Raw genomic sequence first — 115,343 nt, forward strand, 5'->3', positions numbered from 1 at the left:
GCTTCCCAAGTGAAGACATCATTTTTGACCCGAACATTTTTGCCGTTGCTACCGGAATTACCGAGCACAATAATTACGGCGCGGACTTTATCAATGCCACGCGCTGGATTACCGACAATCTGCCTAACGCCATGGTCTCAGGCGGCGTGTCCAACGTGTCGTTCAGCTTTCGCGGCAACCCCATCCGCGAGGCAATTAACTCGGTATTTTTATACCATGCCATCAAAAACGGCTTGACCATGGGTATTGTCAACCCTTCAATGCTTGAGCTTTACGACGACATTTCAAAGGAAGCGCGCGACGCCATTGAAGACGTCATGCTTAACCGAAACCAAGGTGAATCGGGTCAAGACGCCACCGAACGGCTCATGACCATTGCTGAAAGCTATCAAAATGATGGTAAGAAAAAAGACGCCAGCGCTGATTTGGCGTGGCGTGACGATACCGTCGAAAAGCGCATCGAATACGCCTTAGTCAAAGGCATCACTACCTATATCGAAGCCGACACCGAAGAAGCACGCCTAAAATACCCAAGACCGCTTGAGGTCATCGAAGGTCCCTTAATGGACGGTATGAACGTCGTTGGTGACTTGTTTGGCGCGGGCAAAATGTTTTTACCGCAAGTGGTGAAATCGGCGCGCGTGATGAAGCAGTCGGTCGCTTGGCTCAATCCTTTTATCGAAGCGGAAAAAGTCGAGGGCGAAGCCAAAGGTAAAATCCTCATGGCAACCGTTAAAGGCGACGTTCACGATATTGGCAAAAACATCGTTGGCGTCGTTCTTGGCTGTAACGGCTACGAAATCATCGATTTGGGCGTGATGGTCCCTTGCGAAAAAATCCTTGATACTGCCATCAAAGAGAACGTTGATATCATCGGCTTATCAGGACTGATTACCCCAAGCCTTGATGAAATGGTCTATGTCGCCAAACAAATGCAAGAGCGCGGCATGGATTTGCCGCTGATGATTGGGGGCGCGACCACCTCAAAAGCACATACGGCGGTCAAAATCGAGCCGCAATATCAAAATGATGCCGTCATTTACGTGGCGGATGCTTCGCGCTCGGTCGGCGTGGTCACTAAATTGTTATCTAAAGAAAACCGTCAAGAATTAATAAATGAAACTCGCGAGGACTATATCAAAGTTCGCGAGCGCTTGGCAAAACGTCAGCCCAAAGCCGCCAAACTGTCCTACGCTGAGTCCATCGAACTTGGCTTTCAATTTGACTGGGACAACTACGCGCCGCCGACCCCAAATCAGCTTGGCAAAGTGGTGCTTGAGGATTATCCAATTGCCAACTTATTGCCCTTTATCGACTGGACGCCGTTTTTTATCTCGTGGGGACTTGCCGGAAAATATCCCAAAATCTTGCAAGATGACGTCGTTGGTGAAGCAGCAACGGATTTGTTCGACAACGCGCAAACCTTGCTTGATAAATTAATCAATGAAAAGCTCATCACCGCAAAAGGCGTGTTTACCCTTATGCCTGCTCGCCGAACCGGCGCGGATACCATCACCGTTTTTGACGCTGACCCCAATCACGGCGGCAAAGCGACCTATCAGTTTGAGCATTTGCGCCAACAAAGCGACAAAGCCAGCGGCAAGCCCAACTTTAGCCTTGCCGACTTTATCTCGCCCTCAACCAATCATACCGACTATTTGGGCGGCTTTACCGTGACCATCGTCGGCGCTGAGCAGCTTGCCGAGGACTACAAGGCGGCAGGCGACGACTATAACGCCATCATGGTGCAAGCGCTTTGCGACCGCCTCGCCGAAGCCTTTGCTGAGCACCTCCATAAGCTCATCCGCACCGAATACTGGGGCTATCAGCCAGATGAGGCGCTTGATAACGAGGCGCTCATCAAAGAAAAATACGTCGGTATCCGCCCTGCCCCCGGCTACCCTGCCTGCCCTGAGCATACCGAAAAAGGCAAGCTGTTTGACTGGCTTGGCACGACGGACGCTATTGGAACGCGCTTGACCGAAAGCTTTGCCATGTGGCCGGCCTCCTCAGTCAGCGGCTTTTACTACTCGCATCCGGAAAGCGTTTACTTTAACGTCGGTAAAATTAGCAGCGACCAGTTAGAGAGCTATGCCGCGCGAAAAGGTTGGGATTTGAAAACGGCTGAGAAGTGGTTAAATCCGAATTTGTAGGATTACTTTCGTAGGCTCTACGATTATTCTTGCCCTAAAAAATGGCTAATAATTGATTATTAGCTATTTTTTTAGGTCTTATAATATTTTATTTGATTATAGCTCCTACTGAATGCTAGTCAATTAAGTTATATATTAAAGCAACAATCGCTATTGTAAGCAAAAATAACAGTTTATACTTCTCATTAACTATAATCTTATTTTTTGGTCGTATTACGAAATATCTGCTAGGATTATTGGGATTATAGTAGAATTCTATCTTATTTACTGATTCCGCAAAAGCGATTGTGTCTTTTTCTGCATTAAAAAACCTAACATCGTAATTAAACCTCCTTCATAGCATTTACCCTTTACTTCGTAAGAGAAATTAAATTTAGGCACAGCAGTCTCAGTCGTAGCTGTAAACAACGTTAAATGGTCATTATATAAAGAGTAGCTCAGCTTTGACGTTTCCTTCCGACACCACCGTTTGCTTAGAATTAGAATAATAATATCTTCTATTACTATTAAGAAAAATAATAAAAGCACTAAAATATAATTCGCTAGAAGAATATTTTCTTTTATGGATAAGGTAATCAGTAGCGAAAATATTATACAAAATAATATATATTTCATTTACTACCTCTTAAATTTTGATTTTAATCAAGTGTCAATTACAAAAAAATAACGCCACTATAGAAAAATACATTACCATTTTCCACTCTATTCATACATCTTTGTTTAATAATTTAAATATAAATTGTTCATGTAGCTTTTAGAATCAATCAGCGCTTAAAGATTTATCTTTATTTTTACGACACTTCTCCGAACAATACACCACATTGTCCCAATCCTTTGCCCACTTTTTGCGCCAAGTAAACGGCTTTTGGCAAACGGGGCAGATTTTTTGCGGTAAGTTGACTTTTTTATGTGCCATGAGTTGCCCCCTTTATCTGCCCCAACTTGGCGCACGAATCACGCCGCCGGTTTTGCTACTGATGGTATAGCCGCCACTGCCAGATAATGAGCGGATGACAAGGCTACTTCCCGATTGACCATTGATTGCGGCGTTTTGCATCGGATAAACCACGTATTTGCTACTTGGCGACAGCCTTGCTGGTTCATCAAGCCCGGTATCGCCAAGATTGACGACTTGAGCACTGCTCAGAGTCATCACCGCCGCTTGCTTACCATTTAAAAAGCCAAGCTTTGAACCATCAAGGCTTATCATTGGGCTTGCCGCGTAGCCAGTCGTTGCGATGGGAACGACGCGACCGACCTTGCCATCAGCCGTTAAATACTGCCGATACAGCCTTGGGCGACCGGCGCGCGCTTTGTCACTGACGTAAATCACACTTTGACCATCCGCCGCGTAGCTTGGCTGAACTTCGGTGCTTGGCAATCGCGTTAGCTGCGTAACCGCGCCATCACTAAGCCGCTGCTCGTAAATGTCGGCATTACCGCCCATCGTTGAGCTAAAGACCAGCTTTTGACCATCAGGGGAAAACGCCGCCGACAAGTTACTGCCGCTGTTACTCACGGTCAGCTTGGACGATTTACTGGCTTTATCATAGATAAAAATCTTTGGGGCTTCGCGCATCGCCTGCTTACTGTAGGCAAGTTTTGCGCCATCAAACGACCACGACGGCGAGTAAATATAACCGTTTAAGCGGTCAATCAATTCGCGATGACTGCCGTCAGGACTTATCGTATAAAGGCTTGATACTTTTGAAGCACCGACACCTTCTTCCTCAACATACGCAATCAAGCCATTTTTATCCGTCAGTGGCATTTGAGTGACGACTGGATTTACCATCGGCTTTGCGCTTTGCTGCGGCAAGCTTTGGCAGCCTGCTAGCATCATCGTACCAAGTCCCATTACCGCAACTATTTTGTTCACAACCATTCTCTAATTATTTTCAAAAAGTCTATTTTAGCTGATTATTTTACTGCTGCGACCCTCATTTTGACATAAAAAAAGCCCCATAAAATAATGAGGCTTTTTTAATTTTTATTTTAACGCTTATTTAGCAATGGCTTTAAAATGCGCCACTTGGTTGCTATTGGTAATAGTCAAGATAGGAACATTATTAGCATTTTTGTTTAGGGTATATTTACCATTCACCGTTGCTAAAGTTGCGGTATCAAAGCTTGCTTGTGGCTCAGGACATGCCATCATAGTGCTGATCATGTTTGACAATTGAACATTGCCGTTCACAACGCTATATTCTGCGCCCATGTTGTTACAAGTGTTGATAAAGGTCACGCGATTGCTGCCATTGCTGTTAAAAAAGCTTAACGTCAACGGTTTGGCAGGGTTAGAAAAAAGCTGAGTAACCTTGCTGCCATTAGTACGCGTGGCATCTACCAATTGCCAGTTATAAGACTGCAAGTCTTTGTTGGTGACGGGGTGAGTCACTGGCGCGGTGGTGCTTGGGGTGGATTGACAGCCGGCGGCGGCAAGCGTTCCTACGGTAAGGATTCCGGCAAATAGTGCTGAAGTCATGGTTTTCATAATAGCTCCTCAAGAGTTTTAGCAGGTGTTACGGTTATTTTTTAGCGAGCAGGTTGCAAACTTAGCTGGCATTTCTTACTTGTTACGAATAGCAAATTGAGCCGTTAGCCCAATTTTTTTCCTCAAAATTATTTAATAAAATCAGTTCATTAAAATCAGTTACTTTCAAAGTTGTTTTTATTATTCTTATTTTTTTAATTATTTAAAGATTTTTAAAAGCTTTCAAAATCATTCAAAGTCCATCAAAACAACGGTTATATTATGGCAAACTAGTTTTAATAAGTCATGGCAGGTTGTGTAGGTAAAATAATAAAATATTGTGTTACAAGTTAGCGATTTTGTACGCCCTCTTGCTCTCATTGTAATAAGCTGCTAACGGATTTGCTACAGGAGTTTGCCCGCAAAAAAGCCAAATTATGCTATAATGCAGCGACATAACTTCTCAATTTTATATCGATAATGACAATGAAAAAATCCTTAATCCAATCAAGTGATGCTTTAGACAAAATGCGCGTTGCCGGAAAGCTTGCCAGCGACGTGCTTGTGATGTTGGACGAGCACGTCAAAGTTGGCATCAGCACCGAAGCGCTGAACCAAATCGCCCACGACTATATCGTCAATACCCAACAAGCTATCCCTGCGCCGCTTAACTATAACGGCTTTCCAAAGTCGATTTGTACCTCGGTCAATCACGTGGTTTGCCACGGGATCCCATCCGAAAATAAAATCTTAAAAGACGGTGATATCATCAACATTGACGTGACAGTCATCAAAGACGGCTACTATGGCGATACCTCAAAAATGTGGGTGGTCGGCAATGGCTCAATCATGGCAGAGCGCATCTGCAAAGTGGCGCAAGACGCGCTTTACGCGGGGATGAGCGTGGTCAAAAATGGCGCTCGCTTGGGTGACATCGGCGCGGCAATTCAAGAAGTCGTTGAGCCTGAGCGCTTTAGCATCGTTCGCGAGTTTTGCGGTCATGGCATCTCGGACGAGTTTCACCACGAGCCGCAAGTGCTGCATTACGGTAAAAAAGGCACGGGGTTTGAGCTAAAAACAGGAATGACCTTTACCATCGAGCCGATGATTAACCAAGGCACTTGGCAGACCAAGATTTTGCCCGACCAGTGGACAGCAATCACCAAAGACCGCAAATTGTCAGCGCAGTGGGAGCATACCCTTGTGGTCACCGACAACGGCTGTGAGGTGTTCACCACCCGACCTGAAGAAGATTTAAGCTTTTTAAAGCAATAAGTATTGGCAAAACAAAAAAGACTACTTAGCATGAGTGGTCTTTTTTTTAGGTAAAACTTGGCGTAGATTAAGGTTAAAACGATTTTTAAATAAGTGATATTAACCAATAAACAAGGGGCGATGATGACCGAACTTACTACTTTTAAATTTTCGCCCCTGCCCGATTTATTACCAACCGACCAAAATCATTGGCAAGGATTAATCACTACTTGGCTTGAGCAAATCCACCTTGAAACCAATCAAGCGCTAGATTCCGGCGTTGGAATCCGGCTACTGGTTCCTGCTCGCGCGGCGGCTATTGATGAGCTGCTATTGGCGCTATTTTTTGGCTGTGGGTTGGCTAAATTTGATGTCGCGCTGTTTGCCGTTGGCGGTTATGGTCGCGGTGAGCTGGCGCTGCATTCGGATATTGATATTTTGTTATTAACACCATTTAATGACCATTGTGAAAATAGTGAAAATAATCAAAGCTCTGAAGTCGATAGCTTTCATCAAAAAATAGACGCGTTAGTGGCGCTGCTTTGGGACGTCGGGCTTGAGCCTGCGCTGTCGGTTCGTAATTTAAGCGAATGCTTGCAAGCGGCTCGCGAGCCGACGATTGCAAGCACCTTGCTTGAAGCGCGGCTTTTAGCCGGAAATGAAGCGCTTAAAGATACGCCAGTTGCCATGGTCGATGAGGTTTGGGCTGCAAAAGACTTTTTTGAGATTAAAATGGCGGAAGCCAAAGCGCGGCATTTACAAAATAACGCCACCGAATTTAACCTTGAACCAAACATTAAAGCCGCCCCCGGTGGACTTCGCGATATTCATATCATCGGCTGGATTACCAAGCGTTATTTTCGGGTCAATACCTTGTTTGACTTAGTTCGGCAAGGATTTTTGACCCAAAAAGAGTTTGAAACGCTGATTACGGCTGAAAACTTTTTATGGCGCATTCGCCATTATTTGCATGATTTGACCGGTCGCTGTGAAAATCGCTTGTTGTTCGATTATCAGCGCGAGATTGCCACAAAAATGGACTATCAAGCCGATGCGGATGACGCGCCAAATGCTGCCGTTGAGCGCTTTATGCGGGATTATTACCGATCGGCAATGCAAATTTCCACCTTGTCTGAGATGCTAACCAACCATTATTTTGAAACGATTATTGAGCCCAAACTTCCCAAAAATGAGCGCCCTGATAAGCGACCATTAAACGCGCATTTTAACCAAGTCGGCGACCAAATTGCGATGGCGCATCACCGCGTGTTTGCTCAGCATCCTGAGGCAATTTTGGAGATGTTTTTGCTGATGGGGCAGCATGGCATCAAGCGTGTTCGCACAAGAACGCTGCGGGCGCTTAAAATCGCCGCGCAAACCATTGATGACGCTTACCGAAATAACCCTGAGCACCAAGCGCTATTTTTAGCCAATCTCAAAGAGCAAAATTATCTGTTTCACCGCTTGCGAACGATGAACCGTTATGGCGTTTTGGGGCATTATATTCCGGCGTTTGCGCAAGTGACGGGACTTATGCAATACGATTTATTTCATCGTTATACGGTCGATGCGCACACGCTGTTTTTGATTCGGATGCTGCACCGTTTTACTGACCCCAAATATTATGAGGATTTTCCGCTGGTCAGCGCCATTTTTCAGCGCATTGAGCGTAAAGAAATCTTGGTATTGGCGGCGATTTTTCATGACATTGCCAAAGGTCGCGGCGGCAATCACAGCCAGCTTGGCGAGATTGATGCGGTGGCATTTTGTAGCGCTCACGGCATGGCTGATGCGGATGCTAAATTGGTCGGTTGGCTGACGCGCTATCATTTACTGATGTCGATGACCGCACAAAAAAAGGACATTTTAGACCCTGAGGTGGTGACCCAATTTGCCGATATCGTTGGCAACGTCACCCATTTAAATCATTTGTACGTACTGACGGTTGCTGATATGAACGCCACCAACTCGCAGATTTGGAACAGTTGGCGGGCAACGTTACTTAAGCAGCTGTACTCACAAACGCGGCGGATTTTACGAGCTGACATCGACGCGCCGACCAACCGCTTACAGATGATTGCCGCAACACGGCAAAAAGCGCGAGCGCTGCTTGATAGCCAATATCAGCATTTAAACCGTGATGAGGTGCTCAGGCTTTGGGAGGATTTGGGCGATGAGTATTTTTTGCGCGAGATTGCTGAGGACATTCTTTGGCATACCGAGGCGATTTTAAATCATCCGCCCGTTGGTCGTGCCTCGACCGCCGAAAGTGCGCCATTAATCGTTCTTCGCGAGCACCGCGAGCTTGCGCTTGATGCCATTCAGGTGTTTATTTATACCCAAAACCAAGCCAATTTATTTGCTGCAACCGTAGCTATTTTTGACCAGATGAATTTGGACGTATTGGATGCGCGAATCATCACGGCAACTCGAAACTTTGCGCTTGATTCTTACGTGCTCCTTGACCGCAGCGGAACGATATTGACCGATTTTGGCACTCAGCTTGAGTTAAAATTGCGCTTAATCAAAGCCTTTGAAAATCCAAGCTTGCCAAAATTAAGCCAAAAACGCATTCCACGCGAGCTCAAGCACTTTGTCGTGCCAACCCAAATTGATTTTGAATTTAATGAAGCCAGCAATCAGCATATCATGAGCTTGCAAACCCTCGACCAACCTGCCCTGCTTGCGCGGATTGGTCGGGTGTTTTTGGAGCAACGCATTGAAGTTCATGCCGCGCGCATCACCACCTTAGGCGAGCGCGCCGAGGATATGTTTTATATCAGTGACCAACATGATGCGCCACTTGCCGAGGATAAGCTTGACGCGCTAAAATCGGCGCTGATGGCAAGCTTAGCGCCCAACGGTGCTATTAAGAACGGTTAACTTGGCTGCGCAATCAAGCTTTTATAAATCATATCGCCGGCAAGTGGTGACAGCTCATGGTCGGCAATTTCAGGCGGCAATACTTTAGCTTCAATTTCATAATCAGCAAGCAACAAGCGACCGGCATCGATTTCTTTTTGCAGTAAGCATTGCAGGCTTGCCAATCGTAAATTGGCATCATAACGCTCGTGAATGCTTTGTAAGGAGATGGGCGATTGGGCGTGAATGTCGGGGAAAATACTATCACTTGCCAAAATGTACATCTCATTGAGCGCTTGCTCGCGGGCAAGGTCGGCTTTTTCGATGCTGTTTTGCATTCGGTTGGCAAGGCGACCTTTAAACACCATCATGACCATAAAAAATAACGTTTGAGCGGCAAAAACGCCCAAATATTGCAATAACGTGATGTGAACATCAAAAAAATTGCTGGCAGACAATATCAGCAGCGCCGCAACGGCATAAGCCACAAGCTGCCAAAGCAGCCACATCATCATGCTATTATCCCCAAACCAAAATAAGTGGCGCTCTTTGAGCAAAATTAGGCGCTGACGCGTCTGCCACCAATGCGCTTCATGCTTTTGTAACTGTTGGTAAAACTCGGCGCGCGCTTGGCGGTCATCCGAAAAAATGGGCATGATGGTTATCCTTGTGATAACAGGAGAACAGCGCCATTGCTAGCGCGCCGAATCGATGACAATCGAGCGTTTATAGCGCCCGATGATTGCAGTTTAATCGCCATTAAGAGGGCTAATTTATTACTTTGTAATTATTTCTAACGGAAAATTTTCCTTAAGTTTTAAAATTAATCTTTAATTATCATTTGTTTAACATTGTATCACAATTATAGGTGACAACCTTATGAACCACAATTTATCGCGATTACAACCCTACCCCTTTGCTAAAATGGCAAAACTGCTTGAAAATAGCGCCAAACCCCAAGCCCTGCCTGAGATTAAGCTTGGTATCGGTGAACCAAAACACACGCCACCGCAATTTGTTTTGGACGAATTACATGAAAATTTGGACAAATTAAGCCAATATCCAACCACCAATGGGCTGTTTGATTTGCGCCAAACCATCGCGCACTGGCTAGAGCGGCGCTTTTTTTTAGCCCATGTCAATCCTGAATCGCAAGTGTTGCCCGTGTTAGGAACGCGTGAGGCGATTTTTAGCTTTGTTAAAGCCGCAGTTGACCATGCCAATACTAAAAAGCCAATCGTGGTGATGCCCAATCCGTTTTATCAAATTTACGAGGGCGCGGCGATTTTGGCAAATGCTGAGCCGTATTTTGTGCCTTGCTTGCCATCAAACCAGTTCAAAGGCAATTACCGCTCAGTTTGCGCCGATATTTGGGAGCGCGCTCAGGTGGTGTTTGTTTGCAGCCCGAACAATCCGACCGGCGCGGTGATGGCAATGGACGATTGGGAATATTTGCTGCGGTTGTCGGACAAGCACAACTTTATCCTTGCCAGTGATGAATGCTATAGCGAGATTTACCTTGATGAGCCGCCGATTGGGCTACTGCAAGCTTGCGCGGCGCTTGGTCGCCATGATTTTAAAAACTGTATTGTATTTCATTCGTTATCGAAGCGCTCAAATCTTCCCGGATTGCGCTCAGGATTTGTTGCAGGGGACGCAAATCTATTAGCGCCGTATTTAAATTACCGAACCTATCAAGGCTGCGCGATGCCGGTGCCGCATCAGTTGGCATCCATCAAAGCTTGGCAAGATGAGCGTCACGTGACGCAAAACCGCGACCTTTATCGCGAGAAATTTGCGCTTTGGCAAGCTGAGCTTGGCGAGTTATTAGACTTAAAAATGCCTGCGGCAGGGTTTTATCTTTGGATTAAAGCGCCCGACAGCTTTAATAATGATGATGAAATGTTTGTCAAAGCGTTGTTTGAAAAAGTAGGAATTTTTGCACTTGCCGGCAGTTATTTATCGCGCGACGTTAATGGCGAAAATGCAGGAAAAGGCTATATCCGCGTGGCACTGGTGGCAAGTCTTGAAGAAAATTTAGAGGCTATCCGGCGCATCAAAATGCTGCTGTCAGAATAAACCCTTTGCAGTCTGCGGAATTGGTTTTAATTGTTGCAGATAATGCTATAGTTAAGTGACTTGCTGATTTTAGCCGCTTCACTTGCCATTGTAGCATCAAAGGAGACTTAAATGCCGCAGCTTGATTTCACTCAGCCGCCGTTTGATGTGCTGCGCGAGTCTGAGCGCCAAAGCCTTAAAAAAAATACCCATGTTCGCTATTTGGCAGCGGATGAAACGCTTGGGGCGGAGGATTTACAAAGCTTTTTTGTGGTGCTCAAAGGTCAAATTGAGCAAACCTTAAATGGCGACACCGTTGCCGTTTATTTGGGCGATGACCATTCAGAGCACATCAATAATAATGATTGGTTTGACGCGCGCCGGCGACCAGAAGGCGTTGCTGCTGATTATGAAGCGCCGCCGCCGACAGGGCTAAACGTGCCTATTGATAAGTTCAGCTATTGCTACCGCGCGCTTGAGGACACCCTGCTTTTGCAAGTGAATGGCGCGGCAATTGACCGTATCGGCGCGCAAAATCATTTGGTTCGGCAGCTGCTCTCAGACAAGCTTCCTGAACGGCTCAAAGCCTTGCAGCAGCGGCGAGCGCCCGATTTGCACCAAATGAGCGCTCAAGAGGAAGTTCAGCAGATTATGCTTCAGCCCATCACTGAGGTCAATTTGCTGCCGGTGCATATTATTAAGGCAACCGAGAGCCTGCAAAAAGCGGCGCAAGTGATGACCAACGCCGGTCAAAAGCACGTGCTGATTCGCCCAACGCCTTTAAATGATGAAAGCCCTGCCGATAAAAATTTTAGGCAAAAAATTGGCATTTTAACCGACACCGACATTTGCCGCGCGGTCAGTGAAAATAAAAACCCCGCCATAACGCCTTGCCAAGATTACGCCAGTTTTAACTTACGAACCGTGGACAGCGAGCAAGAAATCGGCGATGCGCTGTTAACTATGACCCGCTACCGCATTCACCGCCTGCCGGTCGTTGATGCCACCGGTTGGATTATCGGCGTCTTGGGGCAGCGCGATTTGATTGCCCATATCAGCCAACATTCACAGCTTATCAGCGTCCAAATTGAGCAAGCAACCGATTTGCCAAGCCTTTTGACCGCTGTTGAACTGATTGGGCGCTATATCCGCTCGCAGCAGCAAAATGGCGTCAAAATCAGCGTGGTCAGCCGAATGGTGCAAACGCTAAATGCGCAAGTCTTTACCAAACTTTGGCAATTGATTGTGCCTTTAGAAGTTTTTGAAAATACCTGCGTGATTGTCATGGGCTCAGAAGGTCGCGGCGAGCAAATCATGCGAACCGACCAAGATAACGCGCTGATTATCAAAGACGGCTTTAGCCATCCTGATTTGGCAAAATTTGCCGACAGCTTTAATCAGCAGTTGGCGCAATTGGGCTACCCGCTTTGTGATGGCAACATCATGATGAACAATCCGCTTTGGCGAAAACCCTTGAGCGAGTTTAAAGCGCAAATCCGCTATTGGTTTGTCAGTAATGACCCAAACCATGCCATTTATTTGTCCGCAATTTTGGATGGTGAGTATGTTTGCGGCGATGAGGCGCTTTTAACTGCCATTCGTGAGCATTTGCAAAAGGCGCATCGGCAGTCCGACCCCATGTTTGTGCGCCAATTTGCGCGAGCCGCCCTGCAATTTGGCGATATTAATTTGTGGTGGCGGCGCTTTATCCCAAGGCTTGGAAAAACGGCAAACCCGCAAATCGATTTAAAAAAAGCCGGAATTTTCCCACTGGTTCACGGTATCCGCGCTTTGGCGCTTGAGCGCGACATTTTTGTGCCGAGCACCAAAGACCGCTTAAAAGCGCTTGTTCAAGCCAACATTTTTAGCAAAGAGCGCGCCGAAACGCTGGCGGAAACTCTTGATTTTTTTATGGCTCAGCGCTTAGCCGTCGCGCTTATTACCGAGGATAAGCACGCCCGCCAAGTTGACCCAACGACACTCACCGCCATCGAGCGCGATGTGTTAAAAGAATGCTTATCGGTGGTGAAAAGCTTTAAGCTTGAGTTACGCCAACATTTTAAGCTTGAGCTGATGTAAGCTGTCCTCTTTAAAAGTTAAGGTCGCAGTGATGATAAATAAGCTCATAAGCCAGTTTAAAAAACGCAAGCTTAAGCGACCAGAATTGGCGACCATGTTTGAGCCGCCGCTGCCTGAGCAGTGGGTTGCCATTGATTGCGAAATGACGGGGCTAAATCCCAAAAAGCATCACCTGCTGTCAGTTGCTGCCATTCAGATTGATGGCAATAAAATTGATAGCGGCAATGGCTTGCACTTAATTTGCAAACCGCCTGAAATGCCCAATCGTGATACCATTGTCATTCATGGCTTGCGCGCCGCTGATGTGGCTTATGGCATGAGCTATAACGAGATGCTTGAGCTGCTATTGCCGTTTATTGGCAATCGCGTCATTGTTGGATTTTGCCCGCAAATTGACTTGGCGTTTTTAAATCCCCTCATTAAGCCGTATTTAGGAACACCGCTACCCAATCAAGTTATTGACATTGCGCAAGTTTTTGGCAAAAAAACCGGCAGTTATGACCCCAATTTTCAAGTGCCCTCGCAGCATTTAACCCAGATTTTGGCGCATTACCGAATCCCCAATCTTGGCAACCACGACGCTTACAATGATGCGCTCATGACGGCAATGGCGTTTTTGCACATGCGCTAATACTAAAAAGCCGTCACCCAGCCTTTGGTAAATTCTGCTACAATATCGGGCTATTTTTTGATCATTTAACGCCATGATGTCACCTTCTGTAAATTCTGATAACCAAAAAAATTTAACAAAATCAAGCAAGCCCAATAAAAAGCTATCGCAAAATTCAGCGCTACCCATTGCGCCTTTTGTGATTTATTTTGGTATTGGCTTTGTGCTTGCCAGCGCGATTTTTATGCTGATTCAAAGCAAGATTGCCCTCAACTCCATGGTGGTGACCGTAGTTTCGGTGATTGTTGCGGCGTTTATTGCGACCTTTAAATTTATCAAAAAACAAAAACGCCCGATGACCACTTTTGAGATGAACCGATTGGCAATCAGCGGGACGCTTTTGGTTTGGGTATTGACGGCGGTTTATTTGTTGGCGGTTTGGCTTTGGTTACTTGACGACATCAGCCGCGAGGTATTGCTGGAGATGGCGCAAGCTCAGCCGATGCCCTTGATTGTTGCTTTTGTGATGATGTTTCTTGTCACTGCTATCAGCGCTCGGCTTGGGCTTTGGGCGTTTAATCGCTTGCTTTCGCTAAAATCTTAAAAAATTGCCATGTTAATTATCAATTGAACCGCCAACTAAAAAGGAAATTGCCATGAAAGCGCGACTGATAGCCGTAGGTCATAAGATGCCGCGATGGGTTGAGGATGGCGTTAAAGAGTACCATAAGCGCATTCAGCCGATGCTTGCAACCGAAATCGTTGAGATTGCCGCCGCAAAACGCGCCAAAAACCCGTCCGATGCCAACCTTGAGCAGTACCGCGAGCAAGAAGGCGCGGCAATTTTAGCGGCCATTCATGAGCGCGAGGTGGTTTGGGTGCTTGATGTCAAAGGAAAAATGCTGTCAACCGAAGGCTTGGCGGATAAGCTTGTAGGCTCAATGCAAGACGGCTTTGATATTGCGCTCATCATTGGCGGCGCGGATGGCGTGTCAAAAGCGGTGCTTGAGCGCGCCGATGTCAAATGGTCGCTGTCGGCGCTGACCTTGCCGCATCCTTTGGTTCGCGTGGTGCTTATGGAGCAGCTTTATCGGGCAATGAGCATCAATCACAATCATCCGTATCATCGCGGCAATTAATTTTGGCAAAATTTAACTGATAAATATTAACGTGGCTGTTAAAGTAATAACAACCCAAATAAAAGCCAATCCCTTGAATTGACGACCATTTGCCCACATCAAGCGCTTATGACTCAAATCCCTGATACTCCTAAATCCCATCAGCCGCCGCTTGATTTGTCCGCGGTTTGGGAAAGCTATGGGCGAAAATCTGCCCTTGATAATACGGCAAAGCTTCCGGCGCTGTTCATTTCGCACGGCGCGCCAACGCTTGCGCTCGAGCACTCGGCAACGACCAACGCCCTTGCCAGAATTGGGCAAAACTTGCCCAAACCGCGAGCCATTGTCATCATGTCCGCGCATTGGCAATCGGCAAAGCTTGAAATCAGCAGCAACCCTGCGCCAAAGACGTGGCATGACTTTTCGGGGTTTGAAAATGCGCTTTATGAGATTCAATATCCGGCAGCAGGGCAATCACGCCTCGCTGAAACGATTGCTCAAGCGTTAAGCGCGCGCCACATCGAGGCAAGGCTGAATCCGATGCGAGCTTCCGATCATGGGGTTTGGGCGCCATTGTTGCATTTGTATCCAGAAGCGGATGTTCCGGTCGTGCAAATTTCCCTGCCGCGCCATTTTGACAGCTTTGCTTGCTATCAGCTTGGGGCGCAACTGGCTCAGCTGCGCTCTGAGCAGGTGTTAATGATTGGCTCAGGGAGTATCACTCACAACTTGCAAGTCATGCAGTGGGATGCCAAAAACTTTGATAAGCGCGCTTTGGCGTTTAAACATTGGCTGCTCAAACAGCTAAAAACCAATATTCCTGCCGCCCTTGATTGGCAGCAATATCCTGAATTTAAACACATTCACCCAAGCGATGAGCATTTATTGCCGCTGTTTTTTGCGCTTGGCGCCGGTCAGCGCGTGAGCGTCGTTCATGAAAGCATGGCGCATCATAGCTTGGGGATGGACATTTACCGCTTTGATTAGCGTTTGACTTAATTTAATACTGCTTTCATAAAAAGTTAAACCGCGATGAAACGCCCTTTAAGCAAACGCGCTTTAGACGTTAGCAAGGGCGTTTTTTTTCACCTCAAAAGCCGGCGGCGTAAACAGTCCCGCGCGCTCCATTTCACCTGCTAAGCTTAATAATCGCGCCTCGCCATTCATCCGACCAATCAGCTGAATGCCAATCGGCAGCCCTTTTTTGCTCATGCCAACGGGAACGGACATTGCCGGAAGTCCGGTGACATTTGCCAAAATGGTAAATGCCATTTTGCTTAATACCGGATGGCTGAGCCACTGAATGACGCCGGAGCGAAAGGCGTATTTTCCCATATCAAGCCCTTTATTTAAAATCTCGGCGCTTTGCATAAGCAGCTCATCGACGCGGCTTGGCGGCAATACGCCGTGTTTGACCGCAGGCGTTGGCACCGTTGGGCAAAGTATCATGTCAAATTTGTTTAATAATAATCCGGTTTGATACTGAGTATCATGCCAGCCTTGCTTAGCGCGAACCAAATCAAGCGCGGTCAGTGAGCGCCCAAGCAGTGCCATATTGTGAGTTTGCGGTTCAAGATTTTGAATTTGCTTACGACCAAATTGCCGCTCTAAGTTGTCCACGGTAAACGCCGTATGCGTGCAAACCACCACAAAAAAATCGCGCCAAAAGTGGTCGATATTGATATTTGGCTCGGCAGGAACAACGGTGTGACCCATATTTTCAAGGGCTTTGGCGGTTTTGTGCAACGTTTTTAATACCTCGCTATCCACCTCAGTATCAACGATAAGTGGCTTTTGATGCAGGGCAATGGTCAGCTTTTTTGGGGCGCGCATCGCCGCTTGTAAAAACGTGCCATCAGGCGGGGCGATGACATACGGCGCGCCAATTTCGCTGCCGCTAATGGCATCAAGCATGGCGGCGCTATCGCGAACGCTTCGGGTGATGACGTGGTCGGCAACTGCGCCATCCCAGCCTTCACCAAAATAAGGTCCCATGGGGCTACGACCGCGACTGGGCTTAAGCCCAAATACGCCGCACCACGCTGCCGGAAGTCGGATTGAGCCGCCACCATCGCCCGACCCCGCCATCGGAACAATACCGCTTGCCACCGCCGCGGCGCTACCGCCTGACGAGCCGCCGGAGCTAAAGCCTTTTTTAAACGGGTTGGTCACCGCGCCGTGGGCTTTAGGTTCGGTGGTGATAATCAGCCCAAATTCAGGGGTGTTGGTTTTGCCAAAGGTGTTCACGCCGGTAGCTTTCATGCGTTTGACGATTTCATCATCTTGTTTTGGGACAATGCAAACGCTGCGGCTGCCCATCGTTAATGGTTCGCCGGCAAAATCAAATCCCAAGTCTTTGAGCAAAAAAGGAACCCCGCAAAAAATCCCTTTTGGCAGCCCTTGTTTAATGGCGTTAAAAGCGCGCTCATCAAAACGGTGAATGATGGCGTTTAGGTTTGGATTTAACGTATTGGCTTGCAAAATCGCCGCTTCAAGCAGCTCTTTTTCGCTGACCTGTTTGGATTGAACGAGGGCGGCAAGCCCAAGCGCATCGTAATGAGTGTACTCTTGAAACATGGCTCGCCCTTTTTTTGGTTATTTTTTATTTTGAAAAAATCATAGCACAATAACTTTTACATCAGCAGTTCGCGTTTGCCACTTTTTCCCATCGAGCTGACAAGTCCGGCGTCCTCCATCGAATCGACAATTCGAGCGGCACGGTTATAGCCAATGCTAAATTTGCGCTGAATGCTTGATGCCGAAACTTTTCGCGTTTCCATCACAAAGGCGACCGCATCATTGTACAAATCATCATCTTCGCCGGAAGCGCCCGCCCCGTTACTTCCTGAGGGCGGGGTCAGCTCAAAATTGCCCGCCATGTTGTCGATATAATCCGGAGCGCCGCGCTCGCGCCAAGCATCGCAAACGCGGTTGACCTCCTCGTCACTGACATAAGCGCCGTGAACGCGATCGGGCTCAATTTGTCCCGGCCCTAAAAACAGCATATCGCCATTGCCAAGCATGTCTTCTGCGCCGCCGCTGTCCAAAATGGTTCGCGAGTCCACTTTTGAATTGACTCTGAGCGCCGCACGAACGGGAATGTTGGCTTTAATCAATCCTGTGATCACATCAACCGACGGTCGCTGGGTGGCAAGCATTAAGTGAATCCCTGCCGCTCGCGATTTTTGTGCAAGCCTTGTGATCAGTTCTTCAGCTTGTTTGCCCACTTGCATAATCATATCGGCAAATTCATCGGCAACAATGACAATAAGCGGTAGTGTTTTAAGCTTGGGCGCTTTGTCCATGCTAACGCTGTCGTTGGGTCGCCAAGTTGGGTCAATAAGCGGCTGACCGGCTTTTTCAGCGGCAAGCACTTTTTTGTTAAACTCATGCAATTTGCGAACTTTTAGCAGGCTCATTAATAAATAACGGCGCTCCATCTCAGCCACGCACCAAGACAAGCTGCTTGCCGCCTCGGTCATGTCGGTGACGACCGGCGTCAATAAATGCGGAATGTCATTATAGTTGGCAAGCTCTAGCTGTTTTGGGTCAATTAAAATCAAGCGCAGCTCATCGGGGGTGTATTTAAGCAGCATGGATAACAGCATGGCATTCACCAAAACTGATTTTCCTGAGCCAGTCGTTCCGGCAACCAGCATATGCGGCGCTCGCGACAAGTCGGTAATGATGGGCTTGCCGCTGATGTCTTTGCCCATTGCCATACTGATATGGCTGTTGCTGTCTTGATAAGCTTTGGTGTCAAGCAGCTCAATGAGGCGCACCATTTCGCGCTGTTTGTTCGGAACTTCAATACCAATATAGGGCTTTCCGGCGATCACCTCGACCACGCGCAAGGACGCCATGGACAATGATCGCGCTAAATCGCGAGATATGTTGGTGACTTTACTGGCTTTCACGCCGGCGGCCAGTTCCACCTCAAAGCGCGTTACCACAGGTCCCGGAATGGCGGTGACCACTTCTGCTTTGACATTAAATTCTTGCAGTTTAATTTCAAGCAATTCAGACAACTGCTCAAGTTCTTCTGCCGTATAGCTTGGCTCTTGGTTCGGGTCAGGTTTATCCAAAATATCAAGTTCAGGAATCGGCGTTAACTGAGCGCGGTAAGCGGCTGTTTGCATGGCTCGTGAGCGCGTGGCAAAAGAGGCATCATCAAAAATATCAGGAAAGCTTGGCTCATCAGTCATTGAATCAATAACCGCGTCATCAGATTGCCACTTTGGAACATCAAACGTAATAGACGGCTCAAAGTTGTCACTCTCATCAAGCGCTGTTGCCGGCGCAGCAGGGTTTGAGGGTGGCGTATTGGTCGGGGTCATGTCCAAAAGCCGGTTATCTTCGATGGGCTCAACTTGCGTTTCAGTAGCCCTATTTTCGTCAATAATCAGCGCGTCATCTTCCCAATCAAAATCAGCTAGCGGATCTTCAACGCTTTCAGCTATCGTTTGCAGATTATCATCTTCCTCTTGCCACTCCTCGGTCAGCTCGTCCTCAAAATCCGCCTCTGCAACCAAAACCTTAGCTTCAGCAAGACTTGATTTAACTGCCGCCGCTAAGCGGTTATGGTTCATTGCCAACTGCATTAAGTCTTCGGTGATGACGTTTTCATCATCAACCTCGGCGGCAGATTGCGGCTCTTTTTCATTTGGCGCGACCGTTTCATCTTCAACAATCGAGTAGCTAAACGAGCTACTGGGTTTTGCTGCAAAGCTAGGGGCAAGCGCCGGCTCAATCAGTCCCTCATCCACCTGAGCTGAATCATTCCAAGCCGCTTTTGGTTGCTGCACTACAGGTTCCGGCGCTTTAGTTTTATTTAAAAAAGGGTTGGTCAAAAAACTTTTAGTGGTTTTCACTGCCGAGGGGCTTTGGTTACCATCGCTTGCGGAGCTTTTGGGATTAACCGGCGGCACGGGAGTTTCGAGGTCTGCACTTTTTGGGGCAGTGGCAAGCGATGCCTGAACGCTTGCCATCAATCCTGAGCTGGCTAAAAAATCACTCAAGGCTTGCGACAAATCGCTTGGCTCAGTTGCCACCGCATCATCGGTAGAGTTGACTGACGATGCCGATTTGGCAGTGGTCAACTTCGCTTTGGCATCATCGGTCAGCTGAGAGTTTGCAATGCTATTACCATCATCAACCTCTTTAACGCCCGTTCCAAGCCAAGACCAGTTGGTCAGCCTTTGATACACGGAGCGCCAATGAATGTTAAAGGCAAACGTTGCGGTAATGAGCATAAACAAGGTCAAAAACAGCACGCAGCCCCAAGGCGTAAGTAGCTTTGCCAAGCGCAATTGCAACTCAAGCCCTGCAATGCCGCCCATCACGCCTGAGGGGCGGATCATTGCCCAATTGGGCAACCAGTTCAACAAGGTCGTCAACTGAGTCAACAAGGCACTGCCACTTAATAATAAAAACACATAGGCAACCATTCTGACCAGCCAATAGGTGGATTTATTGCCCCACCAAAGCCAAATCGACTCATAAGCCAAAAAGGCAATCAGCCACCACGCGCCAAAACCAAAGAAACTATACAGCACATCAGAAAGCCAAGCGCCCATCGCGCCGCCCGTATTGCTGACGGTGGTCATGTCGCTACTGATGTGCGACCAACTGGGATCATTGCCGGTAAAGGTGAGCAAAATGACAAACAAATATACTGCAAGCATCGCCCCAAGCAGGGTAAAAATGCCTTTTTTAAAATACTCGATGAGAAGCGCTGATATCACAAAAAATCTGCCTTGTTGATCATTTCTATTTTAGGTCAAAATGATATTAAATGGGTAACGATGCCGATTACCGCTGAGGATTGCTCAAGATCTTAAAATCGGGGAATTAAATTTGCATCACCAACCCTCAGCCTGCGAGACCAATCCCTCATGACAATTGCCAAGCGTCTCAATTACCCTTAATATAACTTCTTATAATAACAAATACATAGCTTCACGGGTGACGGTGACCAAAAGAAATCTTCACTGTTTTATTCAAACCACAAAAGCTATCATTAATTACAATAATGACAATGATTATTTTAGCAAAATTGCACTTTTTAGTAACTGCCCTTATGTTAGACTACGCCCAAGCGTTGGCTTGTCAGCAAAACAACTAAAACTACGCTCAATCCCTGCCAACCTCCGACCCAATCGACTGATTAAGGAATTTTTATGAGTACCCAAACCACCCAACCGCGCCACGAAAAACTCATTATTTTAGGCTCAGGACCTGCCGGCTATTCAGCTGCCGTTTATGCTGCTCGCGCCAATTTAAAACCGGTCATGGTCACAGGGCTTCAGGTCGGCGGTCAGCTGACCACCACCACCGAGGTTGATAACTGGCCGGGCGACGCTCATGATTTAACTGGTCCTGCCCTCATGGAGCGTATGAAGGCTCATGCTGAGCGTTTTGGTACGGAATTGGTTTATGACCACATTTGCGACGTTGATTTAACCAAGCGCCCATTCACCTTAACCGGCGATAACGGCAGCTACACTTGTGATGCCCTGATTATCTCAACCGGCGCGTCCGCTCAGTATTTAGGGCTTGAGTCCGAAGAAAAATTTAAAGGTCTTGGCGTGTCGGCTTGCGCCACTTGTGACGGCTTTTTTTACAAAGACCAAAAAGTGGCGGTCATCGGTGGCGGCAATACCGCCGTTGAAGAGGCGCTTTATTTGTCTAATATTGCCGCCGAGGTCACCTTGGTGCATCGCCGAGACAGCTTGCGTTCTGAAAAAATCTTGCAAGATAAAATATTTGAAAAAGCCAAAAACGGCAACATCAAAATCGAATGGAACCATCAAGTTAAAGAAGTTATCGGCGATGACATGGGCGTCAATGGCGTGGTGATTGAATCAACCCTTGATGGCAGCACCAAAACGCTTGATGTCTTTGGCGTGTTTGTGGCGATTGGTCACAAGCCCAATACCGATTTGTTCAAAGGTCAGCTTGAAATGAAAGATGGCTATTTAATCGTTAATAGCGGTCTAAATGGCAATGCCACCCAAACCAGTGTTGAAGGGGTTTTTGCGGCAGGTGACGTTGCCGACCATGTTTACCGTCAAGCCATCACCTCAGCCGGCACCGGCTGTATGGCAGCGCTTGATGCCGAAAAATACTTAGATGCCGTCGGCGAAGCTCAAGCCCATGACCATACTTACGCCTCAACCTTGACGGCTGATAAAGAAGCGGTAGAAACCTTTGAGCAGTAAGCCTGCCTCAGACGATTTGGAGCAAGCGCTCATTTGGCTTGCTCACAAACCTAACGTTTCAGCTAAGACGCTGCATTATCTTAGCCGCTTCGCCTTTCCTGACCCAACGCTTGTCGACCCTGACGGTACGGGATTTATCGCCTTGGGCGGCGATTTAGCCCCGAATACCCTGATTTCGGCTTATTCTAAAGGCTTGTTTCCTTGGTTTAATGAGGGTGACCGGCAAGCGTGGTGGTGTCCTGAGCCGCGCTGTATTATTATCCCAAGCGACCATTGCCCAAGTAAATCCTTAATCAAACAAGCCAAAACCTCGCGTTGGCGCTTAACGCTCAACCGCGCTTTTGCTGACGTGATTCAAGCTTGCAGCTTACCAAGGCAGGACGCTCCCCTTGATGGCGCGCACTCTTGGATTCATAACGCCATGATTGAGGCTTATCAGCGACTGCACCAAATCGGCTTTGCCCATAGCATCGAAGTTTGGGATGATAATGAGTCACTTATCGGCGGGCTTTATGGCGTTAAAATCGGGCAGATTTATTTTGGCGAATCGATGTTTCATCAAGCGTCCAATGCCTCAAAACTGGCATTTTGGGGGCTGATGCAGCTTTGCCGCCAAAGCGGTGTGGCTTTGGTGGATTGTCAACTGCCTAATCCGCACTTAATGAGCCTCGGCGCAGTTACCATGCCGCGTGCCGAGTTTTTAGCCCAATTGCCCAAGCTGATTGAGGGGGCAAATGCCCATTGGCAGTCAGCAAACTATCAGCCGCTGCCGGTCAGTCAGCTGTTAGCAGCTGAGCCTTGGCAATGTATCCACCACTAATTTTTAGTTGATTATCAAATAACCCTATGTCCGCAGATTCAGAGTTTTTACTTATCGGCGCGCTTGCTCGGCAAGCCAACACCACCAAAGACACCGTTCGCCATTACGACCAATTGGGGCTGCTCAAATCCCGAAAGCGCCAAGCAGGGTCGCGGCTTTATACCGAGTTTCACCCTGAATGTATCGAGCGCATTGAGCTGATTAAAAGCGCCCAAGCCATCGGCTTTACCCTCACCGAGCTTAAAGACAGCTTAAATGACTACTACGACGGTCAGCTGGATATTGACGAGCAGCTTATTGTCACCAAGCAAAAGCTTGAGCAGCTAAAAAAACAGCAAGCCAATATCAGCCGCATGATTGAGCTGTTGTCTGAGCGCATTGACGTGTTAAATCGCATGAAAACCGACAGCAGCTATCAGCTAAGCCATGCCGACTGTAAAAAACCCTTGTCCCGACCTTAACGGCTTATTGATACTCAAGCTGCAAAATCAAGGCATCCACTGAAGGCAAATTGGGCTGCTGATAGTAGCCTTTTCGGCGATGAATCGTTTTAAAGCCTTGACGTTCATAAAGGGTAATAGCCGCTGCATTGTCCGCGCGAACCTCAAGCATCAATTGCATGACGTTATTTTTCATAAGCGTTTCGTGAAGGGCGCTAAATAACTGACTGGCAATCCCTTGGCGCTGATAATCAGGATGCGTCCCTATCCGTAAGATTTCCGCTTGCTCAAACAAGATTTGATATAAGCAGTAACCTTTGATAACGCCTGATTCTACTGCCAACAATAAATGATAGCTGCCCTGCGCTAACAGTTCCGTGAGCGTTGCTGCGCTCCAAGCATCAACCGACTGAACGAGTGCTTCAATTGCCGCCACGGCTTGGATTTGCTGCTTGTTCGGCTTTTCAATCATTATCATATTTGAGCATCACTACCAAACCGCGCCAACGTCACTGTAGCGCGGTGGGTTTAGGTTTGGTTCGCGTAAAGGTCATGCTTTAGTTTAGCAGACTAACGCCTCGGTCAGTTGCAATCGCTCCTCGGTATAGTTCACCACCTCACCAATCACCAGCTTTTGCAGCGCCGAAATTAAAGTTTCCATCTTGGCGTAGTCGGGTTGGTTGTTGGTGGTGGGAAGTTGGATAGTTAAAGCGTCGGCATCTTTAGCATAAAAGTTTCTTCCATAGTCAAACTGCCCTGCACAAGATACTTTATGAATAGCTGACGTGACAAAAATTGCGGCGTTTTTTGGTAAATCTTGAGTATGTACCACAGCAATATGGTCATCGCCGCCATAGTCATAATTTCGGTATTTGGCAGAACCAAACATATCAATGGTCGTTGTATTTCTTGAAAATACTTGTACATCATTTCCGATAAATGCCGACACACCCTCATCAGCCTCACCTGCCGTTACAAATGGCAAGCTGCCTACTATTCTATCTGCACTTTTTAAACGCTTACCACGGGTTGATTTTCCAAATAAAGCTTCTAGGTTATAGCTTTGCCACTCCCAACTTTCAAACTCCGCCAACGCTTGCTGTTCTGCTGCCGTCAACTCAATGTCATTAAGTCCGGTCACGCTTAAATAATCGTCCAAACGCTGAAAATAGCTTTGCTCAAGCTGACCGATAAACTGTTCCATAAACTCAAAATCAGGCTGATTGTTTTTGGTGGGAAGTTGGATTTTGAAATCTAGCTCCCTTAGTTTTGAACTAGATAACTGACTACCATAATCAAAACCTGTTAGGCTTCTTCTTAAAGCGCTAGCAAGAAATGTTCCTGTAGCTTTACTCAGATTTATATCTGCAATTTTCAATATATGGACTTTCATTTCAACACTTGCTTTATATGGATGATAAAAAACTCCACCATTAGCACCAAAAAAATTCACTGTGATAAAATTTTCCGCATGTCTAGCGTTTACATTATCCACGGTATCAAAATGCCCTAAAACTCCATTATTATCAGACTTAGCTGATATTCTAGGAATATTTCCAATAGTTAATTCATTGCTAGACAAAAGCGAACCTGTACCGATAGTAAACAAATCGCCAATTCTAAACTCCCCCCACTCAACGTCGGCTAACTGCGCGTTCAGCGGGGCGGCTACTTTCCCAGTGCGTCGTCCTCACCGCGCTGCTTGAGCAAATTGCCCACCTCCCACGCCAGATAGTCGCTGATGGTCTTTTGAAAGTCCGCCAACGTCGGCTTGGTATCGATGGGCGCGGACTGATTCCAGTCACTGCCGCTTTTGGGGTCGATTGTGCCCTCATGGTAGTCTTGCTCGCCGATATAATGGCGCTTTTTCGCCCCAAAGCGCACCAACTCGACCACCTCCTGATAGCGCTCTTTGGCGTTGGCGGTGTCTTTTAGGTTATTACTGGCTTTTTTACGCGCGGTTCGGGTGTAGCCGTCATTGCTAAAGTCGATAAATTTTACGGTATTGTCGCTATGGTGCGCCTCACCGACTTTAAACACATAAATATAAGTTTGAACGCTCGACTTGCCCACAAAAATATCGATAGGCATTTTGATGCTGGCAATCAAGCTATTTTTTTGTAAAATCCGGCGGTTAAACTCACTTGCCTTGCCCGACCCTGCCGAACCTTGGATAATCACCGACGCGTAGCCTTTTTTCATCATGCTCAAGGCTTTTTCCACAAAAATCATGCCATTGCCATCAGCAGAGTACGGCGGATTTAAAATAAACGCATCGGCAGGGAATTTATCCACTTTACCCAAGCCATATTCGCCCTTAAAGTCTTTCACCGAATCCAAGTTAAGCAAATTTGAGCTGCCATCGCCCATCAAAATCATGTTTAAAATCGCCAACATATAGACATTGGGCAAAATCTCAAGCCCCAACAGCTGATTGGCTTTGATATTCAGCTCTTTTTGCTTGAGCAGCTGCGGCGAGTTCATCGTATTTTTGGCGTCCGCCAGCATCTCATTCATCGCTGCAACCAAAAGTCCTGCCGAACCGGTGGCAAAGTCCCAAACGTAGCTGTCTTTATTGACGCGCGCAAGCTTAGCAAGCAGCGTTGCCACGTAAGACGGCGTCAGCACCACATCGTTAAGCTTATCTTGGGTAAAGCCAAGCCAACCGTACATCTCATTGAACAGCTTGCCCGTAAAATCAGTGGTCAAGCCAATTTTGTAATAGATGCCCAAATCATCGATGATTTTATCAAAGACGCGTCTGAGCTGACTTTGACCCTCATTGTCGCGAATTTTGTTGATGTTGTCATTAAGTAGCGTATTGGCAAGCGTTCGGGTTATCAGCTCTTTTTTGTTGGTAGGAACGGCTTTGGCAGTTAAAAATTGCTCAATGCGCTCAAGGATAATCTGACCATCGGTCTTTTTCTCACTCACGCGCAACTTGTCAAGTTGGGTGACCGTCAGCGGCTCAACAAGCTCTTGGTCATCATCTTTGACCCCTAAGTTTGCAATGATGGTTGCTGCTACCAAATAAACGCGCTCATTTTCGCCCAAGCCTTTTTCATCGCGATAAATGTCGTTGTTTAGTTTGACAAGACTGGTATCAATCGCCCGCTCTTTTTGCTCGCGCGCCTTAAACAGCTGCTCTTGACCCAAATCAAGCTGCTTTGCGCGCTCAATAAAGCCATCAAAATGCTCTTTTGCTAAAAATGACAAATCATCGAATTGACCGATTTTTTGACCCACACCAAGGTTTGAGCGCGCCACATAATAAACGCCAAGCTCATGCTGAATGTTGCCGTAGCCATCTTTATAGCCCGTCATGCCAATAGCAATGACATGGCTGTAACTGGTATAGTGCAATAAGGCGTTGGCATAATGAACCGCGCCATTGACCGCAAAGTCTTTGATATATTTAAAATTTGGGCTGTTGTCTGCTTTTTGATTATCAACTTGACCGTCTGCGTTGAGCTTTTCAAGCTTGCCTTTTAAGCCTTTATACTCAATCAAAACAGGGTAAAAATGACCGTGTTGGTCTTTTAGCAGCAACTGCGCATCAGGACGATTGCCGCCAACCCCGCCGCCTTTGCTTTCATATTTGCTCAACGCCTCGCGAATATTATCATTTGGGCTTTCTTGTTCTAAAAAGTAGCCCAAACCATAAGCACGAAGCCAGCTGTTGGCTAAATCGGCAATGGCAGGTTCAATAGACTGTACTTTTGCAGGACTTTTTTTTACCGCTTTTTTTAAAGATGCCGTCATCGTTCACTATCCATAATCTAAAATTGACCTATCATACCCCATAACTTAGCTTTTTTGGTAATCGCAAGCCATAAAAAAACCGCCCTACTCGGACGGTTTTTTTAATCACTAGCGAACGCTTGGATTAGTCACGAACGTTGGCAACAACACCTGCGCCAACCGTACGACCGCCTTCACGGATCGCAAAGCGAAGACCTTTGTCCATCGCGATTGGGTGGATCAGCTCAACGCCCATCTCAACGTTGTCACCTGGCATGACCATTTCAGTACCGTCTTGCAATTGGATGGCACCGGTGACGTCCGTGGTACGGAAGTAGAACTGTGGACGATAGCCGTTTAGGAACGGAGTATGACGACCACCTTCTTCTTTTGACAACACGTAAACTTCAGCGTCAAATTTGGTATGCGGGGTGATTGAACCTGGTTTTGCCAATACTTGACCACGCTGAACGTCTTCACGCTTGGTACCACGAAGCAGAACGCCACAGTTTTCGCCAGCACGACCTTCGTCTAACAATTTGCGGAACATTTCAACGCCAGTACAGGTGGTTTTTTGAGTTGGGCGAATACCAACGATTTCAATTTCATCACCAACTTTAACGATTCCTGATTCAACACGACCCGTCACAACCGTACCACGACCTGAGATTGAGAACACGTCTTCAATCGGCATCAAGAATGGCTTGTCGATGTCACGCTCAGGCTCTGGGATGTAGGTGTCAAGGGTGTTCAAAAGTTCTTGAACCGCAGGCTCACCATACTTGCCGTCTTTGCCGTTTAGCGCTTCTAAAGCTGAGCCTTTGATGATTGGGGTATCATCACCTGGGAAGTCGTAGTCGTTAAGAAGTTCACGAACTTCCATTTCTACCAATTCAAGCAATTCTTCGTCGTCAACCATGTCGCATTTGTTCATGAAGACGATGATGTAAGGTACGCCCACCTGACGAGACAACAGGATGTGCTCGCGAGTTTGTGGCATTGGACCGTCAGTGGCTGATACGACTAAGATAGCGCCGTCCATTTGAGCGGCACCAGTGATCATGTTTTTAACGTAGTCGGCGTGACCTGGGCAGTCAACGTGAGCGTAGTGACGATCAGCAGTGTCATATTCAATGTGGCTGGTGTTAATCGTGATGCCACGCGCTTTTTCTTCAGGAGCGCTGTCAATGGCTGCGTAGTCTTTAGCTTCGCCGCCTGAGGTTTTTGCAGCAACGGTTGCAATTGCAGCAGTCAATGTGGTTTTGCCATGGTCAACGTGTCCGATGGTGCCGACGTTGACGTGAGGCTTGTTGCGTTCAAACTTGGCCTTTGCCATGGGGTAGTCCTCTTTATTGTTAAATCTTTAAACATCAAAGATTGTGAAATAGCTGCTTGACGGCTTATGATAGCGACCATCAAACCGTTGACGCTATGGGTAAACCTAACTTACTATCAATTAAGCTTGCAATTAAACAAGCTTGAAAAAAGCATTCTGACAGCACTAAAAGGCAACACCTCGGTGTTACCTTTAAATTCTTATTTGCCGAGATTCATAATGCTAGTCAATATCACTCAAAGCTTCATCTTTAGGTGAAATAAGAAAATCACGTATTAAAATTTGGAGCTCATATTGAGAATTGAACTCAAGACCTCTCCCTTACCAAGGGAGTGCTCTACCGCTGAGCTATATGAGCTTAATCATCATAATTAATAAACGATCCGTTAAAAATTATGATTTAAAAAAATATCACTCGCAGTAACTCTTACTGAGGTGATATGTTGTTGCTATTGCAAGCCACGTTCTTTATTGGAGCGGGCGGCGGGAATCGAACCCGCGTCATCAGCTTGGAAGGCTGAGGTGTTACCATTATACCACGCCCGCACTTTAGACTATCAAAGGGTTAATTCAAGCTTTGACATTCAAGAACGACTTTAAAAATGGTGGTGGGGGAAGGATTCGAACCTTCGAAGCTTTCGCGACAGATTTACAGTCTGTTGGGTTTGACCGCTCCCCAACCCCACCGGATTGTGATTTAACAAATCACTTGTTAAATCAATACTTCAAAAGATGGTGCCGACTGCCGGAATCGAACTGGCGACCTACTGATTACAAGTCAGTTGCTCTACCAACTGAGCTAAGTCGGCGTGATCTCTTAAAGTGGGGAGTATTCTAGCAAATATTTGATAAAACGCAACCCCTTTTTTTAACTTTTTCGCAATTAAATTTAAAATAACCATTAACTGGTTGATTGTACTATTAATTTAATTGCGATTTTTTTACTATTATTACCTTACCTTTCCTATTCTAACGGATTCTCAAGCCATCGCAAGCCATTTTTACCGCTTTCACAAGTGCTAAGGCTTTTTTGTTGGTTTCATCCCATTCGGATTCAGGAACAGAATCGGCAACGACGCCCGCTCCTGCTTGAATGTGAATTTTGCCACGGCGCATAACGGCGGTGCGGATGGCAATGGCGGTATCCATGTTGCCGTGCCAGCCCAAGTAGCCGACAGAGCCGCCAAAGACAGTTCGGCGAACCGGCTCGACCTCATCGATGATTTGCATGGCGCGGATTTTGGGCGCTCCTGAGAGCGTTCCTGCGGGGAATGTGGCACAAAAAACGTCCAAAGCGTCTTTTTCGGGCAGTATTTCGCCCTCAACGTTTGAGGCAATGTGCATGACCTGCGAGTAGCGTTCGATGAACATTTTTTCAGTTACCTTGACGCTGCCAAATTTACAAACACGACCAATGTCATTGCGACCTAAGTCGATAAGCATAACGTGCTCGGCGATTTCTTTGGTATCAGCAAGCAGTTCTTTTTCAAGCGCTAAGTCTTCTGCTTCATCTTGACCGCGTTTTCGCGTTCCGGCTAAGGGGCGAACGGTGACTTTACCGTCTTCAATCCGCGATAAAATCTCAGGGGACGCGCCAATAATATCAAAGCGTTTGTGGTCATTGAGCGTATAACCGTGAACCAAAAACAGATACGGCGAGGGGTTTAAAAAGCGCAGGGCGCGGTAAACGGCAAGGGAATCACCAGAATAATCAGCGGTAAGTCTTTGCGCCGGAACGACCTGCATGACGTCGCCTGCCAAGATGTAATCTTTGATTTTATTGACATCATCGCAGTATTTTTGCTGACCCGTTTGCGAGACAAATTTGGGCGTGGGCATAATTGGCGTACTTAAATCGGGCATTTCAGCAAGCTTATCTTCGATTTTTTCAAGCTCGCGGATGGCAGTCGCGTAACCGTCTTCGGCATTACAATCAGCATAAACGATAATCGATAGCGTATTTTCTAAATTATCAAAAACAATCACGCTCATCGACAGCATCAGCCACATATCAGGGAGGGTCATCGGGTTTGGCGCAAAGGACTCACCAACGCTTGGCTCAATCACCCGAACCAAATCATAGCCAAAATAGCCAACCAACCCGCCGCTAAAGCTTGGTAGCGTCGGCAAATCCTCAGCGGTTGGCATTTTATATTGCGCCATTAAATTGCGGATAAAGGCAAATGGGTCGTCAACAGCATTAACTTCAATATCGCAGTCTTTTTTAACCGTCATTTGACCGTCGCTAAACTGTAAAATCAAGTCGCTACCAAGCCCAATCATCGAATAGCGCGCCCAACGTTCGCCGCCAACCACCGACTCAAACAAGTACGCCGAACCGCTTAAATCACGGACTTTGGAAAAGACCGAAACGGGCGTTTGCGCGTCCATCAGACGTTTTTTCACCAGTGGCGCATGGCTAAAGCCACGGGCTTTAAAGCTTTGATAATCATCAAAAGTCATCATAGTAAAGTATCTCTAAGCCTGTTTTTGGCAAGTGAATAATCAGTTAAAACCAGTCAGCAGCAAGGCGCTTCACTGACAGCGCTTGACAGCACATGAAAAACAATAAAAAGGTGGGTTAAAAACGGTTGGCGCCTTTAGCAATCTGCTAACCCTGAGCTATCAAGCCGCTTAATTTCAAACGTTGATAGGCTGAGCAAAATTTAAACGCAATAAGGCCGACCAGTATAGCAAATCTGGCGACCTTATTGAGGGCATCAATGTCAACAACCATAAAAAAGTCAGCAATAAAAATGACTTTTAAGGCGACGCGGGCTTATTGCCAATCGCCGCAATGCTCCTTGGTGTTACATGCCGCCCATATTAAATAGCCAAATGGCAATTCCGATAATAATGACCGCAACAAACACCCAAATAAACCAGCTGCCGCTTGGCTTTTTAGGGGCGACGTTTGCAGTTGCCGGATTGTTCACCGCTTGGTCAAGGGCATTGTTGCCTTCGGTGCCAACGTCTCGAGGTGCGCCTAAGTTTGCCGTTCCGGAAAACTGCGCGGTAGCAGCTTGTTTGGCGCGTAAGATATCGGGGTCAGCTTCTTCTTGCAGCGGCGTGGTGGTCGTTTTGTCGTGCTCGCTTGCCAGCTGAGCGCTTTGGCTCAGATTATCAACAGCGGTCGGCGCGGCTTCAGGCTCAACTATCAGCGGCTCGTCAGTAGCAGTCTTGCTGATAAGTGGCTCATCAACGACAGGTGTTTGCACAAAAGATGCGGTGTCAGGAGCAGTTGGTTTTGGCGTTTTTACAAGGTGCTCATCTGTCAGCACTTGGTCTTGGGCAGGCGCTTTGGTCGTTAAAGCATCATTCATTGCCACTTCACTGGCGATGGCGGGAGTTGAACCCGCGTCTTGTTGCAAGGGATCAGGAACACTATCTTCAAGCTCTGCGCTATTGCTTGATGCCGGATGAACCTCAGAAACGTTATCAATACGCTGGTCATAATCGTTCGTTGTTGCGGTTGCTAACGGCTCGTCTGTTGGCTTATTATCCGCTACAATATCTTCTAATGGGTCGGGGACGCTCGTCTCAAGCTCAGCACTTTCAACATCGCTGTTTTCGTCACTGGCTGCCGCTGAGCGAACCTCTAAAATATCGACGCGCTCCTCGTTATTAATCACGACTTCAAGCGGCTCGGCAGTGCTATCGGTTGTGGTTTGTATTGATGCGTCTAAAGGCTGAGTATCATGAAGCGGAATGGCTTCAATCACTTCAGGCTCTAAAACGTCGGCTGACGTTTGGGCGTCACTAACGGCTAACACCTCATCAGCGTCTAAAATCTCGCTCGGCTCAATGACCGCTGAAGCGTTGTCCTGAACCCTTAACACTTGAAAGGCAAAACTTGCAAAGCTGATGGTGTCCTCAGGTTTGACATACTTTGATTGATTACTTTCAATACGCTGATTATTAATAAAGGTGCCGTTTGAGGAATCCAAATCTTTCACATAAAGCTGGTCATTTAGCACGCTTAAAATGGCATGGTTTCGCGAGACTTCCTTGCTTCCTAACACCACGTCATTGTCACTACCCCGACCAACGGATAAGCTGTCGGTAACGGTTAACGTCAAATCGCCAAGGGCTTCAGATAGCGCGTTAAGCTGCCAAGTTTCCGAGGGGTTATCGTTTGACGCTACTGCCAAATTATCAGGCGTTTGAACTGGGTTTTCATCGGTTGAAGTCATTAATTATTCTCCTAATTTTACGTTTTTGTTATCCATTTAAAGGGGATTTTTATTCTAAACGCTTATTTAACCATATATTGCGGTTTAATAATGCCGCTTAATTGTTGATATGGGATGCTAAGCGTTGGCATTCCGGCGGCGTAAGGAGCGATGGCGTAAGGCTGATAAACGATATCGACGCCCTTATCGGTTAACGTCACATTATCTGTTAAGCTAAATGGCCACGTTTTTTCATAATCTTGAATATCATCATAAAACTCGCTGACCCATTTTTTATAAGCGGCTTTTGCAAGGGCTTCAAATTTGGGTTTTTTACCAGTGATTAAAATATCATTAAGTTTGATTTGCCGCTTAAGTTTTTGGTCAAACATTAAATGCTCGCTATAAGGCAAACCATGAGCGCCGCCGGTGAACTCATAGCTGTCAATGCGAATCAGCTCAACATCGTTGATGTGACCGATATAGTTTGGGGTGACGCTTAATTGGTACGCCCAAGGCGCGTCTGTCGGCGCATCTTGAAATTGTGCTCGGCTAAAGTCGTTAAGCGCGGCTTTGGCAGCTTGGTCACTGGTAGCTGAACTTGGTGCTTTGTCGCTGATGCCATGATTAATGGCTAAATTGTTCACGCGCTTGTTAACCATGCTGTCAATCCATTTTTGACTGCTTGCTAAGTGCTGAACTTCAACTACAGGGCAGTTGTCCTTATCTTGGCAAAGCTTGACCACGTCTTTTGGCAAGCTATAATCGAGCATCTCAAAATCGGCGATAAAGTTTGCCGCAAAGCTTTGACTCATACCAAGCCCCATTGCCGCGGTAAGGCATACTTTTGCAACAAGTTTACGCTTATTAAAGGTCAATTTATTCATGTTTGCTCTGCCTCAAGTTAAGCCAGTGGATTGCCTTAGTGTAGCGCAAGATGGCGCGATAAATGTTGAAACAGTGTGATATTCGCGCAAAACTTCGTTGACAAATCTTAAAATGGGATTTAAAACGCAATAAAAAAGCATGGTTGTCAGAGCCATGCTTTTTATTTCAGCTTAAATTGCGATTAGTGCTCGCGGGTGTTGCTAAAGGTAATTTCAGGGTAGCGCTCTTGCATCAGCTGCAAATTGACGCGGGAGGGTGCAAGATAAGTCAAATAACCGCCGCCATCGATAGACAGTTGGTCGTGGGCTTTTTTCTTAAATTTAGCAAGCGCTACTTCATCATCGCAGTGAATCCAGCGAACGGTGGCAATCGATACCGGCTCAAAAATACATTGAACTTTATACTCTTCTTTTAGGCGATGCGCGACCACCTCAAACTGAAGCACCCCAACCGCGCCCAAGATTAAATCGTTATTAATCTGCGGCATAAAGACTTGGGTTGCGCCCTCCTCGGACAGCTGCTGAAGCCCTTTTTGCAGCGCTTTTGATTTGAGCGGGTCTTTTAATACCACTCGGCGAAACAGTTCCGGCGCAAAGTGCGGAATACCAACAAAGTTCAACTCTTCGCCATCGGTAAAGCTGTCGCCAATCGAAATCGTGCCATGATTATGCAGCCCGATAATGTCGCCGGGGTAAGCTTCCTCGAGCGCTTCGCGGTCGCCTGCCAAAAAGGTCAAGGCATCGGCAATTCGGACGTCTTTTTGCAATCGGACGTGCTTCATTTTCATGCCTTTTTCGTATTTGCCGGAGCAAACGCGCAAAAAGGCAATCCGGTCACGGTGGCGCGGGTCCATATTGGCTTGGATTTTAAACACAAAACCGCTAAAACTTGGCTCAGATGCCAATACTTCGCGCTCGGTGGTGGCGTGGGCTTTTGGCGGCGGCGCGTATTTAATCAAAGTATCAAGAACCATATTGACGCCAAAGTTGCCAAGCGCCGTTCCAAACAGCACCGGCGTCATCTCCCCTTTTAAAAACGCGTCAATATCAAAGTCTTCAAGCGCCATTTGCACGAGTTCTAATGACTCCTCAAAGGCTGAAAACATCAGCGACCCTAAGCGCTCGCGGACGTCCGGATAGTCGTAGCCGTCGCGGGTTTCGCTGACAGTCATCTCGCTGCCGTGACCTTTTTCATAAAAATAGGTTTTATTTTCAGTCAAATGATAAACGCCCACAAAATCTTGACCCATGCCGATTGGCCAAGTTAGCGGAATACATTTAATTTTTAATACCGTTTCAATCTCGTCAAGCAGCTCTAACGGGTCGCGGATTTGGCGGTCAAGCTTGTTGACAAACGAGATAATCGGCGTGTCGCGCATCCGGCAAACTTCCATCAGCTTGATGGTTCGCTCCTCGACGCCTTTTGCACCATCAACCATCATCAGTGCGCTGTCAACGGCGGTCAACGTCCGGTAGGTGTCTTCGCTAAAGTCGGCGTGACCGGGGGTGTCAAGCAGGTTGACCATGTGCTCTTTATAAGGAAACTGCATGACCGAGGTGGTGATTGAAATGCCGCGCTCTTGCTCCATGCTCATCCAGTCAGAGGTGGCGTGACGGTCGTTTTTACCGCCTTTGACCTCGCCTGCCACCAAAATCGCCTGCCCCCAAAGCAGCAGCTTTTCGGTCATGGTGGTCTTACCGGCGTCAGGGTGCGAGATGATGGCAAAGGTGCGGCGGCGCGCCACTTCACGGGCGAGTTTGCTTGCTGATGGTTTGGAATCTGCGCTCATAATTGTGGTTTTCGCTTAACAATCATTCAAAATTTTAGAAGAGTTAAAAAGACCATTGGGTCAATTTTTTACTGGGCGTATTGTAGCCGAATTATGGGTCAGATGCTATTTTTGCTATCAAATCATTGGGCTATCACAGCGCTAAAAAAGAAGCACAAAAAAGCCAACGCGAGGTTGGCTTTTTTTTAAAACGGCTTGATAGTTAAAAACTAATAATAGTTTTTGATTTGCTGTTGTAAAAAGTCAGCAGCCGTATCGTTAATAATCGTACAATCGACCACGCCAGTGCTTGCATTGCGGTTCGGCGTTGATTGACCACTTTTAACATGGATAGTGGTATAAACGCGACCATCGTATTCAACGGCGTTATAGCTGCCAATTAATTGATTGTTATCAAAAATATTGATTTCAGCTGCCTGATAAGCTTTATTCACGCCTAATCGAGTTAAGCTTGTACTTTTATTATAATTGCTATTGACCGCATTTTCGGTAACGCGAACCCAGTCATTAAGCTTTTTATAGCCGGTGCTATTTTTTTCGTTAAAATAAACCAGTTCACGGTCACTGTTCGTCACTGGCGTAAAACATTTTGCACCGCGCTCAAATGTTAACTCGCTTGGAATTCTTGAAAAAGTATATAAATCAGTCAAAACGCCAACGCGATTTTTGGTAACGCTATCTTTTTTATAACTGTTGGCAGAAATACCTTCTAAATCATACTCTTGATAATCTATCGTAAGCCTTGACGCATTATTCGTATTTTTTTGATAAATCGTTCGGCTGACTTGGTTTCCATTAACTATGATGTCTTTATTTTCCATAACCCCTTCAAATTCATTGGCAAGAACAATGGAACGCTCAAGCTCGTTGCCTTTTTGACCGGTGTAATTACCAACAAGACTGATTGGCTGCCAGTTGCGCTCGCCTCTTTTATACGTCGTTTGAATCCGCGCAATGGCGCTGCTGTCTGTATCAAATTGATTGACACTCAAACTCCGACCACCGCCGCCACCTGAGCCATAATAATTATCATCATCACCACAGCCACTTAGCATTAAAGCTGCGACGGTCATTGGCAATAAATAACTCAGTTTGGCAGTTGGCATAACCTTATCCTTATAAAAAGCGTTTTGTTTACGAGTCAGATTTCATTATTAATTTTAAGTTTAGCGCAATTTAACTCTTAAGCATAGGTCAAGATTGTACAAATGTTTTTAAAATGCTAAAGTATTTTGATTACAAAATTATGCTAGAGCTTTACGGTTTAGGGCTATAAATTACAAACTCAGGTTTGTTAGTCTTATTTTGACTTCACTGACAACAAGGATGAATAACAACCATGAAATCTTTATATTCAACCAAAGCCACCATCAAGGGCGGCAGACTTGGTACGGCAAGCTTAAGCGACAGCGATTTGACCATTAAAATGACTGCTCCTGGAACGGATAATAAAGGCAACAATCCTGAACAGCTTTTAGCGATGGGCTACGGCGCTTGCTTTGATGGCGCGCTTGGGGTGGTGAAAAAGATGGAAGGGGCAAGCTTTGGCTCAACGACTTACACGACGGTCGATTTGCTGCAAGGTGGCGAGCACGAATATAAGCTTGCCATTAAAATTCACGTTGTGGCTGACCATACCGATTTATCGGCAGACGAAATTCAGCGCTTGGTCGAAAAAGCGCATGAAGTTTGTCCGTATTCCAAAGCCACCCGAAATAACATTGATATTGAAGTAACCTCAGAAGTTCAAGAATAAACCTTTAAAAAAGCCTAAAGAAAAAAGAGCCTAAATTTGCCGTTTAGGTTCTTTTTGAGCTCACACATCGTAACTTGTCGCCATTCGGCAACCTGAACAATTCGCGCTATAATGATTGATTATATGACTGCTGATACGTGACTTTTATGACCGAAAATGACCACAATTCACACGCGCCCTTAGACCCAAACACCTTGCCAAACTTTGACACCATGCCAACTGTCGCCACCATGGACACAAATGGCGTGAATAAAGACGCGCCGCCATTTATTTTGGTGGATGGCTCGTATTATTTGTTTCGCAACTTTCATGCGCTGCCCAAGCTAACCACCACCAAAGGGCTGCATACTAACGCCATTCGTGGAACGCTGAACGCGTTACTCAAACTCATGCGCCGCTATCACCCAACGCATATGGCGGTGGCGTTTGATACGCGAGCGCCGACCTTTCGCCATCAGTTATCCAGTGACTATAAAGCCGCTAGGCCACCGATGCCGCCGGAGCTTGCCGAGCAAATCCCTTATTTGCACCATTTAATCAGCGCCCTTGGCATTCCGCTACTTCGAATTGAAGGCGCGGAAGCTGACGACATCATCGGAACGCTTGCCCACCGCGCGGTTGCCGAAGGTCATCACGTGGTGATTTCAACCGGCGACAAAGACATGGCGCAATTGGTCAACGACTGCGTGATTTTGGAGGACAGCTTTAGCAATAAAATCACCGACAGCGACGGCGTGGTGGCTAAATTTGGCATCCGCCCTGAGCAAATGATTGACTTTTTAACGCTCATGGGCGACTCCTCCGACGGCATCAAAGGCGTTCCGGGGATTGGTCAAAAAACGGCAAAAGACTTGCTCAATAAATACGGCACTATCCCCAATATCTTAGCCAACGTCGCCGATATCAAAGGTCGCGCCGGTAAAAATTTGGTTGAATTTGCCGAGGATATTCCACTAAATGCCAAGCTTGCCACCATCGTTACGGATTTGGACATTGCTCAAGATTGGCAAGATTTAAAAATCAATACCGACCCTTGCGCCCATATCGATGAGCTGCGCGAACTTTACACCACCCTTGAATTTAAAAATGAATTGGCATCGCTTGACCATCCCAACCATCCGGCAAATGGCGCAAGGTCGGTTGCGGACAGTCAAATGGACGCCGAATCGCAAGCGCAAATCGTCAAATCCTTGCAGCAAACAACCATTAATAACATCAAAAATAGCAAAACTCACGACAAGTCTTGGCAATTGGTTTTGAATAAATCAGAACTTGATGAACTCATTGCCAAGCTTGAAGCTCAGCCGCATTTTGTGATTGATACTGAAACGACAAGCATCAATTGGCAAAAGGCGGAGTTGGTCGGCATTGCCATTGCTTTTGCAGCGCATCAGGCGTTTTATATTCCACTTGCCCATAGCTTAGAGGACGATGATAAAACCTCTCAGCAGCTTGATTTACATGAAACGCTTGCCGCGCTCAAACCTATTTTAGAAAACCCCAAAATTGGTAAAATTGGTCAGCATTTAAAATATGACGCGCATATTTTAAGCCGCTATAGTATTGATTTGATTGGTGATATTCACAGCTCCCCAAACAATTGGGCGATGGATACCATGCTGGCAAGCTACGTTCTTAACGCCGCCGTCACCCGTCACGGTATGGACGATTTGGCGCGGCACTATTTGCAAACGCAAACTATCACCTTTGAAGATGTCGCTGGCAAAGGCGCAAAACAGGTCAGCTTTGATCAGGTTGCCATTGATATTGCTCGCGATTATGCTTGTGAAGATGCCGACATTACTTATCAGCTGTTTGAGTTGTTCCGGCAAAAGCTTGACGAGAACAATAGTAAGCTTTTGCACAAACTTGAAATCCCCATCGCGCAGATTTTATGCCAAATGGAAGCCAATGGCATTTTAATCAAGCGCTCATTTTTAAAAGAGCTGTCCAAGCGCTTTGATGAAGAAATCATTGACCTTGAAAAACGCGCTTTTGTCGTTGCCGACCAAGAGTTTAATTTAGGATCACCAAAACAGCTTGGCGAGATTTTATTTGATAAGTTGGGTATTTCTGGCGGTAAAAAAACCAAATCAGGTCAATATTCAACCAGTGAAGCGGTGCTTTCCAAAATCGACCATCCGCTGGTTGATATCGTCCTTGAATACCGAAGCCTTGCCAAGCTAAAAAGCACCTATACCGATGCGCTTGATAACGTTGCCGATGTGGACACCGACCGCGTTCACACCAGTTACCATCAAGCGTTGACCAGTACGGGGCGCTTGTCCTCAACCGAGCCGAATTTACAAAACATCCCGATTCGAACTGAAACGGGTCGCTTAATCCGCCAAGCGTTTATTGCCCCTGAAAATCGCGTTATTTTAGCCGCCGACTATTCGCAAATTGAGCTTCGGCTGATGGCGCATTTTTCAAAAGACGCCACGCTTACCCGCGCCTTTAACGAAGGCTTGGACATTCATACGGCAACGGCAGCGGAAGTTTTGGGAAAAACGGTTTCAGAAGTTAGCGCCACCGAGCGCCGAAACGCCAAAGCCATCAATTTTGGCTTACTTTATGGCATGAGCGCCTTTGGTCTTGCCAAGCAGTTGCAAATGGGTCGCAGCGAGGCGCAAGACTATATCGATCGCTACTTTGAGCGCTACCCAAGCGTTAAGCGCTATATGGTCAGCACCCGCGACAGCGCGGTCAATCACGGCTTTGTTGAGACGATTTTAGGTCGCAAACTGTTCACCCCTGACATCAACAACAGCAACCGAATGGTCAAACAAGCTGCCGAACGCGCCGCCATTAATGCGCCGCTGCAAGGGTCAGCTGCCGATATCATCAAGCTTGCGATGATTGCCGTTGATGCGGTATTGCCAAAACAGCACGCCAAAATGCTGCTGCAAGTCCATGACGAACTGGTCTTTGAGGTTGATGCCGACCGCGCGGACGAGATTGGCAAACTGATTAAAACGGCGATGGAAAATGTGCTGTCGGTGACTGCCAAAAACATGGGCTGGGATATCGATTTTGCCGTTCCGCTTTTGGTTGAAACCGACACCGGAAGCAATTGGGATGAGGCGCATTGATCGTCAATGGGTATTTAGCTTGTCGTTTAAAAAGTGGTTGTAGTAGCTGTAAAAGAAGTTTAAAAGCGTATTAAATTCATAATAAAGGATGACAATATGAACGTATTCATTACAGGGGCATCGCGCGGGATTGGGCTTGCCACCGCCAAACGCTTGGCAGCGAAAGGCATGAGCGTAGGCTTATTTGACATTGATGATAACGAGCTTGAGCGCGCCATCAATGACAAAGCCTTCAAAAAAGCGCGCGAGGACAATAAAGTTATCAAAGGTCATTTGGACGTCACCAAAGATAGCGATTGGGACGATGCCATTGCCTTAATGCAAAAAAGCTTTGGCAGCATTGACGTGCTGATTAACAACGCGGGAGTCATCGTCAGCGGCTCATTACCAAAAACAGACTTGCAAAAGCAGTTAGCTTTGATTGATATCAACTGTAAAGGCGTTCTGATTGGCTGCTATAAGCTTGCCCCGCATTTAGCCAAAAGTGACAACGGCAAAATCATCAACTTATCCTCAGCTTCTGCCATTTATGGTCAATCGGAGATTGCGCCGTATTCGGCAAGTAAGTTTTTTGTTCGCGGCTTAACCGAAGGCTTAAACATTGAATTTGCCGATTTGGGAATTAAAGTCGTTGATGTGATGCCGCTTTGGGTCAAGTCAGATTTAACCAAAGACATCAGCGTCACCAGTATCGACCGTTTGGGAATTAATTTAACCGTCGATGACGTCGCCAAAACGCTTTATAGCTTGGTCAGTAAGCCCAATGCCAAAATCCACGCGACCCACTATCCGGTTGGCATGCCCGCCAAAGTGCTACAAAAGCTGTCGCAAGTTTCCCCTGACCCGCTCATGCGCTGGATTAACACCAAAGTTGGCGCAAAATAAGCGTTTAACATCGGCTTTTAAAATATTTTTTATAAATTACGGCAATCTTTTTGGTTGCCGTTTTTTATTACACAGTTTGAACATCCTGTGACAGCTTAGCACTACTGAGCAAAGGTAATTTAGGGCAAACTAAGTTTCAAACCACCCTAAAAAAAACTGCTTTTTTAAAATAATTCAACTACAACAACTAAAAAAGGATAACTTTATGGAAAGCTCAGCTGACAATTCAAAATTGCCCCTTGACGATGATATGGACTATTTAGACGGCGAAGACGACCAAATGCTTGATTTAAATGACCCCATGCTGCACACCACGGCTGATGAACCGCTCATCAGCGATGACCAAGAGTTTAGCAACTCGCGCATTGGCAGCTCAGAGACCATTCAAGGAGAAACGCCGGTTCATCAGCAAAACATTGATGACTCACGAATCGATGAATTGCTCATTGAGGAGCATCTTGATGACCCGCGCTACCCCGACATTGTGGCTATTGCCGATAAGGATGCTGCTCAAAATAGCTTTAATGATGATTTATAGATAAAGCAAATAATAAAAAAGCACTTTAGGATTTGAAGTGCTTTTTTATTTTGCGGTGGGTATTTTAGCTGTCATTGCTTGCTTTTATCAGTGGGCTTGCTTTTATCAACGGCATTGTTAATGCGCATTTAATGGCTGGTCGGTCCAAACGTCGCGGTAACTGGTAAAATAAGTCAAAAGTAAAATCGGAATCACCAAGAATATTCCAAGTCCTAAAGTAAATAAAATAACCATCGGAAAGACAACCAAACACATCAAGCCATAAACAAACAGCGGAATAAGATTTTTTTTGCAGCCTTGAAAGCTTTTTTTCAGCGCGGTGATGGCATCAATATCATGAAGCACAATCAGCGCAGGGGCAAACCAAATCGCCATCATTAAGGGAATGGATAGCAGCATGCTCAGCAAATAGCCAATTATCAAGCCGCTGATGGAAAACTCGTGCATCGCGTTATAATTGTCAGGGGAGAGAAAAAATGCCACACTGCCCACACCGATAATCATCGGAATCATGCAAACAATCGTACCTAGCAAATACAATAACCCAAGAATTAACAGCGGCTTACCGTGCGATTTAAACCCTGAAAATAAATAATCAAAGCGCAATTCATCGCCTTGTGACTGCGCCGCTGCCCCTTTGACAATACCGCCAACAAAGATAAAAACGATGATGACCATAAAGATATTTAAAAACGGTATTGCCCCTAAAATGCCTAAAATAATCAGCAGCGTTGCCCCCATTCCGAGCCAAAGCAGCGCTTGGCGCTGAAATAGACTGAACGCTTGCACCACCCACATGACGCCGGCACTGGCAGTGCAAGCTCTTGGGGCAGGAAGTAGCCTTGGCAACATCATGCCATAATCATCCGTCGGCGGAATATTTGGCGGCAGCGGCGTTGATGCCGCTCTTTTTTGCAAATTAAGTGAAGATGTTGGTAACGGCTCGTTAGAATTTGCCATACTCACCTCAAAAAATGATAAAAATGATGTTTATTCCCAGCCGGTCAGCGTTCCTGCCCAACCTTGAACCAACGGTGCCGCAAGCGCAGCCATTAAGTCAATGTGCGCCTCATCGATGTTCAGCGCAGGGATATAATGATATTCTTGACCACCGGCATTGATGAAGTTATCGCGGTTTTCAATGGCAAGCTCCTCAAGCGTTTCAAGACAATCGGCGGAAAACGCAGGGCTGATAATCTGCACTGATTTTACCCCAGATTTTGCCCAGTCATCTAAAACCACATCGGTATAAGGCTTGACCCATTCTTGCTTACCAAAGCGTGATTGAAAGCTGATAATCCATTCGTCATCTTTGAGTCCAAGCTCTTGCGCCACTTGGGCGGCAGTGCAGCGGCAGCGCTTTGGATACGGGTCGCCTTTATCCGCATACGGCTGCGGAATGCCATGAAAGCTGAACATCAACTTTTCAGGTTTGCCATGCTCGGCTTGAAAGCGGCGAATGCTGTCGGCTAAGGCTTTGATATATAACGGATGAGCAAAATAATCTTTGACAATCGTTAAATTTGGAATATTGCGCTGAGCCAATGCCCATTTATTCACCGCATCAAATGCCGCCCCCGAGGACGTTGCCGAATATTGTGGAAATAACGGCAGCACCACAAAATGGTCAACGCCTTCCGCGCGCAGCTCATCCATCACTGTGGTGACGGCAGGATTGCCATAGCTCATCGCCGCATGAACCGAAACGCGAAACGGCGCAGCAACGCTTGCAAGCTTTGGCTCAAGCAATTTTACCTGCTCATTTAAAATATTGCGCATGGGTGAGTCGCCATCCCAAATGCTGGCGTAAGCTTCAGCCACGCGCTTGGGGCGACTTGGCAGCACAAACAAATTTAAAATGATTGCCCAAACGAACTGCGGGATTTCAATGACTCTTGGGTCGGATAAAAACTGGCGCAAATAACGGCGAACGGCAGGGGCAGTTGGCTCGTCCGGTGTTCCTAAATTGACAAGCAGGACGGCAATTTTGGGCGGTAAGTCAGGCTTCATAATGGTCAGGATAATCTTAATCGGGTTAAAGAATAAAAATGCTTAGTTTAGCAGTTTGCTGCCACTATAATAGTACCAACGCGTAAGTAAGTCGCCCTTTTTGAGCAATTTTTTAATGGGTGGTTGTGCTTGACCGTCCAGCGCCCTACAATAGAGTCGCCATTACAATCGTTATTTTATCCGTTATTTGTTATGGTGTTAACGTCCATTTTTCATGCCTTTGTGAGGTTGCTTTGAACACACGCCCAAACTCTGCTGATGACCTAATTGATAACTCGCTATTGCAAAATGATGGTGCAGATTCGATGGCAATGGCAATGAAAAATGACGACTTGAAAAATGACGACTTGAAAAACGAGCAAGCACCGTTTGCCGCTTCGATTAGTAAAGACAATTATATCAAAGCAAAAAACTACTCAACCGAGGAAGGCTCAGTGGGGATTGTCACCCCGAAAATTTTTCATTGTGATGAACCCCTAACCCTTGTTTGTAACCGGATTTTGCCCTCATTCGACTTAGTTTATGAAACTTACGGCACGCTAAATCGCGATAAAAGCAACGCCATTTTAATTTGTCATGCCCTATCCGGAAGCCATCACGCAGCAGGCTACCACAGCGCGGACGATAAAAAAGCCGGCTGGTGGGACAATATGATTGGTCCCAATAAAGCCATTGATACCAACCGCTTTTTTGTGGTTTGTGTCAACAATATCGGCAGCTGCTTTGGTTCAACAGGTCCTACTACCATCAATCCTGAAAGCCAAAAAGAGGGCGAAACGCCGGTGCCTTATGGTCCTGATTTTCCGCTGGTGACGATTAGAGATTGGGTCAAGACGCAGGCGATGCTGTCGGATTATTTGGGCATTGATATTTGGCATGCCATCGTTGGCGGCTCAATGGGCGGAATGCAAGCGCTGCAATGGTCGGTCAGCTATCCAGACCGACTTAAGCGCTGCGTGGTGATTGCCAGTACGCCCAAGCTTTCGGCGCAAAATATCGCCTTTAACGAGGTGGCGCGCCAATCCATTTTATCCGACCCTGATTTTAACAACGGCAGGTATTTACAAGCCGGAACCTACCCAAGACGCGGTTTGATTTTAGCAAGAATGGTCGGTCACATCACTTATTTGACCGAAGATGCGATGATGACTAAATTTGGTCGCGATTTAAAATCCGGCAAATTTATGTACGGCTACGATGTTGAATTTCAAGTGGAAAGCTATCTTCGCTATCAAGGCGAGCGCTTTAGCGAAAACTTTGACGCCAATACCTATTTGCTGATGACCAAAGCGCTGGATTATTTTGACCCTGCCCGCGATTTTGAGGGCAAAGACGCGCTTGCCAAAGCGTTAGCGGTTTCCAAATGCCAATATTTGGTGATGTCATTTACCACCGATTGGCGCTTTGCCCCTGAGCGCTCGCAAGAAATCGTTAATGCGCTGATGGCAACCAAAAAGCCGGTCAGTTATTTAAATATCGACGCGCCGCACGGTCACGATTCCTTTTTATTTGACATTCCACGCTATATGACCGCAATTAAAGGCTTTTTAACCGCGCCATTTATTCAAGAGGCGCCATTTCAAGCCAGTTTAAATGCAACATCCCCAACCTCCCAAACATCAGGAGCGCCGCAATGAGAATGGACCACCAATTAGCGGAGCGCTGGATTGCGCCAAAATCGCACGTATTGGATTTAGGCTGCGGCAATGGCGAGCTGCTGGCGCATTTGCAATCAAAATTTGGCGTCACCGGCTATGGTCTTGAAATCGACCCCGACAAAATCAATGAAGCCATTGCCAACGGGCTTTCCATCATTGAGCAAGATTTAAACGATGGTTTATCTCGATTTGACGACAACAGCTTTGATACGGTCATTATGGCGCGCGCGTTGCAAGCGGTGATAGCGCCCGATAAATTGCTTCTTGATATGCTGCGGGTGGGTCGTGAAGCGGTGATTACCTTTCCAAACTTCGCCCATTGGCAAAATCGCCTGCATTTAGGGCTAAAAGGCTTGATGCCGGTATCCGAAGCCCTGCCTTACGAGTGGTACGACACCCCAAACATTCACCTTTGCACCTTTAATGACTTTGAAGCACTTTGCGCCAGTCATAATATCCAAATTTTAAGCCGCTTTGCCGTGAGCGACTCCACCCGAAACCCCAATCCACTGATGAAAACGCTGATTCGACAAGCGCCAAATCTATTGGCAGATATTGCCATTTATCGGGTAACTCGACCGTCCGTCGATAAAGATTTGAATCAAAGCTAGTAAAATTTATTTTACTGTCAACTCTCTAAAATCTTTCTTAAGTGTAACACCATGATTTTTATCACGAAAATAAGGGCTATTGGCGGTAATTTTAAGTAATTAATATTTGAGTTTGGTAATTTTGAATGGTAAGCTTAGCAAGTCTTGTTAAAGACCCCTAGGTTACAACCGTTTATCTGTTGCGTTAGCGTAAAGGGTTTTTATTACTCCTGATTACAAGCTAATAACGGCATCGGTCAATCTTTAATTACAGTTCATTTATCTTGATTCGGAGCTGCTATGCGATTTTTTAAAGCCGCCTTATTTACTGCCGTTTTGACCACGGCAAGTCTTGCCAATGCCGAATTGGTTGCCAACATTCCGCTTGACACCTCACGTTATGAAATTATGAGTGTCAGCGAGCTGTCCTCTCATGCTGCCCAAGGTAACGACCACGCCCAGTTTTATTTGGCAAAGCGCCTGCAAAAAGGTCAGGGCGTGGCTAAAAATACCCAGCAAGCCATCCAGTGGTATACCCGCGCCGCCGAACAAGGCGTTGCTCCTGCCCAGTTAAATTTGGGAATCATGTACCTTCGCGGTGAAGGCGTTCAGCCCAACCTGCAACAAGCCCGCAAATGGTTAGAAAAAGCCGCCATGCGTGGCGACAACCGCGCAAGCTATACCTTAGCTTTGCTTGATGAAAAACAAAAAAACCTCGTTGATGCTTATAAATGGTATGATTTAGCTGCTCGTGATGGCATGCTTGATGAAAAAGTACGCAGCAAAGCCCGCGGTAAAATTGGCGAGTTGGCATTGAACTTATCAAGCTCAGACATCAATAGCGCCCGAACCCAAGCCGACCGCTGGTTTCAAAATAAATAGCAAATAAGCGGTCACCGCGATTTATTTAAAAATTTTTCAAACTTTCAATTTCCGGCTCTTTAAATCCTAACTTTAGCGTTGGGATTTTTTGTTTTTACGGCAATTATTTTGCGCTAAATCATTCAAAGTTTTCATAAATTTTGCTAAACTTGCCGCGCCATTGGCAAAATTTGCTGATTGCCAATTTTAATCATCATTGCTCTAGGATTACGCCCTAGCCCGCAGGAGATAGCATGAACCAACCTTCTTATGATGCTGCTACCAACAATATCGTGGTTGCCGCCCTTTATAAATTTACCCCGTTTGCCGATTTTGAACGCTACCGCGAGCCGATTTTAAACGCGATGCTTGAGCACGACGTTAAAGGCACGCTGCTTATCGCAAGCGAGGGCATTAACGGGACGATTTCAGGAAGCCGTCACGGTATTGATGCCGTTCTTGAGTTTTTACGACAAATTCCCGCGATTGGCGAGTTTGTATTTAAAGAGTCCTACACTCACGAGCAGCCGTTTTATCGTACCAAAGTGAAGCTAAAAAAAGAAATCGTCACCATGGGCGTTGAAGGTATTGACCCGCTGCAATCGGTCGGGCGCTACGTCAAGCCTAGCGATTGGAACACGCTGATTTCCGATCCTGAGGTGGTGCTTGTCGATACCCGAAACGATTACGAAGTTCAAATCGGTACCTTTAAAAACGCGCTCAATCCAAATACCAAAACCTTTCGCGAGTTTCCAGAGTTTGTTGCGCAAAATCTTGACCCAAAGCAGCATAAAAAAGTGGCCATGTTTTGCACCGGCGGCATTCGCTGCGAAAAATCAACCGCGTTCATGCGCGAGCAAGGCTTTGAAGAGGTCTATCATCTAGAAGGCGGCATTTTAAAATATTTAGAAGACGTGCCAAAAGATGAATCGCTTTGGCAAGGCGACTGCTTTGTGTTTGACAATCGCGTGGCGGTCAACCATGATTTAGAAAAAGGCGATTATGAGCAGTGCTTTGCCTGCCGAATGCCCATTACGCTTGAGGACATGAAATCAGCAGCGTATGTCAAAGGTGAGTCTTGCCCGCATTGCATCGATAGCGCAACTGAAGCACAAAAAGCGCGCTTTCGCGAGCGTGAGCACCAAATCAACCTTGCAGCAAAGCGCGGCGAGGAGCATATCGGCGGCAATGTGGTTGACGTTATTGAAAAGCGCCGCGCCGAAAAACTTGAAGCAAGGCAGCAGCAAGAACCGGCTCGAGCCAAAAAATCAACGTCAGCCAAAGCTTAGTTTTACGCTTTACTCATAAATATAAAAAAGAGGCTGATATCGCCTCTTTTTTTTACGGTTAAGCTACGCTTTAAATGACGCTTAGCTGCCGCGATAAGTGCTGTAGCCGTAAGGCGATAAGGTAATCGGCACATGATAATGCTGATTGCCTTCAATGTTAAAGTTAACCTCAACATAAGGGTAAAAGGACTTTAAGCCTTGCTTATAAAAATACGGCGTGGTTTCAAAAATCAGCTTATAAGTCCCGTCGTGACCCATGCCGCCGTCATTGGGTAAAAAGTCTGGAATTCGACCATCATTGCCGGTTTTTTTTGTGTCGAGCAATTTCCAACTGCCGCCATTTTTGTGTTGAGCATGAGTTTCATGAAGTTTCCTGTCTTTTAGGTTATTATTTTTTGAGTTGGGAAAGTTAACAAGAGAAATAGTGTCAGTACCGAGGCAGCTCAGCTAACAGTGTTTATATTAACTTATCAATCAGGTGCTATTATTAATATTATTTTATCCTCTGTTGAAAAGTGTTATTGCTTTGAAAAAATTAAGGCAAAAAAAAGCAGCAAAATTAGGATAAATTCTGCTGCTTAACTCAATCAAAACTTAGCTTAAAAAGCTAACTTAAACACTGAAATTTCAAACTAAGAGTTAAAGCCCCATTTTAGAACAAGACCCGAGTTCGGATAGTTTCTTCCACGTCGTTAAGCATATCAAGCGCCGCTTTTGAATCGCTGTCATCCACATCCATCACCAAATAACCGATGTCGCCTTTGGTCATGAGGCTTTGCGCTAAAATGTTGATGTTGGCTTCGGCAAATAGGCGGTTGACTTGCGATAACACGCCCGGAACGTTTTTGTGAATATGCAATAAGCGGTGCGTGCCCTGTTGAAACGGAATGGAGACGTTCGGGAAGTTCACCGAAGTGATGGTATCACCTTGGTCCGAATAACGAACGAATTTTTCGGCAACTTCAAGACCGATATTAGCCTGCGCTTCTTGGGTTGAACCGCCAATGTGCGGGGTCAAAATCACGTTGTCAAATTTGCGCAGCGGCGATTCAAACTCTTCATCAGCAGATTTCGGCTCTTTTGGAAACACATCAATTGCCGCGCCTAAGATTTTGCCCGATTCAATTGCTACCGCTAAATCGTCGATATCAACGCAAGTTCCGCGAGCCGCGTTAATAAAATAGCTGCCGTCTTTCATTTTGTTAAACTGCTCAGCTTTCATCATATAGCGCGTGCTTGGCTCGTCGGGAACGTGCAAGGTGACGATGTCGGCGTTTTCAAGCAGCTCATTAAGGCTGCCGACTTGGTTGGCATTACCAATCGGCAATTTGGTCACCACGTCATGATAAATGACATTCATACCAAAGCTTTCAGCAAGCACCGACAACTGCGAGCCGATGGAGCCGTAACCGACGATACCAATGGTTTTGCCGCGAACTTCGTGCGAGTCTTTTGCTGATTTGCCCCAACCGCCACGATGGACGGCGGCGTTTTTGGCAGGAATGCCGCGATAAAGCATGATGGCTTCGGCAAGTACCAATTCGGCAACCGAGCGTGTGTTTGAATACGGCGCGTTAAACACCGGAATCCCAAGCTCGCGGGCGGCGTCTAAGTCCACTTGGTTGGTACCAATACAAAAGCAGCCAATGCCAATCAATTTTGGCGCTTGCTCAAGCACCTCGCGGGTCAACTGCGTCCGCGAGCGGATACCAATAAATTGAGCGTCTTTGATTTTTTCAATCAGCTCGTCACTGTCAAGCGCGTGACTTAGACTTTCAATATTGTTATAACCGGCAGCCGTCAACACTTTGACCGCGTTGTCGTGAACGCCTTCGAGTAATAAAAAGCGGATTTTGTCTTTTTGCAGGGAGAGCGCCATGGAAACTTGTCCTTTGACTTTGGTGGGTGAATCAGCAAGTCTCTTATCTTACACAAATTGCTTGGCGTTGGTAGAAAATTTAGCCAAATAAATGGTTACTATTTTTTAATCTCATGCTGAATTTTACTCATGAGGTTAATAGTTAATTGAATTTGCTTAAAATTTAAAATCACGGCAAAATTGAGCCACTGGCAGCCAACTTTAAATCACGATAAACTGTATGGCAAAGACAACTGACTGAACTGCTTTTGCGCTTAATCTTTGATGTATCTAACGCTTAGAGACCATTATGACTGAATTGACCACCCCTGCCCCGTTGGACAACTTGCAAGCCGCGACCGCTGCCATTTTAAGCGCGCTAATTAACGACTTCGGCTTTGATGCCAGCCAAATCAAAACTGACAGCGAAAGCTTGCGGCATTGGGGCAAAGACTGGACAAAGCATTTTGCACCAAATGCGTCGGCAATCGTCTTTCCAAAGTCGACCGAACACGTTCAAGCCATCGTGAAGCTTGCGAACGCTCATAACGTCGTGTTGACCCCAAGCGGCGGTCGAACGGGGCTGTCAGCAGGCGCAGTTGCTGCCAATGGTGAGATTGTCGTGAGCCTTGATAAAATGAATAACATTGGCAAGTTTTATCCGGCAGACCGACTGGTTGAAATTGAAGCCGGCGTCATCACCGAGCAGCTTCAGCAATTTGCTGAATCTAAAGACTTATATTATCCGGTCGATTTTGCCTCGGCAGGGTCAAGTCAAATGGGCGGCAATATTGGCACCAACGCTGGCGGTATTAAAGTCATCCGCTACGGCATGACGCGGCAATGGGTCATGGGGCTGACCGTGGTGACCGGTCGCGGCGATATTTTGGAATTGAACCGCGGCATGATTAAAAATGCGACGGGCTATGACTTGCGGCAACTGTTTATCGGCAGTGAAGGCACGCTAGGGCTAGTCACAAAAGCCCAAATCAAGCTTGAGCGCCCGCCAAAAGCGCTATCGGTGATGGTGCTTGGCATGGACAGCTTTGATGATGTGATGAATGTGCTTGCCGCCTTTCAAGCTAAGATTGACTTAACCGCGTTTGAATTTTTTGATGACGTTGCCGTTGACAAACTCATGGCAACCGGTCACGTTCAAGAGCCATTTGAATCAAAAACTCGCTTTTACACCTTGCTTGAATTTGAAGCGCCTTATGAGCCGATCATGAATGAGGCGATGGCAATTTTTGAAAACTGCATGGAAAATGGCTGGATTGTCGATGGCGTGATGAGCCAAAACCTTGCTCAAGCGGCGGAGCTTTGGAAGCTTCGCGAGTTTATTTCAGAAACGATTTCAGTTTTTACGCCCTATAAAAATGACGTTTCGGTGCTCATCAGCCACGTTCCAAGCTTTATCCACGACATTGAAACCATCGTCAAAGCCAATTATCCTAACTTTGAGGTCTGTTGGTTTGGTCATATCGGCGATGGTAATTTGCATTTAAACATTTTAAAGCCTGAGGACATGAGTAAAGACGACTTTTTTACCGAGTGTCAAATCGTCAATAAATACGTCTTTGAAACGGTGCAAAAATACGGCGGTTCGGTGTCGGCCGAGCACGGCGTTGGCATGACCAAAAAGCCGTATTTGCAATTTAGCAAAACCGAAACCGAGATTGATTATCTTAAAGCCATCAAGCGCGTTTTTGACCCCAATAACATCATGAACCGCGGCAAGATTTTTGATTTGGATTGATTTTAGATTGATTCAAAACGAAAAAAATGACGCTATCTTGGCGTCATTTTTTATTACCAAATTTCCCACCAAAATAGCGACCCTATTGCCAAAATGACCAGTAGCAACAAAACACCTTGAATGAGTAAAAACGCTTGATGCGGCGCGGTGACATAACGAACCATATTGCCAAGGGCGTTATAAGTGATTCCGGCAGCTTTGATGTGCGGCGGCGTGTCAAAGGCTTGAATGACCTTTAAAAACTGCTGAGTCCGCGCACTTGACCAACCCTCAGGCGCAAACGGTAAAAAAGGCGCTAAGTTTTGTGCTTGAGTTTTGGTGGCATCCGACCAAAGCCAACGCTCCAAAAACAGCATCCGCATTCGCCAATCTTGAAAACGGCGCTGATCAATAGGTTCAAGCAGTAAAATCTTCACCTGCTTGTGGCGCAAATCGTTTGAAATCCGCTGCCAAAGCGCCAAAATCTGCGCCTTTTTGCCCTCAATACACTGAAAAAACTGACCGTTACCATAGCATAAAACGCCGGTGATGCCTTGACGCTCATTATGCTGATAAGCACAGTTTGCAATATGATTAAAAATATTGCTGTCCAAGCGCCCTTTTAGGCTTAACTGACTGACGTAAACCAACTGAATGAGCGCATCGTCAGCCACGTGCTCAAGCTTAGAAACAGGCATTACAAATAACCTTGTCATGGATATGAAAAAAGAAGAACCGCAATGAGCGGTCATAAAATGGCAGTAATGATAGGCTTAGCGCTATTTTGCTTAATCATCGTCAACGTAAGAGACGGATTGACTGACCTTTAGGGAGGCGACGCAAGAATTGATTGATTTAGAAATGCTTAAAATAAGAATTTTTAAGCCATATTTTAAAATATTGAAATTCACTCAACTAAAAAATGATGACTTATCACAAAACCATAGCAAACGGTTACGCCAGTCGCCTGTTAATCTGGCAGCGGCTTGGTATGATAAAACGTGCTAAAATCTCAGTCATTATAACGAACCTTAAGCCGATTGGCTATGATTTTCAATACCTTAGCCAAAAGCCTAGGCGCATTATGATGACTGAGATGTTGCGCTGATGCCCCTTAAAATCGCACCAAAATAGGATTGCTATGAGTAAGACCGAAAAAATCGATGATTTTCATTTAACCATTGCTGAAATTAAGAAAAAAGACTACCCGCAATTAAAAGTTCTAATGGACCGCGTTTATGCCAATTTGGGCGGCGCGTGGTCAAAAACGACCATTCATACGCTGATTGATGCCTTTCCTGAGGGGCAAATTGCGCTGTTTGACCATGACCAGATGATTGGCTTTGTGCTGTCGATGCGCGTGGATTATGCCAAATTTTCCAACCCGCATACCTATGATGACTTGATTGGTCACCGCGAAATTATCAAAGACAACCCCAAAGGCGACGCCATTTATGGCTTGGACGCGCTCATCGACCCTGATTATCGCGGTTATCGCTTGGGTCGCCGGCTTTATGACGCTCGCAAAGAGCTTTGCCGGCAAATGAACTTTCGGGCAATTTTAGCCGGCGGTCGCATCCCCAATTATTACAATCACCAAGATTTAACCCCTGGTGAGTACATTGACGCGGTTGAGTCGCGCGAAATCCATGACAATGCGCTGTCGTTTCAGTTGTCCAATGGCTTTATTGTAAAAAGGATTTTAACCGGCTATTTGCCCGATGATGCGCAGTCAAAAGGCTTTGCCACTTTGCTTGAATGGTCAAATATTTATTACGAGCCGCAAGATTATAAGCCCAACACGCGCAAATCTGAGGTTCGCATCGGCGGCATCCAATGGCAAATGCGTGAGGTTGAGTCGCCCGAGGAATTGCTTCAGCAAGTTGAGTTTTTTGTCGATATCATGGCGGATTACAATTCCGACTTTGCTTGCCTGCCGGAGTTCTTTAACGCGCCGCTCATGGGGCTTTGTGAATCCACCGACCAAAATATCGCCATTCGTTTTTTGGCAAGCTATACCGAGTGGTTTAAAAATGAAATCTCGCATTTGGCGGTCAGTTATAACGTCAACGTGATTACCGGCTCGATGCCGCTGCTTGATGACGACGACGTGCTGTATAACGTCAGCTACCTTTGCCGCCGTGACGGTACGGTTGAGGAGCAGCGCAAAATCCACATCACCCCGCATGAGCGCAGCGCTTGGGTGATTGAGGGCGGTGATAAAGTCCAAGTCTTTGACACCGACGCCGGTCGCATTGGCATTTTGATTTGTTATGATGTTGAATTTCCTGAGCTTGCCCGCCTCATGGCACTTGATGACATGGACATTTTGTTTGTGCCATTTTGGACGGACACGCAAAATGGCTACTTGCGCGTTCGCCACTGCGCCCAAGCCCGCGCTATTGAAAATGAATGCTACGTGATGATTTGTGGCTCGGTCGGTAACTTACCGCAAGTTGAAAGCCTTGATATTCAATACGCTCAGTCGTCTATTTTTTCGCCGTCCGATTTTGCGTTTCCACATGACTCCATCATGGCAGAAACCACGCCCAACACCGAAATGGTGTTTTTCTCGGATTTGGATTTAGATAAGCTGCTTCATGTTCGTCATGAAGGCTCGGTTCATAACTTGCTTGATCGCCGCGATGATTTATTTAGCCTGCGTTGGAAGAAAAAATCAAAAGTTTCTCCCAGTAAACTGAGCGAAGCCGAGCGCCTTGATAACTCCGGAAGCGTCCGTGACGGCGAGCCGCTGCAAGACCGAGCAGCAAACCCACGCGGTTAGCTCAACCTTTATCTTAATAAGACTTTTTTTAAAAACGGCTGAAAAGGTTAATAGTTCGGCCGTTTTTTGTTAGAGTAGCTTTTAACCTTTAAACTTTATTAAAAATCCTTTTATTAAAAACTAAGTTAAAAAATAAGTTATGACCGACACTGCCACGCCCCTTACCAAATCGCCAAAACAAAAGCTATTTTCAGCGATTAAAACCTTGTTGCTTTATGGCGTAATGTTTATTGTGATTTATAGCGTGGTCAATTGGTGGCGACAACCGGTCATGCCCGCCAATCCTGAACTTAGCTTAAAGGATTATCAAGGTCAAACCGTTGATTTGGCAAAATTAAGCCAAGACAAACCCGTTTTGGTTTATTTTTGGGGAACGTGGTGTCCGGTTTGCAGAACCACCTCCCCCGCCGTCAATCGCTTAAGCCAGTCAAGCAACTATCCGGTAGTGACCGTTGCGGTAAAATCTGGCAGCAATCAAGAGTTGGACAACTATTTATCGCAGCACAATTACCACTTTACTACCATTAACGATGAAAGCGGCGCGATTTTTAATGATTGGCAAGGTCAAGTGACGCCATCGTTTGTGATTTTAAAAGACGGCAAAATGACGCAAGGCTTAACCGGAATTCAACCGGAATGGTCGCTAAAACTTCGGCTTTGGCTGAGCTCATTAGGTTAATTTTAAATAAATTTTAACCATAAAAAAAACCGATTAAGCATTGCCAATCGGTTTTTTAGAGGTGGTTTAAATTAAAAATATTAGCCAAATAGGCTTTGCAACTCTTGATAGTCTAACTCAAGCTCATCAGCAACCGCTTTATAAGTCACAAAGCCTTTTGCGGTGTTGACGCCCTTAGCAAGGGCGCTATTGTCAAGGCAAGCTTGCTTCACGCCTTTATTAGCAAGATTAAGCACATAAGGCATGGTGACGTTGGTCAGCGCCATGGTTGATGTTCTTGGCACAGCGCCCGGAATATTGGCAACGGCATAATGGATAACGCCGTGCTTGGTGTAGGTCGCATCATCATGGGTAGTGATGCGGTCGGTGGTTTCAAAAAGTCCGCCTTGGTCGATGGCAATGTCAATCACCACGCCGCCTGGCTGCATGGATTTAATCATCTCCTCGGTCACAAGCTTTGGCGTTGCCGCGCCCGGAATTAATACCGCACCGATGACTAAATCACTGTTTTTTACGCTTTTGGCGATGTTTTCTTTGGTGGACATGAGCGTTTGAATGCTGCTGCCAAACATTTCTGACAGCTCTTTTAAGCGCTGTGAGCTTAAGTCCAAAATGGTCACATCGGCGCGAAGCCCAATGGCGATTTTTGCCGCTTCCGTTCCTGAAACGCCGCCGCCAATGATGGTCACTTTACCGCGTTGAACCCCTGGAACGCCGCCAAGTAAAATGCCTTTACCACCATAAAACGACTGCAAATACTGAGCGCCAATTTGGGTACTCATGCGACCTGCAATCTCACTCATTGGGGTTAATAACGGCAATGCGCCATTGTCGAGCTGAACCGTTTCATAAGCAATGCCGGTGACCTTATTTTTGACCAAAACTTTGGCAAGCTCAGGCTCCGCCGCCAAATGCAAATAGGTAAATAAAATCAAGTCTTCTTTTAAATACTGATATTCTTCTTCTTGCGGCTCTTTGACTTTGATGAGTAACTCGACATCCCAAACGCTAGCTTTGCTATCAACAATGGTCGCGCCGGCTTTTTTATAATCATCATTGGTGAACTGCGAGCCCATGCCAGCATCTTTTTCGACCAACACCGTATGACCGTTATCAACCAAGGCGCTGACGCCATCGGGGGTCAGACCAACGCGGTTTTCATTGTTTTTGACTTCTTTTGGGATTCCGATTTTCATAAATTGCTCCTTGCGGCAAACTGGGAAAGCTTTTGAAAAGTAAATAAAAAAGGCGATAGCGTTTAAACCGTGCTTAAAAAAAGCCAATCATTCTTAATTCGCTTGATAAGTCCATGCCCTAAAATGCGTCATAGGCATTTTTGCTAAGAACAATGAATTAAAAGGCGCAAATTGTGACTTGCGATAAGCTAAGCTTGTCGAATTAGAATGGTAAGAGATAAACGCACCGCAACAGGCTAACGGCTCCTCAAACAGAACGTCTGACCGTCATCCGTACAAGAGTTGAAATCAGCGCCATTATATAGAAAAAAAGCCGGTTGGGGCTGAAAATTGATAACCAAAAAGACGCTATCATTGAAAATAGTTTAAAATAAGTTAGCATAATAACGGTGAAATGTTAAGCGTTTTGCCATATTCCCGTAAAAAAACCGTTGATTTGCTGCGATGCGCCTTAACGGATTAAACGGTCGTAACCCTTTTTACCCTAAGCAATTTGGCATATAATACTTAGGCTTATGATAATTTTTATCACCCAATGCTCACTTTGCCCTGACCCTGCTTTTTCTTGTTTACCTCTTACTCATTTGATTAAAGAACTGCTTTTATGACTGACCAAAACGCTCAAAATTCGACCACAACCGCCTGTAAAGAAATCGACTATAAAGACACCTTAAACTTAGCTGATACCGCGTTTGCCATGCGCGCCAATTTAGCCAAGCGCGAGCCGGATTGGCTCAAAGCTTGGGAGGCGGACGACGTTTACGGCAAAATCCGCGAGGCTCGAATCGGCGCGCCAAAATACATTTTGCATGATGGTCCTCCGTACGCTAACGGTCAGATTCACTTAGGTCACGCGGTAAACAAAGTGCTTAAAGACATCATTGTCAAATCAAAAACGCTTTCTGGTTTTGATGCGCCTTACGTTCCCGGTTGGGATTGCCACGGTTTGCCGATTGAGCAAAAAGTGGAAGCCAAAGTTGGCAAAGTCGGTCAAAAAGTCTCGGCAACCGAGTTTCGTGGACTTTGCCGCGAGTACGCCAAAAGCCAAGTGGCGCTACAAATGGCAGACTTTAAGCGCTTGGGCGTGTTTGGCGATTGGGATAACCCTTATTTGACGATGAATTTTAGCCAAGAGGCAAACATCGTTCGCGCCTTGGCAAAAATCTATGACAATGGTCACGTGACCCGCGGAATGAAGCCGGTCAATTGGTGCTTGGATTGTGGGTCAGCCTTAGCCGAAGCCGAAGTTGAATACCAAGATAAAGTATCGGATGCCATTTATGTTGGCTTTGATATTGTTGACGCAAAAAATATCGAAATATTTAATGGCGCCGATGACATCAAAGCGGTCATTTGGACAACGACGCCTTGGACACTTCCTGCCAACCAAGCCATTTCGGTGCATCCGGAGCACGATTATAGTGTCGTTGCTACTGAAAAAGGTCAGTTATTATTGGCAACTGATTTGGTTGATGCCGCATTAACGGCGCTAAAACTTGACAATCAGGGCATTAAAGCTACCGTTTCCGGTCGTGACCTTGAAGGGCTAAAAGCTCAGCATCCACTTATTAATGAGCGCCAAGTTCCGCTGATTTTAGGTGAGCACGTGACCACCGATAGCGGAACGGGATTGGTTCATACCGCCCCCGGTCATGGTTTGGACGACTATTTGGTTGGCTTAAAATATAATTTACCGGTTGAAAATCCGGTCAGCGGTAGCGGCGTTTATTTAGAATCGGCGGCGGTGTTTGCCGGTGAGCACATTTATAAAGCCAATCCAAAAATCATTGCAGCGCTTAATGACAGCGGTCATTTATTAAGTCACACCAGTATCGAGCACAGCTACCCGCATTGCTGGCGTCACAAATCGCCGATTATCTTTCGGGCAACGCCGCAGTGGTTTATCAGTATGGAAGCCAAAGGGCTTCGTGAGCGTGCTCTGAGTGACATTCCAAAAGTCACTTGGACGCCGGCTTGGGGGCAAAACCGAATTGAAGCGATGATGAGCGGTCGCCCTGATTGGTGTATTTCGCGTCAACGCACTTGGGGCGTGCCAATCACCTTTTTCACTCATAAAGAGACTGGGGAGTTGCATCCAAAAACGCTGGAACTCATGGAAGTTGCCGCTCAAAAAATTGAGGCAGGCGGCGTTGAAGCTTGGTTTGATGCCAGTTGTGAGGACTTTTTGGGAAGTGAGGCGGCGGATTATGACAAAGCCACCGACACTTTGGACGTTTGGTTTGACTCAGGGACGACCCATTTTGCCGTTCTTGAGCAGCGGGGTGAGCTGACCAATCCTGCCGATATGTATTTGGAAGGCTCTGACCAACATCGCGGCTGGTTTCAAACTTCCTTGTTAACCTCGGAAGCCATGTACGAGCGACCACCATTTAAGCAGGTGCTGACTCACGGCTTTGTGGTCGATGAAAACGGTCGCAAAATGAGCAAATCGCTTGGCAATATCATCACCCCACAAGATGAAATTAACAAAACCGGCGCAGATATGCTGCGTCTTTGGATTGCCTCAAGCGACTACCGCTATGAGATGAGCGCCGGCAAATCAGCATTTAAAGGGGCGATTGACATGTATCGCCGAATCCGCAACACCTTGCGCTTTTTACTTGCCAACACCGATGACTTTGACCCAAGTGCTGATAGCGTTCCGATGGATAAATTAATCAGCCTTGATAAATTTATCTTAAAGCGCGCAAGTGACGTTCAAAACGACATCATTGCCGCTTATGACGCGATGGATTTCCACCAAGTCACTCAGCAAGTCACCTCATTTTGCTCACAGGATTTGGGCGGCTTTTATTTAGACATCATCAAAGACCGTCAATACACGACGCAAACCAACGGCAACCCGCGTAGATCGGCACAAACGGCGATTTATCATATCGCTCAAGCACTGATTCGCTGGATTGCGCCAATTTTAACTTTTACCGCGCAAGAAGCTTGGGAAGTGCTCAAAGGCACGGACGGCTACGTGTTTACTCAAGAATGGTACGAATTCCCAGAATTTAACTTAAATGAAATCAGCAGTGAGGATTGGCAATATATCCTGCGAGCTAAAGAATTGGTCAATAAACACATCGAAACGGCGCGCGAAAATAAGCTCATTAACGCGAACCTTTCAGCAAACGCCACCCTTTTTGCTGATGGTCAAATGTTTGATAGCCTTGCCAAATTGGGCGAAGAGCTGCGCTTTGTGCTGATCACCAGTGGCGCGACATTAAAGCCGATGAGCGAAAGCAATTTAGCAGCAAAAAAATCAGCCGATGAAGAAAATGACTTAATCATTGACATCAGCGCGGCAAATGGCGACAAATGCGTTCGCTGTTGGCATATCCGCGAGGACATCGGCACCGATAACAGCCACCCGCAGCTTTGCGCTCGCTGCGTGACCAACGTGGCAGGGTCAGGTGAGGAACGCCATTATGCCTAATCCAAATTCGCCGCGACCGAGCAATGATGAGGTGGTCACGACCGACACCTCGTCAGCGCCAACGGTTAAAACCGAAACCCCAAAGGCAGCTCACGTGACTAGCGGCAACTCAACCACGCTAAAAAGTCAGTTAAATCGACCCTCAAAGCTGGTGGCAAACGGTCGCGCGGCATTAATGTGGTATGGCGTGGCTCTGCTTGTGCTGATTATCGACCAAGCCACCAAATGGCTTGCCGAAACCAAGCTTACCTTTCATGAACCGGTGGCGGTGATTGAGCCGGTTTTAAATTGGACGCTTGCTTATAACTACGGCGCGGCGTTTAGCTTTTTAGCGGACGCCGGCGGTTGGCAAAAGTGGTTTTTTGCAGGGCTTGCGCTTTTGATGGCGCTATTTTTAAGCGCTTATCTGCCAAGAGTCCCAAAGCAGGCGCGATTGCTGTCTTTGGGGCTTGCGATGATGCTAGGCGGCGCAGTTGGCAACTTAATCGACCGCTTACTTCACGGTCATGTCATTGATTTTATTCACGTTCATTATAAAGACGTTTGGCATTATCCGGTATTTAATATCGCTGATATGGGGATTTGTGTTGGCGTTGCCCTTATCGTGATTGACATGTTATTTTTAGAAGGCAAACGTAAAGCGGGAAATTAATTTAAAAACTGATGCGCAAAAGGAGTTTGTGATGACGACTGATTTTGAAACGTGCTTAACGCTAAAGGACAGTTTAGGAAATGAGCAGCAATTTACCCTTGCTGTCGTTCAAGCCGACATCACCAAACTTTACGTTGATGCCATCGTTAACGCTGCCAATTCAAGCTTGCTTGGTGGCGGCGGCGTTGATGGCGCGATTCACCGCGCTGCCGGTCGCAAGCTTGTCGAGTACTGCCGGACGTTAAATGGTTGCAAAACAGGCGATGCCAAAATAAGCCCTGCTTTTAATTTGCCAAGCCGCTTTGTGATTCATACCGTAGGACCTGTTTGGCATGGCGGCAATCAAAACGAGCCTGAGCTGTTGGCAAGCTGCTACCGGCGCTCGCTTAAGCTTGCTGCCCAAAACAACCTACAAAGCATTGCATTTTCTGCCATTAGCACCGGCGTTTATGGTTTTCCAAAAGATAAAGCGGCACAGATTGCTATTGATACCGTTCAAGAATTTTTAAAATATAGTATTGAGCAAAAACAAGACATTTCGATAAATAAGGTTATTTTTTGCTGTTTTTCAAGTTCAGATGCCGCGCTTTATCAAGATATTTTGGCAACGATAATTTGATTTATTCAAAGCTAAACGGTTAAAAAAGACCACTTAACGTAATATTTTGACCATCGTAAAAGGTTAATACAGCGAGCAGCAGCGCCAAATTTAGCACCACGGTAAAATAATAAACTAGACGAAACTCCGCCTTTTGTGATTTATGCCGCAAATAAGTTTGCGCCACCATTGCCCCAACCCAGCCACCAATTGCACTTAATAAGTGCAGCGTGGATTCAGACGTTCGCCAAGCGCCGCTTTGCGCTGCCTGTTTATCTTTGGCATAACTGAAATACGTCATCACGCCAATCACAATATACCAGCCCACCAAAACCCAAGGCAGCTTTGCCATCACCGCAAGCAATAACAGTACGCCATAAAACGCTACGCCTAAAAACAGCCGCTTTTTTTGACCGGCTTCAAACTCTGCTTGCTGACTTTTTTGCTGATTGCGGCGGCGGATTTGGGCGTTTTTTTGCGCCATTTTTTGTTGGACAAAGCCAAGCTCTTGAACCTCACAAGCTTGCAGCCGACCTTGGTTATCGGTTTTGGTCGCAAAAACTACCTCGTCACCAACTGTTGGTCGGCGCGGCGCTTTAAATTCACTGATATGAAAAAACAGCTCATCATCGCGGTGGCTGCCTTGAGCCTTGATAAAGCCAAAGCCTTTGTCATCATTAAAGCGGATGATTTGACCTTGTTGGCGGGTTTTGGGGGGCTTTAAAGCTTGAGACTTTTGGGTCATGGTTACGCCTTGAGCGGTTTTGCAATTTATTGACAAAAATCAGCCTATGATACCGTGATTTTAGGATTTTTTGTTACATGTTTTTACGGCACAAGCGCTTACAGAGTCAGGTAATTGGCTTATCATAAAGCAGTCAGCGCAGCCGCAAAGTGATTTCGGCTAAGCGCTTTTATTTTCTTAAACAAGGGCCTGACTATGACCCCAACTGACTTTATTACCCCCAATGAGGACATCCGAATCGAGCACGGCAGCCAAGTGCTGCTGCATTTTGAGGTGGCGCTTGAAAATGGTACGGTGATTGACTCGACCTTTCAGCGCCCCGAGCCTGTGAGCCTGACCATGGGTGATGGCAGCTTGTTATCAGGGTTTGAGCAGGTGCTCAACAACCTTCGCGCCGGTGATACGCGAACGGCGCTGTTGACCCCTGAGCAAGCGTTTGGCGAGTGGAATCCGGACAACGTTCAGCAGTTTATCCGAGCGCAATTTGCGTTAATTGCGGCAAATCCTGAGGTTGGCATGATGATTGAATTTGAAGATAAAGGCAAAAATACCTTGGCGGGTGTCATTAGCGACGTCAGCGATGATGAAATCGAAGTTGATTTTAATCATCCGCTAGCCGGTCAATCGGTGTTATTTAAAGTCAGTATTTTTAAAGTAACACCGGCAGGAACAACGGGCATTCAGCTGATGTAAAGTTACGGGCTAACCAAAATAATAAAAAACAAGGATAACTTATGAAATATGAAGTTTTGCCGCAATTAAATACCAGAGTTTCCAAAATTTGCTTGGGAACGATGACTTGGGGTCAGCAAAATACCGAAAAGGACGCCCACGCTCAGATGGATTTGGCGCTAGATTTGGGGGTCAACTTTTGGGATACGGCAGAGATGTACCCCTCGCCGCCGGACAAAGACAAGCAAGGCACGACCGAGCGCTTTTTGGGAAACTGGCTTGCCAAAACCGGTCGCCGTGATGAGGTGGTCATTGCCAGTAAAATATCGCCGATGTCGTTTTTGCGCGGTGGTCAAACAAGGTTTAATAAAGCCCACATCAAATCGGCTATTGATGACAATTTAAAACGGCTGCAAACCGATTATATTGATATTTATCAGCTGCATTGGCCGGAGCGGCAAAGCAATTTTTTTGGTCGTCGCGGCTATGATGAGGCAATGAGCGCTCAAGATTTAAGCGACTTAACGCCATTTTTGGAGACGATTTCGGCGCTTAATGATGAAATCAAGCAAGGTCGCATTCGCGCTTATGGCTTATCCAACGACACGCCTTGGGGCGTCATGCGCTATCTTTGGGAAGCTGAAAAGCATCATTTAATTGCGCCCATCACCATTCAAAATCCGTACAGCTTATTGAACCGGCTTTATGAAGTTGGTCTTGCGGAAATCTCGCACCGCGAAAATATCGGGCTGCTTGCCTACTCGCCGCTTGGTTTTGGGGTGTTGTCTGGAAAATATTTAGGAAATAAACGCCCAACAGGCGCGCGCCTTACCCTTTATGACCGCTACGACCGTTATATTAATGAGGAAGCCAAACGCGCAACCCAAGCCTATGCCAAAATCGCCCAAGATTTTGATTTGGACATGGCGCAAATGGCGCTGGCTTTTGTGAACTCAAAACCGTTTGTGACCAGCAACATCATTGGCGCCACCACGCTTTCACAGCTAAAAAGTAACATTGACAGCATTAATTTAACCCTGAGCGATGAGGTCATTGCGGCGATTGACCGCGTTCATCAAAAAATCCCCAATCCCTCCCCATAACGGCAACTGATTTGGCATCGTTGTTCTAGCAAATAAAAAATCAGCGTTTGATTTGCTCAAACGCTGATTCAAGATTTTTTAAAGCGTAAGTTTTAAAAGGCTATTTTTCTAGCAACTCAAGCCCGACATCGCTTAACACCCGTGAATGCAAATCAGCAAGACCCTCTTGCATTCGTTTTTGCAGCAAATTGGTCAGCTCACTTTTGGTTTTACCCTCAGGATTGATAGATTCAAGCGGCAACACGTAAGCGCAAACGTCACGGCTATCAAGGACGCGCTTGATGCTTTGTTTCATGGTAAGCTTACCAAAATAAGGCAGCGCCTCACTTAAAGTGCCATCATTATTCACATAAGCAATGACCAGCGGCTGAATAGGAACGCCGGCATCAATGGCGGATTGCAAGAGCGTTCCGTGAATGCGCTTGATTTTTTTACCATTGGTGGTGGTGGCTTCTGGAAAGAAAATGACCGAAAAGCCGTCTTTTAAAAAGCTGGTGATTTGATTGGCAACCGAGCCTGCATCGCCTGAACCGCGCTCAATAAATAGCGTTCCGCCAGCTTTGGCAAGCTTACCAAAAATTGGCCACTCGCCAATCTCAGCTTTAGATAAGAAAAACGCGGGGCTGACCGTTCCGACCACCGGAATGTCCATCCACGACACGTGATTGGATACCCAAAGCCCGTGATATTGCGGCACCCGCTCGACTTGGACGACTTTCACGCCAAAGGAGCTTGCCATTTTTTTACAAAAGGTTTGGATATAACGCGGCAACTGCTCTCGCGGCGGCGCTTGAAACGCGCCGATTTTTTTGGCAGCGCGAATGCCGCCTGCAATGGTGGTGGTCATGCCGGCAATTTGTTTGCCGCGACCAAGTTGTCGCCGGATAGCGTCAATAGACTTCGGCAGGCTCATAAGCTGTCCTTAACGTTCATTGTTATGACTTTTATCAAAATTGCAAATCAGTATAGCAAAATTCTAAAGCGGTGAAATCATTTGTTCGCGATAGAAGCCAAACGGTTAAAATAGCCGCTGATAGCGACCATGCTCTATTATGATTGTAAAATGGCTTTTGGCAACCAACCGTTTGGGCGTAATTTTACCAAAGTCTTTTATTATCTTAGTTTCGCCCTTATATTAGCAGTATCAAATTTTTAAATCACAGGTGACTTTTTTGGAATATTTTGAACGGCATGAAGGCGGCGAGCGCGCGATTTTGGTGCATTTGGACATTCGGCAACTGCAAGACCCCGATGATTTAAACGAGTTTGAATTGCTTGTGGATTCGGCAGGAGCAGAACGGTTGGCACTCGTTGGTGGCTCACGGCTGAAACCTGATGCCAAATATTTTGTGGGCGCAGGAAAAGCTGAAGAAATTGCGGAGTTGGTTCGGCAGTTTGATGCCGACATCGTTATTTTTAACCACAGCTTATCGCCCTCGCAAGAGCGTAACCTTGAGCGCTTGGTTCAATGCCGCGTCCTTGATAGAACGGGACTGATTTTGGACATTTTTGCTCAGCGCGCGCGAACGTATGAAGGTAAACTTCAGGTCGAGCTTGCCCAGTTAAATCATTTATCCACACGATTGGTTCGCGGCTGGACGCATTTGGAGCGGCAAAAAGGCGGTATTGGACTTCGCGGTCCGGGGGAAACTCAGCTTGAAACCGACCGCCGATTACTGCAAGTTCGCGTCAGCCAATTAAAAGCCAAACTTGCCAAAGTCAAACAAACCCGCGCCCAAGGTCGCGCTCAACGGCAAAAATCCGACGTTCCGACCATCTCTTTGGTGGGATATACCAACGCGGGCAAATCAACCTTGTTTAACCGCTTGGTCGATGAAAATATTTACGCTGCCGACCAGTTATTTGCCACCCTTGACCCAACGCTGCGCCGCTTGGATTGGCAAGGCGTTGGTCGGGTGGTGCTGGTCGATACGGTCGGTTTTGTTCGTCATTTGCCGCATGAGTTGGTCGAGTCGTTTCACGCCACTCTTGAGGAAACGCTTGAGGCGGATTTATTGCTGCACGTGATTGATTCGGCAAGCGAGGACATGCACGAACAAATTGCCGCAGTAAAAGAGGTTTTGGCGCAAATTAACAATAGCGTTCCGGTGCTTAACGTCTTTAACAAGATTGATTTGAGCGGCGAGCCTGCGCACATTGGCTACGCCTCAGAAGGTGTTCCTAACCGCGTTTATGTGTCAGCGCAACAAAACTTAGGCATTGAGCAGTTATCGCTTGCGGTTCAGCAGTTATTAACCGGAACGCTGACCACGTTTGATTTAACTTTGCCGTATCATGCCGGTCAGCTGAAAAATGCCCTTTATGAGCTTGGCGTGATTCAAAATGAAAGCTATGATGACAGCGGTCATGAATGCCTACAAATTCGCCTGCCAAGCGATAAGCTTAAACAATTACTCGGTCAAGCAGGACTGTCGCCCCTTGAGGTGCTGCCAGAAGCGCAAGCCACGCTGCTAATGCCCGTGCTTGAGCCATTTGAGCAAGAAATTATCGCAGGCAGCCAAAACCTTGACGAGCAGATGCCAAGTGACCCTCAAAAATAACCTGCAAATTTAGGGTGTCAATCACACCCTTTACGCCTTATCAGCAAGGACGATAGATGAAGCCTGCTTACTGTTCAAATTTGCCTTTGTGGCTTGCAATCGTCATCACGCTTGCGATGGTTATCGTGGTTCGCGAAACGGCAGTTATTGTTTGCAGTTATCTTGGCATTGCCACTGCTGCCAATGTGGTAGGGTTGGTGGTGATGTTTTTAATCGTCATCACTTGGCGATTTGTCAAAGGGCTGCCCAGTTGGCTCACCAAAGCCAGTAATTTGTTGTTGGTCGACAGCGGATTGGCTTTTTTACCGGTGTCGGCAGGGGCAGGAATTTTGCTGTTTGGCTTGGGTGATGAGCTGGTTGGGGCGCTACTGACCATGACCATCAGCACTTTACTGCCACTTTGGGGACTTGCAATCCTTGCCAATCGTTGGCTTGCCAAAACGCCGGATTTGGACAGCATGCCTGACCCTACGCCTTCTCAATTGCCGTTAACCACTTCTGATGACAAAGCGCGCTAATCATGTTTGATAATGTTTTTATAGCCACTTTTTTTGCCGTTTTATTGACCTTAATTGCGCACATCCTAGCGCGACTTTTAGCAAAAAGATTCAAATTTCTACCGATGGTCGTCATTGCGCTCGTTTTGGTGGTCAGCTTTTTATTTTTGCTGCGCTGGGACTACAACGACTATTACGCCGTTGCCAAGCCTGTTTTTGACCGGCTTTTGGGCTATGTCACCGTACTTTTGGCGCTGCCCCTTGCCGCCATGAACTTTCAAGGCTTGCCGGTTAAGCGCCTTATCGTGATTGTGGTTCTTGCAAGCGTGATTGGCGCGCTGTTTCCTATGGGACTTGCTTATTTATTTTCGCTAAGCCATGACAGTATATTGGCATTTGCCACCCGCTCGGTAACAACGCCAATTGGACTTAGCGTGGCAAGTCTTATCAAAGCGCCGCTCGCCCTTGCCAACTTGATTATTGTGATTTCAGGATTTATGGGCGCGGTTTGCGCTCGAATTTTGTTCCGTAATATCTCTGATGACCGCGCCAAAGGCTTGGCATTAGGGCTTGCCGCTCACGCCTTTGGAACGGTCGAAGCTTGGCAAATGAGCCCCACTGCCGGTCGCTATGCGGCCTTCGGTCTTGCCGTTAATGGCTTATTAACTGCCGTTTGGGTTCCCATTTTTATTAGCGCTTTTCAAATTTAACTGGTTTTTTTTTGCCTATTTTTTATTTATCAATTTTTTTTGATGAAATAAATCTGCCTAAAGATGAATAAAACCAATTTCTCTCGTTCATTGTTAACCGCGCATTTTTTATTGACCATAACCATCAGGCAAAAGCGCAATAATATAGCAATTTGATTTCACTCATATTTTTAACAAAACTTTTGCGAAAACTTTGCTTTCTGATGGGGAAAGCATTTTTTTTATGATATAGTAAGCGACTATTATCTTTTGTATCTTTTGCAATGACGTTTCGTGATTAATGTCGTTCAATCTTAATAACGAGAACTGTTAATTTATGCCCAAAACTGCCGCTGGCGGTCTGTATCTTTTCAGGGCAATAATTTGATAAAAAGTGATATCTTATGATAACTGTGACTTCTTTTTTCCGCCGAGCTTTTCTATCCGCCTTGACCAGCGGTATCATTTTAGCGACCGCTGCCACAAGTTCCCAAGCTGCGAATATGTATATTTATAAAGATAAGGGCGGTCAAGTTTTATTAACAAATGTCAACCCCAGTGGCAATTTTAATAAATTTACCAAACAAGTTAAAGTCACCCACTATAAAGACCCCATTGCCCAACAAGCAACGTTTTCCAGCAATTACAACCCCACTTACACCCCATCAACCAGCTCTGGCAGCCGCAGCACTTATGATGCTTATATCGTTGCCTCAGCCGCGCGTCACGGCGTTGACCCTGCGCTATTAAAAGCCATGATGCACACCGAATCTGCCTTTAATCCAAACGCCCGCTCCCCTGTTGGCGCTCAAGGCTTGATGCAGTTGATGCCGGCAACCGCGCGCCGCTTTTCGGTAAACAACCCTTGGAATCCTGCCGAAAATATCGAAGGCTCGGCTAAGTATTTGGCTTGGCTTTTGCGCAAATTTAATAACAAGGTTGAATTTGCGGTCGCCGGCTATAACGCCGGTGAAGGCAACGTGATGAAATACGGCGGCATCCCACCGTTTAAAGAAACACGCAACTACGTTCAGCGGGTGATGAATCGCTATCACACCATTTATAAAAATGACGCCGGACTCTTTGCCAATAACAGCCGCTTTAGCACCAGCAACGTCAGCGCTCAACCGGTCAGTTATGCGACCAGCAGCAACAGCGCAAGCTATGCCAATTCAGCGCTGCAAGCACTGCGTTAATTGCTAAGTTCTTGGCTAATTTGGCTGCCTTTTTAAATACTCAGCAAAAATTAATGTTAACTAAAGCATAAAAAAGCCCGTTATTAAACGGGCTTTTTTGGCAATTGGCATTGATATTTTAACAAAATGCTTATTGACCCGCAGAAGCTTGAGCAGCCGCAACTTCAGCCGCAAAGTCTTCTTGCTTTTTCTCGATGCCTTCGCCAACTTCAAGACGCTTAAAGCTAAGAACTTTTACGCCTTCAGCTTTTAGGACATCGCCAACTTTTTTGTCATTGTCCATAACGTAAGGCTGACGAAGCAAAGTAACTTCATCAAGGTACTTACGCAGACCGCCTTCGATCATTTTTTCAACGATGTTGTCAGGCTTACCAGACTCACGAGCTTTGGCTTCGATGATGTCTTTTTCACGAGCCAACACGTCAGCAGCAACGTCGTTGTCATCAACCGCTACAGGGTTAAACGCTGCAATGTGCATGGCAAGGTTTTTGCCAGTTTCAGCGCTGCCACCTTCGTAAGAAACAACCACACCAATACGCAAACCATGACGGTAAGATGCTAGGTTGTCACCTTCGATGGTTTCAACGCGGCGAACTTGAATGTTTTCACCAATTTTTTGAACCAAAGCCACGCGAGCTTCTTCAACCGTTTGACCATCACCGTAAGGAAGTTCAGCGATTTTAGCCACATCAGTTGTGCCATTTTCTAGAGCAAGGTTGGCGACTTTTTCAGCAAACGTGGTAAAGTTATCATCTTTTGCCACAAAATCAGTTTGGCAGTTCACTTCAACCAAAACGGCTTTGTTGCCGTTTTGAGCGATGATGATCGCGCCATCAGCGGCGATGTTGCCGGCTTTTTTGGCGGCTTTGGCTTGACCTGATTTACGAAGGTTGTCAATGGCAACTTCGACATCACCGTTTGATTCTTCTAGGGCTTTTTTACATTCCATCATGCCAAGACCGGTGCGGTCGCGAAGCTCTTTTACCATTTTGGCGGTTACTTGTGCCATAAAAATTACCTCAATGTCAAAATTGTGATGATTAAAAGGGTTAATCAACAAGAAGGCATGACGAGTATCACTACATCATGCCTAAAAGTTGCTATGACAAGCGCCTTTGAATTGAAGAAGCGCTTAAATATAGCTTAATAAATTACGACTCAGCTTGTTCTGCAGCTGGAGCATCAGCGACTTGTTCAGTAGCCGCATCATCGTTTTGAGCTTGATCGGCATTGCCACTGGCTTGAGTTTGCGCGTACTCTTTTCCGGCGATGATGGCGTCAGCAACGGCAGTCACGTACAAGCTTACGGCGCGGATAGCGTCATCATTTGCAGGAATAACGTAATCAACGTTGTCTGGGTTTGAGTTGGTATCAACGATTCCGATCACAGGAATGCCTAAGTTTTTGGCTTCTTTAATAGCAATGGCTTCGTGATCCACGTCAACCACAAAGATTGCATCAGGAAGACCGCCCATGTCCTTGATACCGCCAAGCGAGCGCTCAAGTTTTTCCATATCGCGGGTACGCTCTAGCGCTTCACGTTTGGTAAGCTTAGCAAAAGTACCGTCTTCTGCTTGTTTTTCAAGCTCTTTTAAACGGTTGATTGACTGGCGAAGAGTTTTCCAGTTGGTCAGCATACCACCAAGCCAGCGATGGTCAACATACGGCATGCCAGCACGGGCTGCTTGTTCAGCAATGATGCCACTTGCAGCACGTTTCGTACCCACGAAAAGCACTTTGTTTTTCTTAGCCGCTAAGTTGTTGACGTAGTTAAGCGCTTCGTTAAACGCTTTTACCGTGTGCTCAAGGTTGATGATGTGAATTTTGTTGCGAGCGCCAAAAATGTAAGGTCCCATTTTTGGGTTCCAAAAACGCGTTTGGTGACCAAAGTGAGCGCCTGCTTGCAATAAATCGCGCATTGAAACTTGAGTTGGATTTTGATTTGCCATAAAACTGTCCTAATGGTTGGGTTATGCCTCCACGTCACAAAACCTGCCGATTTGCTCACACGCATTTGTCTTAACTATGGATAAGTTTGGCAGACAAATTAATCAAGTGAGCAAACACCCAGCACGTTTTTGCCGTAACGTGTGTGTCATTGGTTGAAAGTTAAGTCATTATTTTTAATAAAAAAATAATTGGGCTGTATTTTAGCATAATTGATCAAGCAATACAGTAATTTGTTTAATTGCCAATATGAAAAAATTTAAGGGCGAATTTCAGCAATAAAAAGCGACAATGAGCCGCTTTTTATCCTTCTGATGAGATTATTTTTTAATTTACACAAATGCCAATCACGGCCTGATAACCACGCCACAAAATTGGCGTGATATAACTTTGCCGATCCTTAGGAAACAGCGTATGGCTTGGGGCGCCATCAACGATTTTTGGGGGCGCAATGATGAAATTAGGACCAAATTCCGTTCGAGCGTTGCCCGAGATGGTATTTGCCATCTCGCCAAGCAAGTCTTTCATCATACTTAAAGAATTGTCTGACTCGCCCATGACGCTTAAGACTTCTCGCAGCATCATGGTCGGGGCGCTGACATAAACATAGCCTTCAAGCGGTCCTGAGATTTTAATAATGCCACTATAATCAAAACCCACCAAGTTTTTATTGCTGTGCAAATAAGGGGTATCAATCGCAACGGGTGTGTCATCAATTTGAGCAAAAAAGTCGCTGATTGAGCTTAAAAATACCTCTAACTTTTCTACTTGGATCATACTTACTCTCTTTTTAACACTAACTATGGTTGTTCTACCCTGTTGCTAAGGCTTAAGCTTAGTCCTGTAAGCACACCACTATCTCGCCCACTTGATCTTGCCAAGCGACGGGAATAATAAATGAGCGCTCACTTTTAGGTAAAATGATGCTTTGCGGCGCCCCTTTAAAGACAAAAGGGACGGAGATATGAAACATGGGACCAAATTCTTTTCGGGCATTTCCTGAAATGGTATTGGCGACCTCGCCTGCCAAATCAATTAAATTTTCCTCGCCCTTATCCGACTCGCCCATGCTGTCTAAAATGCAAGCCAGCAACGGGGTCGTTGCCGTAAAATAAACCACCCCTTTTTGTGCTCCTGAAATCCCGATAACACCTGTATAATCATGAACTTGCGGCTGTTTATTTTCTAATAAATATGGTGTATCGACCAACAGATCATCTTGACCAAAAAGACCAAAATAATTGCTAATGATGTCCAAAAATATTTGTAATTTTTGTTCTTTCATAATATCCCTACTGATGTTGTGACGACTTAGTCTTGAACCAATTCATAAAGGGCTTCGACCAGATCTTCTTCTGAAAACGGCTTACATAAAAAGCCACTGGCGCCAAGCGAGAGTGCTTCAATCCCTGTTGCTTTATCAGACAGCGCTGACACAACCAAAATACGAACTTCAGGATCTAAGGCGATAATTTTTTCAATACATTCAAGACCATCCATTTCTGGCATGGTCAAATCCATAGTGATCACATCAGGGCGATGGGTTTTGAATTTTTCTAACGCACTAACCCCGCTCGTTGCGGTCGCTACAAGCATAAATTGCCCTGAATCATAAGCCCGCTGAATGCGGTTACGAATGATATTGGAGTCATCAACAATCATTAGTTTATGCATGGTGGTTTGTTATCCTTAAATTAAGAATTAGGTAAAGTGATGATAAAGCGCGTCATTCTGCCAAGCTCGCTATTCACATTGAGCTTGCCGCCAAGTTCTTGAACGTGAGCTTTGATAATATCCAAACCAACGCCGCGACCACCATCTTCATCCGAACCTTCTTTGGTACTAAACCCTGATGAGAAAAGCTGGCTGAGTAACTCGTTGCGCTCAAGTTTCTGCGCCGCTTCCGTCGTAAACTTGCCCAATTGCACAAGACGGCTGCGGATATTGTCGTAATCAATACCGCGACCATCGTCTTGCAAAGTAACGGTCACTTGATTATCTTCTTTTTTCACTTCAACGTCAATTTGACCGACTTCAGGTTTGCCTGCGGCAATACGCTCGTTAGGGGTCTCAATGCCATGAACAATAGCATTTCTTAATAGCTGAATGGTAATTTCTTTAACCACGGGGCTTAGCGACTCAGGAATCACTACTTTATTCAGCGTCTTTGATTGCAGCTCAACTTGCTTATTTTGACGGGCAGCAATTTGTTTGGCAAAATCTTGATAATAAGTGAGCGCTTGAACCGCTAAAGGGGTTTTCGGCGCGCTTGCAATGTCAAATCCTGAGCCATCATGAGCAGTCTTTTGCGGCGCCGCGTTTTGGTTGATTCGCGCCCCAAGTTTAATGATGGTATTAGATAAGGTGAGCAATTCATCCAAATGAACCGTCAGTGCCAAGAAATCGTTTCCGGCAAGCTTACCTTTGTTTTGTAGCGCGGCAAGTTTGTCCTCAGCTTCTGAAGCAATTTTGGTAAAGCTGTGCAGTTTGAGTGCAGACGCCTCACCTTTTAAGCTGTGCATTTCGCGGTAAATGGCATTCAACTTACTTTCAAGCTCATATTGCGAGCTGCCAGGATTTTTTAAGATATTGTTCATCTTATCAATACGCGATTGGGTATTGCCAATAAACTCGTTAATCATCACCGGATTGACGTTCAAGATGGTGGTGAGCATCTCAATCTGCATGTCGTTTTGCGCGCGTTCTTTTTCAAGGCGCTGTTCTAAATAAACGGCGTCGGAGACGTCATTCACGTTGACCAAAATTCGCGCGATGTCTTTGTCTTCATAAACTCGCGAAAACTTAAAGTCCAAAAAGCGATTGCTGGCATTTTGGTCATTAGAGGTGTCATGAAGCATCACTTTATTAAGCGGGTTCAATGAATCCACCAAACGCTCTTTTACCCGTGGGTTATAAAGCTGTTCAATAAATTGGCGGGTGGTGCTCAAGTCTTTATCAGAAATTCGACCGCGAAGCACACTGGCAAAGTTTTGCCCTGCAAGCTGCTCTGAGCCCATGATTTTAGTTAACGCTTTTGAGTGCTGCTGACCAATGTTTAAATCTTTATCTAAAAGAAACAGTCCTGTATTTACCGTTTCCATAATTTCTTGCGTTTCACGGCGCGCCACCATCAACTCTTCATCCGACTTTTTCAAACGGCGAACAAAGTACGATACGAAAATGATGAAGTATAAAATCGCAAAGGAAATCCCGAAAATCTGCAAGTTACGCAAGAATTCTGCGCGATTGCCGTTTTCAGCGTTTAAACTGTTGGCAAGTCCTGAGGCATTGTCATAAATTTCATTGGTTGGGGTACCAAATTGCTGCTCAAGCTCCGCATTAGTGAGCGCTTTGGGGTCGGCTAAAAAGAAGTTGGCATTACCTTGATAGTTTTTCCAAAGGGCAACGGTTTTGTTGACAAACTCTTTTTGGTCGTCTTGACTGACCGGAATGTACGGCACTTGATCGCCGCGAATATCAACATCGCCGCCTTTTTCCAGAATATCGATTTCAGCATCGACCGTTTTGGTCATCTCGCTGACCTTGCTTTTTTGTGCTTCCACCTCAGCCGGCGCATCTTCACGAGCGCGCATACTGTTGAGCAAATAAATTTCTTTGGTCAGCGTTGGAATATCACTTCGCAAGTTAGAACTTAACAACGTTCCGGCGCGAAGGTCGCGAATTTTGAGTGAGTTATAAATACTGGTCACCAAAACGCCGGAGGTGAGCAATAAGAACACCACAACAGAGACAACAATTGCCGTATACCGGCTTTTTGCTATGGGTAAATTAGATCGTGATGGGGCTGCCATAACGGACGTCCTTGTTTCAATCAAGAGAAAATTGGGCGGTCAATAAATCGTCAAACCCGTTAAAGATAAATCATAATTCAAGAGCATTTTTCTGATAACTGCTTAATTATTAAGCATTAAAAATGTTATTGGCTTATGACTTTTTATGATAATAGCAATCATTATAAATTAAGAAATTAGCAACGTATGATCAGTGAACCTTTAATTCCTAGTAAATGATGAGGATGAGCCATGCATTGATAATGAGTTACTTGGTTTGCCGATCGAGTACGCGCTGTTTTGAGGAATAAAAGTAATAATAAGCGTATCAATTTACAATAGATATACCTAATGGGAAAATTTCTTTATCTTTATTGCATAATTATTACACAATATTACATCTTATAATACTTAAGTCACTTCCCAAAAGCAATAAATAAGCCTTGTTTTTACATAAAAAACAGGTAAATATTCGTAAAGGGTTGAACTAAAATCTAGCTATAGTTATGTTTTAACCGCTCAATAAAAAGCCAATTATCGTTAATCAATAATTGGCTTTTTGATGGCCGTTATTGTTAGTCAGCGTTTTCTAAGTCAAGATTTGGGTCAATCCGCCAAACTAAAAAGCAGCCGATCGCCATTAAGACAAACATGGTGACCCCAAGTTTGAGTACCGGATTGACCGGAAATAGGTTTAAAAGCAGACCACCAAAGATGCCTACAGAAAACATCAGCGAGCCTTGAAGGGCGCTTGCCATGCCGGCACGATGCTTTTGAAATGCCAAAGCAATAGCGCCAGCATTGGGTTGAGTTAAGCCAAGCGCTGAGATACAAAAGAAAATACAAAGGAGCACCAGCGGCAACCAAGCTTCTGTACCAAACAGCAGTCCAAGCACAAACAATCCTGCCGCTGCTATCACTTGAACCAGTGCCCCAAAACGAAGTAAGCTTAGCAAGCGATAATGATTGGTCAACCACTGATTTAATTGGGTAAGCGCCACAAACCCTGCCGCATTGGCACCAAAAATCCAGCTAAAGTGGGTGGCACTGACGCCATAATTGTCCATAATCAGCTCAGAGGCGGCGCTGATATAAACGAACATCGAGCCCATTAATAACCCCCCACCAATGGCAGGTAGATTAAAGCGTTGGTCTTGTAACAGTTCCCAATATTGGCGCAGCACTTGGGAGGCAGGTCGCTTGTTGCGATTTTCCTCGGTGAGCGTTTCAAAGAAAAACAATTTCGTTAGGATTAAATTTAACACCCCAAACGCCGCTAAAAACCAAAAAATAGCATGCCAGCTAACAAACGTTAAAAACAGCGCCCCAAGCGATGGTGCTAAAATTGGGGCAAGCCCCATCACCAAAATCATAATGGAAAAGGCTTTGGCGGTTTGCTTTGCCGTTAAACGGTCGCGAATCGCCGCTCGCGTGACCACCGCCCCAACACAAGCGCCCAAAGCTTGTAGCGTTCGCCCAACAAATAAGACCAACTCATTGTTGGTGCTGGCACAAACGACAGAAGCTATCACATAAAGCGTCATGCCAATATATAAAGGTTTGACCCGACCAACACGGTCACTAAACGGACCATAAAACAGCTGACCGAACACCAAGCCGATAAAATACGCCGGAACAGAGTTGGAAATAAATGCCGTCGATACGCCAAAGCTTTTTGCCATTTCAGGCAATGCCGGCAAATACATATCGATAGATAAAGGTCCAACAGCCACCATCAGCCCAAGCATCATAATCCATAATACGGGCAAATCTGCCGAGCGGACTTGGTTTGAGGCGTTGGGCGGGGTTGGTGAGTTGGGGGATGATTGGTTTAAGGGGGGCATAAATCAGACCACTTTTTTTAAAGGCAATAAAACAGTTAATAAAAATCATTAACCAATTGCCTTATATTTTGACTTTTATAAATTTTTCAATAGCTTTTTGCACTTTTATCAAGTTTGGCTAATGAGTCGATGCTAAGCTTAGCGAAACTGGCGCCGTTTAAACGTTACGGCGCTGTCTTTGGCTTTTTTGAGCGCAAGCTTTTGATTTTGACCGAGCATCAGTTTTAACTGCCAAAATTTTTCTTGATACAAACTTAAGGCATTTGGCGCAAAAAGCTGATTGACGACGCGCTTCGCAGCAAGGACGGCATCGGGGGAGCGATGAGAAATCTCTTCTGCCAAAGCCATCGCTTTGGTCATCGGCTCATTGTGGCAATGGGTAATCAGCCCAAAATTGAGCGCCTGAGCGCCATCAATAATGCGAGCGGTCATCGCAAGTTCTTTTAAGACATCGGGTCGAACCAGCCCTGCCGCCGATTTTGAAATTCCCATGTCTGCCACCAAGCCCCATTTGCCCTCTAAAATAGCAAACTTACAATCAGGGTGGCTGATACGAACATCAAAGCCAAGCGCAAGCTGCAATCCTGCCCCCAAACAATGACCTTCTAGCACGCCAATGACCGGAATTGGCAGCGATTGCCAAATTAAGCAAACCTGTTGAAATAAGCTTTGCCAAGGTTTAATCAGCTCCCAAAAGGCAAAAGCTTGCTGTTTTGGTGCGGTTAAATCCTGCAAATCAATCCCTGAGCAAAAACTATTTTGGCTGCCCTCCACAATCACCGCCCGCAATGCGTTATCGGCAGCTGCTCGTTTTGCCACCAAAATCAGCTCACGCATCATCAAAAAGCTCATGGCATTTTTTTTATCGGGTCGATTTAAAGTGACGGTTAACACGTTCTTTTGACTGCAAACTTGCAGCGTTTGGTATCGAAAGCTTGCAACCTTGTGCATGAGGCATCCTTAAGAATTTAAAATTACCTGACATCTTAGCAAGCAAGCTATCATTTTCGGCAGTAAACTTTGACCGTTCAGGTAGTCGGTTTTAACTTACCTTTTTAACTTATCTTGTTTAATTTGCCTTGAGCACTTGGCATTTCAAGCTTAGCAAAGCTAAATCATTTTCCAAGCCATGTCGTTTTCACTGAGTTGATGAACAGTCAGCTGCGGATATGGTGATAAATCATGGTTTTGTAAATTGTTAAGGGCGGTCAACAGCTCTTTAAAATACGGCTCAAGCTTGGCAAATTGCGCAGGGCTTGCATGCTGTGAGCTCAGCAAACATTTATCTTCAAGGTTTTGACTGGCAAAGCGCAGTTGCGGCACGCCGGTATAACGACTTGCGCCCAAAATCCGGTGCGCAATTTGACCAAGTTGCTGCCGGTCACGGGCGTTCCAAGCGTGATTTAGCGCCTGTTTTTCGGTGTCAATGGTTTCAAGCATCATGCCAATTAACGTGGCTGCCAAATCTGGCTTGTTTGCTGAGCGCTTGAGCGCATCTTGCCAATCCAAAACTGCAAAGCTATCAAGGCTCGTTGCTGACTCCATTGATGGTTGCGGCTCGCTATTAAAATTTTGTGGCAGCTGCTCATGATACTGCGACTGTTGATAGCGCGGCTGGGTTTCGCGGGTAGGCTCACGAAGATAATCATCGCGCGGCTGACTGTCACGCAAATAGTCATCACGAATTTTTTTAAGCGATAAGGGTCTGGCGATATTTTTATCTTTGGGCATTGCCGCTGATTTTTGCTTGCGAAATGCCAATTCTTGCTCATCTACCGCGTCTTTATGTTGATGGGAAATGTTAAGCGGCTTATTTTCAGCAAGCGCCGTATTTGTCGGCGTTTCGCTGCGACTGAGCCATTTTTGCAGCACTTGCACCAGTTGCGGCTGACTGATCGGCTTGCCAACATAATCATCAATACCGCTTGCCATCAATTTGTCGCGCTCGTCAGCCAAACCGTGAGCGGTTAAGGCAATAATCGGCACGCGGCGCTCAGGGTTCTCAATTTTGCGAATTTGCTCGGCAGCTGCGCGCCCCGACATTCTTGGCATTTGAATGTCCATAAATATCAAATCGATGCGGTCTTTGTCGCCGTCTTTGTCATCAATGGGCGCAAGGCTTATGGGTTTTGCTTTGCTTCGCGTTTCGGCTTTTGACAACTGCGTTTTATTGGACAAACTTTGAACAATCGTTTTGCTCGGTTTGCTGTTTTTGGTTTGCTGTTTGCTGATGATTTCAATGGCATCAAAGCCGCTATTGGCGGTAATCACTTGAATGCCAAGCTCGCTTAATAACGCATCTAATACCAATAAATTGGGCAGATGGTCATCAACGGCGAGCACGGTGACCCCTTGCCAGCGCGGTAATGGCGCGGTCATCGGCGCTCGTGATTTTTGGGTATCGAGCATGGCGTAAAGCTGACGTTTATCCAGCGGCTCAAATAAAATGTTGGCTTGATAGCGGTTTAGGAGCGCTTGGTCGGCGGCAACTTGATAGCCAAATACCGCAAGTTTGCCTTGATAATGCAAGCGAATTTGCTTTAACAGCGCCATCATATCGTCTTGGGTGTCGTTATCAACGATGACCCAATCCCAAAAGTTGCCGCGCTCTTTTAATGATTCAAGCACGCCGGGCAAGGAGTTGGCTTGAGTTAAATGAATCGGCAAATTTTGCAAACTTGCCTTTAACACCTGAATGGATGCCGGATGATTCATCCAAACCAAAATATGAAATTCATCGCTAACGCTTGCCAGCGGCGCCAGTACCGGCGGGCTGATGCTTTGACCAGTGGGCGCTTCTAGCACATCAACATGGGTTGGAATGCGAAACCAAAAGGTTGCCCCTTGATTGGCAATGTTTTCTTGAGCGTTGTCATAAAAGCCAATATCACCGCCCATCAAACGGGTCAGCTGCTTTGAAATCACAAGCCCAAGCCCTGTGCCGCCATATTGCCGCGTGGTTGACGGGTCGCCTTGGCTAAAGCTTTGAAATAGAAGCTTTTGGTCAGTTTTTGAAATGCCTTTGCCGCTGTCTTGAACGCTAATCATCAAATCGTTGTCTTGATAATCATCAAGGCTGACCCGAACCACCACATCACCGGTATCGGTAAATTTAATCGCGTTGCCAACAATATTGGTCAACACCTGCTTAAGCCGCAGCGCATCGCCCACAATTCGCATCGGCACATCATTGTAAAAAAATACCGCCATTCGCAGCCCTTTTTCAGCGGCAACGGGGGACAGCATATCGACAACATCATAAATGGTGTCATATAAATCAAAGTCATGACGGTCTAAAATCAGCTTTCCGGCTTCAATTTTGGAAAAGTCCAACACATCGTTAACAAGAGCAAGTAGGTGCGCGGAGGACTTGCGGATGGTTTGAACGTATAAATCCTGCTCGGCATTTAATTCGCCATGACGGGCCAGTAAATTGATAAAGCCATCGATACTGTTTAAGGGCGTTCTAAGCTCGTGGCTGATGTTGGCTAAAAACGCCGATTTGGCTTGGCTGGTTGAAATCGCCGCGTCACGAGCATTGCGGATAGAAATGTTTTGCATCTCCATTTCATCAAACGCTAAGCGCAAATCGTCCTCGGTTTGCTCGGCGTGGTTTTTTAACTCTTGAAAGCTTGAATGCAGCCTGCGCAATGTTTTTACCAAGTCTTGCTGAAGTAGGTTTAATTCGCCATCGGACTCTACCGCAAAAGGCTTATAAAGGTTGTCCACGTTGGTGCGCTGAAGCTGAAGCCTAAGCTCATAAATCGGCGCAATCCAGCGTTTGGCATAAATATTTAAGCTTAATAGCAAAATTAAAATGGTAAAAAGCCCTGTAATTACCAGTGCAATGGCAATTCGGTAGCGCGCAAGGTATAACGGCTCGTTGTCCATATCAATAAGCAGCCAAAGGCGCTGCTCATCAAACGTCCCCAAAACGCTGCCGTAAGCGGTACCAATCGGCGTTGGCAATTGCGATAAAAAGTTTGCGGCAGGGTCAATGACCGGCCATGGCTCGTGAACGCCATAGCCAACGGTTGCCAAAACTTGATTGTTTTCATTGATAATGGCAATGCGCTGAACGTGCTGCTCAGATTGCATTCGGCTCAGCTTGTCGCGGATGGCAACCAAAGCGGCAATCGCGCCTTTGGGCTTGTCAGCGCTTGACGCTTGGCTTTCGTCAACGATGACCGCGCTTGAGGGCATCGGCGTTTGCACCCCGCCAAGCGCATCTTCGGACAACACGGCATTGGTTAATCGGCTATTGGGCGTGCCAAAATAATCATTAGAATTTAACTGCGAGACCAATCCGAGTGAATGTGAGCCACTATTATCCAGTGCGGATTGACCAACGCTTGCCACATCGCCAACGATTTTTTTGGCAGTTTCTTTATTGTCGTTAAACTGAATGCGCTCTTGCTCTAACAATTCAGGAATCAGCTCAGTGACCATCGGCTTGTAGCGAATAAGTACCGCCTCGGCAAGCGCGTTTTGCTCAGACTCTGAGGCGCGCATGGTTTCATGAAATACCAAAATGCCACCAACTGCGGCAAGCACGCAAATTGGCAAAAACACCAAAATAATCAGCTGACCGTAGGCGCTACTGGTGTCAAAGCGCTTTTTATTTGTCATATGCCCCTGCGTCTTTATTTTTACTTTACCATGACCGTTAACTGCCTATTTTAGCAGCATTTTATCACCGGCTTTAAGCTTTCTTGTTTTAAGCGTTTTTAACACAAAACTGGCGGTAAAAGTTAAGGTTTTTTTAGCAAAAAGTTCATGCGCCTGCGCGCAATAAATTGCAAAGCGCTGCACGATAGGGTCAACAAACTGCTATAATAAGCGCATTTTTATCAAAGGGCAGCCTCGATGATGACGCCAAAATTAGGCGATTTATCACAAGCTTTGCTTTCGCGACCCGATAACACCACAAGGATGCGTTATGTCATCGCAAGATACCAAATCATTTATCAGCCAAACGGTAACCTTAGCCGACTGTGTTGGCAAAACGCCGTTGGTCAAATTGACCACCTTGCCAGCGCTTGAGGGCATAAGCGGCGCCACGCTACTGGCAAAGCTTGAGGGCAACAATCCGGCAGGGTCGGTCAAAGACCGCGCCGCGTTTAACATGATTTATCAAGCTGAAAAGCGCGGTGATATTAAGCGCGGGGATACTTTGATTGAAGCGACCAGTGGCAACACCGGAATTGCCCTTGCCATGGTTGCCGCCATGCGCGGTTATCCGTTGACGCTATTGATGCCAACCAATTCCACCCAAGAGCGCAAAGATGCGATGGCAGCTTATGGCGCTACCCTGATTGAGGTTGATGAGGGCATGGAAGCGGCTCGTGATTTGGCGCTGCAAATGCAAGCGGATGGCAAAGGCGTGGTTCTTGACCAATTTAACAATCCGGACAATAAACAAGCGCATTATTTAACCACGGCTCCTGAAATTTGGCAGCAAACTGACGGTAAAATCACTCATTTTATCAGCTCGATGGGAACGACCGGAACGATTACCGGCGTGGCAAAATTTTTAAAAGAAAAAAATCCCGACATTAAAATCATTGGTTTGCAGCCCGATGAGAACGCCTCAATCGCTGGTATCCGCAACTGGCCAAAAGAATACCTGCCAGGGATTTTTGAGCCAGAATTGGTTGATGAAATCATCGACATTGACCAAACCGATGCTGAAGTTTATATGCGAAAACTTGCCAAAACCGAAGGCATTTTTGCAGGGGTATCGTCCGGAGCAGCGGCTTGGGCGGCGCTACAAATCGCCCGTAACAATCCTGACGCGGTCATTGTTTTCATCGTTTGTGACCGCGGCGACCGTTACTTATCGACCGGACTTTATAGCGTTGATGACGACGCCACGCCATAATTCACGCTTTTTTAGGATATTTTGATGACTCACGCCCTGCCCTTTGACCCTGTATTAGTGTTCGATATCGAAACTGCCCCGGATATTGCAGCGGCGCGGCGCGTTTATCCGGAGCTTAGTGATTTAAGCGACACCGATGCTTTAAGCGCGCTCACCGCCATTCGAGTTCAAGAATCGGGGCGCAGTTTTATGCGGCTGCCGTTTCAGCGAATCGTTTGTATTTCTTTTTTATATCTAAAAGATGGCGCGATGAGCCTGCGCTCGTTAAGTGCAGAGCAGCTTAGCGAAAAAGAGATTTTACAGACGTTTTTTCGCGCCTTTAGTCATTTTAACAGCCTGCCGCAGCTGGTCAGTTGGAACGGCTCGGGATTTGATATTCCGGTGCTGTTGTACCGAGCGATGCTTTATGAATTAAGCGTTCCTTTATTGTTTGAAGAAGGCGACACGATTCGCGAGATGCGCTTTGACAATTATGTCAACCGCTATCACCATCGCCATTTGGACTTGATGGACCGCTTTAGCCAATTTGGGGCAAGCTCGCGGCAGTCGATGGATATTGTGGCAAGCCTTTATGGACTGCCCGGCAAAACGGACGTTGATGGCAGTATGGTGGGCGCTTTGGTTGCTAATAATGACTGGCAAACCTTAACCGTTTATTGTGAAAGCGATGTGCTCAACACGTGGCTAATTTATTTGCGCTGGCTGCGCTTGACCGGAAAAGTAAGCTTTGAGGGCTTTAATTTTTGGCAAAATGAGACCAAAACTTATTTGCAAAACTTTCAAAAAGATGACCGCGAAATTAGCCGCCATCAGGAATTTTTAGCAGATTGGGAAATCAGCACGCAACATCTTTCAAACTAATTTTTTAAAATTTTTAAAGCCCAACCGTTAAAGCTTTACGCCGTACCGTTATTTTTTCATTAAGGCAGGATTATGACTCCCACCCAATCGCCCAACCCTAATGCCAGCATCACCACCCCGCCAAGCAAAAAAAAATCCAAACCCTCCTCAAAAACGCGCCGCCGCTTAAAAGAGGCGCCGCCTGTGCCCTTTGTTATTGACGGCTTATCGCATGACGGTCGCGGCGTGGCAATTTATGGCAATGGTTTTGAGGAAAAAGACGGTCATATTACAGACAAACACGGCAAAAAAGTTTTTGTCAGCTTTGCGCTGCCAAATGAGAGCGTTAACGTCAAAATCACCAACAGCCGAGCAAGCTTTGAAGAAGGCGACGCGGTTGACGTCCTTGCCAATCCCAACCCCAATCGTGCTGTCCCGCCCTGCCCGCATTTTGGCGTTTGCGGTGGTTGCAGCTTGCAGCATTGGCAGCCGGACGCGCAAATTGAATTTAAACAATCGGTATTGGCGGAGCTGTTGCGCCATCAAGCCAACATCGAGCCTGAAAACTGGCTTGAGCCGATTGTTGCTGACCGCTTAGCTTATCGAACCAAAGCAAGGCTTGGCGTTCGCTACGTGGCAAAAAAAGAAACGGCGCTCGTTGGCTTTCGGGAGCGCTCAAGCAACTTTCTGGCTGAGTTAAACGAGTGCCATATTTTGGACGCGCGAATCGGCTTTGAAATTGAAAACTTAAAAGCGCTGATTGCAAGCCTTGATAGCCGCGACCAAATTGCCCAGCTAGAGCTTGCCATGGGCGAGCATTTGCCTGAGCTTTTGGACGGCAATCAGCCAGTCGCCTTAATCGTTCGCAACTTATCGCCATTGACTGATAGTGATTTAGAAAAATTAAAGACGTTTTTTCGCGCGCGCAACTGGCAACTTTATTTGCAGCCTAAAGGTATGGACAGCATTGAGCGCATTGCCTTGCACGAAAGTGATGATTTAAGTCAGCAATTTGGCAGGCTTTATTATCAGCTTCCTGAGTTTGATTTGAAGTATGAATTTATCCCAACCGATTTTACCCAAGTCAATTTGTCGGTGAACCGCAAAATGACCAAGCTTGCCTGCGATTTGCTTGAGTTAAAAGCCGGTGAGCGCGTCCTTGATTTGTTCAGCGGTCTTGGCAATTTTAGTTTGCCAATGGCAAGGCTGGTTGGCGCGTCAGGTCTTGTGATTGGGGTTGAAGGCAGTGAGGCGATGACCGCGCGCGCCGCTGATAACGCTCGCCGAAATGGTCTTGGCAACACCGAATTTTACGCTCAAGATTTGACCCAAGACTGCTCAAATGAGCCGTGGGCAAATCAAGGCTTTGATGCGCTGCTCATCGACCCACCGCGCTCGGGGGCTTGGGAAATTATGCAATATTTGCCCAATTTTAATGCCAAACGTATTGTTTATGTGTCGTGCAATCCGGCAACGCTTGCCCGCGATACCAAAGCGCTGCTTGATGGCGGCTACCGCTTGACAGATGCCGGTGTTATGGACATGTTTTGTCATACCGGTCACGTTGAATCTATCGCCCGCTTTGAAAAAGTGACTGCGTAAGCAAAGCTAAACCGATAAATTTTTATGCAAACGACGCTATTTTGTTAAACTTTGGTTTATAAATTAGCGCCATTATGTTACTTTTAATCATAGGATTATTACAGTTACAGGCTTGAATTGTACCGCTAGGGTGCGATAATTGTGGTCATCATCGCAAAAGTGTTGTTACGGCAATTTGAGGGATTATGAGTAATAAGCTGCCAAGTAAGCGTCGCCGCGCTCTTAACTTGATTTTAAAAGTCGCAATAAGGAGCAGGCTATGGTAAAAATTCGTGAAGGTTTACCGCTTGTTGATGGTCAAACCACCCAAGTAGATAGCGCTGCCGTTGCCGCCCAACTGGTTGCCAATCAGCGCTCGCAGGGCTCTGCCAACAGCTACGCTCAGCTGCCGCTTGACATCAAAAATCAGCTTGCCACTCACAAGCTGCACACCACTTTTGACCGCAATCCGCACTATAATTATCCCGATGAGCTGTATTTTGATAACAATTATTTAGACAGCGCCATTTTTCATGAGTCGCAGCTCATTGACAGCGATGGCTTAAGCCTTGAACAAGCCAATATTGACATTCCGGCTTGGCTTGACAATGTGGCTCGGCGAATCGGTCAAGACAGTGTCCCTAAATTGGCGCAAGCTTGCGACTTTATCCGCAGCCGGATGAATACTGATGAGTCAGAGCGCTCAGGAGCGTATGTCACCGGCATCGGCATGACCGATATCTTGACCTATCTTTATCAAGATGAAAACGCGCTGGTCGCTGCCATGCTGTATCGCAGTGTCCGCAAAGGCTTGATTACTATTGACGAAATTAAAAAAAGCTTTGGCGATGATGTCAGCACTTTGGTCACCGACACACTGGCTATGGGCAAGCTTGCTGACATCATTGAAAGCAACAAGCGCTTAGAAGACCACTTTATTAACAATCAGCGCGACCAACTATCCAACATTTATAGCATGCTTATTTCGGTCACCAATGATGTGCGCGTGGTGCTGATTAAGCTTGCTGAGCGCACCTTTTCTATGCGCGAATTGTCTTTTTCCAGTACCGAGCGGCAGCGGCGTGTCGCCCGTGAAGTGATGAGCATTTATGCCCCCCTTGCCCATAGGCTTGGGATTGCCCAATTAAAATGGGAACTTGAAGATTTAGCCTTTCGCTACCTTGCTCCCGACCGCTACAAAGAAATTGCTAAGCTCTTGTCAGAAAAGCGCAGTGAGCGGGAGGATTATATCCGCCGCGTTGAACAGCAGTTAAACGACGCGCTGCGTGATGCCGGAATCAAAGGCGAAGTTTCAGGGCGCGTGAAGCATATTTATTCGATTTATCGCAAAATGAAGCTTAAAGGCTTATCCTTTGACCAGCTTTATGACATTCGCGCGCTGCGGGTATTGGTTGAGGATACTGCCGATTGCTATCATGTTTTGGGATTGGTTCATGGGCTTTGGCGCTATATTCCTGAGCAGTTCGACGACTATATCACCAACCCCAAAGCCAATGGTTATCGCTCGCTGCATACTGCCGTCATTGCTGAAAACAAATCGCTTGAAATACAAATTCGCACCCACAGTATGCATTTTGAAGCTGAACTTGGCATGTGCGCTCATGTCAACTATAAAGAAGGCTCAAAAAATAAAAAAGACAATTACCTGTCTCAGCGCATCAGCTCCTTACGCCAACTGCTGCTGATTAATAATGACACCAAAACCCAAGGCAGGTCTGTGGTTATTGAGGGCGACAACGGCGACATTGAAGTGTTTGAGCCCGACGAGCAGCCAGTTGAATTTGACGAGCTTGAACGGATTTACGTGTTTAGCCGTGACGGTGACATCACCGAGCTGCCCAAAGGCGCGACCGTTCTTGATTTTGCCTATTACGTTCATACTCAAGTTGGCAACCGCGCCCAAGCCGCGCGCGTTAATCAGCGTTATGTTCCGCTTACTTATCAGCTAAAAACCGGCGAACAAGTCGAAATCATCACCAAAGCTTCCCGTGAGCCAAATCGTGATTGGCTGGTGGCATCGCTTGGCTATATCAACACCAACCGCGCCCGCTCCAAACTTCGGCAATGGTTTAACAAACAAGACCGCGATAAAAATATCGAAATTGGCAAGCAAATGCTGGCAAAAGAGCTTGAGCGCTTATCGGTGCACCCAAACAGCATCGACCTTAAGGACTATTTGCAGTTTTTTAACGCCAACACCGCCGATGACATTGTCGTGGGCTTGGTGACCGGCGAGATTGGCATTCACCAATTGACCAATCATATCTCACGGCAGCTGCAACTTGAGCCGGAAAAAGAAGAAGAAGAGTTTACCCCAAGCATCGATACTAAGGCGCACAGTAAGCTTAGCGCTTATAAAATCAATATTGACGGTCTTGATAATATTGAGATTAGTCTTGCTGGCTGCTGTCATCCGGTTCACGGTGAGCCGATTGCCGGATTTATCACCCAATCCCGCGGCGTGAGTATCCACAATCGCGGCTGTCCTGAATACGCGCGGATGATTGAGCGCGAGCCAGAACGCCAAATCAATGCCAGTTGGCGCGCCAAATCTGGACGCTTTCAGCCGGTAGATATTGATGTTGAGGCGTACGATAGGCGCGGACTGCTGCGTGATTTGACCCAAATCATTGATAAAGAAAACGTGAATATCCGCAAAATTGACACCCTAAGCACCGATGACAATGTCGCTTTGCTTAAATTTCATGTCGAAGTTGCAGGGCTTGCGCATTTATCCAAACTCCTTGCCAAGCTTGAGCAGCAACCGGGGATTTTGCACGCTCGCCGCGCCATTGCCTAATTTACTTAAATTGATGTCAAAGGTTTATTGATTATTTTATGCCTGAATTGCCCGAAGTTGAAACCACCAAACACAGTCTTAAACCGCTACTTGGTCAAACCGTTGCTGCGGTTCAAGTTTTTCAGCCAAAACTGCGTTGGTCGGTTCCTGATGATTTGGCAAAACTGCAAGGTTATCAGCTGACACAGGTTCAAAGACGCGCCAAATATTTAATCTTAACATTTAGCAAAAAGGACGATAAGCCGTTAAAGCTACTGGCTCATTTAGGCATGTCTGGAAGCTTGCAGCAACACGTAACCAGTAGCGAGCCGCGCAAGCATGACCATATTATCATCAATTTTACCAGCCCTGAGGGCAAGCAAACGGCGCTACATTACCACGACCCGAGGCGTTTTGGAGCGGTGCTTTGGCATCACGATTATCAAGACAAATTGCTTGACCATCTTGGCGTTGAGCCCTTATCCGATGAGTTTCATGCTGACTACTTATATCAGACCATCCAAAAAACAAATTCGACGCTGAGCAATACCAAAAAACCGCGACCTATTACCAAGCCCATTAAAGCGGTCATCATGGAGCAGCAAGTGGTCGTTGGAGTTGGTAATATTTACGCCAGCGAAAGCTTATTTTTAACCCAAATCCATCCGCTAACCCCTGCAAATGAGCTTAGTTTTGAGCAAATTGCCCAATTAACCAAACAAATCAAAGTCATCTTACAGCGCGCTATCGAGCTTGGCGGCTCAACGCTGCGCGACTTTACCGTTGCCAGTGGTCAGACCGGCTATTTTCAGCAAACGCTTAATGTTTACGGCAACCAAGGCAAACCTTGCCCAACCTGTGGCACCACCCTTGAAAATATTAAGATTACCGGTCGCGCCAGTGTCTTTTGTCCAAGCTGTCAACCTTTGATTGAGCAAAAGCAACTTTAAATAAATCGACATTACTTGGTTTTTTTGGTTGCTAATCACGGGGCTTATTGCTTTAATAGGCAGTATATTCGATTGGTTTTATCTTCTATTACCTTTTTAAGGTTCAGTGAAACTCCAAGGTCATAAAAAGGTGCAAGTTGCGCTTTTTTAGCTTATTTTAATTTTAGGATTTTGTTATGACCCAATCAAAGCGCACGTTAATGACGAAGCTGACTAGTGCGGCTATCAGTATCAGTTTTATGGCAGTGATGGCTCAGCCTGCTGCGGCTGCCATTGAGATTGATGAAAATGACTTCGGTCCCTCTTATGGCACCATGATGGTAGATACCGTTGCCGGAAAGCCTTTACAGCTGCTCGCTGCGGTTGCCGGAACTGCCGCTTATGTGGTCAGTTTGCCGTTTTCTTTAGCCGCCGGAAACGCTGAACAAGCTCAGCAAAAACTGGTGGTTGAGCCTTGGGATGCCATGGGGCGCTGCCTTGGCTGCACTGTTGCTGAGGACAACTATTATAAATCCCAAGTGGTCGATAACAATACCGTTCGCATTGTGGTTGACCAGCCGTCGGAGATTTTGATTAACACCAATGATTATGTGGTGGTCACGCCTTAAGGTTTTTCTCAACCGTAATAAAAAAGGCTAACGATATCGTTAGCCTTTTTTAGCACTGAGCTAAGCCAAATTAAGCTTCTTTTTTACGATTGTGACGTTTGCGCTCACTTTCTGTCAAATAACGCTTACGCAGGCGAATTGATTTTGGCGTTACTTCTACCAACTCATCATCTTGAATAAATTCAAGCGCTTGCTCAAGGGTAAACTTGATGGCAGGCGTTAACGTCAACGCTTCATCAGTACCGCTAGCACGAACGTTGGTCAGCTGCTTAGCCGTGGTTGGGTTCACCACCATATCGTCATGGCGCGAGTTAAGCCCAACAATCATGCCCTCATAAACTTCAAGCTGCGGCTCTGCAAACAGTTTGCCGCGTTTTTGTAGGTTAAATAGCGCAAACCCTAAGCAAGTCCCATTGGCCATCGACACCAAGACGCCATTTGGTCGACCGCCAACATCACCGATTTTTTGTGGACCATAATGTGAAAAGCTTGAGGTCAAAATACCCGTTCCTGAGGTCAGCGTCATAAACTCAGAGCGAAAGCCAATCAAGCCGCGCGCTGGCATCACCGCTTCAATACGGATTCGACCTTTGCTGTCAAGCTCCATGTTGGTCATCTCACCTTTGCGCAGACCGATTTGCTCCATGATGCTACCTTGGTGCTCAGACTCCACATCAAAAATCACGTTTTCATACGGTTCATGCAGCTTGCCATCAACTTCTTTGACAATAACTTCAGGACCTGAAACGCCAAGCTCATAACCTTCACGGCGCATATTTTCAATCAGTACTGACAAATGCAATTCACCGCGACCTGAAACTTTAAACTTATCAGGAGATTCGGTATCTTCAACGCGCAAGGCAACGTTATGAATCAGTTCACGCTCTAAACGCTCACGAATATTGCGTGAGGTCACAAATTTACCTTCACGACCCGCAAAAGGTGAATTATTCACCTGAAAGTTCATAGAAACCGTTGGCTCATCGACGGTCAATGGCGGCAACGCCTCAACAGTATTAGGGTCACAAATGGTATCTGAGATATTCAGCGCATCAATACCGGTAATACAAACGATGTCACCGGCTTGCGCACTATCAACATCAATTCGCTCAAGACCGTGATAGCCCATGATTTTTAAAATGCGGCCGTTGCGCTTATTGCCTTCTTTATCCACCACAGTTACAGGCGTATTGGTTGAAATGCTGCCGCGCTGAATTCGACCAATACCGATAACGCCCACAAAGCTGTTGTAATCAAGGCTTGAGATTTGCATTCTAAATGGCGCGTCAACATCGACTTGAGGCGGCTCAACGACATCGACAATCGTTTCAAACAGCGGCGTCATTGTATCTGCCATCTCGTCAGGCGACAATCCGGCAATACCGTTCAGTGCTGAAGCATAAACCACCGGAAAGTCTAACTGCTCATCGGTTGCACCAAGATTGTCAAACAAATCAAAAACTTGATCCATCACCCAGTCTGTTCGCGCGCCGGGGCGATCAACCTTATTGATTACGACAATTGGTTTTAAGCCCTGCTCAAAGGCTTTTTGGGTAACAAAACGTGTTTGCGGCATCGGACCATCAACAGCATCAACGACCAACAAGACACAGTCAACCATCGACATGACCCGCTCAACTTCACCACCAAAATCGGCGTGACCAGGGGTGTCCACGATATTGATTCGATACTCGATGCCCTGCTTGGGATGTTGCCATTTAATCGCCGTATTTTTTGCAAGAATGGTAATCCCGCGCTCTTGCTCAATTGCTCCTGAGTCCATCGCACGCTCAGCAACATTTGCGCGATCATCAAAAGTTCCTGATTGATGCAGCAAGCTGTCAACCAAGGTCGTTTTACCATGATCAACGTGGGCAATAATTGCAATATTGCGCAAATGTTTGATATCGTTTGCCATATAAAATGCTCGTTTCGTCTTAAGAAAAATAATAATGGTCAGCGCCAGCTGATAGCATTGGGTAATAACAATCAGTTAACTTAAAAATTATGCAAGCACAATGCGTGCTGCCATCTTTTTAGAAAAACCATGATACGCGAATTTATCGTTTAGCGCGTCGTTGTCATTTCCTTGATAGGAAATAGGGTGTTAGGGCGGCTAGTATAGCATCAATTATAAAATTAATTTTAAATTAACTGTAAGAATTGAACTTCTAAATAAAAAAAGCCACCAATTTGGCAGCTTTTTTTGTAACTTAAAATGAGACTTACTAAAAAACTATGACTTATTGAACAACCATATCTTTAGTTTGGTCTACAGTAGTTGTTTTATCACCAGTGATGATCGCATAAACACGGCGGTTCATAGCGCGACCTTCTTCAGTGTTGTTGTCCGCGATTGGGCGGTCATAACCATAACCTACGGTTGATAAACGGTTTGGCTCGATACCAAATTCGTTGGTCAACATTGACTTCACAGCAACCGCACGGGCTTCTGACAAGCGTTGGTTGTAAGCAGCTGATGGACCAGTTTTTGAAGCGTGACCTTCAATTCGGGCTGCTGAGTTTGGATACTCACGCATTTTTTCAGCAACTTTGGCGATTTCAGGGCGGTATTGGTTTTTGATGGTTGACTTATCGTTGTCAAAGAAGACACGAAGTTCCATCTTAAGCTCATCGACAAGGTCAACTTGAAGTGGGCAACCATACTCGTCAACAACTACGTTCATTGGGGTGCCTGGGCAGCGATCGATGCTGTCTGGAACGCCGTCACCGTCTGAATCAACGTCAGTTTCAACTGGAATAACTTCAACGACTGGTGGCGTATCAACTTCAGGCTCTACTATTGGTGGAACTGCAACAGTTGGGGCTAAGTGACCACCAAGAACCACTTCTAAACCAGCAAGCGCTAAACCTTCCCACCAGTTTTGATCAAAGTTATGAATCGCACGAGCTTCACCACGAAGGCTTAAGGCGTCATTGATGCGGTACATCGCACCAAGACCTAAGTTACCGATGGTGTCGGTTGACTCAGAAACTTCAGATCCAGCGGGAATGTTAGAACCGGCTGGGAAAGCACTAGTTGCTGTATCTGATACATAAGCATCTTGGTTTTTTACTTTAATTTTTGATTGACCGGCACCAACCAATACATAGGGTTTGAACGCGCTATCAGTGTAACCAGTGAACTGCTCAGTACCGATTAAGAAGTTACCTGAGATCATACGCTGATCAACATCAAACTTAGATCCTGTATCATCGTTCATGCCATCAGTATTTGAAACGCCGTACTCTACTTGAAACTGAGTTGATGGGGTGATTTCGATACCAAGGGCGGCACCAGTATAAAGACCGTTCTCTTTATAAACACCGTTATTTTCGCCACTAATATTGGTACCTTCACCACTTTTGAATAGTTCACGCTGTTCATTATCAGCGCCTTCGCTGTAGTGATAGCCAAGTAGGATTGGGCTAACCGTAACGCCAGCTTGGGCTGCTAAAGGTGCAGCGGCGGCAGCAACTAAAGCCAAAGCAATTTTATTTAATTTCATGGACTTCCTCCAAAGGATAATTGACGTATTGAACAAAGCAATACTGTTTCCTAGATAATCTAAAACGAGACATCTTTTTTTAAGTTAACATTACAACAAAACCAATTACGAAGTAGCTTAGCGATTCTAAATTTAATTTACAACTTTTTTTGTAAGCTTGCTACACATTATTACACGATAGTGGCGTAACTAAAACACAATGCGGCAACTGAGTTACTAAGAATATACATGCCCCATTATTTATAGCTATCTCTTCACTCTTTAATGCCCTTTATGACACTATTGGTATTTTCTGTCCTAAAAAAGTTTAAGCACTATTGATTTTTATATCCAGATTTGACTATTAAAATCAATATTCCAAACTTTATTTGGCATTTTAAATCAATTTACAGTATATTGCTACTATAAACATTATTCTATTTAATCGCCGTCATATTATGTTACATATTATAGCGCGGTTTTAAACAAATTGCTTTTTTAAATTGTAATATTACGTCAATAAGATTACTAAGAGGTAACTTAACGTGAATCTTGGGTTATTCAATCTATCAAAAAGCCAAAATATTTCAAAGACTTACCATTCCAAATTATTTTTTAATATAAAAAATCAGCAAGGGCTGACCTTGATTGAACTGGTTATTAGTTTGACGATATTAGCAATTGTAATTAGTCTGGCTACTCCCTCAATTATCACTCAGCTCGCTGCGATGGAAGCAAAAAGAGTTCGTTCTGAGCTCACTAACACCTTAAATAAAGCAAAAGCCGAAAGTTTAATCCGCCATCAAAACATTTTTGTCTGTTTAATTGATGAGCAGCATCAGTGCAAAAAAGATGCTAATCATGCCTTATTAATGTTTATCGACAAGAATAACGATAATAAATACAGCGTAGGCGTTGATAAGCTATTAAGTGAAAGTCAACTTGGGCTTAAATACGCCACCGTTCACTTAAGAGCCGGCAACCGCGATTATACGCGGTTTTCTCGTGATTCTGGAAATCCACGCGGCTTTATGGGGCATATTAAATATTGCCCCAATAAGGCTTTTAAAAATAATAGCTATCAAGTGTCCTTTAATATGTCTGGGATTATTAAATTTAAACCAAACAGCCTATTTCCAAACGACTGCCCTTCTTAATAGCTGATTATTGTTTTAATAGCTGATGATTGTTTTTAATTTCATTACTTACCACTATGCATCGCTGCTTTCATCAGTACGACGGCTTGCGATAGCCCTTCAAAAATGGCGTCGCTAATCAGCGCATGACCAATGTTTAATTCATAAATCCCGTCAATTGCTGCAATTGCGCCAACGTTTTGTTGGGTTAAACCATGACCGGCGTTAATGAACAACTCAGGATTTGCGTTTTGCGCATATTGAACGGCGTCTTTAATCCGCTTAAGTTCTGCCTGCTCGCCCGCCATATCTTTTGCCAAGCCTTTTTCAGCGTAAGCTCCGGTGTGCAGTTCAATGGCATCGGCATTGCAAGTAACCGACGCGTCAATTTGCTCACGCTCAGGGTCAATAAAAAGCGATACTTTAATGCCGTGATTTTGCAATTGTTGCACGTAATCTTTGAGCATATCGACTTGACCTGCCACATTTAGACCGCCCTCAGTCGTCAATTCCTCACGTTTTTCAGGAACAAGACAAACCCAATACGGCTTTACCTGACAAGCAATACCAAGCATTTCTTCTGTCGCTGCCATTTCTAAATTTAGCCGCGTGGTGATATTTTCAGCAATCTCGTAAACATCATGGTCTTGAATATGACGGCGGTCTTCGCGTAAATGAATGGTGATGCCATCCGCGCCCGCTTTTTCGCAAATCTGCATGGCGCGAAGCGGGCTTGGATAATCCACGCCGCGAGCTTGGCGCAAGGTGGCTACGTGGTCAATATTAACGCCCAGTAAAGGTTTTTTACGGTCGGTTTGGTTTGAAATCGTCATAATCAGTCCTTTTGTCAAATCGCGATTCGCTTTAATTGTTGATTGCGATAAGTTTTTTGATAAATAGGTTGAAAGTCAATAAGAGTGAGCGCAATCTCTATCATAATGGCTTTTATAGATAAAGCAAATTATTGTTGGTAGCGCTGCTGCTGTTGCCAAAGTTTGCGGCTTTGCAGCGGCTTATGGTCGAGTAACTGGTCAATGAGTTGCCGGTATAATCGTGAAAAACTGCTTAGCGTTGCCTCAGTAATACCAAAAGTTGCCATATTTTGAATCTCAGAGCCGCTAAAAGCATTGGCAATCGTTCCTGATTGCTCGGTTGCAATTTGCGACTGATTGACGGCTAAAAACCCAGAATCGGGAACGAAACGGTAAATACTGTCCGCCGCAATAGCTGCTCCCAAATTATCTTCAGTTAACGAAATGACAAAGCCAAGCTGGATAAATAATTGCTGCTCAAAGCGGCGCAAACAAAGTCGCAGTTCGGTATTGGTTAACGGCTGTTTTAAGGTAGTAAGACTTTCCTCATAATGCTGCCAAAGATTGGGGGCGGCGTCTTCTTGCGGCAACAGGCGCCATAAAATCTCGTTTAAGTACAGTGCAGCATATTGGTTTTGACCGCTGATTTTTTGATAAGGGTTATTTTGGGTAGTTTTTAATTGAGGGTCATTCGGTGCAATCGTGATTTGGCTAAAGGTTTTTAGCTCGCGCTTACCGGTAGCAAACAGCTGCAAGGGTTCAAATAGCGGCGCGCCTTTTTTACCAACGCCGCTAATGATGCCGTGCTCTTTAGAAAACAAATAATAAAGTGCGCGCTTTTCTTGATAAGGGCGCTGATGCAGCAAATATCCGGTTAACGCTTCATTTCGCATCGCTTGCCCTTATTTTAAATGAATTAATATCCCAAGCTATTTAACGCACGCTCGTCATCTGACCAGCCGCGTTTGACTTTAACCCAAAGCGTGAGCATCACTTTTTTATCAAACAGCTGCTCCATATCGCGGCGAGCATCAATGCCAACTTGCTTGATTCGTTGACCTTTTTCACCAATGACGATGGCTTTTTGACCGCTGCGTTCCACAAAAATGGTCGCATCAATAAAGGTCATGGCTTTACGTGGTCGACCGGTTTTTGGGTCGAGGTGCGCCGGTTCATCTTTAAATTCATCAATTTGAACGGTTAAATCGTAAGGTACTTCGTCGCCTGCGCTGCGCATGATTTTTTCGCGAATAATTTCGCTGGCTAAAAAGCGCTCAGAACGGTCGGTAATTTGTTCGGTATCAAAAATCGGCTCGGCAACCGGAAGATGCGAGGCAATGACTTCCTCTAAGCGGTCAAGGTTTTGATTTTTTAGCGCTGAAACCGGAACGATATCAGCAAAGTCAAAGCTGTCGCTAAAGGTTTCAATCAATGGCAAAATTGCGCCTTTATCTTTAATGGTATCGGCTTTATTAATGACCAAAACAACGGTCAAATCAGTTTCGCCAAGCTTTTGCAAGGTCAATAAATCATCCTCGCGCCACTGATCAGAATCCACAACAAACAATACCAAATCGACATCAACAAGCGCTGAAAATGCCGCTTTATTCATCCGCTCATTAATGGCGCGGACTTCGTTTTGGTGAATTCCAGGGGTGTCAACAAAGACCGCTTGCATCTCGTCGGTCGATAAAATGCCGTGGATTCGGTGGCGCGTGGTTTGCGGTTTTCGCGAGGTAATGGACAGCTTTTGACCAAGCATATGGTTCATCAGCGTTGATTTACCAACGTTTGGTCTGCCAACAATCGCCACAAATCCGGCTTTGAAATCAGAGCTTTGAGCTTTATTTTCGCTATCGGCTGAAAAAAATGCGTCAATGGCGTCATTGTTTTCAGCAGCGGCGTTAGTGTTTGATTGGTTGTCGTCGAAATTATCTGGCTGGTTGCTCATAAAAAATCCTAGTTATTATCAATTTGGGCATCAAGCCATGAAATTAAGCGCGTTTTTTAGGGGTGCTTGGGAGTTTATGCAGCTGATTTATCATCAGTTCGGCGGCTTTTTGTTCCGCAATTCGCCGGCTTTCTCCTGATTCAACGATATCAGGGCAGCCGCTGATATTAACCTGACAGCGAACTATAAAAATTTGGTTAGGGGCGTTGCCTTGGGTTTCCATCAATTCATAATTGGGTAAATCAAGCTGCTTAGATTGCAGCCATTCTTGCAATCGACTTTTGGCATCTTTAAGCACTTTTTGGTCATTGACATTGTCAATCAAATCACCATACCACATCAACACGCAGCGTCTTGCGGTTTCTAAATCTTGGCTGTCTAAATAAATTGCGCCGATTAACGACTCAACCGCATCGGCTAAGATGGAGGCGCGATTGCGACCGCCGCCTTTACGCTCGCCAATGCCTAATATCAAATGATTGGACAATTCAAGCTGTTGCGCGATGGTAACGAGGGTTTCTTGACGAACGAGGGTGGCGCGCATTCGAGTCAGGCGACCTTCGTCTTGCAGGGGAAAGCGGTGATAAAGCGCCTCGCCAACAATCATCCCAAGCAAAGCGTCTCCTAAAAACTCAAGGCGCTCGTAGTTTTTTTTGCTGTCAAACGAGCGATGCGTCAAGGCAAGCTTGGGCAGCGCAGGATTAACAAACTCATAACCAAGCCCTCGACTTAGCACGCTAAGCCTTTGTAAAAACTCGGTGCTGACAGGCGGCATCTCCGACATCGCTTGATTGGTCATAGCGTTGGGCGCAGGCTTGGGTAAAATCGATTTCATGCTTGAGGTTAATAATCCCTTGGCTAGTTTGGCGACGGATTGACGCTCTCAATCTGCCACATGGTTAACTGAGGCGATTTATTCACTTGCGCCTTTTGGGGCAATATCGCCTTCAAATCGGGTTACAATGTCAATATTACCAAAAAAATTATTGGTTTTACTGTATTGCTTTTTAATGGCAAGTTGACCCGGTTTTTTACTGGTAAAAACAAACAGCTCTTCGGCTTTGGTATCGTAATTGGCATTAATCGCCAGCTGTTTGTTAACGCGCTCGGTAAATTGCTTTGCCGTTTGCTTATTGCTGTTGGCTTCTGCCAATTGCGCGCTTAAAATTTTGCTCAATTGATAATCACCAACTTGCGCCGGAACAATAGCAACAAATAGCTTTAATGCCACCGCAAAGGCAATCACAAAAAACATGATGCTGGTGACGCTGGCACCGCGCTGAGCGCGACTCGTTAAACCACACTTCATGACTCCCCCTTGTTAAACGCTAAATGGTTTTAAAAGCTAAGATCGTTATTTCTCATCTAATTATTTTTCATCTAATAATCAATCAATTTTTCCGTTGCGGCTAAAGCTTGGCAGATGCAGCCCAGGTGGTTTATGCATCCAAATATAAAACGCTTTTCCGGCTAAATTGTCATCGGGAACAAAGCCCCAAAACCTGCCATCGGCGCTGCGGTCGCGGTTGTCGCCCATGACGAAATACTGACCTTCAGGGACTTTGACTTGCCATTTGGTGCCGCCGGACTCGACCACCTCAGGCGAAATTGCTTGTAAAAATGGCGCATATTGCGAGCTGTTCATTCCACTTAAATAGCGGACTAAATGCTCGTGCTTGCCTTGCGTTTCTTGAAAATACTGAGCGTGGTTTTCTTCCTCGCGACCAAGCAGTTGCGCTTGTGACTCGCTAAGCACCTGCCCTGTACCAATGTCCCCTTTTGGGTACAATTGCGCGGTAAGCGCGGCATCGGCATCAAAATTAACCGGCGTGGTTTTGACTGGAACATTATTGATAGCAAGTTGACCTTGGTTATAACTGACAGTGTCACCCGGCAGCCCAATGACGCGCTTGATATAGTAAATATTGGGATTTTCTGGATAGCGAAACACCATCACATCGCCGTGCTCAGGATGACCGGTATCCAAGACCTTATTGTAGCTGAGCGGCAAACGAACGCCGTAAGCAAACTTATTCACCGCAATAAAATCGCCGGTATAAAGGGTTGGCACCATGGAGGAGGACGGAATATTAAACGGCTCAATCAAAAACGAACGCACAATTAACACGACCGCAAGAACGGGAAAAAAATCATAAGCCCAGCGCACCGGCAAGCTTTCTTTTCCGCGACCATAAGTGGCGCGCTGCTTTAGGCGAAGTTTATCCAGCAGCCAAATTGCCCCTAACACTAAGGTTAAGGGCACTAAAATCATGTTAAAGTCAAAATCCATAAACAGCGACCTTTAAGGCTTGGGTTATCCATTGTCCACTTGCAGCACTGCTAAGAAGGCTTCTTGCGGAATTTCCACGTTACCCACTTGCTTCATGCGCTTTTTGCCCTCTTTTTGCTTAGACAACAGCTTTTTCTTACGCGACACGTCGCCGCCATAACATTTTGCCAAGACGTCTTTACGCATGGCTTTGACCGTACTGCGACCGATGATTTGGCTGCCGATCGCTGCTTGAATTGCCACATCAAACATCTGCCTTGGTATCAGCTCTTTCATTTTGGTAACCAACTGATTACCACGGAAGCGAGCTTGGTCTTGGTGGCAAATCATAGCAAGGGCGTCGACTTTATCGCCATTGATGAGCACGTCAACTTTAACGAGTTTATCCTGTTGATAACGCTCAAAGCCATAATCAAGGGAGGCAAATCCGCGCGAAACCGACTTTAAGCGGTCAAAAAAGTCCATGACCACCTCGCCCATGGGGATATCAAAAACGAGCTGAACTTGTTTTCCCATAAAGCGCATGTCAACCTGAACGCCGCGGCGCTCGATACAAAGGGTCATGACGTTGCCCAAATAGTCCTGCGGAACTAAGATATGACAGCGGGCGATTGGCTCACGGAATGCTTCGATGTTGTTCGGCTCAGGCAATTTTGAGGGGTTATCAACGTAAATGACGTCGCCATTTTTTTTCTCAATTTCATAAATTACTGACGGCGCGGTGGTGATTAAATCCAAATCGTATTCACGCTCAAGCCGCTCTTGGATGATTTCCATGTGCAGCATTCCCAAAAAGCCGCAGCGAAATCCAAATCCTAGCGCGTCCGAGGTGTCCGGCTCAAAAAATAGCGCAGCGTCATTGATTTGCAGTTTTTGCAGCGCTTCACGGAATTTTTCAAAGTCGCTTGAATCGACAGGGAAAAGTCCGGCGTAAACCTGCGGCGTCACCTGTTTAAAGCCAGGAATACGCTCAACGTCTGGCGTCTTGGCGTGGGTGATGGTATCACCTACAGGCGCACCCGCAATGTCTTTGATTCCGGCAATAATAAAACCAACTTCGCCCGCCTCAAGCTTTCCAGTATCTAAAGGCTTTGGCGTAAAGACACCAATTGAGCTGACCAAATGCGACTCTTTGGTTGATTTAATATAAATTTTATCGCCAGCTTTTACCGAACCTTCACGGACGCGAACGAGCGACACCACACCCAAATAGTTATCAAACCATGAGTCAATAATCAAGGCTTGCAAAGGCGCATCACGGTCGCCAGTTGGCGCAGGAATCACCTCCACCAATCGTTCAAGTAATTCTTCGACACCAAGACCGGACTTTGCGGACACGCGCGGTGCATCAACGGCATCAATACCGATAATGTCCTCAATCTCTTGAATGACGCGCTCAGGCTCAACTTGCGGCAAGTCGATTTTGTTTAAAACCGCCATCACCTCAAGACCTTGGTCAACCGCCGTATAACAGTTGGCAACCGATTGCGCCTCAACGCCTTGCGCGGCATCAACGACCAATAGCGCGCCTTCACAAGCGGCAAGCGATCGCGACACTTCATAAGAAAAGTCCACGTGACCAGGGGTGTCAATGAAATTGAGCTGATAGCGCTCACCATTTGGATGGTCAAAATACAACGTGACCGATTGCGCCTTAATGGTGATACCGCGCTCGCGCTCAATGTCCATTGAATCAAGCACTTGCGCCTGCATTTCACGGTCTTGAAGCGCGCCGCACATTTGAATAAAGCGATCAGCAAGGGTCGATTTGCCATGATCAATGTGCGCAATAATAGAAAAATTACGGATATTAGCTAATGCAGTCACAAAGCGCCTACTAAAATAAAGGAAAATAAAAGGGTCAAGAAATGAAGCGTTAGGCGGTATTCTAGCAGTTTTAACGGATAAAGTAAGGCGATTTTCAAGTAAGCGCTTGATTTATCATCAAACGATAAGTCAGCGATTTTTAAAATGGCAAATCCTACTTTTGACATTGAAAACGGTGTTTTTTACCCTGACGCTTTTTTTGGACAAAAAAAAACCAACCTGTGACAGATTGGCATTTTTAAATTTGGTGGCGATGGAGAGACTTGAACTCTCGACCTCACGATTATGAGTCGTGCGCTCTAACCAGCTGAGCTACATCGCCTTTTAAGGCTCGGTATTATGCTAAAAGAAGTCGCTTTCGTCAACCCCTAATTCAGCAAATTTTTCAATCTGGGCTGAATTTATTCAAAATACCGCTAATTTTTTAAGAAAAATCAGAAAAAAAAGTCTTGGTAAACCGATAAGCCGGGTTCTGTCGAGGACGATCATTCATCTAGGCGCACAATCGCTTGTGCGCTCAAGCAACCTACCCGCATTGGACGCGGGCCGCGCCATCAATGCCTATTTGGTCTTGCTACGCGTGGAGTTTACCCTGCCGTAAGCTATTGCTAGCCACGCGGTGCGCTCTTACCGCACCCTTTCACCCTTACCTATTTATCTTGCGACTTATAGGCGGTCTGCTCTCTGCTGCACTGGTCGTCGGGTTGCCCCGCCCAGCCGTTAGCTGGCACGCTGCCCTTTGTAGCCCGGACTTTCCTCCCCCAACACACTGAAAATCAGCGGTCAGCAGCGATCGTCTGGTCTACCAAGCGCGCTAGTATAGCAAACTCTGCTCAGATTAAAAATAGGTTATGATAGAAAGTTTGCTGGTAAATTAAGCTTGTCTTGATGATCATCAACTTGGTTTAGCATCAGCCAATGGCAATCAGGAATGTGATTTTTTAAATAACGTTGCAAAAACTCTTGCGTACTTTGGCTGATATCGGCGTCATCGTCGTGAATGGTGTTATAAATAAGGCTATGAAGTTTGAGTCCGCGAGATTGAACGGCTTCGATGCTTAGCAAAGTATGATTAATGCTGCCAAGTCGCCCTGACGTCACTAAAATGACCGGATAACCTTGCTCGGCAATATAATCAAGCGTTAAGCAATCTTCCGTTATCGGAACGAGCAACCCACCTGCGCCTTCAAGGAGTACCACGTCAAAGTGATTTTGCAAAGTTTTAGTCGCTTGAGTAATATTATCGACATTTAATATGGCATTATCCATCGCGGCAGCTAAATGCGGGGACGCGGGTTTGCTAAAGCAATACGGGCAAGTTGTGCCATCAATGTCAAACTCATTGAGCGGAATTTGCATGAGTTCACGGTGAGTTAAAATATCGTCGCTAATAGCTTTTTGACCATTGACAGCGCCAACGCCGGTTTGAACCAATTTTTGGGTCATGACATTTATATTTTGCGCCATTAACGACCGCGCCAGCATTCCGGTTGCAATCGTTTTGCCAATGTCGGTATCAATTCCTGAAATAAAAATAACCATAGACTGCCTTTACTTTTTTATTTTTGGCTTAAATTCAAATATTCATCAAGTACGCCAAGCAAGCCTTGGCAAAGCGCTTTTAGTTCGTCATCGGTGATGACATAAGGCGGCATAATATAAACCAATTTGCCAAACGGTCGCACCCAAATGCCATGACGAACCAGCAACGATTGAAACCGCGCCATATCGACATTGTGGTCAAGCTCAACGACGGCAACGGCGCCCAAAACGCGAACGTCAACCACGTGCTGCCAATTTGCCGCAGCCGATAACTGCTCGCGCAATTGTGATTGCAATCTTGCCACGCGATTTTCAATATCGTAGCTTTGGATTAATTCAAGCGAGGCGATTGCCACCGCGCAAGCTAGCGGATTTCCCATAAAGGTGGGACCATGCATCAAGGCAGAGTTGGCGCTTTGGTGAATGGTATCAGCAATTTGGCGCGAACAAAGGGTTGCGGCAAAGCTTAAATAACCGCCCGTTAGTGCCTTACCAATCGTCATAATGTCCGGCAAAACCTGAGCGTGCTCGCAAGCAAACAGCCGACCGCTACGACCAAATCCGGTGGCGATTTCATCTAAAATAAGCAAAACTTTATATTCATCACAAAGCGCCCGCAACTGCTGCAAATACTCAGGACTATAAAAGCGCATCCCGCCTGCGCCTTGGATAATCGGCTCGATGATAAATCCGGCAAGGTTTTGATGATGGCGCTCAAAAAACGCGCTCAACTCATCACGCTCGCTAGCAGTCATTGAGCGCTCAAATCCTGCCGTAGGCGCAGTAACAAAATGCTGCAACGGCAACTGATTGCCATAAAGGCTATGCATCCCGCCAACAGGGTCGCAAACACTCATGGCGTGCCAAGTATCGCCAAAGTAACCGGAGCGCGTCGAGGCAAATTGATTTCTTTTTGGCTGACCTACAGCAATTTGATATTGCAGCGCCATTTTTAGCGCCACTTCCACCGCAATGCTGCCGCTATCGGCATAAAAAATCGCCTCAAGATTGCTTGGTACCATGTCAAGCAGCTTTTTGCCCAAGTCAATCGCTGGTTGATGGGTCAAGCCGCCAAACATCACATGAGCCATCTTTGCAAGCTGACCAGTCACCGCTTGATTCAGCTTGGGGTGATTGTAACCATGAACTGCTGCCCACCATGACGACATGCCATCAATCAGCTTCTCGCCATTTTTAGTAATCAAATAAACGCCTTCGGCTTTATCAATAACCATATTCGGATAGGCTGGCGGAATACTGGCGTACGGATGCCAAAGGTGGCGCGAGTCAAAATCACTGGTTGGATAGGGATTATTTTGAGTGAATGAAGTAGAAAAAATGGCGATATCCTTATCGTTATTATCTGTTAGCGGTTTTTTTTGATATGGCACATCTAAAATGACTACCGTTTTTAAAACCGCTCAACTGGTATAAATTTTTTTTGCTTGCTGCTCGCAAGCTCACAGAGGCGGCAAAAAATTCATCCCAGCATCGCTATGTTACTTTTAGGACGCTATATTTTTGGCTATATTACTGTCCCGTAATACGTTTATATTTTGCTAATAAATCGCCCTCAGACTCCACGTGATTGGGGTCTTTTGGGATGCAGTCGACAGGGCAAATCTCAACGCATTGCGGCTCGTCAAAATGACCGACGCACTCGGTGCATAAGTCCGGATTGATGACATAAATATCATCGCCCTCCGAGATGGCATCGTTTGGGCACGCCGGCTCGCAAACATCACAGTTGATGCACTCATCGGTAATCAATAGCGCCATAACCGCTCCTTTTAACCTTGATTTTTAGGACTTTTTACGCATTTTTTTAAAATTTAGCCAAGCTTTTTGGTAAAGGCATCTGCCACACAAGGCGGCACAAATTTATTCACATCGCCGCCAAGCTTGGCAATCTCGCGAATCATGGTGGAGGAAATAAACGAATAATTTTGCGCGGGCGTTAAAAATACCGCCTCAAAGTGCTCATCAAGCTCACGGTTCATGTTGGCAAGCTGAAATTCATATTCAAAATCGGACATCGCTCGCAAGCCGCGAAGCACTGCCGTAGCGCCATTTTCGCGCATAAAATCAACGAGCAAACCTTCGAAACCCACCACGGAAACTTGCGGAAATTCAGCAAAGACAGTCTTGACCAGTGCCACGCGCTCATCAAAGTCAAACAATGGCTTTTTATGGTGACCGGACGCCACGGCGATAACCACCTCGTCAAACAGCTTGATGGCCCGTTTTACCAAGTCCACATGACCATTGGTAATGGGGTCAAAGGTTCCAGGGTACAAGATTTTGGTCGGGGCGCGTGGCGGCAGTGATGAGGTCATAAGCGTTATCTAACTGATGGGATAGTAAAAATAAAAAAGCTAGCATTAAAAAACTGGAAATTTACCCTGACTATGCTAGCAAATTTTGCGGCAAGTTAACACCAATCTGCTACATTTGTCATTGCCTCTAGCATACCCTCGCCCCTTAAGATTTGCTACAATTGAGCCTCGACTTGGGGCAGGTTTTAGCAAATATTTTTCGTTTTGCTTCAAGGATTACGCACGATTATAGTGAAAAAAGATTATGGCAAAAAAAGCAAAAAAACCAGACAATCAAATTTGTGCTAATAAAAAAGCACGGCATGAGTATTATATCGAAGAAACTTTTGAGGCAGGGCTTGAGCTGCAAGGCTGGGAAGTTAAAGCCATTCGGGCGGGCAAAATGAGCATCACCGAAGCTTATATTATTTTTCGCAATAATGAAGCCTTTTTATTTGGCTCGCACATTCAGCCGCTGCTTTCAAGCTCAACCCATATCAGCCCCGACAGCATCCGAACGCGAAAGCTGCTGATGCACCGCCGCGAGATTGACAAGCTTATGGGCGCGGTTAACCAAAAAGGCTATGCTTGCGTGCCGCTGTCCTGCTATTGGAAAAACTCACGGGTGAAATGCCAAATCGCGCTGACCATTGGTAAAAAGCTTCATGATAAACGCAAAACCTTAAAAGAGCGCGATTGGGAACGCGATAAGCAGCGCGGCTTTAAACAGCATTTAAGCTAAATTTTTAGAGTTTTGGATAAAGAAAAACAAAAACGGATGGCAAACGTCATCCGTTTTTTTATTTTAACTGTTTTCTTTTTATAAGCTTTAAGCGCTAGTTTCCTTAGTAGCAATCACGGGCGCTTTGCGCAATTGCTTCACGCCATGGGCAATCAAAAACATAATCCCAAGCCAAATCAAGCCGTAACTTAATAGCATCTCACTTTCAAATGGATTTCCTAAAATGGTCACCGCAAGTAAAAACAGCAAGGCAGGCTCAATATAGCTCATCATGCCAAAGACGTTGACCGGTAAAATTCGGCTGGCTTCCAAATTGGTGCTCATGGCAAGAACGCTCAGCATCCCAAGACCAATCAACATAAAAATAAAAAAGCTTGATCCCGCAACCAGTGCCAAATTGCTTGGCGCAACAAACCATAAATATAGCAGCGCAAGCGGCGCAAATAAGGTTAAATCGACAAGCAATCCAGTGATGGCTTCAATTCCTTGAACGCGGCGCATGATGTAATAAATCGGATAGGTGCCGCAAACCCAAAGCGTCGCCCAAGACACGCTTTGCGTCCGGAAAATCTCGCTTGCCACCCCAAGCGCGGCAAATCCTACCGCAAGCCACTGCAACCGGCTTAGCTTTTCGCCAAATAAGACGCAGCCAAACACCACCATCATCAGCGGAAATAAAAAGTAGCCCATCGCTGTTTGAACGCCCTGACCGTTGACCGGCGCCCACATAAACAGCCAAAGCTGGCTTAAAAAAATCGGCGTTGGCAGCACGAGTAGCGCCCATTGTTTGATGCCGCCCAAGTTAGCAAGTTTATTTAAATGGTATTTCATTTTGCCCGTCAACAGCAAAAACGCCACCATTGCCGCCCACATCATCAGCATTCGCCAAATGAACACTTGCGTTCCGGACAATGGCTCAAGAAAGCTACTGTACGCATAAAGCACGCCAAATAAGACGTTGGATAGCACGGCAAGCGCCACGCCGCGAATGAGCGTTTGCTTGCTGCTCTCACTACTGGCAAACGGCGCAAAGTTGCGTTTTGCAGTTGGGGTTAAAGTTGACATTGAAGCGTCCTAAAAATGGTTAATCTTTTAAATAATACGGCTAGTTTAACGACTTTTTTTGCAAATATTTTTCTAAACAAACTCCTAAACAATTTTATTTTTCTAATTCCTAACTAAATAATTGTTTTTTTCTCAAAATTAATGATGATATGATAATAATTATAAAACTAAACTTAAAACCTTACAACTTATAAGGGAAAGCTTAGCTTAAAAATCATAAAGAATTTAAGGAAAAATGATGCTTGATGATACTGATAAAGCGATTTTAAATCTGCTGCAAGATGATGCGACGTTACCGCTTAAAACGATTGCTGAGCGCGTTCATGTGTCGGTTGCCACAGCGCAGCGGCGAATTCAAGCCCTGACCGATAGCGGCGTGATAACGCGGCAAGTGGCGATTGTTGACCCTAATAAGGTAGGGTTTGGGTTGACGGCAATTGTGATGATTGAAATGGAGCGCTCAAATACGCCGATGCAGCACCGCTTTGAGCGCTTAATGAACGCGCAGCCGCGGGTGATGAGCTGCTATGAGGTGTCAGGCGATGTGGATTTTATGCTGCTGGTCAGCGCCAAAAACATGAGCGATTATCATGAATTTACCCGTAATATGTTCACTTACGAAAATAACGTTCGCAATTTTAAAAGCCAGTTTGTGATGAACTTTACCAAAAGCGGCACAAAGATTATGCTGGATTAATCTTTACTCAAGCATAATTTATTGTGCTATCAATCACTTAACTTAAGATTAAAGCAATTTTCAGGGTTACCTTAAGCGCTTTTCATGATAAGATGAGCGCCTTTTTATCCTGCCAATTTGCTCAAAGGTTGCCCCATGTCTGCTGATACCATCGCCCAATCCGCCTTTAAACACGGCACCAAGCCGCTTTATGATTACGACAAGCATTGGGCAAGCTGCTTTGAGCCGGCACCCTTTTTGCCAATGAGCCGCGCTGAGATGGACGAGCTTGGTTGGGATGCTTGCGATGTGATTATCATTTCAGGCGATGCTTATGTGGATCATCCAAGCTTTGGTATGGCGATTATCGGCAGGCTTCTTGAGGCGCAAGGCTTTCGCGTTGGCATTATTGCTCAGCCAGATTGGAGCAGCAAAGAGGCGTTTATGGCACTTGGCAAGCCGGTTTATGCCTTTGGGGTCACCGCGGGCAACATGGACAGCATGATTAACCGCTATACCGCCGACCGCAAAATCCGCAGCGATGATGCGTACTCACCGGGCAATATTGCAGGATTTCGTCCCGACCGCGCGGCGATTGTCTATAGTCAGCGCTGCCGCGAGGCGTATTCGGACGTTCCAGTGATTTTAGGCGGGATTGAGGGCAGCCTGCGCCGGATTGCCCATTATGACTACTGGTCGGATAAAGTTCGCCGCAGTATTTTAATGGATTCGCGCGCCGATATTTTGCTTTATGGCAATGCTGAGCGCGCGATTGTCGACGTGGTTCACGGCTTATCCAAAGGCTATAGCTTTGAGCAAATGAGCAAAATCCGCGGAACGGCGTATTTATCGACCCAAAACCGCCGCCACTGGCAAGACGATATGATTGAGGTGGCAAGTAACGACGTGGACACCATCGGTCGCGTTGACCCGATTATCAACCCGTACGTCATGACTGAAGACGTTGACAGTTGTCAAATTGAGCAAGATAAAGAAAACTCAATGTCAGGGCAATATCCGGGCTTTGTTGCTGAAAAAGTGAGCAATAAAATCTTAAACGCCGATGCCGTGAACGATGATATTCAAATCGTTCAGTTTAAAAATAAGCCAAAAACCGCGCTGAAACACACCTTAAAATTGCCAAGCCGTGACAAAACGGTCATTCGCTTGCCGGACTTTGAAGCGGTTAAAGCCGACCCGGTGCTTTATGCTCACGCCAACCGCATTTTGCATTTAGAAACCAATCCTGGCAACGCTCGCGCCCTTGTTCAGCGTCATGGTTCAGGCGCAAGTGAAATTGACGTTTGGCTCAATCCGCCGCCGATTCCGCTCTCAACCGAAGAGATGGATTACGTCTTTGATTTGCCTTACGCAAGGCTGCCGCACCCTGATTATGGTGACGCTCGAATTCCGGCGTTTGATATGATCAAATTTTCGGTCAATATCATGCGCGGCTGTTTTGGCGGTTGTACGTTTTGCTCCATCACCGAGCACGAAGGTCGAATTATCCAAAACCGCTCGCATGACTCGATTTTGCGCGAAGTGGAAGCCATCCGCGACACTGCCCCCAACTTTACCGGAATTATTTCCGACCTTGGGGGACCTACGGCAAATATGTATCGGCTGAACTGTAAAGATGAAACTATTGAAAAAAATTGCCGAAAGCCGTCTTGCGTTTATCCTGACGTTTGCGACAATTTGCTGACCGACCACAGCTCATTGACTCAGCTTTATCGCCGCGCCCGCGATATCAAAGGCGTGAAAAAAATCCTCATTGCTTCAGGACTGCGCTATGATTTGGCGGTTAAAGACCCCGAATACGTCAAAGAACTGGTCACCCACCACGTCGGCGGCTACCTAAAAATCGCCCCTGAGCACTCCGAGGACAACGTTTTATCCAAAATGATGAAACCTGGCATGGGAACTTATGACGCCTTTAAAGCCATGTTTGAACGCTTCAGCCAAGAGGCCGGCAAAGAGCAGTACCTCATTCCCTACTTTATCGCCGCCCACCCTGGAACGACCGACGAGGACATGATGAACTTGGCGATTTGGCTTAAGCGTCACGGCTACCGCGCCGACCAAGTCCAAGCGTTTTACCCAAGCCCAATGGCAACCGCCACCGCCATGTATCACTCGCACAAAGACCCCTTGCACAAAGTCAACCGCGACGGCGGCGACGTTACCATCGTCAAATCTGGAAAACAGCGTAGGCTTCACAAAGCCTTTTTGCGTTATCACGACCCCAAAAACTGGGCAATGCTGCGAAAAGCCTTGCAAGATATGGGGCGCGGTGACTTGATTGGCAAGCATCGCAGCTGCTTAATCCCGCCATTTAACCCGCAGCTTGAAGGTCGCGATGGCGAAGCCGCAAGCTACCAATCGGCGCGCAAAAAGAACAGCCGCGTGGGTAACGATTCCGTCAAACGCCAAGCCAACGGTAAAAATGGTCAAAGTAGCACTCAAAAAGCCGCTCAAAATAAAACGGCGAAAAAACAACCAAAAAAAGGCAACTTTCAAACTCAGCATACCGGTTTGCCACCAAGACGCGCCAAATAAAATATAATCTACTAATATAAAAGCTTTGCAAAATTAACCCTTTTGCAAGGCTTATAAAAGCACAATTGAAACTTACATTTTGTCGTCAATCAGGTAACTTGGCTAACAGGCGAGTGACAATTGCTAACATTTAGTGATAAATTTTTTCGTTATCATATCGCTAGTTTAATTAATTACTGTGGAGACAATGATGACCTCGACCCTAAAGCTTGCCGCAAGCCTCCCTGCCCTTGCCCTGCTTAGCGCCTGCGCGACTACTGCCCCAACCACAACCCCGACCACCCCTGCCGAGAGCGCAACCGATGTCGCCTACGACCGTATGGCGCCTGTGCCCTATACTTGCACCGACGGCGGCAAAATCATGGCAAAACAGTCGATTAACAAGCAGCAAGCCATGCTAAGCGTCACCTTACCAAAAGTCAACTGGTCAAGTCAGCCTTTATTACTCAATGGCGGCATGAATGGCGACACCGCAAGCTACGTTAACGACTCAAACCCTGAGGTCGTTTACGCTTGGCACATGAAAGGCAATGAAGCCATCTTGGCAATGAAATGGGCAACGGGTCAAGAATACCAAGTGACTTGCAAAATTTAATTGCTTTAAACAAAAAAGAAGTTAACGCCGCAAATTTAACAACTTGTATGAGCAGCTGTCAGGATTGATGGCTGTTTTTTTGGACAAAAGATGGCAAACTAGGGGTTATTTTTTAATTTAATGTTGGTTTAATTAGAGTTTTGGCGATAACAAAAAATAAAAAGGTGATTTGGTAATGGCTCAGCGTTTAATCAGCGTTTCAATCATGGCAGTATTTTTACTCACCTTAAGCGCTTGCGGTAATCCAAGCAGTGAGGTGAAAGACAACGCGGAAGCGAACAGCGAAGCCATTAGTAATGCCAAAAGCAGTGACACCGCGATGAACAGCAACGCCGCTGACATTACCGACGTTGCTAAAACGCCCGCCACCAAAAACGCCGCCAAAGCCATCGATTGGTCAGCCGTAGCAAGCGGTGAGCCGCCCGCTGACCCCATCCATTATCAATATCCGTTTGCTATCGACAGCCAAAACGTCCGCGATTACGCCGAATATTTTAAAGTCGATAAGCCCACTGCCCAGTATAACCTCACCGTTGGCATGGCAGTCAATGAGCCGCTAAACAAAGTCCTTGACCAGCTTGGTAACAGCTACGCATCACACGAGTTGATCGATGCCAAAAAAACGGTGCTGATTATCCATACCACGCCTGAGGTTCAGCCCTCAAAGTTTGATTACGTGATCCAAGGTGACTTTGGCAAAGGCTTAGTCTTGCCGATTGAGATTAAGCCGGATGGGGTGAAGGGTGAAAATAGTGGCAATCCGCATAAGTTGGAATCAGACGTCTAAAAACTTGCAATAAAAGCAGGCAATGTAGCTTACGCTGCGCTAATTGGTCTAGTTAAACCTAAAGTCATTCCAGCATCCCCAAAAACTCTTCCTCACTCACCACTTTGACTCCAAGCTTTTCCGCTTTGGCAAGCTTTGAGCCGGCTTTTTCGCCTGCGAGCAGCGCGGTGGTTTTGGCGGAGATGCTGCCAGTGACTTTTGCGCCAAGGGCTTGCAATCGGGCACGGGCTTCATCGCGCGCCATGCTATGTAGTGTCCCTGTGATGACCCACGACTGATTGGCAAGTGGTAAGTTGTCTGCCGCCTGCGCCTGAACCGTGTCCCAATGAACGCCTGCGTTAATCAGCGCGTCAATGACCTCGATGTTATGCGGCGCGCGAAAAAAGTCAAAAATCAGCTCGGCAGTAATCGCGCCAACGTCAGGAGTGGCAAGCAGCGCCTCGATATCTGCGCTCATGAGTTTCTCGAGCATTCCAAAGTGCAGCGCCAAGTTTTGCGCGGTAGTCTCGCCAACACCGCGAATCCCTAAGGCAAAGATAAATCGCGGCAAGGTGGTTTCTTTACTGGCTTCAATGGCGGCAAGCATATTTTGAACCGACTTTTCACCCAGTTTTTCAAAGTCAATCAGCGCGCTTTGGTGGTCTTTAAGCTTATAAATGTCGGCGGCGTTTTTTATCAGCCCTTCTTCAAAAAAGCGAATCAGCCAGCGATTACCAAGACCGTCGATGTCCATAGCGCGGCGCGAGACAAAATGAATGAGCGCTTCGGTCTGCTGAGCGGGGCAAAACAAGCCGCCGGAGCAGCGAGCTAGCGCCTCGCCTTCGGGCAAAATAACTGGCGAGCTGCAAACGGGGCAAGATTTTGGCAAAGTGACCGGCTTGCTGTCAGCCGGTCGTTTATCGAGCCAAACTCGGGTGACTTTGGGGATAACGTCGCCTGCGCGGTGGACGCTGACCATGTCGCCTGCGCGAACGTCCAAGCGCTGAATCTCGCCAAAATTATGCAAAGTGACGTTACTGACGGTGACGCCGCCGACTTTGACCGGTTCAAGCTTGCCGACGGGGGTGAGCGCGCCGGTGCGACCGACTTGCCAGTCGATTTGGTTGAGCCTTGTGATGACCGTTTCAGCAGGAAACTTATACGCCGTTGCCCAGCGCGGCTCGCGTGATAAAAAGCCAAGCTGTGATTGCAAAGCTAAGCTGTTGACTTTTATCACCGTACCGTCAATTTCAAAAGGCAAATCGGCGCGGTTTTCGATAATGGACTCATAATATTCTTGGGCAGCGCGCGGATTGGCAACGATGCGAACATTGCTTACGCTAAAGCCAATATCCCCAAGCCAAGCGAGCGCTGCCGACTGCGTGGCAATATCGCTTGGCAAGCCTTGATTGACTGAATAAGCATAAAAAGCCAAAGGTCGCGCAGCTGCGATGCTAGGGTCAAGTTGGCGAAGACTTCCGGCGGCGGCGTTTCGCGGATTGGCAAAGGTTTTGTCGCCGTTTTCTTCTGCCAAGCGGTTTAAGCGCTCAAATCCCGCTTTTGGCATCAGCACTTCACCGCGAACTTCAAGCAGCGCAATGTCTTTAGCAAGGCTTAGCCAACGCGGCAAATTGCGGATGGTTTTGGCGTTTTGGGTGATGTCCTCGCCCACTTGACCGTCGCCGCGAGTGACTGCTTGAACGAGATTACCAAATTCATATTTTAAAGATACCGCCAAGCCGTCAAGTTTGAGCTCCATTTCAAATTCAGGATTTTTTTGATTGTCGCTTAAGCGGTCATTCACGCGGCGCATAAAGTCGCCAAGCTCATCATAATCAAAGACGTTGCCGAGGGACAGCATCGGAATGTCATGGGTGACTTGAGTAAAGGCAGAAAGCGGCGCGTCCCCAACTTGATTGGTCGGGCTGTCGGGCTGAACCAAATCCGGATACGCCTCTTCAAGCTCAAGCAAGCTTCGGCGCAACTGGTCATACTCGCTGTCCTCAAGGGTTGGATTGTCAAGGACGTAATAAGCGTGATTATGAACTTTAAGCGTTTTTATCAGTGAGCGCATGGTCGCAATCACGGCATTGTCATCAAGGGGCGCGGTAGTTTTTGGCAGCATTGGGTCAGTCATAACAGCTCAATTAATCAGCAAATAAGGCTTATGATAGCAAGCTTTTTACGCTTTAGGGGACTTAAGGCTTGGCTCAATTTAAGGATTTGGTAACTCATTTTTTGCCAAAAAAAACAGCCCCAATGAGCTGCTTTTTATTGTTCATTTTAATGTTAAAGTTTTAATACTGCTCGTCATAATCGCGAACGAAATTGCGCAGTTGCTGCTTGGTTTCAGCGGTGACCGGATGATTATTGTCATCAAGCACTTCAGCATTCAAGTCTTTTGCCATGAGGGCTGCGATACTCATCATGCTGTCAAAGCCCATTAAAGCGGCAGGATTGGGCAGCGATAAAAATACCACAAGCCCATTATAAGTATTTAATGCCACGCTGTGCGGATCAAAAGGAACAATACCGTGATCGGTCATTCCCATCATACTAAACCAAAGTTTTCCGGTGCCGTCTTTATTTTGGTAGCGGTGAAACATATTCATCGCGCCAAATTTTAGACCGTATTTGTCAACGAGCGCCAAAAGATCGCGACCGCGAATGATAGCGGCGCGATTGGCGGAAGCCTGCGGCAAAATAGTGATATTGATATTGTCTTGCGCTGAAAACAAGGGCGCGTTTTGTTCATGCTCAGCGGCTTCTAGCAAATGCTGATCTAAAATGGGGCTTTGCTCGGTAAAGGCACTTTCAGGGGCCGTATCAATCACCGGCATCAAGTTGTCCGTGGCGCTCATTAAATCTGAGAACGCATCAGGGCTATCCGTTGGGCTTGATGAGTAGCTTTCAGTTAACGGCTGATTTTTTTGATTGGCAGTTGCCTTTGCTGTTTGCGGATGAGCGCTAGGGCTCTTATCATCGTCAACGACGGCTTGCAAATAGTCACGATCCGGTGCAATGGTCGTTTCTCCAGCCACCGCGTCGTCTAAATCAGGGTCATCAATGATATTGCGCTCGTGGCGCGGAATAATGGGAATGCCATTTTTATCATAACTGACCTGCTCCATTTCCGCACCATCACGGCGACGCGAGCCACGAATGACCAGCCAAATCCCTGCAATCACAATGACAAGGGCAAGCACAGTTAAGATCATCTGAGAGGCGCTCATGGGCAAGTTTCCTAAAAAGTAACCTGAAAAAAGTCAATCAACATGGAATGGCAAAGAGGTCATAGTCTAGCATGGCTTCATGATATCGTCATCCGTTGTCCGCGCCAATCTTTGCTGATTTACGACACCTTTTGTTCAAGGTAACGCTCAGCTTCGCTCAATTCAACGCTGACTTGGGTTGAAATTCCGGCTTGCGGCATGGTCACGCCTTTGAGTTCATCGGCGATTTGCATGGCAAGCTTATTATGACTGATAAAAATAAACTGAACGTCGCCTGCCAGCTCCTCAATCAAGTTGGTAAATCGTGCCACGTTAGCATCATCAAGCGGCGCATCAACCTCATCAAGAACGCAAAACGGCGCTGGATGCTGCTTAAAAATGGCAAAAATAAGACTGAGCGCGGTTAAGGTTTTCTCCCCACCCGACAATACCGCCAATCGGCTATTGCGCTTGCCTTTTGGCTGCGCCATTAATGTCAATCCTGACCGCCAAGCTTCCCGTTTTGGGGTATCGGCGGGCAGCTCATCAAGATTTAAGGTTAAGCTTGCCTGACCGCCGCCAAAAACTTTGGCAAATAAATTGGCAAGCTCAGCATTGACCGCATCAAGGGTTTGCAAAAACAGCGTTTTGGTGGTGTCATCGATAGTTTTAATCGCTTGATTCAGCATAGCAATGCTGCTTTCGATGTCCTCAATTTGCGCGGTTAATGGCTCAAGGCGCGCGTTTATATCGGCAAGCTCTTTGGCTGCGGCAAGATTGACCGCGCCGATTTTAGCAAGCTTGGCATTTAACGTATTAAGCTCATGATTTAACGCTGCAATTTGCTCAGGTTTTGGGCGGCGCTGATGGGCGATAAAATCACTGGTCAGGCTGGCAATACTTACTGCCAAATCTAAGGCTTCTATTCGGCGACTGGCATCCAAAAGCCGTTCCTCGCTGACGGCAAATTGGCTTGCAGCAAGGCTTTGCGCTTCTTGCTTGACTTGATATTGCAGCTGTAATTGGTCAAGCTCGGTCTTAAATTGGCTATGCTCGTTTTTAAGGGCAGAAAGCTCCGATTGATACGCCGTTAACGCTTGCAACTCTTCATCAAGAGTTAGCGCTAACTCGGTAACTTCAAGCTCAAGATTGGGCAGTTTTTGCACGATATTAGCAAGCTTTTGGCGCAATTGCGCTTGATGTTGCGCCGATTTTGTTAAGTCCTGCTGACGTTTTTGCAATGCCTCTTGATGATAACGGCGCTCAATTTCACTTTTTTGAATGGCAAGTTGCAGCGCTTGATACTCGTCATCGTTGACTTTTTGCGCGGTGGTGATTTGCTCGATTTGTAATTGCTTCGCGTTAATGTCAGTACGGGCGTGGTTAATTTCTATTTCACTTTTAGCAAGTTGCACATTAATCGTTTCTTGATTGGCTAACAGACTTTTAGCTAAATGGTCAATCTCACGCTCTTCAGCTTCAAGCTTTGCTTTATCTTGCTGTAAGCGTTCAAGGTTTGATTCTTGCTGATTAAGTTCAAGCTGATATTGAGTTTGCTGCTGACGTAAGTTTTGGTCAGTGAGTTGCAATTGGCTTAATTGACCGGAGATTTCCTCAATGCTAATAACAAGGCGGCTGTCCTCGCGCTGATAAGTTTTGAGAACTGCTTGAATGTCATCAATTTGGCTGTCAATCAGGTTTAACTCGTCATCAAGCGCATTAAGTCTGGTTTCTTGCGCCAATCTTTGGGTTAAAAACTGCTGATTTTCCGCGTCAAGTTTGCCATTAGTAAAGCGGTTTAACTGAACCGCGCCAAAGCTACCAACGAGCCAGCCATCTTGGGTAAGCATCAGCGCCGATTTTGGCAACGTGCTTAACATTGCTGCCAACTGGTCATCATTCATTTCTGCCATTGGCGTTAAGCACAAATAGCAGTTTTGCCAAAGCCGAAGATTTGGGGCGGCAATCAACGTATTAAGTTTAATTAGTGGCTCAGGGATATTTTTAGCAAAATTATCGTCA

Annotated in this window: 93 protein-coding genes, 5 tRNA genes and 1 other RNA gene (2 of these 99 running past the window's edge); 44 read left to right on the forward strand and 55 right to left on the reverse strand. The window is 46.2% G+C overall.

The window, feature by feature from the left end:
- Positions 1-2,153, forward strand: partial view of a methionine synthase gene (gene metH, locus ACZ5XY_RS03650; RefSeq protein ID WP_464743065.1) — the 3' portion only. It extends 1,642 nt beyond the left edge of the window; 2,153 of the gene's 3,795 nt are visible here — the last part of the coding sequence; its start codon lies off the left edge, out of view; it ends in the stop codon at positions 2,151-2,153.
- 760 nt (positions 2,154-2,913) lie between these two features.
- Here metH and ACZ5XY_RS03655 read toward each other — a convergent pair.
- The 3 genes from ACZ5XY_RS03655 to ACZ5XY_RS03665 all read right to left on the reverse strand — a co-directional run bounded on the left by ACZ5XY_RS03655 (position 2,914) and on the right by ACZ5XY_RS03665 (position 4,647).
- Positions 2,914-3,069: a DUF2256 domain-containing protein gene (locus tag ACZ5XY_RS03655; RefSeq protein ID WP_464743067.1), complete on the reverse strand. Its 156-nt coding sequence runs from the start codon at positions 3,067-3,069 to the stop codon at positions 2,914-2,916.
- A gap of 12 nt (positions 3,070-3,081) precedes the next feature.
- Positions 3,082-4,038 (reverse strand): Xaa-Pro aminopeptidase, encoded by a 957-nt coding sequence (locus tag ACZ5XY_RS03660; protein WP_464743069.1) that lies wholly within the window; start codon positions 4,036-4,038, stop codon positions 3,082-3,084.
- Positions 4,039-4,155: 117 nt separating this feature from the next.
- Positions 4,156-4,647, reverse strand: a complete 492-nt coding sequence (locus ACZ5XY_RS03665; RefSeq protein WP_464743071.1) for an META domain-containing protein — start codon at positions 4,645-4,647, stop codon at positions 4,156-4,158.
- 459 nt (positions 4,648-5,106) lie between these two features.
- Between ACZ5XY_RS03665 and map the strand changes: the two genes are divergently transcribed.
- Positions 5,107-5,901, forward strand: a complete 795-nt coding sequence (map, locus tag ACZ5XY_RS03670; protein ID WP_464743073.1) for a type I methionyl aminopeptidase — start codon at positions 5,107-5,109, stop codon at positions 5,899-5,901.
- A 123-nt stretch (positions 5,902-6,024) separates the two neighbouring features.
- Positions 6,025-8,763 carry a [protein-PII] uridylyltransferase gene (glnD, locus tag ACZ5XY_RS03675; RefSeq protein ID WP_464743075.1) on the forward strand — a complete coding sequence of 913 codons (2,739 nt, stop codon included), beginning with the start codon at positions 6,025-6,027 and terminating at the stop codon, positions 8,761-8,763.
- Here glnD and ACZ5XY_RS03680 read toward each other — a convergent pair.
- Positions 8,760-9,398, reverse strand: coding sequence for a hypothetical protein (locus tag ACZ5XY_RS03680; RefSeq protein ID WP_464743077.1), 639 nt, complete (start codon positions 9,396-9,398; stop codon positions 8,760-8,762). The two genes, glnD and ACZ5XY_RS03680, sit on opposite strands and share 4 nt — an antisense overlap.
- A 223-nt stretch (positions 9,399-9,621) precedes the next feature.
- Here ACZ5XY_RS03680 and dapC point away from each other — a divergent pair, with 223 nt between their 5' ends.
- The 6 genes from dapC (at position 9,622) to ACZ5XY_RS03710 (ending at position 15,594) form a co-directional block, all read left to right on the forward strand.
- Entirely contained in the window at positions 9,622-10,821 is a 1,200-nt protein-coding gene (gene dapC / locus ACZ5XY_RS03685; protein WP_464743079.1) for a succinyldiaminopimelate transaminase, read from the forward strand.
- Positions 10,822-10,932: 111 nt separating this feature from the next.
- Positions 10,933-12,879 (forward strand): DUF294 nucleotidyltransferase-like domain-containing protein, encoded by a 1,947-nt coding sequence (locus tag ACZ5XY_RS03690; RefSeq protein ID WP_464743080.1) that lies wholly within the window; start codon positions 10,933-10,935, stop codon positions 12,877-12,879.
- 31 nt (positions 12,880-12,910) lie between these two features.
- Positions 12,911-13,510 carry a 3'-5' exonuclease gene (locus ACZ5XY_RS03695; protein ID WP_464743081.1) on the forward strand — a complete coding sequence of 200 codons (600 nt, stop codon included), beginning with the start codon at positions 12,911-12,913 and terminating at the stop codon, positions 13,508-13,510.
- A 73-nt stretch (positions 13,511-13,583) separates the two neighbouring features.
- A complete protein-coding gene (locus tag ACZ5XY_RS03700; protein WP_464743082.1) occupies positions 13,584-14,093 on the forward strand; it encodes an ABZJ_00895 family protein in 510 nt (169 codons plus the stop codon).
- 52 nt (positions 14,094-14,145) lie between these two features.
- Entirely contained in the window at positions 14,146-14,628 is a 483-nt protein-coding gene (rlmH, locus tag ACZ5XY_RS03705; RefSeq protein ID WP_464743083.1) for a 23S rRNA (pseudouridine(1915)-N(3))-methyltransferase RlmH, read from the forward strand.
- A gap of 108 nt (positions 14,629-14,736) precedes the next feature.
- On the forward strand, positions 14,737-15,594 hold the full coding sequence (locus tag ACZ5XY_RS03710; RefSeq protein ID WP_464743084.1) for a DODA-type extradiol aromatic ring-opening family dioxygenase: 858 nt from the start codon (positions 14,737-14,739) through the stop codon (positions 15,592-15,594).
- Between the two features lie 72 nt (positions 15,595-15,666).
- Here the strand turns inward: ACZ5XY_RS03710 and ACZ5XY_RS03715 are convergent, their stop codons facing one another.
- Together ACZ5XY_RS03715 and ACZ5XY_RS03720 are read right to left on the reverse strand one after the other, a co-directional pair.
- Positions 15,667-17,184, reverse strand: coding sequence for an amidase (locus ACZ5XY_RS03715; RefSeq protein ID WP_464743085.1), 1,518 nt, complete (start codon positions 17,182-17,184; stop codon positions 15,667-15,669).
- A gap of 56 nt (positions 17,185-17,240) precedes the next feature.
- Positions 17,241-20,351, reverse strand: coding sequence for a DNA translocase FtsK (locus ACZ5XY_RS03720; RefSeq protein WP_464743086.1), 3,111 nt, complete (start codon positions 20,349-20,351; stop codon positions 17,241-17,243).
- A gap of 435 nt (positions 20,352-20,786) precedes the next feature.
- On the opposite strand from ACZ5XY_RS03720, the gene trxB reads away from it, so the two are divergent.
- Genes trxB through ACZ5XY_RS03735 form a run of 3 tightly spaced genes read left to right on the forward strand, consistent with a single transcriptional unit; the run spans position 20,787 to position 23,108 of the window.
- Positions 20,787-21,827, forward strand: a complete 1,041-nt coding sequence (gene trxB / locus ACZ5XY_RS03725; RefSeq protein WP_464743087.1) for a thioredoxin-disulfide reductase — start codon at positions 20,787-20,789, stop codon at positions 21,825-21,827.
- A gap of 16 nt (positions 21,828-21,843) precedes the next feature.
- Positions 21,844-22,647 carry a leucyl/phenylalanyl-tRNA--protein transferase gene (aat, locus tag ACZ5XY_RS03730; protein ID WP_464743731.1) on the forward strand — a complete coding sequence of 268 codons (804 nt, stop codon included), beginning with the start codon at positions 21,844-21,846 and terminating at the stop codon, positions 22,645-22,647.
- Positions 22,648-22,673: 26 nt separating this feature from the next.
- The gene (locus ACZ5XY_RS03735) at positions 22,674-23,108 is read left to right on the forward strand and encodes a MerR family transcriptional regulator (RefSeq protein ID WP_464743088.1); all 435 of its coding nucleotides are present in this window, start codon (positions 22,674-22,676) and stop codon (positions 23,106-23,108) included.
- A 4-nt stretch (positions 23,109-23,112) separates the two neighbouring features.
- On the opposite strand, the gene rimI is transcribed toward ACZ5XY_RS03735, so the two are convergent.
- From rimI to ACZ5XY_RS03800, 13 genes are all read right to left on the reverse strand, one after another.
- Positions 23,113-23,565 carry a ribosomal protein S18-alanine N-acetyltransferase gene (rimI, locus tag ACZ5XY_RS03740; RefSeq protein WP_464743089.1) on the reverse strand — a complete coding sequence of 151 codons (453 nt, stop codon included), beginning with the start codon at positions 23,563-23,565 and terminating at the stop codon, positions 23,113-23,115.
- A gap of 84 nt (positions 23,566-23,649) precedes the next feature.
- Positions 23,650-24,696 carry a restriction endonuclease subunit S gene (locus ACZ5XY_RS03745; RefSeq protein WP_464743090.1) on the reverse strand — a complete coding sequence of 349 codons (1,047 nt, stop codon included), beginning with the start codon at positions 24,694-24,696 and terminating at the stop codon, positions 23,650-23,652.
- Positions 24,697-24,755: 59 nt separating this feature from the next.
- Positions 24,756-26,849, reverse strand: coding sequence for an HsdM family class I SAM-dependent methyltransferase (locus tag ACZ5XY_RS03750; protein WP_464743091.1), 2,094 nt, complete (start codon positions 26,847-26,849; stop codon positions 24,756-24,758).
- 124 nt (positions 26,850-26,973) lie between these two features.
- Positions 26,974-28,164, reverse strand: coding sequence for an elongation factor Tu (gene tuf / locus ACZ5XY_RS03755; protein WP_464740329.1), 1,191 nt, complete (start codon positions 28,162-28,164; stop codon positions 26,974-26,976).
- A 283-nt stretch (positions 28,165-28,447) separates the two neighbouring features.
- Positions 28,448-28,522 (reverse strand) — tRNA-Thr (locus ACZ5XY_RS03760).
- Positions 28,523-28,636: 114 nt separating this feature from the next.
- A tRNA-Gly gene (locus ACZ5XY_RS03765) sits at positions 28,637-28,710 on the reverse strand.
- A gap of 57 nt (positions 28,711-28,767) precedes the next feature.
- A tRNA-Tyr gene (locus ACZ5XY_RS03770) sits at positions 28,768-28,851 on the reverse strand.
- Between the two features lie 46 nt (positions 28,852-28,897).
- Positions 28,898-28,973 (reverse strand) — tRNA-Thr (locus tag ACZ5XY_RS03775).
- A gap of 160 nt (positions 28,974-29,133) precedes the next feature.
- Positions 29,134-30,630, reverse strand: coding sequence for an anthranilate synthase component I (gene trpE / locus ACZ5XY_RS03780; RefSeq protein WP_464743092.1), 1,497 nt, complete (start codon positions 30,628-30,630; stop codon positions 29,134-29,136).
- A gap of 344 nt (positions 30,631-30,974) precedes the next feature.
- Entirely contained in the window at positions 30,975-32,357 is a 1,383-nt protein-coding gene (locus ACZ5XY_RS03785; protein ID WP_464743093.1) for an FHA domain-containing protein, read from the reverse strand.
- A 62-nt stretch (positions 32,358-32,419) separates the two neighbouring features.
- Positions 32,420-33,223, reverse strand: coding sequence for an RsiV family protein (locus tag ACZ5XY_RS03790; RefSeq protein ID WP_464743094.1), 804 nt, complete (start codon positions 33,221-33,223; stop codon positions 32,420-32,422).
- Between the two features lie 182 nt (positions 33,224-33,405).
- Positions 33,406-35,013 (reverse strand): peptide chain release factor 3, encoded by a 1,608-nt coding sequence (locus ACZ5XY_RS03795; protein WP_464743095.1) that lies wholly within the window; start codon positions 35,011-35,013, stop codon positions 33,406-33,408.
- A 209-nt stretch (positions 35,014-35,222) separates the two neighbouring features.
- On the reverse strand, positions 35,223-36,119 hold the full coding sequence (locus ACZ5XY_RS03800) for a hypothetical protein (RefSeq protein ID WP_464743096.1): 897 nt from the start codon (positions 36,117-36,119) through the stop codon (positions 35,223-35,225).
- Positions 36,120-36,352: 233 nt separating this feature from the next.
- Here ACZ5XY_RS03800 and ACZ5XY_RS03805 point away from each other — a divergent pair, with 233 nt between their 5' ends.
- The 4 genes from ACZ5XY_RS03805 to ACZ5XY_RS03820 all read left to right on the forward strand — a co-directional run bounded on the left by ACZ5XY_RS03805 (position 36,353) and on the right by ACZ5XY_RS03820 (position 41,284).
- Entirely contained in the window at positions 36,353-36,769 is a 417-nt protein-coding gene (locus ACZ5XY_RS03805; protein ID WP_464743097.1) for an Ohr family peroxiredoxin, read from the forward strand.
- A gap of 146 nt (positions 36,770-36,915) precedes the next feature.
- Positions 36,916-39,861: a DNA polymerase I gene (gene polA / locus ACZ5XY_RS03810; protein ID WP_464743098.1), complete on the forward strand. Its 2,946-nt coding sequence runs from the start codon at positions 36,916-36,918 to the stop codon at positions 39,859-39,861.
- Between the two features lie 96 nt (positions 39,862-39,957).
- The gene (locus tag ACZ5XY_RS03815) at positions 39,958-40,746 is read left to right on the forward strand and encodes an SDR family NAD(P)-dependent oxidoreductase (RefSeq protein ID WP_464743099.1); all 789 of its coding nucleotides are present in this window, start codon (positions 39,958-39,960) and stop codon (positions 40,744-40,746) included.
- Positions 40,747-40,951: 205 nt separating this feature from the next.
- On the forward strand, positions 40,952-41,284 hold the full coding sequence (locus tag ACZ5XY_RS03820) for a hypothetical protein (protein ID WP_464743100.1): 333 nt from the start codon (positions 40,952-40,954) through the stop codon (positions 41,282-41,284).
- Positions 41,285-41,401: 117 nt separating this feature from the next.
- Here the strand turns inward: ACZ5XY_RS03820 and ACZ5XY_RS03825 are convergent, their stop codons facing one another.
- Positions 41,402-42,244, reverse strand: coding sequence for a BPSS1780 family membrane protein (locus ACZ5XY_RS03825; protein ID WP_464743101.1), 843 nt, complete (start codon positions 42,242-42,244; stop codon positions 41,402-41,404).
- 30 nt (positions 42,245-42,274) lie between these two features.
- The gene (hemH, locus tag ACZ5XY_RS03830; protein ID WP_464743102.1) at positions 42,275-43,294 is read right to left on the reverse strand and encodes a ferrochelatase; all 1,020 of its coding nucleotides are present in this window, start codon (positions 43,292-43,294) and stop codon (positions 42,275-42,277) included.
- 233 nt (positions 43,295-43,527) lie between these two features.
- Here hemH and metX point away from each other — a divergent pair, with 233 nt between their 5' ends.
- The 4 genes from metX (at position 43,528) to trhO (ending at position 47,692) form a co-directional block, all read left to right on the forward strand.
- Complete coding sequence (metX, locus tag ACZ5XY_RS03835) at positions 43,528-44,931, forward strand: homoserine O-succinyltransferase MetX (RefSeq protein ID WP_464743103.1); 1,404 nt, start codon at positions 43,528-43,530, stop codon at positions 44,929-44,931.
- The gene (gene metW, locus ACZ5XY_RS03840) at positions 44,928-45,563 is read left to right on the forward strand and encodes a methionine biosynthesis protein MetW (protein WP_464743104.1); all 636 of its coding nucleotides are present in this window, start codon (positions 44,928-44,930) and stop codon (positions 45,561-45,563) included. Before metX ends, metW begins: the two co-directional genes overlap by 4 nt.
- Positions 45,564-45,842: 279 nt before the next feature.
- The gene (locus ACZ5XY_RS03845) at positions 45,843-46,424 is read left to right on the forward strand and encodes a tetratricopeptide repeat protein (RefSeq protein WP_464743105.1); all 582 of its coding nucleotides are present in this window, start codon (positions 45,843-45,845) and stop codon (positions 46,422-46,424) included.
- 233 nt (positions 46,425-46,657) lie between these two features.
- Positions 46,658-47,692 carry an oxygen-dependent tRNA uridine(34) hydroxylase TrhO gene (gene trhO, locus ACZ5XY_RS03850; protein WP_464743106.1) on the forward strand — a complete coding sequence of 345 codons (1,035 nt, stop codon included), beginning with the start codon at positions 46,658-46,660 and terminating at the stop codon, positions 47,690-47,692.
- Between the two features lie 81 nt (positions 47,693-47,773).
- On the opposite strand, the gene uraH is transcribed toward trhO, so the two are convergent.
- A complete protein-coding gene (uraH, locus tag ACZ5XY_RS03855; protein ID WP_464743107.1) occupies positions 47,774-48,016 on the reverse strand; it encodes a hydroxyisourate hydrolase in 243 nt (80 codons plus the stop codon).
- 328 nt (positions 48,017-48,344) lie between these two features.
- Positions 48,345-49,571, reverse strand: coding sequence for a phosphoglycerate dehydrogenase (gene serA, locus ACZ5XY_RS03860; protein WP_464743108.1), 1,227 nt, complete (start codon positions 49,569-49,571; stop codon positions 48,345-48,347).
- 289 nt (positions 49,572-49,860) lie between these two features.
- Between serA and ACZ5XY_RS03865 the strand changes: the two genes are divergently transcribed.
- Complete coding sequence (locus tag ACZ5XY_RS03865; protein WP_464743109.1) at positions 49,861-51,306, forward strand: FAD-binding oxidoreductase; 1,446 nt, start codon at positions 49,861-49,863, stop codon at positions 51,304-51,306.
- Between the two features lie 53 nt (positions 51,307-51,359).
- On the opposite strand, the gene ACZ5XY_RS03870 is transcribed toward ACZ5XY_RS03865, so the two are convergent.
- Entirely contained in the window at positions 51,360-51,983 is a 624-nt protein-coding gene (locus ACZ5XY_RS03870; RefSeq protein ID WP_464743110.1) for a BLUF domain-containing protein, read from the reverse strand.
- Between the two features lie 443 nt (positions 51,984-52,426).
- Between ACZ5XY_RS03870 and ACZ5XY_RS03875 the strand changes: the two genes are divergently transcribed.
- Positions 52,427-54,070: a GNAT family N-acetyltransferase gene (locus tag ACZ5XY_RS03875; RefSeq protein WP_464743111.1), complete on the forward strand. Its 1,644-nt coding sequence runs from the start codon at positions 52,427-52,429 to the stop codon at positions 54,068-54,070.
- A 139-nt stretch (positions 54,071-54,209) separates the two neighbouring features.
- Entirely contained in the window at positions 54,210-54,749 is a 540-nt protein-coding gene (locus ACZ5XY_RS03880) for a protein disulfide oxidoreductase (protein ID WP_464743112.1), read from the forward strand.
- Between the two features lie 80 nt (positions 54,750-54,829).
- Here ACZ5XY_RS03880 and ald read toward each other — a convergent pair whose 3' ends face one another.
- A complete protein-coding gene (gene ald, locus ACZ5XY_RS03885; protein ID WP_464743113.1) occupies positions 54,830-55,945 on the reverse strand; it encodes an alanine dehydrogenase in 1,116 nt (371 codons plus the stop codon).
- A gap of 604 nt (positions 55,946-56,549) precedes the next feature.
- Here ald and ileS point away from each other — a divergent pair.
- From ileS to ACZ5XY_RS03900, 3 genes are read left to right on the forward strand one after another with little or no spacing between them, the layout of a single operon-like run.
- Positions 56,550-59,390, forward strand: a complete 2,841-nt coding sequence (gene ileS, locus ACZ5XY_RS03890) for an isoleucine--tRNA ligase (RefSeq protein ID WP_464743114.1) — start codon at positions 56,550-56,552, stop codon at positions 59,388-59,390.
- Positions 59,383-60,042: a signal peptidase II gene (gene lspA, locus ACZ5XY_RS03895; protein WP_464743115.1), complete on the forward strand. Its 660-nt coding sequence runs from the start codon at positions 59,383-59,385 to the stop codon at positions 60,040-60,042. The genes ileS and lspA overlap by 8 nt, the downstream gene beginning before the upstream one ends.
- Before the next feature lie 31 nt (positions 60,043-60,073).
- Positions 60,074-60,661 carry an O-acetyl-ADP-ribose deacetylase gene (locus tag ACZ5XY_RS03900; RefSeq protein WP_464743116.1) on the forward strand — a complete coding sequence of 196 codons (588 nt, stop codon included), beginning with the start codon at positions 60,074-60,076 and terminating at the stop codon, positions 60,659-60,661.
- Between the two features lie 19 nt (positions 60,662-60,680).
- Here the strand turns inward: ACZ5XY_RS03900 and ACZ5XY_RS03905 are convergent, their stop codons facing one another.
- Positions 60,681-61,385: a DUF1294 domain-containing protein gene (locus ACZ5XY_RS03905; protein ID WP_464743117.1), complete on the reverse strand. Its 705-nt coding sequence runs from the start codon at positions 61,383-61,385 to the stop codon at positions 60,681-60,683.
- 195 nt (positions 61,386-61,580) lie between these two features.
- On the opposite strand from ACZ5XY_RS03905, the gene fkpB reads away from it, so the two are divergent.
- Together fkpB and ACZ5XY_RS03915 are read left to right on the forward strand one after the other, a co-directional pair.
- Positions 61,581-62,078, forward strand: a complete 498-nt coding sequence (gene fkpB / locus ACZ5XY_RS03910; RefSeq protein WP_464743118.1) for an FKBP-type peptidyl-prolyl cis-trans isomerase — start codon at positions 61,581-61,583, stop codon at positions 62,076-62,078.
- 41 nt (positions 62,079-62,119) lie between these two features.
- Positions 62,120-63,160 carry an NADP(H)-dependent aldo-keto reductase gene (locus tag ACZ5XY_RS03915; RefSeq protein ID WP_464743119.1) on the forward strand — a complete coding sequence of 347 codons (1,041 nt, stop codon included), beginning with the start codon at positions 62,120-62,122 and terminating at the stop codon, positions 63,158-63,160.
- A gap of 100 nt (positions 63,161-63,260) precedes the next feature.
- Here ACZ5XY_RS03915 and ACZ5XY_RS03920 read toward each other — a convergent pair whose 3' ends face one another.
- A complete protein-coding gene (locus ACZ5XY_RS03920) occupies positions 63,261-64,073 on the reverse strand; it encodes a lysophospholipid acyltransferase family protein (protein ID WP_464743120.1) in 813 nt (270 codons plus the stop codon).
- A 259-nt stretch (positions 64,074-64,332) separates the two neighbouring features.
- Here ACZ5XY_RS03920 and hflX point away from each other — a divergent pair, with 259 nt between their 5' ends.
- From hflX to ACZ5XY_RS03940, 4 genes are all read left to right on the forward strand, one after another.
- Entirely contained in the window at positions 64,333-65,721 is a 1,389-nt protein-coding gene (hflX, locus tag ACZ5XY_RS03925) for a ribosome rescue GTPase HflX (RefSeq protein WP_464743121.1), read from the forward strand.
- 56 nt (positions 65,722-65,777) lie between these two features.
- On the forward strand, positions 65,778-66,239 hold the full coding sequence (locus tag ACZ5XY_RS03930; RefSeq protein ID WP_464743122.1) for a CidA/LrgA family protein: 462 nt from the start codon (positions 65,778-65,780) through the stop codon (positions 66,237-66,239).
- A 2-nt stretch (positions 66,240-66,241) separates the two neighbouring features.
- Positions 66,242-66,928: an LrgB family protein gene (locus ACZ5XY_RS03935; RefSeq protein ID WP_464743123.1), complete on the forward strand. Its 687-nt coding sequence runs from the start codon at positions 66,242-66,244 to the stop codon at positions 66,926-66,928.
- A 383-nt stretch (positions 66,929-67,311) separates the two neighbouring features.
- Positions 67,312-68,103, forward strand: a complete 792-nt coding sequence (locus ACZ5XY_RS03940) for a lytic transglycosylase domain-containing protein (protein ID WP_464743124.1) — start codon at positions 67,312-67,314, stop codon at positions 68,101-68,103.
- Positions 68,104-68,233: 130 nt separating this feature from the next.
- Here ACZ5XY_RS03940 and tsf read toward each other — a convergent pair whose 3' ends face one another.
- The 9 genes from tsf to ACZ5XY_RS03985 all read right to left on the reverse strand — a co-directional run bounded on the left by tsf (position 68,234) and on the right by ACZ5XY_RS03985 (position 80,314).
- Positions 68,234-69,112: a translation elongation factor Ts gene (gene tsf / locus ACZ5XY_RS03945; protein ID WP_464743125.1), complete on the reverse strand. Its 879-nt coding sequence runs from the start codon at positions 69,110-69,112 to the stop codon at positions 68,234-68,236.
- 142 nt (positions 69,113-69,254) lie between these two features.
- Positions 69,255-70,052 (reverse strand): 30S ribosomal protein S2, encoded by a 798-nt coding sequence (gene rpsB / locus ACZ5XY_RS03950; protein ID WP_464743126.1) that lies wholly within the window; start codon positions 70,050-70,052, stop codon positions 69,255-69,257.
- Between the two features lie 325 nt (positions 70,053-70,377).
- Positions 70,378-70,827 carry a chemotaxis protein CheX gene (locus ACZ5XY_RS03955; RefSeq protein ID WP_464743127.1) on the reverse strand — a complete coding sequence of 150 codons (450 nt, stop codon included), beginning with the start codon at positions 70,825-70,827 and terminating at the stop codon, positions 70,378-70,380.
- A 58-nt stretch (positions 70,828-70,885) separates the two neighbouring features.
- Complete coding sequence (locus ACZ5XY_RS03960; protein WP_464743128.1) at positions 70,886-71,335, reverse strand: chemotaxis protein CheX; 450 nt, start codon at positions 71,333-71,335, stop codon at positions 70,886-70,888.
- A 26-nt stretch (positions 71,336-71,361) separates the two neighbouring features.
- Positions 71,362-71,724 (reverse strand): response regulator, encoded by a 363-nt coding sequence (locus ACZ5XY_RS03965; protein ID WP_464743129.1) that lies wholly within the window; start codon positions 71,722-71,724, stop codon positions 71,362-71,364.
- A gap of 20 nt (positions 71,725-71,744) precedes the next feature.
- Complete coding sequence (locus tag ACZ5XY_RS03970) at positions 71,745-73,862, reverse strand: ATP-binding protein (RefSeq protein ID WP_464743130.1); 2,118 nt, start codon at positions 73,860-73,862, stop codon at positions 71,745-71,747.
- A 554-nt stretch (positions 73,863-74,416) separates the two neighbouring features.
- Positions 74,417-75,592: a multidrug effflux MFS transporter gene (locus ACZ5XY_RS03975; RefSeq protein WP_464743733.1), complete on the reverse strand. Its 1,176-nt coding sequence runs from the start codon at positions 75,590-75,592 to the stop codon at positions 74,417-74,419.
- A 231-nt stretch (positions 75,593-75,823) separates the two neighbouring features.
- Entirely contained in the window at positions 75,824-76,636 is an 813-nt protein-coding gene (locus tag ACZ5XY_RS03980; RefSeq protein ID WP_464743131.1) for a crotonase/enoyl-CoA hydratase family protein, read from the reverse strand.
- Between the two features lie 159 nt (positions 76,637-76,795).
- Positions 76,796-80,314: an ATP-binding protein gene (locus ACZ5XY_RS03985; protein WP_464743132.1), complete on the reverse strand. Its 3,519-nt coding sequence runs from the start codon at positions 80,312-80,314 to the stop codon at positions 76,796-76,798.
- A gap of 310 nt (positions 80,315-80,624) precedes the next feature.
- Between ACZ5XY_RS03985 and cysM the strand changes: the two genes are divergently transcribed.
- From cysM to ACZ5XY_RS04015, 6 genes are all read left to right on the forward strand, one after another.
- Positions 80,625-81,566 carry a cysteine synthase CysM gene (cysM, locus tag ACZ5XY_RS03990; protein WP_464743133.1) on the forward strand — a complete coding sequence of 314 codons (942 nt, stop codon included), beginning with the start codon at positions 80,625-80,627 and terminating at the stop codon, positions 81,564-81,566.
- 24 nt (positions 81,567-81,590) lie between these two features.
- Complete coding sequence (locus ACZ5XY_RS03995; RefSeq protein WP_464743134.1) at positions 81,591-82,427, forward strand: 3'-5' exonuclease; 837 nt, start codon at positions 81,591-81,593, stop codon at positions 82,425-82,427.
- 72 nt (positions 82,428-82,499) lie between these two features.
- The gene (gene rlmD, locus ACZ5XY_RS04000) at positions 82,500-84,008 is read left to right on the forward strand and encodes a 23S rRNA (uracil(1939)-C(5))-methyltransferase RlmD (RefSeq protein ID WP_464743135.1); all 1,509 of its coding nucleotides are present in this window, start codon (positions 82,500-82,502) and stop codon (positions 84,006-84,008) included.
- A 259-nt stretch (positions 84,009-84,267) separates the two neighbouring features.
- Positions 84,268-86,808 carry a RelA/SpoT family protein gene (locus ACZ5XY_RS04005; protein ID WP_464743136.1) on the forward strand — a complete coding sequence of 847 codons (2,541 nt, stop codon included), beginning with the start codon at positions 84,268-84,270 and terminating at the stop codon, positions 86,806-86,808.
- A gap of 38 nt (positions 86,809-86,846) precedes the next feature.
- Complete coding sequence (gene mutM / locus ACZ5XY_RS04010) at positions 86,847-87,737, forward strand: bifunctional DNA-formamidopyrimidine glycosylase/DNA-(apurinic or apyrimidinic site) lyase (protein ID WP_464743137.1); 891 nt, start codon at positions 86,847-86,849, stop codon at positions 87,735-87,737.
- Positions 87,738-87,913: 176 nt separating this feature from the next.
- Positions 87,914-88,345, forward strand: a complete 432-nt coding sequence (locus tag ACZ5XY_RS04015) for a hypothetical protein (RefSeq protein WP_464743138.1) — start codon at positions 87,914-87,916, stop codon at positions 88,343-88,345.
- Between the two features lie 70 nt (positions 88,346-88,415).
- Here ACZ5XY_RS04015 and typA read toward each other — a convergent pair whose 3' ends face one another.
- Complete coding sequence (gene typA / locus ACZ5XY_RS04020; RefSeq protein ID WP_464743139.1) at positions 88,416-90,263, reverse strand: translational GTPase TypA; 1,848 nt, start codon at positions 90,261-90,263, stop codon at positions 88,416-88,418.
- A 325-nt stretch (positions 90,264-90,588) separates the two neighbouring features.
- Entirely contained in the window at positions 90,589-91,854 is a 1,266-nt protein-coding gene (locus tag ACZ5XY_RS04025; RefSeq protein WP_464743140.1) for an OmpA family protein, read from the reverse strand.
- A 524-nt stretch (positions 91,855-92,378) separates the two neighbouring features.
- Between ACZ5XY_RS04025 and ACZ5XY_RS04030 the strand changes: the two genes are divergently transcribed.
- Positions 92,379-92,990, forward strand: a complete 612-nt coding sequence (locus tag ACZ5XY_RS04030) for a pilus assembly FimT family protein (RefSeq protein ID WP_464743141.1) — start codon at positions 92,379-92,381, stop codon at positions 92,988-92,990.
- A 44-nt stretch (positions 92,991-93,034) separates the two neighbouring features.
- Here the strand turns inward: ACZ5XY_RS04030 and pdxJ are convergent, their stop codons facing one another.
- From pdxJ to coaD, 13 genes are all read right to left on the reverse strand, one after another.
- A complete protein-coding gene (gene pdxJ, locus ACZ5XY_RS04035; protein ID WP_464743142.1) occupies positions 93,035-93,802 on the reverse strand; it encodes a pyridoxine 5'-phosphate synthase in 768 nt (255 codons plus the stop codon).
- Positions 93,803-93,930: 128 nt separating this feature from the next.
- On the reverse strand, positions 93,931-94,674 hold the full coding sequence (recO, locus tag ACZ5XY_RS04040) for a DNA repair protein RecO (RefSeq protein ID WP_464743143.1): 744 nt from the start codon (positions 94,672-94,674) through the stop codon (positions 93,931-93,933).
- Between the two features lie 23 nt (positions 94,675-94,697).
- Complete coding sequence (gene era, locus ACZ5XY_RS04045; RefSeq protein ID WP_464743144.1) at positions 94,698-95,732, reverse strand: GTPase Era; 1,035 nt, start codon at positions 95,730-95,732, stop codon at positions 94,698-94,700.
- A gap of 43 nt (positions 95,733-95,775) precedes the next feature.
- Positions 95,776-96,531 carry a ribonuclease III gene (gene rnc / locus ACZ5XY_RS04050; RefSeq protein WP_464743735.1) on the reverse strand — a complete coding sequence of 252 codons (756 nt, stop codon included), beginning with the start codon at positions 96,529-96,531 and terminating at the stop codon, positions 95,776-95,778.
- A gap of 114 nt (positions 96,532-96,645) precedes the next feature.
- Positions 96,646-97,041: a DUF4845 domain-containing protein gene (locus ACZ5XY_RS04055; protein WP_464743145.1), complete on the reverse strand. Its 396-nt coding sequence runs from the start codon at positions 97,039-97,041 to the stop codon at positions 96,646-96,648.
- Positions 97,042-97,119: 78 nt separating this feature from the next.
- A complete protein-coding gene (lepB, locus tag ACZ5XY_RS04060; RefSeq protein ID WP_464743146.1) occupies positions 97,120-98,022 on the reverse strand; it encodes a signal peptidase I in 903 nt (300 codons plus the stop codon).
- Between the two features lie 24 nt (positions 98,023-98,046).
- Positions 98,047-99,849 carry a translation elongation factor 4 gene (lepA, locus tag ACZ5XY_RS04065; RefSeq protein ID WP_464743147.1) on the reverse strand — a complete coding sequence of 601 codons (1,803 nt, stop codon included), beginning with the start codon at positions 99,847-99,849 and terminating at the stop codon, positions 98,047-98,049.
- 245 nt (positions 99,850-100,094) lie between these two features.
- A tRNA-Met gene (locus ACZ5XY_RS04070) sits at positions 100,095-100,171 on the reverse strand.
- Positions 100,172-100,294: 123 nt separating this feature from the next.
- Positions 100,295-100,658, reverse strand: an RNA gene (gene rnpB, locus ACZ5XY_RS04075) — RNase P RNA component class A.
- A gap of 40 nt (positions 100,659-100,698) precedes the next feature.
- Positions 100,699-101,391, reverse strand: a complete 693-nt coding sequence (bioD, locus tag ACZ5XY_RS04080) for a dethiobiotin synthase (protein ID WP_464743148.1) — start codon at positions 101,389-101,391, stop codon at positions 100,699-100,701.
- Between the two features lie 17 nt (positions 101,392-101,408).
- Positions 101,409-102,731, reverse strand: coding sequence for an adenosylmethionine--8-amino-7-oxononanoate transaminase (gene bioA, locus ACZ5XY_RS04085; protein WP_464743737.1), 1,323 nt, complete (start codon positions 102,729-102,731; stop codon positions 101,409-101,411).
- 190 nt (positions 102,732-102,921) lie between these two features.
- Positions 102,922-103,170: a YfhL family 4Fe-4S dicluster ferredoxin gene (locus ACZ5XY_RS04090; RefSeq protein ID WP_464743149.1), complete on the reverse strand. Its 249-nt coding sequence runs from the start codon at positions 103,168-103,170 to the stop codon at positions 102,922-102,924.
- Between the two features lie 53 nt (positions 103,171-103,223).
- Positions 103,224-103,727, reverse strand: coding sequence for a pantetheine-phosphate adenylyltransferase (gene coaD, locus ACZ5XY_RS04095; protein WP_464743150.1), 504 nt, complete (start codon positions 103,725-103,727; stop codon positions 103,224-103,226).
- Between the two features lie 244 nt (positions 103,728-103,971).
- On the opposite strand from coaD, the gene smpB reads away from it, so the two are divergent.
- Positions 103,972-104,448 (forward strand): SsrA-binding protein SmpB, encoded by a 477-nt coding sequence (gene smpB, locus ACZ5XY_RS04100; protein ID WP_464743151.1) that lies wholly within the window; start codon positions 103,972-103,974, stop codon positions 104,446-104,448.
- A gap of 87 nt (positions 104,449-104,535) precedes the next feature.
- On the opposite strand, the gene rarD is transcribed toward smpB, so the two are convergent.
- The gene (gene rarD, locus ACZ5XY_RS04105) at positions 104,536-105,513 is read right to left on the reverse strand and encodes an EamA family transporter RarD (protein ID WP_464743152.1); all 978 of its coding nucleotides are present in this window, start codon (positions 105,511-105,513) and stop codon (positions 104,536-104,538) included.
- 238 nt (positions 105,514-105,751) lie between these two features.
- On the opposite strand from rarD, the gene ACZ5XY_RS04110 reads away from it, so the two are divergent.
- The 4 genes from ACZ5XY_RS04110 to ACZ5XY_RS04125 all read left to right on the forward strand — a co-directional run bounded on the left by ACZ5XY_RS04110 (position 105,752) and on the right by ACZ5XY_RS04125 (position 110,130).
- Positions 105,752-106,210, forward strand: coding sequence for an Lrp/AsnC family transcriptional regulator (locus ACZ5XY_RS04110; RefSeq protein WP_464743153.1), 459 nt, complete (start codon positions 105,752-105,754; stop codon positions 106,208-106,210).
- Positions 106,211-106,345: 135 nt separating this feature from the next.
- Positions 106,346-108,748, forward strand: coding sequence for a YgiQ family radical SAM protein (locus ACZ5XY_RS04115; RefSeq protein ID WP_464743154.1), 2,403 nt, complete (start codon positions 106,346-106,348; stop codon positions 108,746-108,748).
- A 187-nt stretch (positions 108,749-108,935) separates the two neighbouring features.
- Positions 108,936-109,343, forward strand: coding sequence for a hypothetical protein (locus ACZ5XY_RS04120; RefSeq protein WP_464743155.1), 408 nt, complete (start codon positions 108,936-108,938; stop codon positions 109,341-109,343).
- Positions 109,344-109,518: 175 nt separating this feature from the next.
- Positions 109,519-110,130 carry a hypothetical protein gene (locus ACZ5XY_RS04125; RefSeq protein ID WP_464743156.1) on the forward strand — a complete coding sequence of 204 codons (612 nt, stop codon included), beginning with the start codon at positions 109,519-109,521 and terminating at the stop codon, positions 110,128-110,130.
- Between the two features lie 64 nt (positions 110,131-110,194).
- On the opposite strand, the gene ligA is transcribed toward ACZ5XY_RS04125, so the two are convergent.
- From ligA to ACZ5XY_RS04140, 3 genes are all read right to left on the reverse strand, one after another.
- A complete protein-coding gene (ligA, locus tag ACZ5XY_RS04130; protein WP_464743157.1) occupies positions 110,195-112,246 on the reverse strand; it encodes an NAD-dependent DNA ligase LigA in 2,052 nt (683 codons plus the stop codon).
- 160 nt (positions 112,247-112,406) lie between these two features.
- Entirely contained in the window at positions 112,407-113,342 is a 936-nt protein-coding gene (locus tag ACZ5XY_RS04135; RefSeq protein ID WP_464743158.1) for a cell division protein ZipA, read from the reverse strand.
- Between the two features lie 119 nt (positions 113,343-113,461).
- A protein-coding gene (locus ACZ5XY_RS04140) for an AAA family ATPase (protein WP_464743159.1) crosses the window boundary here: on the reverse strand, positions 113,462-115,343 show its 3' portion. The gene runs 1,853 nt beyond the window's last position; only the last 1,882 of its 3,735 coding nucleotides appear in the window; its start codon lies off the right edge, out of view — the gene reads right to left on this strand; the stop codon is at positions 113,462-113,464.

Source organism: Psychrobacter sp. GTC18467 (assembly GCF_055397455.1).

What these genes read in the sequence shown, in the direction of transcription:
- ACZ5XY_RS03870 (WP_464743110.1), bottom strand. Translation starts at nt 51,983, where the DNA reads ATGCCTGTTTCTAAGCTTGAGCACGTGGCTGACGATGCGCTCATTCAG.
- ACZ5XY_RS03700 (WP_464743082.1), top strand. Translation starts at nt 13,584, where the DNA reads ATGATGTCACCTTCTGTAAATTCTGATAACCAAAAAAATTTAACAAAA.
- ACZ5XY_RS03900 (WP_464743116.1), top strand. Translation starts at nt 60,074, where the DNA reads ATGACGACTGATTTTGAAACGTGCTTAACGCTAAAGGACAGTTTAGGA.
- coaD (WP_464743150.1), bottom strand. Translation starts at nt 103,727, where the DNA reads ATGACCTCATCACTGCCGCCACGCGCCCCGACCAAAATCTTGTACCCT.
- ACZ5XY_RS03960 (WP_464743128.1), bottom strand. Translation starts at nt 71,335, where the DNA reads ATGAAAGAACAAAAATTACAAATATTTTTGGACATCATTAGCAATTAT.
- trhO (WP_464743106.1), top strand. Translation starts at nt 46,658, where the DNA reads ATGAACCAACCTTCTTATGATGCTGCTACCAACAATATCGTGGTTGCC.
- ACZ5XY_RS03680 (WP_464743077.1), bottom strand. Translation starts at nt 9,398, where the DNA reads ATGCCCATTTTTTCGGATGACCGCCAAGCGCGCGCCGAGTTTTACCAA.
- ACZ5XY_RS03790 (WP_464743094.1), bottom strand. Translation starts at nt 33,223, where the DNA reads ATGAATAAATTGACCTTTAATAAGCGTAAACTTGTTGCAAAAGTATGC.
- ACZ5XY_RS03655 (WP_464743067.1), bottom strand. Translation starts at nt 3,069, where the DNA reads ATGGCACATAAAAAAGTCAACTTACCGCAAAAAATCTGCCCCGTTTGC.
- dapC (WP_464743079.1), top strand. Translation starts at nt 9,622, where the DNA reads ATGAACCACAATTTATCGCGATTACAACCCTACCCCTTTGCTAAAATG.
- rarD (WP_464743152.1), bottom strand. Translation starts at nt 105,513, where the DNA reads ATGTCAACTTTAACCCCAACTGCAAAACGCAACTTTGCGCCGTTTGCC.
- ACZ5XY_RS03930 (WP_464743122.1), top strand. Translation starts at nt 65,778, where the DNA reads ATGAAGCCTGCTTACTGTTCAAATTTGCCTTTGTGGCTTGCAATCGTC.
- ligA (WP_464743157.1), bottom strand. Translation starts at nt 112,246, where the DNA reads ATGACTGACCCAATGCTGCCAAAAACTACCGCGCCCCTTGATGACAAT.
- ACZ5XY_RS03690 (WP_464743080.1), top strand. Translation starts at nt 10,933, where the DNA reads ATGCCGCAGCTTGATTTCACTCAGCCGCCGTTTGATGTGCTGCGCGAG.
- ACZ5XY_RS03915 (WP_464743119.1), top strand. Translation starts at nt 62,120, where the DNA reads ATGAAATATGAAGTTTTGCCGCAATTAAATACCAGAGTTTCCAAAATT.
- ACZ5XY_RS04090 (WP_464743149.1), bottom strand. Translation starts at nt 103,170, where the DNA reads ATGGCGCTATTGATTACCGATGAGTGCATCAACTGTGATGTTTGCGAG.
- ACZ5XY_RS04115 (WP_464743154.1), top strand. Translation starts at nt 106,346, where the DNA reads ATGTCTGCTGATACCATCGCCCAATCCGCCTTTAAACACGGCACCAAG.
- ACZ5XY_RS03715 (WP_464743085.1), bottom strand. Translation starts at nt 17,184, where the DNA reads ATGTTTCAAGAGTACACTCATTACGATGCGCTTGGGCTTGCCGCCCTC.
- tuf (WP_464740329.1), bottom strand. Translation starts at nt 28,164, where the DNA reads ATGGCAAAGGCCAAGTTTGAACGCAACAAGCCTCACGTCAACGTCGGC.
- ACZ5XY_RS03735 (WP_464743088.1), top strand. Translation starts at nt 22,674, where the DNA reads ATGTCCGCAGATTCAGAGTTTTTACTTATCGGCGCGCTTGCTCGGCAA.
- mutM (WP_464743137.1), top strand. Translation starts at nt 86,847, where the DNA reads ATGCCTGAATTGCCCGAAGTTGAAACCACCAAACACAGTCTTAAACCG.
- ACZ5XY_RS03920 (WP_464743120.1), bottom strand. Translation starts at nt 64,073, where the DNA reads ATGAGCCTGCCGAAGTCTATTGACGCTATCCGGCGACAACTTGGTCGC.
- metW (WP_464743104.1), top strand. Translation starts at nt 44,928, where the DNA reads ATGAGAATGGACCACCAATTAGCGGAGCGCTGGATTGCGCCAAAATCG.
- serA (WP_464743108.1), bottom strand. Translation starts at nt 49,571, where the DNA reads ATGGCGCTCTCCCTGCAAAAAGACAAAATCCGCTTTTTATTACTCGAA.
- fkpB (WP_464743118.1), top strand. Translation starts at nt 61,581, where the DNA reads ATGACCCCAACTGACTTTATTACCCCCAATGAGGACATCCGAATCGAG.
- typA (WP_464743139.1), bottom strand. Translation starts at nt 90,263, where the DNA reads ATGGCAAACGATATCAAACATTTGCGCAATATTGCAATTATTGCCCAC.
- ACZ5XY_RS04125 (WP_464743156.1), top strand. Translation starts at nt 109,519, where the DNA reads ATGGCTCAGCGTTTAATCAGCGTTTCAATCATGGCAGTATTTTTACTC.
- ACZ5XY_RS04135 (WP_464743158.1), bottom strand. Translation starts at nt 113,342, where the DNA reads ATGAGCGCCTCTCAGATGATCTTAACTGTGCTTGCCCTTGTCATTGTG.
- ACZ5XY_RS04025 (WP_464743140.1), bottom strand. Translation starts at nt 91,854, where the DNA reads ATGAAATTAAATAAAATTGCTTTGGCTTTAGTTGCTGCCGCCGCTGCA.
- trxB (WP_464743087.1), top strand. Translation starts at nt 20,787, where the DNA reads ATGAGTACCCAAACCACCCAACCGCGCCACGAAAAACTCATTATTTTA.
- map (WP_464743073.1), top strand. Translation starts at nt 5,107, where the DNA reads ATGACAATGAAAAAATCCTTAATCCAATCAAGTGATGCTTTAGACAAA.
- glnD (WP_464743075.1), top strand. Translation starts at nt 6,025, where the DNA reads ATGACCGAACTTACTACTTTTAAATTTTCGCCCCTGCCCGATTTATTA.
- ACZ5XY_RS04005 (WP_464743136.1), top strand. Translation starts at nt 84,268, where the DNA reads ATGGTAAAAATTCGTGAAGGTTTACCGCTTGTTGATGGTCAAACCACC.
- ACZ5XY_RS03975 (WP_464743733.1), bottom strand. Translation starts at nt 75,592, where the DNA reads ATGATGCTTGGGCTGATGGTGGCTGTTGGACCTTTATCTATCGATATG.
- ACZ5XY_RS03965 (WP_464743129.1), bottom strand. Translation starts at nt 71,724, where the DNA reads ATGCATAAACTAATGATTGTTGATGACTCCAATATCATTCGTAACCGC.
- rlmD (WP_464743135.1), top strand. Translation starts at nt 82,500, where the DNA reads ATGACTCCCACCCAATCGCCCAACCCTAATGCCAGCATCACCACCCCG.
- lepB (WP_464743146.1), bottom strand. Translation starts at nt 98,022, where the DNA reads ATGGATTTTGACTTTAACATGATTTTAGTGCCCTTAACCTTAGTGTTA.
- ACZ5XY_RS03785 (WP_464743093.1), bottom strand. Translation starts at nt 32,357, where the DNA reads ATGACTTCAACCGATGAAAACCCAGTTCAAACGCCTGATAATTTGGCA.
- rimI (WP_464743089.1), bottom strand. Translation starts at nt 23,565, where the DNA reads ATGATAATGATTGAAAAGCCGAACAAGCAGCAAATCCAAGCCGTGGCG.
- smpB (WP_464743151.1), top strand. Translation starts at nt 103,972, where the DNA reads ATGGCAAAAAAAGCAAAAAAACCAGACAATCAAATTTGTGCTAATAAA.
- ACZ5XY_RS03985 (WP_464743132.1), bottom strand. Translation starts at nt 80,314, where the DNA reads ATGACAAATAAAAAGCGCTTTGACACCAGTAGCGCCTACGGTCAGCTG.
- ACZ5XY_RS04120 (WP_464743155.1), top strand. Translation starts at nt 108,936, where the DNA reads ATGATGACCTCGACCCTAAAGCTTGCCGCAAGCCTCCCTGCCCTTGCC.
- polA (WP_464743098.1), top strand. Translation starts at nt 36,916, where the DNA reads ATGACCGAAAATGACCACAATTCACACGCGCCCTTAGACCCAAACACC.
- ACZ5XY_RS03665 (WP_464743071.1), bottom strand. Translation starts at nt 4,647, where the DNA reads ATGAAAACCATGACTTCAGCACTATTTGCCGGAATCCTTACCGTAGGA.
- ACZ5XY_RS03880 (WP_464743112.1), top strand. Translation starts at nt 54,210, where the DNA reads ATGACCGACACTGCCACGCCCCTTACCAAATCGCCAAAACAAAAGCTA.
- ACZ5XY_RS03970 (WP_464743130.1), bottom strand. Translation starts at nt 73,862, where the DNA reads ATGGCAGCCCCATCACGATCTAATTTACCCATAGCAAAAAGCCGGTAT.
- ACZ5XY_RS03795 (WP_464743095.1), bottom strand. Translation starts at nt 35,013, where the DNA reads ATGAGCGCAGATTCCAAACCATCAGCAAGCAAACTCGCCCGTGAAGTG.
- rpsB (WP_464743126.1), bottom strand. Translation starts at nt 70,052, where the DNA reads ATGGCAAATCAAAATCCAACTCAAGTTTCAATGCGCGATTTATTGCAA.
- ACZ5XY_RS03800 (WP_464743096.1), bottom strand. Translation starts at nt 36,119, where the DNA reads ATGCCAACTGCCAAACTGAGTTATTTATTGCCAATGACCGTCGCAGCT.
- ileS (WP_464743114.1), top strand. Translation starts at nt 56,550, where the DNA reads ATGACTGACCAAAACGCTCAAAATTCGACCACAACCGCCTGTAAAGAA.
- ACZ5XY_RS03845 (WP_464743105.1), top strand. Translation starts at nt 45,843, where the DNA reads ATGCGATTTTTTAAAGCCGCCTTATTTACTGCCGTTTTGACCACGGCA.
- ACZ5XY_RS03940 (WP_464743124.1), top strand. Translation starts at nt 67,312, where the DNA reads ATGATAACTGTGACTTCTTTTTTCCGCCGAGCTTTTCTATCCGCCTTG.
- ACZ5XY_RS03905 (WP_464743117.1), bottom strand. Translation starts at nt 61,385, where the DNA reads ATGACCCAAAAGTCTCAAGCTTTAAAGCCCCCCAAAACCCGCCAACAA.
- pdxJ (WP_464743142.1), bottom strand. Translation starts at nt 93,802, where the DNA reads ATGACGATTTCAAACCAAACCGACCGTAAAAAACCTTTACTGGGCGTT.
- bioD (WP_464743148.1), bottom strand. Translation starts at nt 101,391, where the DNA reads ATGGTTATTTTTATTTCAGGAATTGATACCGACATTGGCAAAACGATT.
- ACZ5XY_RS03820 (WP_464743100.1), top strand. Translation starts at nt 40,952, where the DNA reads ATGGAAAGCTCAGCTGACAATTCAAAATTGCCCCTTGACGATGATATG.
- ACZ5XY_RS03710 (WP_464743084.1), top strand. Translation starts at nt 14,737, where the DNA reads ATGACTCAAATCCCTGATACTCCTAAATCCCATCAGCCGCCGCTTGAT.
- trpE (WP_464743092.1), bottom strand. Translation starts at nt 30,630, where the DNA reads ATGATGACTTTTGATGATTATCAAAGCTTTAAAGCCCGTGGCTTTAGC.
- ACZ5XY_RS03980 (WP_464743131.1), bottom strand. Translation starts at nt 76,636, where the DNA reads ATGCACAAGGTTGCAAGCTTTCGATACCAAACGCTGCAAGTTTGCAGT.
- rlmH (WP_464743083.1), top strand. Translation starts at nt 14,146, where the DNA reads ATGAAAGCGCGACTGATAGCCGTAGGTCATAAGATGCCGCGATGGGTT.
- ACZ5XY_RS03815 (WP_464743099.1), top strand. Translation starts at nt 39,958, where the DNA reads ATGAACGTATTCATTACAGGGGCATCGCGCGGGATTGGGCTTGCCACC.
- ACZ5XY_RS03695 (WP_464743081.1), top strand. Translation starts at nt 12,911, where the DNA reads ATGATAAATAAGCTCATAAGCCAGTTTAAAAAACGCAAGCTTAAGCGA.
- ACZ5XY_RS04055 (WP_464743145.1), bottom strand. Translation starts at nt 97,041, where the DNA reads ATGAAGTGTGGTTTAACGAGTCGCGCTCAGCGCGGTGCCAGCGTCACC.
- ACZ5XY_RS03865 (WP_464743109.1), top strand. Translation starts at nt 49,861, where the DNA reads ATGACTGAATTGACCACCCCTGCCCCGTTGGACAACTTGCAAGCCGCG.
- ald (WP_464743113.1), bottom strand. Translation starts at nt 55,945, where the DNA reads ATGAAAATCGGAATCCCAAAAGAAGTCAAAAACAATGAAAACCGCGTT.
- era (WP_464743144.1), bottom strand. Translation starts at nt 95,732, where the DNA reads ATGAGCAACCAGCCAGATAATTTCGACGACAACCAATCAAACACTAAC.
- recO (WP_464743143.1), bottom strand. Translation starts at nt 94,674, where the DNA reads ATGCGAAATGAAGCGTTAACCGGATATTTGCTGCATCAGCGCCCTTAT.
- ACZ5XY_RS03995 (WP_464743134.1), top strand. Translation starts at nt 81,591, where the DNA reads ATGACTCACGCCCTGCCCTTTGACCCTGTATTAGTGTTCGATATCGAA.
- rnc (WP_464743735.1), bottom strand. Translation starts at nt 96,531, where the DNA reads ATGACCAATCAAGCGATGTCGGAGATGCCGCCTGTCAGCACCGAGTTT.
- ACZ5XY_RS03750 (WP_464743091.1), bottom strand. Translation starts at nt 26,849, where the DNA reads ATGACGGCATCTTTAAAAAAAGCGGTAAAAAAAAGTCCTGCAAAAGTA.
- ACZ5XY_RS03825 (WP_464743101.1), bottom strand. Translation starts at nt 42,244, where the DNA reads ATGGCAAATTCTAACGAGCCGTTACCAACATCTTCACTTAATTTGCAA.
- ACZ5XY_RS03805 (WP_464743097.1), top strand. Translation starts at nt 36,353, where the DNA reads ATGAAATCTTTATATTCAACCAAAGCCACCATCAAGGGCGGCAGACTT.
- ACZ5XY_RS03955 (WP_464743127.1), bottom strand. Translation starts at nt 70,827, where the DNA reads ATGATCCAAGTAGAAAAGTTAGAGGTATTTTTAAGCTCAATCAGCGAC.
- ACZ5XY_RS04110 (WP_464743153.1), top strand. Translation starts at nt 105,752, where the DNA reads ATGCTTGATGATACTGATAAAGCGATTTTAAATCTGCTGCAAGATGAT.
- tsf (WP_464743125.1), bottom strand. Translation starts at nt 69,112, where the DNA reads ATGGCACAAGTAACCGCCAAAATGGTAAAAGAGCTTCGCGACCGCACC.
- ACZ5XY_RS03935 (WP_464743123.1), top strand. Translation starts at nt 66,242, where the DNA reads ATGTTTGATAATGTTTTTATAGCCACTTTTTTTGCCGTTTTATTGACC.
- cysM (WP_464743133.1), top strand. Translation starts at nt 80,625, where the DNA reads ATGTCATCGCAAGATACCAAATCATTTATCAGCCAAACGGTAACCTTA.
- lspA (WP_464743115.1), top strand. Translation starts at nt 59,383, where the DNA reads ATGCCTAATCCAAATTCGCCGCGACCGAGCAATGATGAGGTGGTCACG.
- ACZ5XY_RS03875 (WP_464743111.1), top strand. Translation starts at nt 52,427, where the DNA reads ATGAGTAAGACCGAAAAAATCGATGATTTTCATTTAACCATTGCTGAA.
- ACZ5XY_RS03660 (WP_464743069.1), bottom strand. Translation starts at nt 4,038, where the DNA reads ATGGTTGTGAACAAAATAGTTGCGGTAATGGGACTTGGTACGATGATG.
- hemH (WP_464743102.1), bottom strand. Translation starts at nt 43,294, where the DNA reads ATGAAGCCTGACTTACCGCCCAAAATTGCCGTCCTGCTTGTCAATTTA.
- ACZ5XY_RS04015 (WP_464743138.1), top strand. Translation starts at nt 87,914, where the DNA reads ATGACCCAATCAAAGCGCACGTTAATGACGAAGCTGACTAGTGCGGCT.